This window comes from Anaerovirgula multivorans (genome assembly GCF_900188145.1).
GTDB lineage: Bacteria > Bacillota > Clostridia > Peptostreptococcales > Natronincolaceae > Anaerovirgula > Anaerovirgula multivorans.
The window spans coordinates 1-107,599 of the sequence record NZ_FZOJ01000015.1 but is presented as its reverse complement, the minus strand read 5'-3'; the positions used below and the strand labels follow the sequence as shown (position 1 = coordinate 107,599).

Here is a 107,599-nt window from a genome sequence, read left to right as displayed (position 1 = left end):
CTGCTATACAACACAAAGTAAGCTGTTCGAGTACATATACTCGAACAAAAAATACCGTAGTTTCGGGGCTTATAGCCCCGTGACCACGAGTTTTAGTGAGGAGGAAATATAAATGAATAGGATTACTTCTTATGCTACATCTAGTTTTCCAATAACTAATTTTAATAATAAGATAAAACCGGTTAAGGAAAACAATTCAAACAACGGCTGTAACAATGAAAACGAAGTAGAAGTTCAAATAAGCGATGAAGCAAAAAAAATGTTTCAATCTCTAAAAGAACATGATTTTAGCAGTCCACTCAAGCTTAATGAAGAATTTTTTCGCAAGGACTACTATGAACAAAGGAAGTTAGATTTCGCTAAAAGTATCGCGGAACGACAAGACATTAACCCTTTGGAAAATGAGTTTCAAATTCTTGGTGTAAAATACATATTTAATGAAGGAACTCTTGAACAATTTCTTTCCGATAAACTGGAAGGCAAAGTGCAAAATGCTTCATTACTTGCAAGTGAAATTGCCGGACAAATTAGGGGCACTATTAATAATCCAAACGCTACTGTTGAAGAACGTGCCATTAATAGAGAAACTGCTATAAAACTTTCAGAGTATATTGCTCAAAACTATTTTGATAATGCTGATGAAGCCAATGCCTTTTTAACAGAAATTAATAAATATGCAGAAAATGATGTTTTACGTGAAAAAGGATATGTAGCTTTTGATAATTCAGACATGGAACCTTTTAAGTCTTATACCTTGCCAACTGCACCTGATGATTATTTTAGTGCAAGCGCATATGCTAAAAAATATGGGGATACTGATCTCAAGGATATATTTAATGACAGTTCTAAATTAAATGATTTCATTAAAACTATACAGAAAAACGGTGAAAAATGGAGAGCAGAGATAGTCAAAGAATTTGAAGAAAACGCACAAAATGTGCAAAATATTATAAATAAATTCAAAGATTCTTTGAGTCATGTTAGTTTGAATAGTAATTTCATTAATGATATGAATGATTCTCTAAATGGGTTAAATCAGCACAATGCTGCAAAATGGAGCAATAATATTTTAAACGTATTTTTTTAATCAGAATATGCACACTTGGGATGTGTCGATGCCACGCCGACCATTCCATTTGTAAAGAAAACGTTTAGCCGAAAGCAAAGGGACGGTAGAATGCGTGAAAATGGAAAATTGTTTTGATGCTAATTCACATTAAGCTTTAATAAATCTCATTATATGCAAAAATTTTGTTTGCAGAGATTAGAAGGATGTAAGAAACCCTCTAATCTCTTTATAATTTCCTTAAATCCTGAGAGTAACAGCCAGGACCGTCCCCATTGAATCGACCCTAACTCTTATAGAAGGATATGGACATGATTACCCATTAGACAATATCCATATACCTTATATCTACTTTTATTTTTATATTCTTTCAATGTCTGTATAAATTTTACATTATCTTCCTCATCTTCAAATATAATTTGCTTATTAATTCCCCGTAAAACTATATGATATATACCATTTTCACTTTTTTCTCTTGCTTTTCTTGGCATAAAAAATCACCTCCAAATATATGCTATCATAAATTTAGAGGTGATTTAACCAATAGAACCGTCCCCTTGATCTGACCCTTGGTCTGAGTCAATTTTATTTTGAAAAAAACATTCCCCTCAAAGATGCAAAGGTCCCGCCCACAGTTCCTGCTTGTATCTTTTTAAACCCATGAGATCTCAAGGCTTCTGATATGTTTTTTTCTGTGAGCAGTAAATCAAGGCCATCCAAATGGCTGGACAACCAGCCTAAAATTCTCTCTGGAGGAGATAAGTAATCTTCGCGGATCTGATGTGTTACTAAATATAAAAGTCCATCAGGGTTTAGGGCATTATATAATTTATTCATCAGGTATTCAAAGTGGTCTTTGGCAAAATCAAGAATCCCTGCTGCTATGATAAGATCATAGGAATCGCCAAAATCATCCCTATTAAAATCTCCTTCCAATACAGTGATATGTTCTGAGACTCCTTCCTTTATCACAAGTTCACGAGGAAGTCCAGCTACACTAGGATGCTCAAAGATGGTTCCTTGACAGCCCGGAAAAGCTCTGATGAGCTCAATGGCAAGAACTCCTGAGCCGCCGCCAAGGTCCAGTATGTTTTTAGGCGGCTTGTCGTTATATATACTCGTCGCAGCAGCGATGAAGGCTTGCACGCGTCCTGTGTACATTTCGGGTATGCTGATCCGCGCTGCTTCATAAAAGTCATACACTTCGACGCCGCTATTATTACGAATCACCTCCGCAATCGGTCCCATTTGAAGACGTTCATCAATGTCCTTCAGTGACATCATTTTTTCTCGAAAAATAAGACTTTCACCCAAATATACAAAGCTGTTGCGATTTAAAAACTCATTGCTTTGCGGAGTATTTCTGTAGGTATTTTGTTTCTTTTCAATAAATCCCAATGAGACCAACGCATTGAGTACCTGCGCCAGGCTCCGTGTATGAAGGCCGCTTTTTTCAGCAACTGCCTCTGGTGTTTCCCAGTTTTCAAGATAAGAAAACAGGTCAAAACGTAAGGCAGACAGAAGAATTTCTGCCACTCTTTTTTGGTGCAGAATATTATAATACAGACTTGAATTTCCTTTTGGACAATACACATTGTCACACCCTTTCTATTCAGTTAATGTATCTTAAATAAAATCATATTCCTGTAATTTTCATCAAATTTTATCCAGCAGTACAAATAAATCAATTTCCCTGCCATCAATAAAAACACGTTCCATGGAAGATTCCATCTTAAAATATTCTCTCACGTTTTCTTTTGAAAGAACATCACGAGGCCGTCCAACAAGGTATCGTTCACCTTTCAAAAGCAAAATATGGTCGGCAAATCGAATCGCATGATCAGGGTAATGCGTATTCATTACACAGGCAATGCCTTTCTCTTTTGCCAACCGCTTTATAATCTGCAGTATGGTGAATTGATTAGAAAAATCCAGATGGGATTCGGGTTCATCCAGTATTAAAAGGCACGGCTGACCAGCCAAAGCGCGGGCAATCAATACAAGTTGAAGCTGCCCTCCGCTTAACCGGCTCACAGATTTGTCCCGCAGATGCACAATCCCCACTTCCTCCAAAGCAGCATCCGCAATTTTATAGTCTTCCTTGCCGGGCGACACCAATAAAGACATATATTTCGCCCGACCAAACACCACCATGTCTCGCACAGAGTAGGAAAAGGAAAAACGATGTGCCTGGGGTACATAACCGATCTTTTTTCTCTCCATGCCGCTGTCTTGACCATCGATCAGGCTATGTCCCGACTGCCATTTGAGAATACCCATCAGACATTTAAGCAGTGTTGTTTTCCCAATCCCGTTAGGTCCCATGACGGCAAGGATTTCTCCTTCCTGCAAAGAGAAGTTTATGCCTTGCAGCACAGGATTTTCCTTTGTATAAGAATAACTACCGTTTTCAACTTGCAGCAGCATTATGCTTCTCCTTTCATTTGGCTGTAGATCAGTGCAAAGAAAGGCGCTCCGATCAAAGCCGTAAGAATACCAATCGGAATTTCAGCCGCAGTTAAATTCCGTGCAACACAATCCACTATCACCATAAAATTTGCACCCAGCAGGCAGGAGGCGGGAAGAAGGCCGCTGTGGTTTACTCCCACGATACGGCGGCAAATATGTGGAATAACCAGCCCCACCCAACCAATAATTCCTGAAACCGTCACACAGGCAGCAGTAATAACCGTGCTGAAAAGGATAACAGAAATACGTATCACCTGTGGGTTGATTCCCAAAGAGAACGCTTCCTCATCACCAAGAGAAAGAATATTAAGTCTCCATCTTAACAGTAGAAGTCCCACAATCCCTGCGAGAATGGGAAAAAGAATCAACGTTAAATCCTCAAATTTCGTGTTTGCAAAGCTCCCCATTAACCAAAAGGTAATGGCAGGAAGCTGGTCGTTTACATCTGCAACATATTTAATCAGCGAGGTTAAAGCTGAAAAAACTGACGTTACAATGATACCTGAGAGAATATAGGACATGGTTTGCGCCTGCCCTTTGACTCTCACCATTGAAAGCGTTAAAATTACACTAACCAATCCAAAAGAAAAAGACAACCCGGTGGTCAGATACCCAATTCCCGATGTGAGAAGGATGCCCAGTGCCGCGCCAAAACCAGCCCCAGAGCAGACCCCCAGTATATCAGGGCTAACAAGGGGATTCTGAAAAAGTCCCTGTAAGGATGCCCCCACTACGGAAAGTCCCGCACCTATAAGTGCAGCTATGAGAATTCTGGGAAGCCGGACCTGAAAGATGACGTGCTCCGCGATTTCAAGACCGGAATGAGGTATGCCAGAAAGTTTCGATTGAAATACCTGTAAAACTTCACCGGAATTCATACTATAGCGCCCCCACAAGAGAGACCCCAGCATCGAAAGGACCAGCAATCCTCCAAGCACAACCAGCTTTGACACAATAGATTTGGTTTTGGTTTTTTGAATTCTTTCGTTAATCATTGACCGTATTATTGCGGCTTGCGCGGGCTTAAAACAGTTGTAATCAGTTCATCGCCAAGCTCAATGCCATACATCCTTTCATAATATTTAGAAAACAGAGTTGAAAATTCCTTCACGCTTAAAAGCTCGGGATAGCTTCTGGAAATCAGCCATAAGGGCATAAGCGGCGAATCGGAGCAGGGTGATCCCCAGGAATAGATGGCCTGTGGTATGTCGATGATGGTCTTGTTTTTATATGCAGTGAGCATCGACCAATCCTGTCCCTTTACTTTGTTGGAGAGCATCATGGATGCAGGGCTTCCGATAAAGACATAAATATGATCCGGATCCCACTCATAAAGCTGTTCCATACTTACTTCAGCCTGTCCTTTCACATCTGCTGCCGCATTGATAAGGCCGCTCTTTTCAAACCATGTATCTGCATAGGTGTGGCTTCCATAAACGGCAATCGCACCTCCGGTATTACTGAAGAGGAACAGTGCACTTTTCTTTTCCCCTTTATATGTACTCAAAACTTCCTGTGCCTTTTGGTTCGAGTCTTTCCATTCCTGTTCTAGAGTAGTCGAGCCTTCCATGTCAAAGATACGGCGCATCAGATTGTCCCATGCAATCGTCACGGTTTGGGGATTGTTTTCACCTTCTATCATAAAATCAACCGTAGGAATCCCAAGGTTCTCAATCCCAGATTTTTGGAAGTCCCCGTAGTAAAACACGATGTCCGGGTTAAGTTTCAAAAGCTCCTCGGTATTTGATACAAAGCCTTCACTCACAAAAGCGGTCTCGGCACGGCTCCAGTTTGGAAACAGCTTGCCTACAATTTCATTGTTGGCACTAGTAAAAGCCCGCTCATTTGCCCCTACGATCATGTCTGTATCAGGAATAACTCCCAGCAGTATTGAAGCTGTAGGCGGAGCAATAACCACTACACGGCGTATTTCTTCTGCAGGCGGGAGTTTTACGGTATTTCCTCCTAAATCGGTAACGGTTCTTACCAGAGACCTACTTGTATCCTCAATATCTGACGCAGAAGAAGCGGGAACATTTCCACAACCGGCGAAGAACAATGCAAGTACGCTAGCTAGAATGATTATCCATAGGTTTTTCACGTTTATTCATTTCCTCCAATCGCTAAAAGTGATTTTCAATCAGACTGTTCGCGTGTTTCAGAAATTCCTGAATGATATGCAAATCAGCCTCATCCAAGCTTTCAAGATAAGCAAACAGCGGACGGTCAAATTCCTGATGGTATATGTGGTGCAGTTCATATACCTTTTTCCCTTTTTCTGTCAGGAAAAGACACAGGCGCTTCTTATCCTCACGATCCTCCTCCTTCAACAAAAATCCGCGTTTTTCCAGTTTTCGTACAGTCTTTGCCACAACTGCACGGGTAATATTGAAATTTCGCGCCATTTCAGAGATGAAGATCCCCGGATAGTCGCCCACCATTTTGAGCATGTGAATTTCACCCCGGTAAAAAGTCATATCTTCCGAACCGAAGTCCAACACATTGGTTTTTCCGTTTGCAATTCGCTCGGTCATCTTGATAAAGTCGTTAATAACCAAGTTTTTTAGGTCACTCATGTCACTCTCTCCTTCGTCTTATCCGTTGTATAGATTTTCTTTTTGCTCAACCATTTTTTCATCTTCTCTCAAAGTTAGCATCTTATAACTTATTGTATGTCAAGCATACAATAAAAATATTTGTATGTCAAGTATACAAATGAAAAAACAGCTCTCAAAAGCGATGAGCTGCTCAACTTATTTCCTCTACATTACTCCACTCCCAACAAATCCTTCCTTAGCTGCGTTAATATTTCACCTAGCCAGTTCTTCCCCTTCCACGTCTTCCGATCCAAGATTCTTGAATCCTCTTCTGCCAAGCCAACACCCCAGATACGGTCAGTAGGACTTGCTTCCACTAGTGTCGTTCCTTTCGTCTTCATAAGCAACTGTTTTAAATCTGTATTTTGTGTAAACTTAGCATAATTCCCATCATATACAACCTTCTTACAATTACTTTCCCATATTTTCTGATCAAAATGTCTTACTTTCCGTCCAAGTACCTTCTGTTGAATGGGCGATTTTACTTTTAGTATCTTCTGCGCTATTTCTTCATCTGCAAAAAGCTTTGCTTTCATGTACATCACAAATCACAGGGACAGTTCTTTTGATTAGGTTTTTAGAACAACTCCTCTGCTGACTCCTGTTAATCTTGATATTTGCTTTGTGGATAGTCCCTCTTCTTTTAATCGTTTCATATATTTGTTTCTCGTTTCTTGACTCATATTTTGAATCTCTAAACAGTTTTTCAAGCTACAAATCCTTTTAATTACTTCTATTGCTTTCTCATCTGTCAATCTCTTTTTTCCTTCAATGTCCAAGCATTTTATAGCACTTATTTCTTCATGGTGTATTTTAAATTTTTCTATCCCTTTTTCTCTATCTTCATTAAATATTTTCAATGCAAAATCTGCATCTACAATTTTTTCTTTATCCATAAATTCATTATAACTACTCCATTTATAATCTTTAACGTTCTTCGTCATCCCTGCTTTTAATGGGTTTTGGTGTATATATCTCAATACCGTTAAAAAGTAGCTTTCATTTTCAACTGGCTCACTTTTATATCTATCTTGAAACAAATGCCCGCATCTCTTATATTTCCAATTGTATCAATATACATAGCTTGATCCTATACGTCTCATAATTGTTTCTATTCCCTCTTCTAACTCTTGTAGAAGGATATGGACATGATTACCCATTAGACAATATTCATATATCTTGTATCCACTTTTATTTTTATATTCTTTCAATGTCTGTATAAATTTTACATTATCTTCCTCATCTTCAAATATAATTTGCTTATTAATTCCCCGTAAAACTATATGATAAATACCACTTTCACTTTTTTTCTTGCTTTTCTTGGCATAAAAAATCACCTCCAAATATATGCTATCATAAATTTAGAGGTGATTCAACCAATAGAACCGTCCCCTTGGTCTCACCGTATTATAAGCTCAGTATTTTTCTTGCTTCATCTGGAGTAGCTATCCCACGACCTACGGCTTTTGCAATTCCTACAACTCTTTCCATCAACATCTCATTGCTGGCTGGAACCCCTTTAGATATCTCTAGTACATCCTCTAGCCCTGTTCTTACATTCCCTCCCATAGCTATAGCCATTGTCAACAATGGAACATGCGCCTTGCCGATGGCAGTTACGGACCATGTAGAATCTTGAGGTAAGCTCTCCACCATATGAATTAGGTTTCTTGGAGTACCTGAAATAGAGCCAGGCACATTCATAACTAGATTAAAATGCAGGGACCCAGTTAAAATTCCCTTCTTCAATAAATATCTTGCGTTATCAATCATACCCATGTCAAAGGCTTCAATTTCTGGTTTTACACCATTTTGTTTCATGGTGTTAATTAAGTATTGAATAAGCTCTGGCGAATTGGCGTTAACCGAACCTGGGAAGTTAGAAGAACCAGTTGCTAAACTCGCCATTTCGATATTTAAGTCCAACATTTGACTTCTCCACTCTGACGTATTGCCGCCTCCCCTAGCTCCTGTAGACAGCTGTGTAATAATATCTAGCTTTTTGGCATGGATTTTATCTACAACCTCTTTAAAAAGTCCTCGTTCACTAGTAGGTTCACCATTTTCATCTCTAACATGTAGATGGGCAATAGCTGCTCCCAACTCTCTACATTTCGCAACCGTATCTACGATTTCATCAGACGTAACCGGCGTATTTGGATTTAATTCCTTTGTTGGAACATTTCCAGTAGGTGCTATCGTTATAATTAGTTTTTCCACGTATATTCCCCCCCTTGTTAAATGTAGTCCAAGCTATAGAACATCTTTTTATATCATTATCCAACCTTAGGCTTCTACATTTGCTCCCAAAACATCTTCACAGGTCTTTGCTATAGCTCTTTCTAACCCTGCCAATAGTTCATCCACTTCTTCTCTAGTAATGTTGATTGGTGGTGCCAATAGGGTATCATCTCCACGAACTCCATCTGCTGAACCGCCACCTGGATAAGGTACAATTCCTTCTGCTAAACAGTTAACCGTGAACTTACCCTTTACGTTTTCACTCACCTCAAAAGGTTCCTTGGTGCTTTGATCCTTAACAAACTCCAAGCCTGTCATTAATCCTTTTCCCCGAACATCTCCAATGATAGGATATTTATATAGCTCTCGAAGCTTCTCTATAAAATATCCTCCCTGTATCTTAGCATTTTCTAAATAATTTTCTCTTTCGATGATTTCCAATACTTTTAATGAAATCCCACATGATAATGGATTACTGGCATAGGTATGCCCATGAACAAAGTTGCCAGAGCCCTTAACCATAATGGTATCAAAGATCTCATCATTGCATATCGTTGCCCCCATTGGTGTATAGCCAGCACTCATTCCCTTGGCACAAGCAATAATATCAGGCACAGTAGTAAAGTGATCTACTGCAAATTTTTCTCCAGTTCTTCCAAACCCTGCCATTACCTCGTCTACGATTAACAATACATCATACTTATTACAGATTTCTCTAACCATCTCGAAATAAATCTTTTCAGGATGTACACCTGGTATAGCAGAACCTACAACTGGTTCTGTAATGAAGGCAGCAATGTTATCAGCGCCTTGTCTTAATATTTCAGTCTCTAAGGCTTCAGCTGCTTTTATGCTGGTTTCTTCTGCTGTTTCGCAGCCCCATGGATTTCTATAATGGTAGAACTGTGGGATTTTGGGGAAATTAGCCAGCATAGGATCGTAATACTTTCTACGCCCTGGATGACCCGTCATGGAAAGTGCCCCTAAGGTGTTGCCATGATAGGAATCCCATTTAGAGATTACCTTCCATTTAGAACTCTTTTTACCGTCTCTTTCTATAAAGTACTGTCTCGCCATCTTCATAGCTGTTTCTGTAGCTTCAGAACCTCCAGATACAAAATACACATGATTTAAATCTCCAGGTGCCCATTCACATACCTTAGCAGCACATTCTTCGATTACATCCACTGTCCATCTTGATAAATGTGTAAAGGCAACACGTTCAATCTGCTGCTTTGCAAATTCCGCAATCTCCTTGTTGCCATGTCCAATGTTGGCAACAGCTGAACCAGAGCAAGCGTCTAGATATCTTTTGCCGTCTTCTCCATAGAGGTACACCCCTTCTCCCTTTTGGATTTTAGGATAATGCCAATTTTGATTTCTGTAAAACACATGATTCTTAGGAGCCTTATTTGCACTCATGAAAAAACCTCCCCTTTGATTTTATTTTAATTAATAAAAAAACCCAATATAATAATGCCCACTTATCCCGCCAAATTTTATTGATTGGATGATAAATAGGTATAATTATACTGGGTTTTACTCACTTAACCATTATGGGTTACATAATCGTTGTAAGAAAAGCAGTATGCTTTATTTCTTTATTTGTTCTTGTTTCCATGTATTGTATCGTTCAATGCTACCTTTGATGGCTACACATACAGCTTTTTGCGCGTAACCATGATATCTGAGTTTAATGGTATTTGTTATATCGTCAATATCTTCCTCGTGCAGGTTTCGCCCAATTAGTATAGACCTCATAAAGTCCTTCGCCTCTTGGGTAAGTAATGTACAAGAGACATCAACGATTCTACCAGTTTTGGTATTAATAATTAAACCTATTCCTACTACCTTATGAAGGGCAGCTGCTGGAATCTCAGTTGGTAACTTGGCATAAGAGATAAAATAAACTGTATCTTCATCATAATGTTTCATAGAATCACCATGTAGATTATTTGTCTTCAATATCATTATATACTTTATAGCTGGCAATTACAACCAACATCTTTTTAATTAATTAGCATTCTCTTTAGGAGTTGGCTTTTCTCTCCTGTGGTTTTTTTACTAAACCAATTCTCAATGCTCCCCAGAATACTACAAAAGACACAGCTACTAAAATCAAGTAGGCCCCTATTCTATTGCTGCCAGAGATGGCAATAGCACTGGCTCCAAACAGCATACTAATGAAATATAGCACCAACACTGTTTGTTTTTGACTTAATCCTTGATCCAATAATCTATGATGCAAGTGCCCCTTGTCTGCTTCCATAATAGGCCTCCCATTTACAAGCCTTCTGATGATGGCAAAGGTGGTATCAAAAATAGGTACTCCAAGAGCTAATACTGGTATCGCTAATACTGGTATCGCTACAGCAATAGTAGCGGCACTTTTTATGAGCCCTTCTATCGATATAGTAGCCAATATAAAACCTACTAATAAAGACCCAGTATCCCCCATAAATATTCTTGCTGGATTAAAGTTGTATGGTAAGAAGCCTATTAAAGAACCTGCTAAAATAATGAGTATCATAGCTATCGCTGGACCATTTTCTTGCCCACTTAAATAAGCTACATAAGCTAAGGACAAGGCTGCTATAGAGGACACTCCTGCTGCCAAACCATCTAATCCATCTATGAGGTTTACTGCATTGGTAATCCCTACAATCCAAAAGATGGTTAAAGGTACACCTAACTTTCCTAATGGAAATGTTCCAGTAGTCTTATTAAGTATATTGGTAATAAACTCAACCTCAACACCGCTATAAACAACTATTGTAGCTGCTATAATCTGTCCTAACAATTTATACTTTGCAGATATTTGTTTAGAATCATCTATTACACCTATAAGTACAATGATGGTTGCACCTGCAAAAATACCAATCAATCCTTTGCTAATATCTAAAACATCACGGCTGACTACTGCCATAATCAAGGTAGCAACTATAAAAGCAATATATATAGCCAGTCCGCCTAACCTAGGTATTGGTACTTTATGTACTCTTCTGTTATCCTTAGGTACATCAATAGCCCCTATTTTATGCGCTATCCGTTTTGCATAGGGTGTCAGTATATAGGAAAGAGACATTGCTATAATAAATGCGAAAATATAATAATCCATCATTTCACTCCGTTCTTAAGCTACTTTTCATCCTCAGTATACTTTTCAACAATCATACCAGCTTCCTGCAGCATCTGCTCCGATAAGCGATCTGGATAATCGCCTTTATATATCAGCTTCTTTATACCAGCATTAATCATCATTTTGGTACAAATAATACAAGGCATATGCGTTACATAGATGATGCTGTCCTTGATCCCTACCCCATGAAGTGCTGCCTGAATAATAGCATTTTGTTCAGCATGCAGTCCTCTACACAGCTCATGTCTTTCTCCAGAGGGAACCTTTAATTCCTCCCTCAGACAACCAGCCTCTTCACAGTGGGTTATACCACTAGGTGCTCCATTATATCCACTAGCCAAAATCCGTTGGTTTTTCACAATAACAGCTCCTACCTGTCTACGCTTACAGGTAGATCGTTTTTTGGCCACTTCTGCCATTTCCATATAGTATTGATCCCAAGATGGGCGCATATTTGACAACCCCTTGTCCCTATCCTTTATCATTATCTCTATCATAACACAATTTTATTACCTCTGTTAGAATTGTAACAAAAATTTAATATTTATCATATACAATTCCATATTATAATACTTTTTTAGCCATAACACAAGTTAAATAGTGATTTGGCATTATATACATAATAGACGAAGGATACTTACAATTTGTTTCATTATTTTTCTAAAAATAAAGATTAAATAGTTTCAACAGGAATTGTAATATGTGGAAACTTAGCAGCTATGTAAGCCAAAAACTGTAAAGAAACCTTGTCCACTGTTCCAACCACCTTTATCGTAGGTATAGCCCCCTGAAGTTCAGCCTCCCGTAATAGAAATGTTGCTGCTTTAAAAATTCTTAGCTTCTCAATGTCTTGAGAATGATAGGTCAAGGGGAGCCTATTTATGCTTCTTTCTATTCCTGGAACCAGTTTGGCTAGTTCCCATAAAATGTCCTCTGGAAGCTGCTTTACCAATTGAGGATAGGTGTCCAATACCCCCTCTACAATTTCTCCCAACACAAAATAATTTATGTTTTTATGAAATCCTTCATCTTGTTTTAACGGAGTCCCTCTCTCTTGCCCATTTTTAATCCTATAATAAAACTCAGTCATTTTTTCCATAGGACTGATATTGAGTTCTGTCCTTAGGATCTCTGCACAACGTTCATATTGTTGTATTGCTTGAATTCTATCTCCATTTAACAAATAAAGCTCCATAAGCTGATGATGTAACTCCTCCTGCAATGGGTTAATATAAAGTAATTTCTGTAGACAGTTGACTCCTTTACTATATTGTCCCATGTTGGAAAACTGCCTAGATAAAAGAATGAGCCCATCAAAATACAGCTTTTGTACTCTTTCTCTTTCATAAATAATCCAATCATCTAATTCAGGATTTCCCCGCAAGGAAATATGCTGTAAAAATTCTCCTCCATAAAGCTCGAGAATCTCCTGATACTGCTGAAGGGTGGCCCCTTTCTCGTTAATCTTATTCACCGCCTCTTCTAGTAGACGGACATCACTTTGCCAAAACCCCCCCTCCACAAAATAACAGGTTTCTTTATCTGGAGAAAGAATAATTTCTTCCTCTACTCCCTCTTCTTTTAGCTCTTTTTTAATAGACCACAAGGTATATCGGAGATTATATTTGGAAGATTTTCGGGAGCTTTCATTCCAAAACATAGAAGCAATTCGATCCCGCGATACTTTTTCTCCACAATGGGCTGATAAATAAGCTAGAATTCCCACTGCTTTACTACTAATCCTGTTACTTATGTCCTTATCCTTCACCAGGATTCTAGGTTCCCCTAAAAAAAAGAACTTTAGCACTCGGCCTCACCTCCAGCCTGTATGCTCTCTGCTAAGTACAATACTTTACCAGATTTTATTGTCCCCAACACTTGAATATCCTTAATCTTACTAGCCTCTATCTCTAAAGGATTATCCTCTAATAAACATACGTCTGCCAAATATCCCTTTGCTATCTTCCCTTTTATTGTTTCCTTGCCAATTGCTATTGCTCCATTAATAGTAAAAAGTTTTAATGCATCATAAGCAGTAATTCTTTCTCTAGTAGTAGGATGGTTTACAGCACTATGGATTCCTAATAACGGTTTAATAGGTGTAACATCGCTATCAGATCCTCCTGCTATGATTCCTCCCTGGGCAAGAATTGTTGAGAAGGGATTGGTGCGTTTTCTCCTTGCTTCTCCTAATCGCACCTCATACATTTTTCCTTCTCCTCCCCACAAATATTCATAGGTAGGCTGCATCGATAAAATAACCCCTAGCTTTACTGCCATTTTGATTTGTTCTTGACTTGGTAACTCGAAATGCTCTATCCTCAATATACTTCTGCTGTTAGGATACTTTCTCTTAGCAGCTTCGTAAGCCTCTAGCACAAGGCCTATGGCTCGAGAACCTATGGCATGTAACGTCACATCTAAATCATTGGCAATGGCTTCTTGCGCAAGGCTTGTAATTTCCTCTCTGGTAAAAAATAATGTCCCTCTGTTGCTTTCATCGTCTGTATAAGGATGCTCTAAAGCTGCAGTGTGAGCACCAAAGGAACCATCCACAAAAATACATCCCCCAATTTTTTTAAGATTCATTGCCTTTACCTTAGAGACATCTATGGTCTGAAAAAACAACTCCACATCTATTGGAAATTTTTTTAGATTTTTATGAACATACATTGCATCTCTATCATGAAATAGAAAGCCTCCCTCCATGGCATTAATGGTGGTAACCCCTGCCTCTATTACCCGTTTGAAAATTTCTCTTACTCCCTTACCTCGAGTATCGTCGGAGGTAAGTCCTAGCAGCTTCTTTCTTGCTAAGAAGTTGGCCCTTCCTCGTAAAACCCCTGTCGGTACTCCATTTTCGTCTCTTTCTATTCCCGGAAGATTAAAGGGCAAATTCAATAGCCTAAAGCCAAGGGTATTGACAACACTAACATGGTATTCTATTGTTGAAATCCATACTAGCTTATCCTTCACCACTTGATCCAATTCCCAACGGGTAAGCATTCGCTTTTCTTTTAATTTGATTTCCTCCAGTCCTATGCAATGGATCATATTGCCCCATTCGGTTTTTTCCACCTTTGCCCTTTTAAGAGCCTCTAAAACGTCCTCAATGGAGCTGCAATTCCCTAGATCGTTACCCAAAGCATTAAATGCGGACTCCATCAAATGTACATGACTATCGATAAACCCAGGAATCAAGGTATATCCCTTTAAATCGATACTAGGGGTCTCTTGTAAATACTGTTTGTATCCTTCCCCTATGCCGATGTCTTCGATAAACCCTTTTTTTATATAAAGCCACTCTCCAAAGGGCATATCCTCTGAGAGGGTGATTAATTTTCCATTGTATAGTAACAGATTATTGTCATCCATAATTTTAGCCTCCTATAATTGAGAAAAACCCTTACTTAAGCAAGGGTTTATATTTCAACTTTTTCTCCAGCAACATAGGTTCCCAATATAGCAATATCCTTGATGGTAGTTGCCTCGGCAGTAAGAGGATTTTCCTCTAACACAACAAAGTCTGCAATCTTCCCTGGCTTAATGGAACCTCTTCTATCCTCTTGAAAGACAGCATAGGCCCCATGAAGTGTAAACATCTTTAAAGCTTCATAGGGTGAAACTCTGTTCTCTTCATTTTCATGGTTAACAGCCGACTGAATCCCCAACAAAGGATCGATCGCCGTAACGTCGCTATCGGAGCCTCCTATTGCAATGCCTCCATGTTTTACCACCATTCCTAAGGGAGTAGTTTTTCTGCCTCTTTCTTCTCCCAATCGATCTCTATACATACCACCTTCTCCACCCCAAAAGTATTCAAAGGCTGGCTGCATAGACACCACCAGCCCCATGGCTGATGCTTCTTTTATTTGTTTCTCTGTCGCTAACTCAAAATGTTCAATTCTATGCCGATGATCTTTCCTTGGAAAAACCTGTAGGCAGTACTTATAAACATCAATGATCTGCTGTATAGCCCGATCTCCTAAAGCATGAACCGTCACTTGTAGTCCTTTTCGATGAGCCTCCAGTACAAATTCCCTTAAAGCTTCCTCATCAAAATATAATACCCCATTAGTAGAAGGATCATCCCTATAGACTTCGGAAATAGCCGCAGTTCTAGATCCTATAGATCCATCAAGTATCACACATCCACCTATTCTTTTCAATCCCTTTTTTAGAACCTTTTCTACATCCGTCGTTTGATAGAAAACCTCCGCTTGAATTTTCAATTGATCCTTATACTCCAATAAGAAATCTGCATCCATATCGTGGAAGAGTTCTCCCCCCTCCAAAGCATTCACTAGAGTAACACCCTTTACTAAAGCCAATTTCTCCGCTTCCTTAGCAGCTTTTACCCTTTCCTCCATGGAGGTATTCTCCAAAGCATGTTTCCTTGATAGAGAGTTTGCTTTTTCTCTTAAAACCCCCGTTGGTTTCCCCTCCTGGTTCTTGACAATACCAGAGGTATCCTCCGGTAGGTTTAAATCTTTGAAAGCGGCAGAATTGACAACACTGGAATGAGAATCAATCCTACAGATCCATAAAGGTTGCTTCTCCACAATAGCATCCAATTCCTCCATGGTAGGATAACGTTTTTCTATTAAATTGCTTTCATCAAAACCAACTGCTCTGATGATCCCCTTTTCAGGTTTATCCGCCATTTTTATGGTGTTTAGCACCTCTTCAATCGTTTTACAATGATGCAGCTGTATCGCCAGAGCATTTAATCCCGTCTGTACAAAATGCACATGGCTATCAACAAAGGCTGGCACAATCGTTTTCCCTTTTAGGTCGTGTATAGCTCTATCTCCTTCTGTAGTCATCATCACTTCTTCTTTAGAGCCTACAGCTAGGAACTTTCCTTCCTTTACAGCAAAAGCCTCTGCATATTTACCCTCTTCTTCGCAGGTAATCACATTCCCATTTATATAGATGTCCACTCTCTCCATGTAGCACCATCCCTTTATTAAGGTTAAGATTAAAGCTTAGCACCTAATTTTACTTAGCCTCAACCTGTTATAGATATATCCCCCTAAATTTTAATATACTAAGGGCTACATTTGCAGTCCTTGGCTATGCTTTTCACTCGAGGGCCAAACCGTAAACCGTGTATATTAAAATTTAATTATATAGGCGTATAGTTTACACTAGTATCTCTACTAAATAATGATATATGATTTCAGCTGTTTTTACAACTGAATCTATCTCCACATACTCATCTGCACTATGATAATTTTCACCGATTGGACCAAAAACATAGGTAGGCAGCTTTGCTCGGTCTCCGAGAGAGTTAAAATCTCCTATACTTGGAAAATAAGCAATCGCTGGATCCTTTCCAGTTACATCCTCTATACTTCTTTTCATTGCCTTTGTATAGGGGTTCGTCTCAGAAACAATGTAGGGATTGAAGCCTCCTGATTGTGGATGAGGTGCTTCTCTAAATTGCATCGTAGCAGTAGACTTTATATCAGCTCTTCGGATGGCTTCCTCTACCTCTCTTCGCAGATAACTGAGATCCTCACCTCTAACGGTGTGTCTAAATATAGTAAAGGATGCAGTATCCGCTACGCTACAGGCGGCACCGCCTCCCTTAAAATCGATAACCGCAATAGACCCTGTTCCCAGCTTTGAATCTTGATATAAAGGAGCTTTTTTTAGCTCCAGCAGTACCTTTGCAGCATCTTCTATGGCATCAATCCCCTTTTCAGGACTAGCAGCATGGGCACTTCTTCCTTTAAAGGAAACAGTATAATTCCATCCTCCTCTAGCCCCTAAACATAAGCAAGGAAAGTCCTCCTCTGAAAACCCACTGCTGGGTTCTGTAACTATAGCTACATCTACATAATCAGTATAACCATCTAATATTAGAGCATCCGTTCCTAGTCCGTAGGGTCCCTCTTCATCAGAAACAAAGGTGTATAACACTTCTCCATTGAAATCCTTTACAGTATTATGAAAGGCTTCCACCGCCAGCATCATAGCAGCGCATCCTGCCTTCATATCCAATGCACCTACGCCATACAGCTTATCTCCCTCTATTTTCGCTCCTAATGGATCCTTTGTCCAACCTTCACAAATCTGCACTGTATCTAAATGACCGTTCAATAATACGATGGGTCCCTCATCCTTACCCGTCAATCGACCGATTACATTGGTTCCTCTGAAATTGGTTACCTTCTTTTCATGATAACGATGATAGTTCGCATCCATTCCCCTTTCTTTAAACCAATTATGGGTATACTGCATAATTTCATCCTCTTGAAAATAAGGACTGTAGATCTTTACTAAGTCTGACAATAAGCTTACCACCTTATCCCTGTTGATGTGTTGATTTAAGTCCTTGATAGCCTCCACAAAATCCCTCCTTAGCACAAATATGATCTCTTAGACATATCAATAGAATGCCTTCCCATATAAAAAATAGGAAGGCATATATAATTTCTATTCTAGCTCTTATTACAGCTAAGCTTTCACTTCTTCTTTTGGGTCATTATAGGTTTTCACACTCTTAATTTCTCCTTCTTTAAATATAGCAATGCCAAGGAAGGCATAAGCAACAGCAACAATTGGTGTTACGAAGGATAGAAAAACATAAGGGAAATACTGCATTGTAGGAACGCCTAGTGCCCCTGTAAAGAATACCCCGCAAAGCCCCCATGGTACCAATGGTGATGTTACTGTACCAGCATCTTCAGCAGTTCTAGAATTTACCTGTGGTAAAATTCTTAGTTTTTTATAGGCTGGAACAAACATACGACTAGGAATCAAAATTGCCATATATTGGCTGGCAGAGAAAAGGTTAACCGCTATAGCAGATACAACGTGAGTTGTGATTAGCCCTTTGGCTGTACTTACGATGCCTGAGATTTTTTCTAACAATACTTCTAACATTCTTGTTTTCTCTAAAATCCCACCCATACTCAAGGCAATAAAACCTAAAGAAATGGTCCACATCATACTTTGCAAGCCACCTCGGCTTAATAACGCATCTACCTCTGCAACACCAGTAGTAGAGACGAAACCATCATTCATAAAGCTAGCCATTTCACCAACACTGAAGCCTTGGAAAGCAATAGCAAATAATGCCCCTAAAAGAGAAGCAATAATCATAACCGCTAAACCGGATACCCGCTTTACTGCTAATATAACTACGACGATTGGTGGTATTAGCGTAATAGGGCTAATAAAATAGTTTTCTCTTAACCCATTTAAAATGGTATCAATTTGTACTGTATCCAGTTGCCCACCAGCAAAACGCATTCCAAGAATAGCATAAATTACTAAAGAAACCAACATGGCAGGACCAGTTGTATAGAACATGCTTTTAATATGATCGAACAAGTCCGCTTCCGCAACACCGGCAGCTAGGTTTGTTGAATCAGATAGTGGTGACATTTTATCACCAAAAATAGAACCCGAAATAACCGCACCAGCTGTCATAGCGGCTGGAATCCCTAATCCACTACCAATTCCCATAAAGGCTACCCCAAAGGTTGCCCCTGTAGTCCACGAGCTTCCAGTAGCTACAGAAGCTACAGAACACACAATAGCAACGGTAAGTAGAAACACTGATGGTGAAATAAAGCTAAGCCCATAATAAATTAATGTAGGTATCGTTCCAGCTGGAATCCAAGAAGCAACCAAGACCCCTACCAGCATTAATATCAACATAGGCAGCATAGCTATCTCACAGCCATATAACACTCCCTTTTGCACCTCGTCATAGGTAAAGCCTGATATCATAGCCACGACGGCCGCAACGGCCGCAACAAGGATTAAAGTGATGTGAGTAACCCAATCCTGTCCAATAATAAAAATCTGTGCAAACATTGCAAAACATAGGAATAAAATAACAAAAATAGCTGCACCGAAACTCGGTCGTTTTTCCGTACTCATACAATCCTTCCCCCTTTTAACATAATATTTAGTCGCTTACTTACCTCAGAATCAATAGCAGAAATTATAACTTATATATAAGCTAAAAGTAGTTTATAATTCTCTATTGATTTTTTAAAAATTATAATACTATAATACAATGTATAATTATGTCAAATCTTCTAACACCTCCCCTAGTTTCTTCTCTTAACATATACAATACTATTATTTGAGCATCAGCTCAGCACGTCATGTAGGAAAATTTATATGTTGTTTATATTACCATATCACCCTTCTGTTTATTCAATTGTTTTATTTAACGTTTTAATATGTGTTATTATTAGAAAATTCTAATAATACGTTAATAATTATTTGCAACATTGTATAAACATGAAGCGAGACTTTGTCCTATCTAAATTATTTGAATAATTATCATTTAATTCTATATACTAAGAAAAGCTTTTAATTCCAATGGATGATCCATCTATTAAACAAAACAGCAATAGAGCAATTTCGCCAGTTGTTATATTGACATTTGCATTTCAGTATAATACAATTTCTGTAATCAACAGGAAATTATGAACATTTAATGACCATAGACAGCTTCATAATTTCTGCTATTCATTTCAGGAAAGTCATCCTTTAAATTCTGCAAAGGAAAACTTTTTTCTAAATATGAATGCAAACTATAATTTTCCAACAATTAAAGCTGATTTATGGAGGTTAACAGTGGATAAATATATTATAAAAAAAATATTAAGTAATAATGTAATACTCGTAGAAAAGAACCAAAAAAATTATGTTTTTGTTGGGAAAGGTATAGGCTTTGGGAAGAAAAAAGGAGATCTTTTAGAGGAACTAAAGGAGATAGAACAAAAGTTTATTTCATTGGAAGGATTAAATCATCATGAATATGAAAGTTTCTTTGAAACAGTAGATCCCAAAATTATTGAATTATGTAAAAAGATTAATGAAATGGTTACTCGTGAATTAGATGAAGATATGAGTTCAAAAATGAATATCGGATTAATTGATCACGTAAATTTTGCCATAAAAAGATTAAAAGAAGGCATCGAAATCGTTAATCCCTTCCTATATGAGACAAAGCTACTGTATCCTGTTGAATTTAAACTGGCCGAAAAAGCTGTAGCCATACTAATGGAAAACTTGAAGATGGAGATTCCTGATACTGAAATTGGTTTCTTGGCCCTGCACTTTTATGGTGGCAGAGGAAATAACGACAAAATAAAGGCACTAAAACATTCAATGACGATAAGCAAAGTTCATAGCTATATTGAAAAGAAATTAGCTGTTAACTTTGATAGAGATTCCTTTGATTATAAAAGACTAATCATGCATTTAAGAGGAGTCATTAGTCGCGTTGAAAAAAATCAGTATATCAAAAGTACTTTTGTATCTAAATTGAAGAATGAACTTGCAGTGGAATTTAAAGTGGCATACGATATATCAAAAATAATGGAAAGAACATTAGAGCTTTCTATACCAGAAAATGAAGTAAGCTACATTGCTCTACATGTACACAAATTAATAAATAAAAAGAATAGAACTGATTGTTTAGAGAATTAATTTTGTCGGTTTTAAAATAAAAATGTTGAAAAGGAAAACGTTCTATGTTAATATATTTTTAAATAATTAAATAATACAACATGATTTTACGTGTTACTGATACGATCAGGCATGAGTAAAAGATTTGTTGAGATAGCTACATGACTATTTCAGCGCTCTTTTATTCATGCTTTTTTTACGTAAAATCCTCAAAAGACTAAGAAAGGAGAACGACAACTATGTTTAAAAAAATATTTGGTGTTTTACAACAAGTAGGAAAAGCACTAATGTTGCCAGTGGCAATACTACCTGCTGCTGGACTGTTGCTGGCCTTCGGCAACGCATTTCAAAACCCACAATTATTAGAAAGAATGCCCTATTTAGATACCGCTTGGTTTCAGATGATGGCCAGGGTGATGGAACAATCTGGAGGAATTATTTTTACCAATCTTCCGTTATTGTTTGCTGTTGGAGTAGCAATAGGATTAGCCGGTGGTGAGGGTGTAGCAGGTCTGGCCGCCATTGTTGGATACTTGGTAATGAATGTTACCATGGGGAGCATTGCAAATGTTACTCCTGAATTAATAAGTGAAAATCCTGCCTATACCAGTGCCTTAGGCATTCCTACCCTTCAAACCGGGGTTTTTGGTGGTATAATTATAGGAATCTTGGCTTCTTACCTATATAAGAAGTACTATGATATTGAACTTCCTCAGTATTTAGGATTCTTCGCTGGTAAGCGATTCGTCCCCATTATCACAGCAGTTTCTGCTCTTATACTAGGAATTGCCATGACCTTTGTGTGGCCAACAATCCAAAGTGGATTAAATGCATTCTCTCATAGTATGATCGACTCAAACAGAACCTTAGCTGCCTTTATATTTGGTATAATTGAAAGAGCCTTAATTCCCTTTGGTTTGCATCATATTTTCTACAATCCCTTCTGGTTTGAATTTGGCGAGTATGTAAACAAAGCAGGAGAGTTGGTTCGTGGTGACCAAAGAATTTTCTTTGAACAGTTAAAGGACAATGTCCCCTTTACAGCTGGTACATTTATGACTGGTAAGTTCCCATTTATGATGTTCGGCTTACCTGCTGCCGCCTTGGCAATGTATCACGAAGCTCGAAAAGATAAGAAAAAGTATATTGCAGGGATCATGATGTCTGCGGCATTGACATCCTTTTTAACAGGGATTACAGAACCCATTGAATTTACCTTCTTATTCATCGCACCGTTACTATTTGCCTTACATGCCTTATTTGCAGGACTGTCATTTATGACCATGCACATTTTAAATATCAAGATTGGTATGACCTTCTCTGGTGGAGTGATTGACTATTTATTGTTTGGAGTATTACCAAACCGTACAGCTTGGTGGCTAGTAATACCTATAGGATTAATGTTTTCAGTGATCTATTACTTTGGCTTCCGTTATGCAATCAGAAAATGGAATATTAAAACACCTGGTCGTGAAGACAATGAAGAGGAAGTTGATACCACGGGAACTGCAGGAGACTTGGCAATTAACGTGTTACAAGCATTAGGCGGAAAAGAAAATATAAGAAATTTAGATGCATGTATTACCCGTCTTCGTGTCAGTGTAAAAAGCAATAAAAAAGTTGATAAAGCAAAGCTTAAGAGTTTGGGTGCATCTGGAGTGCTGGAGGTTGGAGACAATGTTCAAGCTATTTTTGGTCCAAAGTCTGATCAACTAAAGACACAAATTCAGAAGGTAATGAAAGGTGAGGTAGCATCTGCAGTAATTATTGATGCACCAAATAAAAATAAAGCAGGAAAAGATCATTTTGTTATGCCCTTGAATGGAAGACTCTTGGAGCTGAAGGATGTAGCAGACGAGGTTTTTGCGGCAAAAATGATGGGGGAAGGATTTGCTATCGAACCAATTAACGGAGAGGTTGTTTCTCCTGTAGACGGAAAGGTGGCAACCTTATTTCCGACGAAGCATGCTATAGGTATTGTGTCAGATAATGGACTTGAAGTTTTAATTCATTTTGGCATTGATACCGTCAATCTAAAGGGTGCAGGCTTTGAAACCTTTGTAGAACAAGGAGATACAGTAAAAGCAGGGCAGCTATTACTTCGTGTCAACTTAGATGAAGTAAAGAGTCAAGCCAAATCCCTTATAACACCAATTATCTTTACCAACCTTGCAGAGGATCAAGTTTTATCTTTTAAGACAGGAATTCAGGTGAAATCTGGAGAAGAAAGTGTATTAATAATTAATAAATAGCAAATTAAATCTAAGGAGGAAATTAAAATGGAAAGAAAAGTAATGATACAAAATGAGACAGGATTACACGCTAGGCCAGCATCTTCATTTGTAAAAGTTGCATCACAATTTACTTCAGATATTAACATAGAATTTAATGGTAAACTAATCAATGGAAAATCTATTCTAAATATCTTAAGTGCTGGTTTGCAAAAAGGTGCTGAAATTAAAATTATTGCTACAGGAGCCGATGAGAAAGAAGCAGTTGAAGCTTTAGAAAATCTTATTAATTCAAAATTCAACGAATAGTAGGAGGGGATATATATGATCGTTGGAACTGGTGCTTCTCCAGGGATTGCTTTGGGAAAAGTATTAATTGTTCGAAATGAACCATTAATCATTGAAAAAGAAGAAATTACAAGCGCAGAGGAAGAAAAAGGTAAGCTGTTAGAGGCAATGGAAATTTCCAAGTCTCAAATAGCAAAGGTTAGAGAAAAAACATTAAAGGAGCTTGGAGAAGAGAAAGCTGCTATTTTTGACGCACATATCATGATTTTAGAAGACCCAGAACTAACTGACAATACTATAAATAGGATAGAAAAAGAAAAATTGAATGCAGCCTATGCTTTAAAACAAACCGTCCTAGAGTTTATTACAATTTTTGAGGCTATGGATAACGAATATATGAGAGAAAGGGCAGCGGATATTCGAGACGTATCAGACCGAATTCTACGAAATATTACAGGGGAGCAAACCACTGATTTATCAATGCTTGAAGAAGACGTTATTCTAATTGCTCATGATTTGACCCCTTCTGATACAGCTACAATGAACAAAGAAAAGGTTTTAGGTTTTTTAACAAATATTGGCGGCAGAACCTCCCATACGGCTATTATGGCTAGATCACTGGAAATACCAGCAGTTGTAGGCTTGAAGGATATTACTGAAAAATTAGAGTCTCTTGATTTTGTCATTCTCGATGGAGAAACAGGGAGGATAGAGATCAATCCACCTGATGAAGTAACCGAGCAATACAAGGCATTAAAAGAAGCCTATGAAGAAGAAAGAAAAGCTTTGGAGGAAGTAAAAGGCAAAGAAAGTATAACTGCTGACGGACGAAAGCTTGAACTTGCAGGAAACATTGGTACACCGCAGGATATTGAAGGATTACAAAAAAATGATGCTGAAGGGGTAGGCCTATTTAGAACAGAATTTATTTATATGAATAGAGATTCACTGCCAAACGAAGAAGAGCAATTCCAAGCATATAAAGAGGTGTTGGAGGCATTGAATCCAAAACCGGTAGTGATTAGAACCTTAGATATTGGAGGAGATAAGAAGCTTTCATATCTTAAGATCGATGAAGAGATGAATCCATTTTTAGGATATAGAGCAATTCGCCTTTGTTTAAAGGAGAAAGAAATCTTTAAAACACAATTGAGAGCATTACTAAGAGCAAGTATATATGGTAATTTAAAAATTATGTTTCCAATGATATCTAGCTTAGAAGAGCTGCTAGAAGCAAAAGCAGTATTAAATGAGGTTAAGACAGATCTTGATAAAGAAGGAATATCCTATGCCTCTAACATAGAAGTTGGAATGATGATAGAGGTTCCATCTGCTGCAATCATAAGTGATATCTTAGCAAAGCATGTAGATTTCTTTAGCATAGGTACAAATGACTTGATTCAGTACACCTGTGCAGTTGATAGAATGAATGAAAAAATAGACCATCTATATCAGCCCTTTAATCCTGGAGTTTTAAGGTTGATTAAAATGGTAATTGATCATGGTCATCAGGAAGGAATCTGGGTGGGAATGTGTGGAGAAATGGCAGGAGATAAAAGAATGATTCCAATTCTTTTAGGAATGGGACTTGATGAATTTAGCATGAGCCCCTCTTCTATCTTACCTGCAAGAAAGCTAATTCAAACATTGACCTTTAATAAAACGCAGGAACTTGTTGAAAAAGTATTATCTATGGGAACAGCAGATGAAATAGAAGAGTATTTAAAAAATACTATTAAATAATTGTAAATAGACACTACCTCCCCTTTTGTGGGGAAGGCAGTGTCTATTTTTTAGCACAGTTTTGCAAAATCGTTAAAGAACTTCTTAATACACACCTCTATACGTAATATGCTATATAGGTGTGCCTGTCAGATCCGTTTCGTTTATCTTATGTGAAATATTAATTTTTTAACTCTTCTACCATAACCTCATAGGGCTTTCCATTGACCTTTAAATGAAATTTCCTGGTTTTGATAACTTCCTTCTCTTTTGTGCTGCACTGCTGCTTCAATGTAGCAATCTTACTTTCCAGCTCCTTTAGCAAATGATGAGCTTCCTCTAGAGTTGCTTCTTTAAAGACAACTTTATCCCCTGGCTTTGCCTGTGCTACCTTTGGTAAATCAACCGTAACGACATTACCTATTTTTGTATAGCCTCCGGTTGTTTGTCGATCTGCCATCATAATGATAGGGCTACCATGGCTGGGAACCTGTATCGCCCCCATGGAAATACCATCGGAAATAATATCTCCTCCGTCCTTATGTTCGATTCTTTCGCCCTCAAGTCTATAGCCCATTCTGTCACATTCATTGGTTACTGAATATTGATTGGCAAAAAAAGTTTGCAATCCTTTTTCTGTGAAGGCTTTTTCCTGCGGGCCTAGAACTACCCTTAATTCTATAGTATGTTTGTATTCATACAAATTTTCATGGATTTCCTTACCCACTAATGAACTCAATGACTCCTTTGGAGTTCCAATTGTTAAAGTGTCTCCAGCCTTAAGAGCTCTTCCTTCATAGCCGCCAATATTTCCTCTAGTAAAGGTAGCCTTACTTCCCATAAGGACAGGTACCTCTATCCCACCTGAAAAAGCAATATAACTTCTACATCCACTTTTAACACCTTTGAAGGCTAACTTGTCTCCCTTTTTCACCAACAGGCTCTTTCCCATAGCTACCACATTATTATTTAACGTAGGGAGCAGCTCCCCTCCCGTAATAGCAATCACGCTGTCTTCTAAAAACTCTATTTCCGGACCTAGCATAGTGATTTCTAAAAGTCCTTCTCCTTCATCATTTCCTACTAAAATGTTTGCCAATCTAGCAGAAACATTATCCATGACTCCCGAAACAGTAACGCCATATTGTTGATACCCATATCTTCCTAAATCTTGAACCGTCGTCAATAGTCCAGGTTTAATAATTTTAACTTGTCCCATGCTGATCACTCCCCTCTTTTTTAGGGTAGCTTTTATAATGATAGGTCCCTTTTTTCACCGCTTCTTCTATTTCTTTATATTCATTTGCTCCTATGCTTTTAAAGACAATATAGTTCCCTGCCTTTAATAAAATCGGTGTCTCGCGCCGTGGATCATACAGTGGAATTGGAGTTCTGCCAATTAATTGCCATCCTCCAGGGCTATCTATAGGATAAATTCCTGTTTGACCTCCAGCAATCCCTACAGAGCCAGCATTTATTTTGGTTCTAGGGGATTCAAGCCTCGGGGTGGCGATCTTAGAATCCATGCCTCCTAGATAAGGGAACCCTGGGGTGAAACCCAGCATATAAATCAAATATTCACTAGAGGTATGGATCTTTATTACTTCTTCTACTGTCAGCTGATTATGTTTTGCAACATTTTCAATATCTGGGCCATACTCTCCTCCATATAAAGTAGGAATTTCAATGATCTGTGGTGCTGGTAATTCAATGGTTTCCAGTTGGTTTTCCAATTCATTCAAGGTATCCATTAGTTTATTATAACTGATTTCTAAAGGATGATAATGTATCATTAAAGAACGGTAAGTAGGCACAAGCTCTACAATCCCCTTTATATTTTTGGTTTCAATAGCTGCCGCCATAGATCTAATTTTATTATTAACTTCTTCAGAAATGCTATTACCAAACTCCATTACCAGAGCCTTATCTCCTGCTATCAGATACTTAGTTTCATCATACATTAAGGATTCCTCCAGTAGGGGCGGACCTATGGGTCCGCCTTGATATTTGCGTATTTTTCTATATATCAATCAAGACTTCACCTAAAATAAATTCTTAATATTTTGTAATGATACCCATCCACCATAAGCAGTAAGAATAACAACAATGATTCCAAATACCAATAACCAAGTAGGATGTTTGTATTCTCCTACAATATCCTTTCTTTTAGAAGCCATTAAAATAGTTCCTAAAGTTACAGGTAGAATTAGTCCATTTAAGGATCCCGCTAAAACCAATAATTTTGCAGGTTGTCCTAAAAAAGTCATGATTATGGTTGAAACAGCAATGAAGCCTATGATAAAGTAGTTTTCATATTTAGCGATGGTTGTATTTAAGGTTTTCAAGAAGGATACAGAGGTATAACCAGCTCCAACTACAGAAGTTAAACCAGCTGCGCATAAAACAATACCAAAAAATTTATAGCCCACAGTGCCAGCACCATGTAAAAATGCAGATGCTGCTGGATTAGAAGGATCTAATGCCAATCCCTTTGTTACAACGCCAAGAATAGCTAGGAAAAGTAAAATTCTCATAATAGAGGCTATGCCAATACCCATCAGAGAGCTTCTATTAATTTCTCCTAAATTTTCTTCCCCAGTGATACCCGCGTCAATCAAGCGGTGTCCTCCAGCAAAGGTAATATACCCTCCTACAGTTCCTCCTAATAGCGTTATAATAGGGAATATCAACATATTTATGTTATCAGGAGCTACAGTTTTCGTTACCGCCTCTCCTACAGGTGGATTTGTAGAAAAAGTTACATAGGCCACTAGTAAAATCATCAGGCCTCCTAAAATCTTAGTAAATCTGTCCACAAGGGAACGAGCATCCTTTGCTAAGAAAATGATGATACCCACAATACCGGCCATAATCGTTCCTAGCTTAATATCTAAACCAAGAAGTACATTGAGACCTAAGGCAGCGCCACCAACATTGCCTATATTAAAGGCAAGTCCTCCCAACGCCACTAAAGCAGCAATAAAGTAGCCCAATCCAGGGACAACCTTATTGGCAATATCCTGTCCCCTCATACCTGAAACCCCAATAATCCTCCATATGTTGAGCTGTACTCCGAAGGTCAAGATAATAGCAACTAAAATAACAAAACCAAAGTTAGCTGCATACGTTTCTGTAAAAGTGGCACTTTGCGTTAAAAACCCTGGCCCAATAGCGGATGTTGCCATAAGAAAGGCCGCCCCTAATAGTACACCAAAGTTTGTATTTTTTCCCTTGTTGTTTATCATTTTCTCTCTCCTTTTCACTTCGACTTAATAAACTTCTCCATAGAAACCACTTGAACATTTTCACTTTCCAAAGTCCTTCTTATTGCCTCTACAAAAGCCACCGCACTTGGATTATCCCCATGTACACAGATGGTATCTGCTTGAATAGCTACATCCTCTCCATTAACGGCTTCCACTTTACCTTCCTTCACCATTCTAATCACCCTTGCTATTGCCCTATCGGTATCATGAATGACAGCACCTTCTACTTTTCTGGATACCAACGTTCCATCTGGATTATAGGCTCTATCAGCAAACACCTCATTAGCAACCCTTAGTCCCATGCTTTTTCCAGCCTTGGTTAATTCGCTGTTGGCAAGTCCCACTAAAATCATATCTGCATCCACTTCATAAATTGCTTCAGCTATAGCTTTTGCCAACACTTCATTTTTCGCTGCCATATTATAGAGTGCACCGTGAGGTTTCACATGTTGTATTTTTACACCTTTACTTTTTGCAAATCCCCACAAAGCCCCTATTTGATATTTCATGTAGGCTTTTGCTTCTTCTCCTGTTAATGTCATTTCTCTTCTCCCAAAGCCCATGAGGTCTAGAAATCCTGGGTGCGCTCCTACAGCTACACCTTTTTTCGCTGCCATTTCTACAGTTTTTTCCATGACTACAGGGTCACCAGCATGCCATCCACAGGCAATGTTAGCGGAAGAAATATGTTGAATCACCTCTTCATCTAAGCCCAGTTTATAATCTCCAAAGCTCTCACCAATGTCACTATTTAAATCCACTTGATACATGTTTTACACCCCCTTAGTTTTTTGTTACTTCAATAAACAAGCAAGATTAATGCCAATCGTACCATTGTTGAATATTCTCTATTTTCTAGTAATTGATATTTGAGAGGCATCATATTGCGTGCGGAATTTCACATAATTGGACCCTCTAAATCTATGATTTTGTGACAATAGCTTATACAGAATAAAGAACGAGCGATTTCGCACCGATGTTGCGTAATCGCTCAATTTCCATTATGAGAAATACTTCTCCATTTTTCTTTTTAAGGCAAATCTGCTTATTCCTAACATTTCCGAGGCTTTAGAATAATTGTTCCTGCAATGCTCTAACGCCAATTTGATATATTGTATCTCCATCTCCTGTACTTCTCTTTCTAAAGAAAAATCCTGATGAAAAACTTTACTTACAGCTTTATCATCCTTAACCGTTGTGATCTTATAGGGATTTTTACTAGCATTTTTATAGATTTCAAAGGGTAAATCTTTTAAATCTATGTACTCTCCCTCCTTCAAAATTACAATCCTTTCTATAACATTTTTCAATTCCCGTACATTACCTCTCCATGGATAGCTCAAAAGTACATTCTCAACCTCCTTAGTAACGCCTTTTATTTTTTTATGGAACTTTTTATTGTATTGTTCTAAATAGTACTGTGCTAATATCAGAACATCGCTTCCTCTTTCTCTTAGAGGAGGTAGTTGAATAGGCACTACATTCAATCGATAGTACAAATCTTCTCTAAATTCCCTTCTTCTTATGGCCTCCTCTAAATTTTTATTTGTAGCAGCAATAATCCTAATATTTACTTCAATGTCTTCTAATCCACCGACCCTTTTAAATTTTCTTTCCTCAAGAAATCTTAATAATTTTGTCTGAACATTTAAGGAAATTTCCCCTATTTCATCCAAAAATACTGTTCCACCATCTGCGATTTCCATTAGTCCTTTTTTTCTAGTATTGGCTCCTGTAAAGGCATTTTTTTCAAAGCCAAACAGTTCACTTTCTATTAGTTGTTGCGGTATAGCCCCACAATTGATTTTTAACATAGGCGCATCTTTTCTATTACTATGATCATGGATGGCGGAGGCCACCAGTTCTTTACCAGTTCCAGTTTCTCCTCTAATCAGCACAGTCACTGCATCGTTGCTAGATAATATATCAATCCTGCTAAGCACTTCCCTCATGCTAGAGTGCTCTCCCAGCATATATTCATTCCGAGATTTTTTTTCTTTTTCTAATAAATAAACCTTTTTTTGCAGCTCTACATTTTTTATAACCCGTCCTATGATAATATCTATCTCTTGTAAGTCAAAAGGTTTATTGATATAGTCAAAAGCTCCCTCCTTTATAGCTTTAACTGCCGTTTGTATGTCCCCATAAGCAGTCATAATTACTACCTCAGCTTCCCTATCTATTTCTTTGATCTGGGGAATAAGCTCCAATCCATTTTCGTGAGATAATCGCATATCCAAAAAAATTACCTGTGGCTTGAAACTCTTTACTTCTTTAAGGGCTACTGTCCCATTTCCAGCAGTACTCACTTGATAGCCTAAGTCCATCAAGCCCTCCTTCAATGACAAGCGTATTGTCTCTTCATCATCTACAATCAATATCCTTTTATTCATTGTTGTCACCTCCATACATAGGAAACTTTACCTTAAATTTAGTTCCTACATTCACAATGCTGTGAACTGCAATTTCTCCATGGTTTCCTTTTACTAATTCATACACCACTGATAAACCCAATCCTGTCCCTTCAGGGCTAGTAGTAAAGAAGGGATTGAATATTTTCTCAAGATTTTGTGTTTCGATGCCACAACCACTATCATGAAACTCAATAACAACAAAAGAACCTTTTTTCTCTCGCTGAGTGTTAATAATAATGTTGAGCTCCCCTTCTTGATTGATGGCTTTAAGAGCGTTTTTAATAATATTCAAAAACACCTGCTCTATTTGTGCCTTATCTACGAAAACCAATGGGCTACTGCAATGATTAACAAGATGGATTTCTATATTATTTTCGTTAGCTGTTTTCTTAATTAAACCCAGTGCTCGATTTAGTATCTTTAGCAAATCCGTTTTCTCATATTTTGGCGCCCGTGGCTTGGCAAAATCCAATATATCAGTAATTAAATGATTAATCCTATCAATCTCATATAATACCCCATTAAACAATTTTTCATTAGATCCGGCTTCTTCTTTACATAATCTATTTTTTAAAACTTGAATGCTTGTTTTCATACCCGCCAATGGATTACGGATTTCGTGGGCAATACCAGCCGCCAATTGTCCAATAGAGGTTAATCGATCTAAAGTCTCCATATTGCTCTCAATCTTCTTTCTTTCACTGATGTCATTGAAGTTGCAAATAGCCCCGCTAACAGACCCCTCATCGGTTTTTAATAAAGAAGTGGTGGCGTCTAGGTAGATTTTATTTCCCTCTTCAACATTATCAAAGACATGTACATGGTTAATATACTTACTAGTATCCAGGGTTTCCCTTAGCTGATCCAATAAATGTTGTTTGATATTGTTACTTATGCTTTTTTCTCCACTTTCTGCCAAAAACTCCTTTGCCGCTTGATTAATGGACAAGATTTGCCCCTGTTGGTCTGTGGTAATAATGCCAGTTGAAATATTTCTAAGAATATCTTCATTCAACTGTGTTATTTTCATCAGCTTTCTTGTATTTTCTTGAAGTCGGTATAACATATTATTAAAGGCATTAGCCAGCATACCTATCTCATCTTTTCTCTTTATTTCAATCTTTTCCCGAAAGCTTCCCTGAGCGATTTTATCACATACATCCGCCAACATTTTTATGGGCTTTGAAATATTATAGGAGATAAAAATAGCCGCCTGCATAGAAAAGACTAAGGAAATAATTGCCAGCAAAAGCATATACTTTTGACTCTCTAGCACTTCGTAGGAAAAGATTCCCTTGTTTAGCCGATAGCCCAATGTCCAATTCCATGGATCATATTTTCTATAGATAAAGATATAATTTTCTATATATAAGGGCTTTTGATTATTATCCAAAGTTTCCTCCATTAGCCCCTTAACCCAGTCTTCATCTCCATTAAATCCATTTAATAGAATATTGTGCCTATCAAAAATAATCAAATTTTCCTTTTCCAGTCTCTTATAATAATCAAGGAGAACTACCTTCCCCTGTTCCTCTGTTAATTCTCCAATCTCAACTTTTCCATGAATATCTTCTATGAAAAAAGCCTTTTCTTCTAAATCTTGTGATAGGTTTTTTACTTCATTTTCTAATAGCAATTGGTATCCATTCCAATAGGATACAATTCCCAGTGTAAAAATTGATAGTATTAATAAAATCATAAAAGGGATGAGTATTTTGTTTTCAATATCAATTCGCACCGTTATCCCCTTCCCTTAGCATGAAAGTGTTTACTGACAAAATAAAATGTCAGGGCGGAGGCGATCACTCCAGGTAATGCAGGATGAACCATAGCGTTTTTCTCTCCAACAACCAAATAGTTTCTTATCATAAAAGAGCTAATGGTTAAAAGCCCTATAATAAAAGATGCAGTTGCCCCCTCTTTTGTTGCTTTTTTCCAAAACAACCCACCATATAAGGGTAATAAAAAGGTTGCAGAGAAAAATCCCCAAATATACCCTCCATAAATTAACAAGCTAGCAGGTGGATTAATGGCTAAAAGCAAAGAAACTGTCCCTGCTGCAAAGATAAATATTCTGTTGAGATTCAAAAACTTATCCTCATGTATATTAGGATTAAACAGATTTTTATATAGGTCATAGGTGAAGCCACTAGCAGCTATGAGCAACTGTGAATTTGCTGTGGAAATAGCAGCGGCTGTGATACTGATAAGTATTAGTCCACTAAATGGAGAATAAATTATATTATTAATCATGTAAGGAAATACCTCATCAACGGAATGAATAGATTCAATGGTGGGTTGCAGCACTCTACCCCCTATCCCAATTACCATCATCCCCAAGTAGATAAACGCCAAGAAAAACACCGAATAGCAAATCATTTTTATTGCTGTCTTCGTATTTTTGGCAGAGACGATACGAATGGCATATTGAGGATTTGCCGCTAACCCCAATCCCCATCCGAAAAAAGAAGTAAAAGTTAAAAGAGGTGGCAATTCTCCCTTTGCAAAAGGATCTAGTAATGATCCTTTTTCTGTTACATGTGGGAAGTTAGGAAAAGGCCTTGTTTCAACTAAAGCAGCTCTTTCGTGCATTAGTGTGATTCCACCGATATCCCTTAATACAATCACTGCTGCCAAGAGGGTCCCCATAAGAATTAATATAAAATTTAACCCATCTGTTTTTGTTACGGAAAGCAACCCACCAAAAGTGGTATAAATAACAAATAAATACACCAATACAATAGCAAATATATAATTAATATCCAACAACTCTGAAATGACAATACCAAAGCCTCTCACTTGAATAATCATATAAAGAATATAAGTAATGACAATCATGACGCCTGCCATTGCTTGCAGCCACTTGCTATTATATCTTATATAAAAATACTCTGGCACTGTTAAAATATCATACACCTTTAGTCTGGATGCCAGTACAACTAAAAAAGCTGCCCCTAAAAACCATGGAACCACTGCATACAGTACCGTATTATACCCGTAGGCGTATAGAGAACCCGAAACCCCTTGCATAGAAGCAGCACTAAACCAAGTAGCACTGAAAGTAAGGACACTTGCTGTTAGCCCTAAGCTATTTCCTGCTACAAAAAAATCTCTAGCATTTTTTGTTTGCTTAAACCCACTCTTGCCAAAAAACAATAATAGGATTGTATAGAAGGTAAAGTATAGAAGGTATACAACAGTTTTATTCATTCCCCCACTCCTTCTTATGCTTTAGAACAAGCGCTGTAATAGAAGGAGCTAAGGTTGAAATAACAAATAATCCCCCTACAATCACTAAAGTCTTCAAAGGTAATCCAAAAATATAGGTCATTTTATGTCTTCTCCCTCCACAAAACATTTATTCACTAAACATTCTATAAAGTTTTGTGATTTTCCTTCATTTGATTATCCTATTAATAGACTTTCATATGTGAAGAAAAAATCCCAAGAAGAGGATTGCTTTGTGATATTTTCGGGATATCCCAGCAAAAATAAAAGGCTCTGTACAGAAAAAATGTTGTTTAAGTAGGGACGACCCGTGGTCGCCTAAATAGCTTCGGACGACCACAGGTCGCCCCTACAATAGAGGATACGATTTTGTTGCAAATTTTCCACCAATAACATAATAGATGGAAAATTTATACTGGAATTTACTATTCTATCCTACAATATTCCATAAATTATTTAATATGAGAAGGAAATGTTGTCGAAAAGAAGAATAATATAATTATGAGTATTTTACCAAAATTAGGAAGTGAGTGTATAACTTATATACATAATTTTTTTAGAAAAAGTTTTTAATATAGGGGTTAGGAGAATGGGATAATTATAAACAAGAAAAATGATAAAGAATTATCGGTTTCGTTTAAATATAATTCTAGATAGGTGGAAAATATTAAAAAATTTATGGGCGTAGGTGGGATCCAGAAAATAGATATTGGATTATTCCAAACACGAAAAATAGTAAGGCTCAATTAATTAGCACATTTGGAATACAGATGAAGCTTTAGATCATTATGAAAGCAAAGATAAAAATATATATAATTTAGATGACGTGATATTTAGCTTAAAAAAACAGTTAATATTAAAAGGATATACAGGTCATGTAAGCAGGTTCTTACAATACTCGAATAAAAATCTAGAATATGTAACAGGAAATGATGTTGAAAGTTACATGTTCATGTTATTAAATGGTCAACAAAACAGCCATTCATATGTAAATCAATCTTTAAGTGCAATAAAGTTTTTATTCAAGTATATCCTCAATAAAGATGACTTGCTATATGAACTTTCTAGACCTAAGAAGGAAAACAAGCTTCCTGAAGTACTTAACAATGAGGAAATATTAGCTGTGTTTAGTAAAGTAAGAAATTACAAACATAAAGCCATTTTATATTTAGTCTATTCTTCTGGTCTTAGGGTTGGAGAAGTAGTAAGACTTAAAGTTGAAGATATCGATAGGTGAGTAGAATAAAAATAATATTTAAAAGATTCAATGAGAAATAAATATTACCGAACCAAAGTTCGTGAATACCACTAAATATTATATATAAAGCGAACTTGGTGTCGGAAACACAACGTTAGATGAACATTGCCCAATCATGTCAGGTTATTCCTATAGGGTTAAAAAAATAATTACAACAGGAGTGCATTACATTATGATATTAAAACACAAAAAGAAAGTAATTTTTATTGTAGTATTTATTATAATAATATTTTTTCCTACTTTTACTCCAAAAATAAGAGATGATAATAATAAAGTAGTTGAGAATAGTATTGCTGAATTATCTACAATTAAACTTGGTGATATTGACCAATCTATTATGATTAGGGGAAATGATATAGATAATCCAATAATATTATTTCTTCATGGTGGACCAGGTTATTCATTCATAAGTTATGCTAGAAAATTTCAGAGTCATTTAGAAGAGAATTTTGTTGTAGTAAATTGGGATCAAAGAGGTTCAGGAAAATCATATTCATTTTTTATTGATAGTGATACAATGACTCAAGAACAATTGGAAAACGATACAATAGAATTAATAGACTATTTATGTGATAGATTTAATAGAGAAAAAGTATATATAGTAGGACATTCTTGGGGAACAGTACTTGGAATAGAAACGATTCAAAATGTACCAGAAAAGGTCATAGCTTATGTAGGTATAGGACAAGTGGTAGATGATGTTGATGGAGAAAAATTATCTTATAAGTATGTATTAGAAAAAGCAACTGAGGAACAAAATGAAAAAGCGTTGACTGAATTAGAAGGAATAGGAGAACCACCATATAAAGATAGTAGAAAGGATACATTTGCTCAAAGAAAGTGGTTGAAAAAATATGGCGGTTTTGAATTAGAGGTTATTACATTAAACGAAATTATAAAGGGGAGTTTATTTACACCAGAGTATTCATGGAGAGATGGTGTTAAGTTTCTAATAGGTAATCTGTATTCAATAGATACTTTATTTATGAATAGAGAAAAAGCAGACTTTAGAGAAAAATATACTAGTTTTGAAGTGCCAGTTTATTTTTGTGCGGGAAGACAAGATTATAATACTCCTTCAATACTTGTAGAAGAATATTATAATATTTTAGAAGCACCTAAGAAGAATTTTTACTGGTTTGAAGAATCAGCCCATGAACCACATTTAGTAGAAGAAGAAAAATTTTCAAATATTATGTTAGAAATCTATGAAGAAACAAGAGATAATTACTGATTGGGCAACATCATATAACAGCGTATTATCAACATTATCAGCATGAAATATATATAAAAGGTAATTGGCTAAGCTGATAGCGTCGGGAGTTCGCGAAACGTTAGTTGACACCACAATATCTGGGCAGGACGTTGGGGTCAATGGTTTTATCTGATGTTACTGAATATTAGATGGATGATGTGCAACATGGAAGCAGATGCTGCCGCTCCCTCCGTCAGCTTCGCTGCCACCTCCCTCGGAGAAGGAGGTTTTATAATCTCCCTCTTAGAGGGGGATGTCGCAAAGCGACAGGAGGAGTTGGGTTTACGCATTATCTTTTTATTGCGACAAAGATGCTAGGTACTATCTTAAAAGGATGAAATTATAGAAAATACAAATAATATATAAGCAATTGTATAGAGAAAATATCATCAAAACATGTGGGAAAATATAGAAAAGTAGGACTGAATATACCTGGTATATGTCAGGAAGAACACCCTCGGGGTACCCCCTTACCCCTTGGAAAAATACAATTAATTTATAGCTCAATAAAAAAGAGAATGTATAAATAAGACATCCTCATATTAATCTTGGATAAATTTTATAAATGTTAGTTAAGAAGCTTTAATATGTATTTTTAGGGCACCTAAATCAATAACTGCTTTAGATTGTATAAGTAGGTCTAAGCCAATCAAACCATTAATTCCATTCTCTATATCTAAGAAGCCAAAATCTAAAGGATAGTTTTCAAAAACTAAAGGTCCTAATTTTACTTGACTTACTGATTTCCTAAAAGCAAAATCTTCTCCACCAATACCAAACATTGTAATGAGCCTATCACCATTTTCATATACAATGCCAATTTCCTCAGCTATATCAGAAGATATATGAGAATGTGCAGCACCAGTATCAATTATTACGTTATTGATAACTTTTTCTTTCCCCTCGAAATTGATAGAAATAGAGGTAAAAAGCAAGCCATCCCTAAAATCAATTTTCATACCTACTAACTCCCCTAACTCCAGGACTTCTTACAATTTCTATAACAATAGTATCTTCAGCAGTATGATATACAAATTTTTTGCCCTTGGAACGAACTAACTCCCTTGTAGCTTCTTTCGAATCATCTATAGGTTTTATAATGGCAACATCTTCAACATATTTTTTATTACCCTCAATGTGAGATTCCAATTCTTCTAATACAACATATTGATTAGGATAAAGTCTTCTTACCTCCTGCCATTTCATAAGAAACACCTCCTTGTTTTTAAGTATATATTCATTATAGCATGTTTATAGCGTGGATTTAAACAAAAAGGATAGGGACATGTAGAAATTAATGCAGGGATAGGGAGTTGAAAGTAGAAATAAATAATAAGAGTAAGATGAATACCCTATTTGATAAAAAAGATACAACAAATAATTATGTAAATAAAAGGATGCGCTTAACTTTCTTACTGAAATATTGTGGAATAAATATTCTCGAATATCATCCTCAGTAAGTAACTCAGGAGGTTTATTAAAATAATTGGAGAAGTGAATGACATTTTTTAAATAAGTCTTTTGAGTGTTTAAGCTATAACCCTTTAAAGCTAAATTCATTTTCATTTTTTCTAATAACTGAGACATAAAAAAAACTCCTTTACTATAATATTTTTTGTTACAATACCATCGTAAAGTAAAAAACAGATAAATGTCTAATAGATATACAAAAGGGGAAATTTGGTTTTAAAAAGCCACCGCGATGAGCGGTTTTGTTCAACAGCGTGTTCCCCAAATCTGAGTAAAGATGGCTGTAGTAACCAGACTTCGGGAACACGCAGGACGTTAAACGAAATTCTTATGCAAATATTAATTCATATAAAGAAAGAGGGAGATTTTCTAAAATGTTTAAAGTTATAAAAGAGTTTTATAAGTGTAATAAAAGAAGCAAGTTTAGACACTTCTTATTACGGATATCTTTTGCTATTTTTTTTGTTGCGGTTATGGGGAGGGTGGTAGAGTATATAGTCAATGATATTTTTTTAAACACTCCCACTACCAGATATTTACCACTACCTGAAGGTTATTCTAATTTACTTGAATATATATTCTTCTCTATAGGGGGAATAATAGTGTCCATTTCTGTGATATTATGCCTCGTATTGATAGAATTATTTCTTTATAAGAGAAATTCAAATCAATCCAATTTTTAGCTTTCAAAAAAACTTTTGTATTTTTAGAAGGGTGCTAAGGATATTTACTATTTAAATGGAAGAAACAAAAAACATGTGTAAATCCTGAGGAAACCAACACAACAAACCGATTTTAGTCGTCACAGATGAAACATGCGAAATAGAAATCATTGTTCGATGTTGTAGGGGCGACCTGTGGTCGCCAGGTCTTATTCATATTTAGGCGACCATAGATCGCCCCTACATTAATACATTGCTGTTTCAACGTTGTTGCACATAATCTTTCTAAGGCGACATAAAATATCTATATTGTTTTGATAAAGCTAAAAACATTAAAGAGAGAAGGTGTATATTATACATAAGTAATATATCCCTTCTCTCTTTTTAATTACATTTTTCTAGGCTTACTCTTAACAACGTAAGACCTCTATACTATTCTTTACTATTTACTTTGTTCCAAACAGACGATCTCCTGCATCTCCAAGTCCTGGCACAATATAGGCATGATCATTTAATTTTTCATCAATAGCCGCTACATAGATGTCTACATCTTCATGGGTATTTTGTATTGCCTTAATACCTTCAGGAGAAGCGATTAAGCATACAAGTTTAATGTTGCTTCCTCCTTTATTTTTTAAGAATTGAATAGCTGCATTGGCAGAGCCTCCAGTAGCCAGCATAGGATCTAGTACAATCAAATCCCTCTCCTCTACATCAGAAGGCAGCTTGCAGTAATATTCAACAGGTTCTAATGTCTCAGGATCTCTATATAAACCGATATGTCCTACCTTCGCTGCTGGAATCAATTGTAATATACCATCTACCATACCTAATCCCGCTCTTAATATAGGAATAATACCTAGCTTCTTTCCTGATATCACCTTTGCCTTTGTACGAGAAACCGGTGTTTCAATTTCTATTTCCTGCAAAGGAAGATCTCTCGTTACTTCATACCCCATTAGTAAAGAAACTTCCTTTACTAAATCTCTAAAATCTTTAGACCCTGTATTCTTATCTCTTATCAGTGTTAATTTGTGTTGAATCAAAGGATGATCAAACGTTACTACCTTACCCATAAAGACTCCTCCTTTATTTTATTAAATCAATTATTTACAGTATTTTTTTTCAATACTGGTGATTTTATCTATCCTGTTTTGATGTCGCGCACCTTCAAATTCAGTACCTAACCATATATCTACAATTTCTAATGCTAGTCCCGGACCAACGACTCTCCCCCCAAGGGCTAAAACATTTGTATCATTATGCTGTCTCGTGGCTTTTGCTGAGAAGCAGTCTCCTACTAAGGCACATCGTATTCCTGGAATCTTATTAGCAGCTATAGATATGCCAATCCCTGTTCCACATATCACGATACCCCTATCATATTCTCCCGCTGCCACTGCCTCTCCTACGCCTTCAGCAAACTCAGGATAATCACAGGAGGCTTCTGAATCAGTACCAAAATCTTTTATATCAAATCCTTCATTTTGTAGGTATTCTTTAATGGTTTCCTTTAACGGATATCCACCATGATCACTACCAATCGCTATTTTCATTCCTTCACCTCCAACTACAGCATCCATCTTCTCTGTTCTATACATTTAAACGGTTTACACTTATCACTTATAATAGTTTAACCAGTATTATATTCTATATGTTTTGCAAATTACCTTCTATCTTTTTAATAATTTTTTTAGTAATTTTTTCAAGCTCTCTTCAATTTCTCTGGCACTTTGACGATAAGCCTCCATAGGTTGACCAAAGGGATCCATAATATCCAGATCTGGCATTTTAGTTTTTAAACGAATTAACTCATCCTCATGTTCAACAATCTCTTCCTTAAAATCCTTCTCTATTCTTACAACTTCATTCTCAATACTTTTCAACTCTCGCAAAAGCATATCACGCTTTTCCTTTAGCTCCTTTAGTCGCTTCTGATTTTCCTGCATAAACCGTTGCTTTTTTACATTAATATTTTTATAGACTTCATTTATTTCGTCTAATACATTATCTAGTTTATGCCCACTATTCACATATTCCTTCAGGGTAAACACCTTATCCTTAGCTTCTGGACAGAGATTAAGAACATGATGCTTATGATTGCCGGTCATAGTTAAAACTAAGTCCGCTTCTTCAATTAGTTCTCTAGTCAAGGGTTTAGCCCTATGGTTTTCTAGGGATATTCCCTTCTCCCTAATAATTTCCTTCGATGCACAAGAAGCTAAATCCCCCACTACAGCACTAGTACCAGCAGAGATTACTCTTACATCCCCGAGATTATGTTGTTCCTTTTCTAACAAATCTTTAAATAATGCCTCAGCCATACTACTGCGGCAAGTGTTGCCAGTGCAAACGAATAAAATTGTTTTCATACATCAATACATTCCTTTCCATACATGTATTACCCTATATCCAGCAGCTTTTGTCAATCTATTCATAATGGCTTGCCCTAACTCTACTTCCTCCAAAGCCTCTGCCAGTATAACATCCACATCTGTTTCATCAAAATCCCTTAATATTTTGAACAGATTGGCAGCTACCCTTTTAAGGTCTTTGCGACTTCCCATTGATTTAACCACATCCCTTTGGTATTCGTTATAGGATTCATCAAAACAAATAATGCCAACCTTCTTTCCTTCTATTCTGTAGGCTTCCGCCAACTCTTTTATTTTCTCAGAGCTTATAGTTTCCTCTCCTTTGACAATATACACTTCTGCCTTGGGAGCATAGTGAGTATATTTCATGCCAGGAGATTTCGGCACCGCATTCGTCCCTTCCTTTAATCCATTGTCTATCTCTACCCTTTCTAATACCTTTAATAGCATTTCTCTCGTAATACCACCAGGTCTTAAGATTGTGGGAATCTCTCCCGTCATATCCAGCACAGTTGATTCTACTCCCACATCACAGCTGCCGCCTACAATAATAGCGTCTACCCTACCCTGTAAATCCTTTATTACATGTTCTCCTGTAGTTGGGCTTGGTTTTCCTGAAATATTAGCACTAGGGGCCGCCACCGGAACCCCCGCCATCTCTATCAACCTTCTGGCAATGGGATGTGAAGGCATCCTGATGGCTACTGTGGATAGACCTCCCGTAATGGCTTCTGGTACAATATCGTTTTTTTCTAATACAATTGTTAGTGGTCCAGGCCAAAAATTTTTCATGACCCGCTCTGTATCCAGTGGTATTTCCTTTACCAAGGGTTCTACATCTTCTATTTTTGCTACATGAAGAATCAATGGATTATCAGAAGGCCTTCCCTTTGCTTCAAAAATTTTTCTTATGGCCCCCAGTTCTAGGCCGTTAGCTCCTAATCCATACACCGTCTCCGTAGGAAAAGCCACTGTCCCTCCCTCTTTTAATATCTTAGCGGCATCTATTAATTTCTTTTCTTCTATATCGTTACAATCTATTTCAATAATTACTGTGTTTTTCAATTGCTTACACCCCTTCTTAAAGCCTCCTGCAATATTTCCCTCGCTATTGGCGCAGCAGCAGCACCTCCCGTTTGTCCTTCTCTTTCTAATATAACTGCAACTGCCACCTGACTTTCCCCTCGACTGGCGAATCCTATAAACCACGCATGACTGTTTCCCGTTTCATTTTCTGCCGTTCCAGTTTTCCCTCCTACCGTTGCTCCTGATATGGCAGCACTTTTTCCTGTACCCCTCTGAACAACAGCAACCATCATATCTCTTACTTCATTAGCTATTTCATGTGAAACAATTCTATTTTCCTGTTGACTGCCTCTTTCCAACACTCTCCCTTGAGGATTTTGCACTTCTTTGACGATATAAGGATTCATCATAATACCATCGTTAGCAAAAGTGGAGGCTACTAAGGCCATATGCAAGGGTGTCACCAATAACCTACCCTGACCAATTCCAACAGCAGCTAAATCCGTAGGCTGCATATTGTCTTCATAGGGAAATCTACTTTGTTTAATAGGTATGTCTGCTTCTATGGAACGCTCTAAGAAAAACCTTCTAGAAAGCTCTCTAACCTTCTCGCCTCCCATTTCTACTGCCATCCTGGCAAAATTGGTGTTAGCAGACACCACCAGGGATTCTTTCAAATCTAAATTCCCATAGGCTGTATTCCCAAAGTTAGAAATCGTATATCCATCTATAGTAATACTTCCAGTACAATAATACTCATCTTCAATAATATATCTATTTTCTAAAATCCCCGCTGCAATAATGGTCTTATAGGTGGATCCTGGGGCATACAATCCCCCAGTACTCCTATTTAAAAGAGGACTTCTTTCATCATTTACCAGTTGTCCCCAATCCGTTACCAACGTATTAGGATTAAAATCTGGTTTGCTTACTATGGCTAATATTTCCCCAGTAGCTGGATCGATAGCTACAGCAGAACCAGTTTTATCCCTTAGTAATCTTTCTGCAACTTTTTGAACCTCATGGTCAATGGTTAAGATAAGATTGTTCCCTTGAATCATGTCCCCGGCCAGTTGCTCTCTGATTCTAGCTACAGGACTTTCAGGGTTTAATGCCATCAGCTGCTGATTGTAATGGGATTCCAGAGCTGATCTGCCGTATTGTTTGAAGCTATAACCAATAACATGACTATAAAGCCGATCGTGGGGGTATCTTCTAACTGGCATTCCCTCTACCACATCACTATCAGCTAACACAACACCGTTACGATCAGAGATAGTGCCTCTAAGGGTACTATCCTCCCTTGCCCATTGTCTTTTGTTATAAGGGTTATCAATAACCTCTGCTGCTCTAAAGATTTGAAAATGGGTTAAATAACCAATAATGCTTAAAAACAGCAGACTTGAAAGCACAATTAAATGTACGATTCTTTTATTGCTCTCCAAAATCCAACAACTCCTCTACCTCAAGAGATCTCTTTGATAAGGCCTGCAATATGCCGAAAGCGATAAAAGCAGAAACTAAAGCATTTCCCCCGTAACTAATAAAGGGCAAAGTAATACCTGTTAAGGGGATCAACTTAATTACTCCACCGATGATTACAAAGGTTTGATAGGTATAGGTTAAAGTGATACCTAATGCCAAAATCTTTCTGAAGGTATTTTGTATGGTTAGAGTAATTTTAAAACCTCTATAAATCAAAATAAAGTATAAAAGAACTACGGCAATTCCACCAAAGACCCCCATTTCTTCACAGATAGCAGAAAAAATAAAGTCCGTATGTACTTCCGGAATATAATCCGGCCTTCCCATCCCTAGTCCCGTTCCAAAAAAACCACCTGTACCAATGGAAAATAGAGATTGAGTGATCTGATAGCCTCTACCGGCAATATCTCTCCACGGGTCGAGCCAAGCTTCAAATCGTACCCGCACATGACCCATTGTATAATATCCAAAAACCACGATAAGGACAGAACTACCTAAATTATATAAAATTAGCTTATTATCCTTATAAAACACATAAAAGATGCTGATGAATATACCGTAGAACAGCATCGCCATTCCCAAGTCCCGCTGCAGCACCAAAAATATAATATGTAGATAGGCTATCCCCAGAAAATAATAAACATTTTTCAGCTTTTCTGGATAAGTAAAATAGGCGGCTATAAAAAAAACATAGCTCAATTTGATGATCTCCGCTGGCTGAAGAGTGAATCCCGCTATTCTAATCCAGTTAATAGCTCCTTTTACAGTAGTGCCGAAAATAAAAGTCAGTAGAAATAGAGAAATTCCAAAACCAATATATAGGTAAATATACTTGTCCCAGTTTTTTATCCACCGAAATATAGTATAGCTGAGGAAATACAAGATTACTCCCGCACCATACCAAGTAATCTGTCTAAAGGCAAAGGCAGGATCCAATCGATAGATCATTACTACTCCTAAGCTAGATAGCATAGAAATAATCAAAAATAAATATTGATCTCCCATGCCTCTTCGAACAATAATAATATACGCAATAATAATTAGAAGGGTAAGAATACCTCCTGCTGCAAGAATAGAGGTGTTTCGCGGTTCCACTATAAAGTACAAAAGTCCAAATAGCATTGCATTGATTATCACTAAGATACTAATAGGTCGCATTTAATCCACCTCTTTTACAAACAGAAACTCAACCTGTCCTAATCCAATCCTATCGCCGCTCTTTAATTTCACCACATCCTGAATTTGTGTTCCATTTAAATACGTACCATTGATACTGCCTAAATCCTCTAAAAAATATTCATCTTCATCCATCGTAATCTTAGCATGCTGAGAGGACATAAACTTGTCCATAATTTGAATATCATTTTCCTTTTTTCTTCCCATAGTTATAACATCCTTTAGATCATAAAACTCTTGGATATCAAAATCTAGGCTTTCTTTGCGATTTACTAGCTTTAAATAAGGACTATTAAACTGTTTTGATTGACGTTCATTGATACGTTTAATATCCAAATAGATCAGCCTAATGATATGATAAATAAAATAATAAATGAGCCCAATAAATATATATCGAATTGTCCAAGACAGGATCTGAAACATCCATCATCACCTTCAAGTAAAAATATTTTCTTCTTATTGTATACCAAAATATCATCAATTAACAGCAAAATTAAAATCTTTTAGAAATTAACATACCTATAATAAAACCTAGAATAGCAAATACGGTTGATATTCTTCCTCCATGGAGATCCTTCGCTCTAGGAATCAACTCACCAAAGGTTATATATAGCATTGTTCCCCCCGCAAAGGCAAGACATACGCCAATAAAACCATAGGCATATTCACCAATTAAAGCTCCCACAAAAGCTCCTAAGCCCATAGGTGCTCCCGCCAATAAAGTCAATAAAAATGCCTTTGTGCTAGAATAACCTCCTACCCGCATAGGCGTCACCATAGCTAAACCCTCTGGCATGTTATGTAGAGCAATTACCACCGCTAAACCTAATCCTAATCTTGTTTCAGCAACAAATCCTGATCCAATGGCCAAGCCCTCTGGAAAATTGTGAAGAGCAATGGCGACACCTATTAGTATAGCAGTTTTAATGTACCCCTGTCTTCCATTAAAGCTTTTTTTATGGATATGAGAAATCAAGATATCCAAATAAGATGCCAAAAATGCTCCTATAGCAATTCCAGCAGATATTGTAAATGTATTTCCCAACATAAATGCCTCTGGGATCAATTCAAAGGTTACAATTGCCACCATTAATCCACTAGAAAGGCCTATAATGGCACTTAAAAAACGTTTGGAAGGATTTCGCAACAAAAAAGCCATAGAGCCTCCAACACCGGTTCCTAATACGCCAACTAAAAATCCAACCAAGGTCGTTCTCAATAAGCTACTCATCTATTTTCCCCCTCAAATTACTACATGATTGACTGACTTTAAATATATATTCCTATTAGGGAGAAAATATAGCTTATCCAACAAAAAACTGATGACAGGTTTGTTGTCATCAGTTTCTTAATTTGTTATCCGTTTGCAATCTTTTTAAGAGCCTCAATAAATCTATGATCTTCTTCGCAATTTTTTAAGGTTTTGTCTACATTGAAAATATAACTTCGAATTGTCTCTTGGCTTTGTTGTAGCTTAGAAACGTCATTTTTCACTCCCAGTAAGTCAGTTTTTACTTCTGTCAAGTCAGTTTTTACTTCTGTCAAGTCAATTTTTACTTCTGCCAAGTCAATTTTTACTTCTGCCAAGTCAGTTTTTACTTCTGCCAAGTCATTCTTTGTTTCTGTCAAGTCACTCTTCATTTCCTGCTGTTCTTTTTGAATAACATCTAAGCGTGTAATGATGTCATTAAACATTTCTCTAATCATCACTTTTTCTTCCAATATCCCCACACCCCTACTTTTCTTTCATCTATTACAATAAAAATAACATAACAGTTCATATTTTTCAAGGATAATTGGAAACTTTAAGCCTCTACAGCTTTTAATTTTTCAGCTTGATCGGATGTGATTAAAGCATTAATCATTTCTTCAATCTCTCCCTGTAAAAAGCTATCCAGCTTATACAGAGTTACATTAATTCTATGATCCGTGACACGGCCCTGTGGAAAGTTATAGGTTCTAATACGTTCACTTCTATCTCCAGAGCCAACTTGACTTTTTCTATTTTGGGCAATTTCGTCCTGTTGCTCCTGACTTGCCTTATCTTGAAGTCTAGCTTTCAAGATTTTCAATGCCTTTTCTTTATTCTTTAACTGGGACTTTTCATCTTGGCAAGAAACTACCAAGCCAGTTGGCAAGTGTGTAATTCTTACAGCAGAATCAGTGGTGTTAACACTTTGTCCACCACAGCCTGAAGATCTAAATACATCTACTCTTAAATCATTAGCATTGATTTGAAATTCTACATCATCTACTTCTGGAAGCACCGCTACAGTAGCAGCAGAGGTATGAATTCTTCCTCCAGATTCAGTGGCAGGGATTCTTTGAACTCTATGGGCACCGCTTTCATATTTAAGCTGGGAATAGGCACCTTTTCCTTTAATCATAAAAATAACTTCTTTATAGCCACCTACACCGGTTTCATTTAAACTCATCATTTCTGTTTTCCATCCCTGATGCTCAGCATATTTTGTATACATTCTAAACAAGTCAGCAGCAAATAGCCCAGCTTCATCTCCACCAGTTCCAGCGCGGACTTCCACAATAACGTTTTTATCGTCGTTAGGATCTTTTGGCAATAGAAGGATTCTTAATTCTTCCTTTAGTTCATCGATTTTCTCCGCTAGCTCATCCATCTCCATTTTAGCCATTTCCCTTAATTCTTCTTCTGCGGATTTATCATAAAGGATTTCTTTCGCTTCTTTTAGTGCTTCTTCCGAAGCTCTATATTCCTTGTATTTAGCTACAATTGGCTCCAACTCTGAATGCTCTTTAATCAGCTTTTGCCATAGGCTTTGGTTGTTAATTACATCAGGATCACTTATCTTTACACCTATGTCTTCGTATTTTTGTTGCAAAAAATCTAGTTTTTCTAACATTTTCTCACCTCATATAATAATTAACTTGCTTCTATTTATACATCTATCATGATATTATTTCAAAGTATCTATTTGCTTCCAACATAATATTATATCAAATTTATTAAAAATTCGCTATATGTTTTTATCGTACATCATATAATCCTTCCCAAAACTACTCTGTCTAATCCTGCCAAATCCTTTGTTACCTCTATATGAGTAAAACCTTCCTTCCTCATCATCTCCTGCAATGCTTCTCCTTGGTCGTAACCAATCTCAAAAACCAACCATCCTCCTTTTTTTAGAAAGACAGAAGCTCTTTTAACAATTTCTCTGTAGAAATATAGTCCATCTTCTCCACCATCTAACGCTAATGAAGGTTCATAATCCTTTACTTCCTTCGATAAAGTTTCAATCGTTTTTCCAGGGATATAAGGGGGATTAGAGAGAATGAATTCCAATCCATTTTCTAGTTTCTTACCCTCTAATGGTTCAAATAAACTGCCTTGAAGAAAGGTAATCTGGTTCTCCACATGATGTTTTATAGTATTTTTACCAGCCACCTCTAATGCTTTTTGAGAAACATCGATCCCATAAACATGAGATTTGTCTATATACTTAGCTATGCTTACAGTGATAGCACCGCTACCTACGCCTATATCCAACACATTGATGCTTTTAGAGGAATAATACTGCCGATAGATTTCTAAAACTTTTTCTACTAAGATTTCCGTATCTCCCCTTGGAATTAACACCCCTTCTTCTACCCAAAGCTCCAGTCCCATAAATTCCTGTCGATTCACAATATATTGCACAGGCATATTTTTAAGCCTTTTTTCAACAGCACACCAAAACTTTTGACAAATTTCCCGGGAAATTTCCATATCTGGATAGATATGCAACTTTATTCTCTCTACCTGAAGCAAATCTGATAAAATCACTTCAGCATCTAGTTGAGGTGTTCCAATATCAGCCGTTTTCAATTTTTCCACTGCTTCCCTCAAAATTTTTCCTGCTGTCACCAACAAAACCCTCCCTACTTCTTCCTTCAAATAACTATTATTTTCACCAGAAAGTATTTTTTCTATGAATATATACTTTTCATATTATAAATACACATGCATACATCTTAATTTTAATACACTAAGGGCTACCTTTGCAGTTCTTGACTACGCTTTTTAGCCAAGGGCGAAACCGTAGACTGTGGGTATTAAAATTAAAGTATAGCAGTGAACCTATAACTATGATAACAGAAAAAGAAAGCTCTTTTTTGTAAGAACTTTCTCTTGAATATCTTATCTTCTACCACTTACTTTCCTCTTCATTATCTACTAATACATTTTTTAACGCCTCTATAGCAACCTCTATTTGACTATCATCAGGCTCTAGTGTCGTGAATTTTTGCATCATCATACCAGGATAATTAATTGCTTTCATGATTGGGGAATTACTTCTTCCCGCCAGCTTAATAATCTCATAGGAAATCCCTGCTACTAGCGGCATAAGAGCTAACCTGGTGACTACCCTTACTAAGGGATTAGGCCATCCCACCATAGAAAACATGATGATACTAACCATCATAACAATGAATAAAAAGCTAGTCCCGCATCTTGGATGCAATGTTGTGTATTTACGAGTATTTTCCACTGTTAACTCTTCTCCATGCTCATAACAGTAAATTGCCTTATGCTCTGCTCCATGATATTGAAATACTCGCTTTATATCCTTCATTCTAGAAATTAATACAATATAAATAAAGAACATGCCTAATCGCAAGAAACCTTCCATCAAATTCATAAAAATATTTTTTCCTATATATCTTCCTAGAAAACTTGTAAGAAATGTAGGCCCAATAATAAAGATAGCTACAGATAACATCATAGCTATTGCAACAGAAGTATATAACAATACATCATTCGCCTTATTCCCAAAAAGCTTTTCCATAAACCTCTGAAATTTATCTGGTTCCTCCTCTTCTAAACCCTCTTCAGCCACCTCAGCCGAATAGGTTAAAGACTGCATCCCAAGCACCATTGAATCAATCAAAGCTACTGCTCCTCTTAAAAAAGGTATCTTGTTCAATTTATATTTTTGAACGATCCCTCCAACAGTTTCTTTTTTTACTGTTATTTGCTGATCAGGACGTCTTACAACAATTGCTATTTCTTTAGGACCTCGCATCATAACCCCTTCTATTAGGGCTTGCCCCCCTATACTAGTACGTCGAACTTCTCCCATAGATTTATATTCCTTTCTAAAAAAATTTACTCTTTTATTATATACCATCTATCTATAATTTACTATTAACAAAACCTTAAATAAAAATAAAAAAAGAGTGGTTATTAAAAACCACCCATCATACCTCTCATCCCATTGCCTATTCCTCTTCCAAGACTTAGGCCTCTTCCGCTGTCATTATTACCATGGCAAGCTCCAAATCCTCTACCCATTTGGAAACCATTTTCTGTATGATACTCTTCCATCTGATCAAAATGTTCATTCCATGTAGCTGCTTCCTCTTCTGTAATTTCTCCAGCTTCTAATGACTCTTGCACTTGACCTTTTCTCCATGTCATCATATCGTTAAACCACTGAGGCACCTCATTGTTGCTTTCCGCATAAGCTACCATGCCTAGCCCAAGCACCAATACCATCACAACTCCTAATGCAATCATTTTTTTCATTTTATTTTCCTCCTTAGAATGCGGATAACCAACTACAGAACTTAAGCAGATGACTGAAATCTATGATTTCATGTCAGTCGCTTATACAAGGTGAAATTTTGATATACCAAGGGCTACATTTGCTGCCCATGGTTTTGGGCGAAACCGTAGACCGTGTATATCAAAAGTAGATGACCCAAATCTTTGATTTGCTGTCAGTCACTTTCACAGAGTGCAATTAAAGTTTAAAATTGGCTATCCATAAATAGTTTATTTGATATCTTTATTTTAATAAAAGATTGTGAAGAAAGTATGAAGATAAAAAATAATTTTTCCCAATTTTTTTCTTAGGTTATTTTCTTTTTGCAGGGGTAAAATAAATAAAGAAAGGAAGGAAGGGAGAAAAAGATGGTAAATACTTTTTTTGATACAAAAATAGAGAAATTAATAGACAATGTAGAAGAATCAAAAAAAATACTTATAGAAAAGGAATTAGAAGCTATTGGCTACCCTGAAACTGTTGGTGCTCTTATACGGCTACTGGATCGAGGACTATTTGAGAGAGATACCATTGTTAATCATTGTTTTCTTCTTATTAAACATTTGGAGCAAGAGGAGTTCTTTCCCTATATATTAGATATCTTAAAAGTAACTGACGAAAGCATTTATATTCAATACGGAATCCGAGCTTTGTCCACGATCCCCAAGGACACTGATTTAGTAAGAAAGCTTATTCCAGATATTATGCAGATTATTGAATCTGCAACAGATCACAAGATTATCTACCAAGGAGTAGTCTTGCTTTATAGAATTTCTAAAGTCCACCCTCAGCTGGATTCTTTGCTAAATAGAAAGTCTATAAAAGTAAATACATCTTTATTTCAAGATACTCTACAAATGGTTAATAATTTAGATAGATGGGAAGCAGATTTCCATAAGCATAGTAATGTTCGCTCTGAATTGAATCATCCCGATGCTTTTTTCAATTTTGCTAATCAATTCATGATTTTTTAAGAAAATTAAAAAATTTCAAAAAACAATGTTTAAACATCCTCTCTTTGGAGTATACATATAATATAATAGAATCCGGTAGCTCCCTATCAGTCTTGTACTAATTGAAATTTCAATCATTCATAAGCACTACACAAAGCAAGTATAGATTTTACACATAGGTTAATTGAGAACCATTTGAAAAAACAGAGTAGAGAGGCGTTGATAATTTAAAAATGACAAATGTAAGTCCACCAAAGCGACTAGAAGATTGGTATAGCTACTTCCGATTCTATTATCAATAAAACCGGCGCATTCCAGAATATAAGGAAAGCACCGGTTTTAAATTATTCTTTTCTTTTTTAAAAATCTTACCTATTTTATTAATTCAACCCATATTTTTTTAGTTTTCTGTAAAGGGTTGCGCGTCCAATACCCATAGCTTTTGCTACTTCTGCCTTAAAATTATACTGGGCTAGCATTTTTTCGATAAGCTCTTTCTCAATGTCATCCATAGTCTTTGACTCTATTTCATTAGCTTTTACAAAATCAAAACCATCTACATCTTCTAGTGTTACAATATGTTTTTCAGCATTGCCAATAATCAACTCCACAGTTTTTTCAATCTCCTGCACGTTATTGGGCCAACGATACCCATACATCTTATCTAAAACATCCTGGTGAAATTTCAGCCGAAACCTTGCATGCTTACTCTTTAACCTCTCTATCGCATGATCTACAATGATTTTAATATCACCTTTCCGTGTTGCTAGAGACGGAATAGTAACAGTATTTTTTGAAATTCGAAAATATAGTTCCTCATCAAATCTTTTTTTCTCTACAAGAGATAACAAATCTTGGCTGGTATCAAAGATCATCCTAATATCTATATGAAAACCTTTATAAGTACCCTGTTTCAGCTCTTTGGTCTTAATAACTTCCACTAATCGTCTTTGTAAATAAAGAGGCATCTCCCATATATTTTTAAAGAATATGGTTCCCTTATGAGCCATTCTCAATTTTCCAATGCTGGGGTTTATACTATTAGCATCACTTTCTGTTCCAAAGATTTCTTTTTCTAATAAATCATAGGGGGTATTATGACAATCGACAAAAACAAAGTACTGTTTTGCTCTATCTGAGAAATTATGTATCGCCCTAGCTAGAATAGATTTCCCAAGTCCCTGTTCTCCACAAATCAGAATATTTTCATCAGTTACAGCAAGTTGCTTTGCTTTATTGATTTGATTCATGAGGTTATCATCCTTACCCATAACATTGCTAAAGGTTATATTAGCTTTATTATCAGATACTTCATTTAAGACGTTATACACCTTTCCGAGACTTTTAAATGTCAAAAGGGTTCCATAATTAACACCATTGATGGTAATATTACGGCAAGATAAAAACCCATAGAAGCTGTGTTGTTTCTGTTCATAATAAAATAACTTGAGGGAATAGTTCCTTCTAAATAAAATAATCTCGTGAATTAGAGGATGATCAATGATTTTCTCTATATGCTGACCAATGACTTTTTCCTCAATTTTAAAGTAATTTTCAAATCGATGGTTGCAATGGATGATTTCACCCATCTCATTGATAAAGGCTAACCCATCTTCAATCATATCTAAGATAATTTCCCGTTCTTTTTTAATGAGATTCAGCTTGTTATAACCGTCAATACTTTTTAGCTTTGAGCTTAATAGCTCAGCCATCCCCTCTAGAAAATCTATAGAGACTTCCAGATTTTCAAAAACAGGACTGGTTTTATTTACTGGCACTAAAAGTGCAATTGCCCCCACTACCTGTTGTTCAAAAAATATAGGTACACTAACAAGCCCTGAAATAGCACATTTCTCTAAATCGGCGCAGTTTTTACAATGTTCATAAGAAGTCTTGTCTTTCACCGCTACAACCTTACCTGTATGGATCGCCTCCCCAATGATTGAGTACCTAGCAATAGGAGTAGCCTTATCAACATATCGAAATGTGTTGGCTATTTTATGATGATTGTTATCAATTATCATAACATCAATATCTAGGATTTTTGAAATGGTTTCAGCAAACTTTGAGGCGGTACCTCTAATTTCTGCAAGATACATAAAACATCACCTTAATCATAATAGGGTGTTAGACACCCTATTACTTTTCTTATTTGTATATCATTATATTATGATTTGCATAGGTATTCAACTAGTGTTTCTATTTGATAACACATTGTGACAGCACCAGGATCAATATGCCCTACTCCTTTATTGGCTTGATAACAAGCTCTTCCTCGAATAGCCTCCATATCTTTAGTGCTGTTCATACCATCAATTGCTCCCTGCTTTAGCTCTTGTAAAGCTTCATGGCCATCTAATCCCTTTTCAATGGCTTCCTTTAAACGGATCACTGCTGGATACAATGCATCAATCATGGTTTTATACCCTGGCTTTGCATTGCCACGTTCCATAATGGCGTTAAGCTCTGCTTCTAATACATCCCGCAGTAAATGAATATCCATCTCTGTCTTATCACCGATAGTTTTTGCCGCTTTCAAATAAGCGCTTCCATACAAAACTCCTGAGGAACCTCCTACAGTAGACATAATCAGCATACCAATCTTTTGAAACATTTGCCCCAGCCTCATGGCAACAAGCTCCTGTTTACTTTCTAGAAGCTTCTGGAATCCCATATTCATATTGGCCCAATGGTCGCCATCACCAGTTATCGAGTCAAGCTCAGATACATAGTCCTTGCTTGCCTCGATTTTTTTGGCCACCAGTTCAATATACTCCATATAATTCTGTGAATTGATTCTGATTTCCATAAGGTCACCTAAACTTTCATTGCTGGTGTATCACATGGAGCATCCAGCAGTTCTTTCAATTCATCATCTAGCTTTAGTAACGTAACAGAACAACCTGCCATCTCAAGAGATGTCATGTAATTACCTACAAAGGTTCTATAAACCCTAATATTTTTCTCCATTAAGATTTTTTCAATTTCATTATTTAGAATGTATAGTTCCATTAACGGTGTAGCACCAAGACCATTTACCATTAATCCAACTTCACTACCTGTAAAATCATAATCTGCCAAGATCTTTTCACATAGAATCTCCGCCAGCTCAACCGCGGTTTTCACAGTGGTTCTTTGTACCCCTGGCTCCCCATGAATACCCATGCCAATTTCTATTTGATTCTCTCCAAGCTCAAAACCTGCTTTTCCAACCCCTGGTAAAATACAGGGAGCCATAGCCATGCCCATACTACGGGTATTGGTAATAGCTTTTTCAGCAACTCGCTTCACTTCGTCAAGGCTTGCCCCAGTTGTAGCTTTGGCACCAGCCAACTTGTGTACAAACACAGTACCAGCAATACCTCTTCTACCAGTAGAATGAGTACTGTCTTCTACAGCAACATCATCTTTTACTACAACAGACTCAACCCTAATGTCTTCCATTTCTGCTAGTTCTTTTGCCATATCAAAGTTCATGATATCCCCTGAGTAGTTTTTAATAATGAGAAGAACGCCTTCTCCAGAATTGGCTTCTTGGATACCCTTCAACACCCTATCGGGAGAGGGGGAAGCAAATACGTTCCCAGCCACAGCTGCATCTAACATACCTTTGCCTACATATCCTGCATGGGCAGGCTCATGACCGCTGCCCCCGCCGGATACTAAACCTACCTTTTTTTCCTTTACTCTCTTTGCAATAACTTCAACCCCTGAAAAATATTCCAACTGAGGATTAGCTTTTACAATACCCTGAAGCATTTCAGTTACAACATTATTGGGATTGTTTATTATCTTTTTCATGAATCATCACCCCAAACTATTTTTTAGTAATCACCATTTCACAGCATTCTTCGTCACGAGATAGTAATTGCTTAAATTCAAGCTCTAATTCTGGGAATACACTCACCATACCAAAGTCCCCAAAACAAGCTAAGTCACACAAATGAGCCACTTCTTCACTGGAGCATCCTAGCTTTTTCCATTCTTCAACAAGGGCACAATGGTGGAATTTAATTACACTTTCTTCTTCCTCAACTTTAATTGGTTCCATAGCAAAGGCCTCACGAGCATGACCTGTTAAGATCCCATTGGCAAAATCCTTTGCAGTTTTACAGTCCCCTAATGACTTGCCCTTATCAATACCAAACTCTGTAATAGCCCTTTCAGCTATTTTATCAAAACCTTCATCAGTATATTTTTCTAATAAATAAAACCACTTTGCTCTATCTGCAATCGCACTTCTAAACGCCTTTGTTAATTCCTCTTGTGTATATTTTTTTTCGCTCATTCTGTCATTCCTCCATTTATTTAAATTTTTTCTTCGGTGTATTGCTAGGGCTCTTACTTTGACAAGTGAGAGATCAAGCACTACATGAAGTAACTTATACTACAATTCAGTGTGAGTAAAAGCTTCCTCTAAATTAAGTCTCATTTTATATGTTGCCAAGATAAGCTTTTCTCACCATATCATTGTCACTTAGTATCTTTGCATCATCTGTCATGGTAACCTTACCGGTCTCTAAAACATACCCTCGATGGGCAATAGATAGTGCCATACTGGCATTTTGTTCAACCAGAAGTACCGTAGTACCTTGTTGATTAATGGATACAATCAAATCAAAAATCATTACAACTAAATTAGGTGCAAGTCCTAGAGAGGGTTCATCCAGCAGCAATAATTGAGGCATCGACATCAAACCTCTGCCTATTGCCAGCATTTGTTGTTCTCCTCCTGACAAGGTTCCGGCTGTTTGCTTTTTTCTTTCAAACAATCTAGGGAACAGCTCATAAACCCTATCATAAGACGTTCTAATATTTTCCTTGTCCTTTCGGACGTAAGCCCCCAACTGAAGATTTTCCTCCACCGTTAAAGCTGGAAATACTTCTCGTCCTTCAGGTGAAAGGCTTATGCCCTTTTTAACAATTTGAGAGGGTGGTATACTGGTTATATTTTCTCCCTTAAACCATACTTCTCCTGAAGTAGCCCTTAAAAGACCAGTAATGGTACCTAAGGTGGTACTCTTCCCTGCGCCATTGCTACCTATCAAAGTGACAATTTCTCCTTGCTTAACCTCTAAATCAATACCCTTTAAGGCATGAATATTTCCATAATGAGTATTCAAATTTTTCACTGCGAGCACGATTGTTCACTCCTTCCAAGATAAGCCTCAATAACACGTTTATTACTGGCGATATCAACGGGCAAACCTTCGGCAATTTTCTTTCCGTGGTCGATAACATAAATCCTGTCAGAAATATTCATAACAACATTCATATCGTGCTCAATTAAGATAATGGTGTATCCTTTATCTCGTAAACTTTTAATAAAGCATAATAAGTCCTCCGACTCCTGAGGGTTCATACCTGCAGCAGGTTCATCTAATAATAATATCTTTGCATTAGTAGAAATTGCACGTGCTATCTCAAGTCTCCTTTGATCTCCATATGGCAAGTTGGTGGCATAGTTATGCATCTTTTCTTTCAGTCCTATAGAATCTAGGATCGCTATTGCCACTTGGTGCTTCTCAATCTCTTGGTTACGAAAACGTTTTGTCCTAAATAACAAATCAAAGAAATTATATTCAGTATTGGTATGCATTCCTACCAAAACATTTTCAATTACCCTCATATCAGCAAAAAGTCTAATGTTTTGAAAGGTCCTGGCTAAACCAGCCTTAACGATTTCCTGAGGTACCAGGTTGTGTATCGGCTTACCCTCAAAGATGATTTCCCCCTCCGTAAGGGCATACACTCCCGTTAACATGTTGAAAAGTGTAGTTTTGCCAGCACCATTGGGGCCAATGATACTAACAATTTCACCTTCATTGATCTCCAAGGAAACTTTATCAACAGCAACAAGCCCACCGAAATGTTTTGATACATCCTTCACTTCAAGGAATGTCATATTATATCACTTCCTCTACTGTATTCATTGCTTCTCTTACTTCAATTGAAGAATTATTACTGTTGATATCAACAATAACTCCTTTCGGAAGCTTATAGGCTGTTTTTTTCTGCCCTCCTAAAATACCTTGAGGACGAAATCTCATCATGAGAACCAAAACCATACCATAAACAACAAACCTGTATTCCTGCAGAAATCTTAGAACCTCAGGAAAAGAAACCAAGATGGCGGCACCCAAGAACATCCCTTTGATTGTACCCATACCCCCTAAAATAACGATACTTAAAATCATAATAGACGTATCAAATGTGAAGGTATTAGGATCAATAAATCTTATCATATGAGCGTAAAAGGCACCTGCCAACCCTGAGAAAAAAGCCGATACTACAAAGGCAATCACTTTATAGGTAGTGGTCTTAATCCCCATCATAGTTGCCGCCAACTCATCTTCACGGATAGCCATCATTGCCCGGCCTATTTTAGATCGAACAATGGCGAGCATGACTACTGTAGTGAAGACTAAGAAAAATACCATGAGATAGTACATACCGTTATTAGCAAGGGTTAGATCAAAACCCAGCAAAGATGGTCTAGGAATCCTGTTAATACCTAATGGACCATTTGTAACCTTTTCCCAGTTTAACAACACCATTCTTACTACTTCGCAAAAACCCAAGGTAGTTATTGCTAGATAGGTTCCCGAAAGCCGCAGAGTTGGAAGTCCCAGCAACAGTCCACATATGGCTGCAGCGATTGCCGCAATAGGTGCTGTAATGAAGAAACTAATACCAAAGTTGACACTAAGGACAGCTGAAAAATAAGCACCTATTGCATAGAAGGCAGCATGTCCAAGAGATACCTGTCCTGCATAACCGGTAACAAGCCCTAGTGATAAAGCCAAAATACTATATACACCTATCATAATGACAATTCTTAATAGATATTGAGAATTAATGATATAGGGTAAAGCTAATATTAATGTAGCCAAGAGAAGAAAATCTCTTTTTTTGTTGGGCTTAATAAAATTCATCTTTTCTTTTATCCTATCAAACTGTAAACTTATTTTTTCCATAACCTATACCTTCACAACACCTTTCTTTCCAAATAAGCCGGTGGGCTTTACAAGCAACACAATGATTAGAATAACGAAGGCTACAGCATCCCTATAACCCCCACCAAGAAATGCAGCTGCATAGCTTTCTGAAACCCCTACGATCAATCCACCGACAATGGAACCGTGTAATATACCTATTCCTCCTAACACTGCAGCAGAAAACGCCTTAAGTCCTGCAAGAAATCCCATGGTTGGGTACACCACTTGGTAATAACCACTAATCAAGGTTCCAGCAATAGCCGCTGAAGCCCCCCCTAAGAAAAAGGTAAAGGTTATTACAAAATCTACATCGATTCCCATTAAATTAGCAGCCTTTGGATTTTGTTCTACCGCCCTCATAGCAAGACCTATTTTAGTTTTTCTTATAATAAAGGTTAGCAATAACAGCAATGCAAGAGACACACCAAAGATGAATAATTGAGTTGTACTTATGCTCACGCCCCCTATGTGCACATTTCCGTAATCAAAGAGCTTAGGAAAAAATTTTGTCTGACTGCCAAATACAATCATAAGAAGGTTCTGAATTATATAAGAGACCCCGATGGTAGTAATCAGAGCTGCTATTGCCTTTGATTTTTTAGCTCTGAGAGGAGCTAAAGCAATCTTGTCAATTGCTATCCCCAACACACCAGTGAATATGATGCTAAGAATTAAAGCTGGTATGATCCCAAATTGCATGCCTACAAAAACCATTGCTATGTGTGCACCAAATGCATAAACAGAACCATGAGAAAAATTCACCAACCTTAAAATTCCAAAAACCAGTGAGTATCCTACTGCAATCAGTGCATAAACCATACCTAAAGCCAAACCATTAATTAATTGCTGTAATATCAAGCTTACACCCCCTTATAAGTACATATGATTTGCACTCACTTCATCAACTATTGAACCTCTACAAACCTTCCGTTCTCAATCTTAACAGCAGTAAAAATTTTCACCGCATCACCAGCTTGATCAAACTTCGTCTCACCCGTCACCCCAGGATAAGTCATCTTATAAAGTTCTTCCTTCATTACCTTTCTATCTGCTTTACCTGCTACTTCAATAGCCTTAAGAACAATACCTGCACTGTCATAGGCCTGGGCAGTAAGACTACTTGGACTTGAACCGTATTTGCTTTCATAAGCACTTACAAAAGATGCAACCGTTTCATCTGTACTACCGTGAAAGAAGATTGTTGGAAAATGAATGTTTTCAGCATTTTCCTTTGCAAGTTCAATAAGTTGTTGACTATATGCGTTGGAGAATCCTACAAGCTCAATATCAGGGTTTACTGTTTTGTACTGAGTTGCAAATGGAGCTAAGGTGTTATACATAGCTACAACGATGATTACATCTGCACCCGCCTCATTCAATCTAGTGATATTCGGACCGAAGTCGATGGTTCCGTCAACAACCTCTTGATGATCAACAACCATCCCCTCCGCTTGTGCTACAAGTCCCTTAGTAATTTCTGCAGTACCTGTACCCCAATCAGTTTTTACAGAAAGTATCCCTACCTTCTTTTTATCTAGTGTATTTACAGCAAGGTCAACTGCAAACTCTGCCTCAACATTAATAACTGTATTATTTCTGAAGACAAAATCTCCTTCTTTAGTAAAATCAGGATGCGATGCAGAAGGTGAGATGTTTACGATACCAGCCTCTTGATAGGTTGGTGAAGCAGCCATACATACACCACTGGCAAAATGGCCAATTACAGCCTTAATATCCTTGTCAGCAACAATCTTTTCTGCGATCGTAGCCGCTTCTTCACCATTGTTTTTATCATCAAAGACAACAAGTTCAATTTCTCGACCAAGTACACCACCATTTCTATTCCATTCTTCAACCTGTAGTTCAACAGCATTTTTAAAACCTGTGCCATACTCAGCAAAGTCGCCTGTCAACGGACCTACAACAGCAATTTTAATCTTGTCAGATGCTTGGCTTTGACATCCTGCAAGCATAGATGTGACTAGCATAACCACCAGCAAAAGTGCTACTGTCTTTTTCATGATAATTTCCTCCCCTTTGTTATTCTTTTTTTATATTGCCAAAATGATGCTCATCTTTTAAATCAATGAATCGAAAGAGTACTTGAGCTTAATTTCAATCAATCCCTATAGTAAAGCAACTGATTTTACCCCCCTTTCTTTATTTCTATCCATTTAAATACATAAAGGAACCTAAAGTAACAAGCATCATTGGTCAAGCATTATCTTTAGTACCTCAATATCCGTTTCCTTCATTCCTTCTCGTCCTAATCTTCCTACAGCAGAGATTGTATTTTCCACCGTTTCCTTAACGATACCCGAATCCACCTCAAAAACAGAATCCCTCATGGCAAGAAAATGAGCCATCATAGCAGCATCAAGACTAGAAGCTATCTTAGCAGCACAGGAGGCCTTTGCTCCATCGCACACTATACCTGATACATTTGCTAAAGTGTTAATAATGGTTTTTTCAATCTTTTCTAAGGTGCCTCCCTCCAGATATGTGATTCCTGTTCCACTACCACAGGCGGCACTTACTGCTCCACAATAGGCAGACAACCTTCCTATTCCGGTTTTCTGATGGATGGTGATAAGATTGGCCAGTACTAAGGCACGGTACATTTTTTCCTTATCAAATTTCTTTTCTTTAGCATAAATAATCACTGGCAAAGAAGTTGTCATTCCTTGATTACCACTTCCAGAGTTGGTGACAACCGGCAGACTGCAACCGCTCATTCTGGCATCAGAACCAGCTGCAGCATAGGCTCGAATTTTTGTTAATATATTGTCTCCATAGCATTCTAAAAGCATCTTTCCTATATTAACTCCGTATTTTCTTTCAAGCCCCTCCTGGGCTATTTTGAGATTATATTCAATCTGTTTATTTAGAAGCTCCTCAACATCCTCCATCTTTACAGTGGTAGCAAATTCCAAGATGTCCTTTACCTTGAGGAGACTTCTATCAGAAAGGGGGGAATTAAAATCTTCTTTTTCATACTTTTTTTCAAACAAAACATGTCCATCTTTAACAACCTTACAAATATTGGTGTGGGTATGGATTATTTCTACCAAGGCCTTTTCTTTTTGGTACATGACCTCCACAATAATATGTAGATTAGCAACATTCTCAATCATTTGTATTTCACAGATGTCAGTTTTCATAAGCTCTTTGACCCTTTTAATGTCCTCCCGCATTACACTCTCCAACACCTGCATCTCCCTAGAAGCATCACCGGCAACAATTCCTGTCAAAGCACTGGCCCTGATACCTTTCAGATTTCCAGTATTAGGCACAATAACAGATTTAGCATTTTTTATAATATTTCCGCTACACTTTATAATTATCTTGTCTGGAAATTTTCCCAGCACTTCATGAGCTTTGGCAGCAGCATACGCAATAGCAATTGGTTCTGTACACCCAAGGGCGGGCAAAAGTTCCTCCTTCAGGATAGCTAGATATGTATTATATTTCTCTCTGTCTATCATCACGTAAAATCCCTCCGTTGTGTCTCATTTAGATACATATAGTATCATATTGAATCCTTGTTTTAAATATATATTGTTTCGCGACAATTGTCAACAATATTCTTAATATTTATATGTTTTTAATTATTTTATATATTTTGATTTGTGTATCATTTTGATACTTCCCTCTAGTTTTTTCTTTGCTAAATAACACTAGGGATGGCAGACTATGTGAGGATTGTCGCCTTGAGCGTAGCAAATGGGCCTTAAATCCTTTAAATGCAAGATGCTTCAAGTTTCTTCCCTTCGTTCAGGACTAAAAATGACAAAAACATAAAGAAACACCGGAGAGGGTTTGAAGTGCTTTAATACAAGCAGAGAAACCGTCCCCAGTGCTCAAAAAATGTTTAGAAATACAAAAGAGGTACACTTCAGCATATCACTGAAGTGTACCTCTCCACAATTATTCCAATCCTAATACAACACCTAAAATAAAAACTAAAAATGATAATACCGTAACCAACATCCATCCTTTGGAACGTTTTGACTTTTTACCCAACACTCTAAAAATCGGGGAAATCACCCCTGATACTAAGCCAATCAATCCTATAATCATCAAGGTATTAGACATAAAAGCCCCCCCTATCCTATTTCCTCCTTCGGTGTATTTCTAAGACTCCCGTTTTGTCAAGCGCCAGTCTAAGCACTGCATCCTCGAAATAAATTCGACTAGAATTCAGAGGGAAAAAACCTCTCTCTAGATAAACAAACTAAGTGATCAACACGAAAGTTACAAATCAAACTTTCGGTTGCCTACTTATAGATAAACAAACTAAGTGATCAACACGAAAGTTGCAAATCAAACTTTCGGTTGCCTACTTATGAATTAAGTCTCATTTTATTACTTCATGGCACTTTCTGCATCTAGCTTCATAGCTTTCTTTAGCCCCTACCATAATTACTGGGTCGCTATATTTTGCTGGTCTTCCATTTACCAGTCTCTGAGTTCTGGTGGCAGGCATTTTACAAACCTTGCAAATGGCAGTAAGCTTTGTTACATATTCTGCAATCGCCATTAGATTAGGTACAATGCTAAAGGGTTCAGCTCGAAAATCCATATCTAATCCCGATACAATGACTCGTTTTCCCTTTTCTGCCGCCTGCTGACAAATCGCCATAATCTTTTCTCCTAGAAATTGCACTTCATCCACTGCCAATACATCAAATTCTTCTTTTTCTATGTACTCCAATATTTTCTCAGCATCATCCACTGCTATGCATTCCATCTGTTTCCCATTGTGAGAGGTTATATTATCGACACAATATCGATTATCTATAGCTGGTTTAAAAGCTAGCACCTTTAAGTCAGCAATTTTCGCCCTATTGACTCTTCGAATAAGTTCTTCACTTTTGCCGGCGTACATAGGCCCCACAATCACTTCAATACTTCCCCTCTGAGCACATTCCACAATTTCAACCATTACCTCATCTCCTAACCTATTATCAAATGAATTGCAAAAAATTAAGGTTAGAAAGGGTTCCTTCTAACCTTGATTGATTGCTTTTATTAGGAAACTACATGCCGAATTTCTTTTTGAATTTTTCAACACGTCCACCTTTTTCTATACTCTTTTGTTTTCCAGAGTAAAAAGGATGGCAGTCTGAACAAATTTCAACTCTGATTTCCTTTTTTGTTGATTTTGTCTTAAATGTATTTCCACAAGCGCAGAAAACATCAACTTCATTATATTCTGGATGGATACCGTTCTTCATTGTATTCACCTCTTTCCGTAAAAAACTTATGATAAAATGATAGTTATCCAGTTATTATTAAGTAGTTAACAATAAGTTGACAGGTTCTAGCAATTTAACTACTACATTATAGCATATAACCTTTGCAGTGACAAGAAAAAAATCACTAGATACTTTTCTTAATCATTTCAACAAAGTCACTATTTTTCTTGGTTTCCATTAGGCTGCTAACAATTCTTTCCGTAACCTCTTGAATAGGGTTATTGCTCATGGCTCTTCTGATACTCCAAATAGCCTCTAGCTCTGTCTGACTTAACAATAATTCTTCCCTTCTCGTACCGGATTTATTAATATCCACAGCCGGGAATATCCTTTTTTCAGATAGCTTCCTATCCAAGTGCAGTTCCATATTTCCAGTTCCTTTAAATTCTTCAAAGATCACATCATCCATTCTACTGCCAGTTTCTATCAAAGCAGTAGCAATGATGGTAAGACTTCCACCTTCTTCTAGATTTCTAGCCGCACCAAAAAATCTTTTAGGCTTGTGTAAAGCACCAGGATCTAAACCTCCAGAAAGGGTTCTTCCAGTTGGCGGTATTGTTAAGTTATATGCCCTAGCCAATCTAGTAATACTATCTAGTAATATAATTACATCTTTACCATGCTCCACCAATCGTTGTGCACGATTTAATACCATCTCCGCCACTTTAATATGATGACTTGGCAATTCATCAAAGGTTGAATAAACTACTTCACCCTTAATAGAGCGCTGCATATCTGTTACTTCCTCTGGTCGTTCATCAATTAATAAGACGATAATCTCAATATCAGGATAATTTTCTGCTACACTGTTAGCAATTTTTTGTAAAAGAATCGTCTTCCCTGCCTTTGGAGGCGCAACAATAACACCTCTTTGTCCTTTGCCTATAGGCGCAATTAAATCAATCAATCGGGTAGATAATTCTTTTGTTTCAATTTCTAAATTAATTCTCTGTTTGGGGTAAATAGGGGTAAGGTCTTCAAAGTTTGGTCTTCGAATAGCAGATTCTGGATTTAATCCGTTAATATTCTTTACATATAGAAGAGCTTTAAACTTCTCGCCACTCTTAGGGGGTCTTGTAATACCGGAGATTTTGTCTCCCGTCCTCATGTTAAACCTTCTAATCTGGGATGGCGATATGTATATATCACTATCACTTGAGAGATAGTTTTCCCTTCGTAAAAATCCGTATCCATCTTGATGGATTTCTAATACACCTTCTGCAATATTCATTTCTTCGCCTTCAGGTATTTCATCTGAAAGGTGTTGAGGTAATTCATTACTTCTTGTATTGGTGTTCCCACTTTTTATTTCAGAAGACTTTGTAGTTCCATCTGTAACAACATCTTTATTACTTTCTTTTTCTTTCACCTCTAAAATCAAATCTATTAACTCAGCTTTTTTCAGCTTAACCCAGTTTTTTATTCCTAGTTTTTTTGCTTCTTCCCTAAGCTCCGTTAACTTCATTTCTTGTAATTCCGAGCTTTGCAATTCTACACCTCCAAATAACGTCTACAGGGACAAATCTGTCTTTATGAATTTGTCCCTAAACTATACCATTTTAAAATTATGCTATCATGTTTTGCAATAACTGTCAATTACTTCATTTCTAATTCCTTTAGAATCTCATGTTTCTTTTTAGTAGGCATAGGTGGGCTTCAAATTTAACTTATGGATAGCCTCTATAAATCTTATGGTTCCACTTTTTGAACGCATCACAACCGAATGGGTTTTTACCATATTATTTCCCTGATAGGTAACACCCTTCAGCAGTTCTCCATCAGATATACCAGTGGCAGTAAAATAAACCTCTTCTCCTTTTACTAGATCCTCCATATATAGTATCTTATTGACATCCACACCCATTTTTATACATCTTTGTCTTTCCTCTTCCTCAAAGGGAATCAATCTCCCCTGGAACTGTCCTCCCAAACATTTGAGACCAGCTGCAGCGATCACTCCTTCAGGGGCACCGCCTATTCCTAACAAAATATCTACACCGGTATAATCAAAACAGGTAGCTAACGCTGCCGCAACATCTCCATCCTTAAATAGCTTAATCCTTGCACCAGCTTCCCTACATTTTTTTATAATTTCCTGATGTCGGGGTCTATCTAGCATTGTTACTGTTAGATCTGTAATGCTTTTATTCAAAGCCTCTGCCGTCGCTTTAAGATTTTCATAGAGAGGAGCATCGATATGCACCTTGCCAGCCGCCTTAGGTCCTACAGCGATTTTGTCCATGTACATATCAGGCGCATTTAGCAGACAACCTCTAGGGGCCATCGCTACAACCGCAATGGCATTGGGAAGACCCTTTGCTACAGAGTTAGTACCTTCCACTGGATCAACAGCTATATCCACCTTTATAGCTCTAGGTCCCTTCCTACCTACCACTTCGCCTATATATAACATAGGAGCTTCATCCATTTCTCCTTCACCGATTACCACAATGCCATCAATCTCTAGATTGTCAAACACTTTTCGCATGCCGTCTACTCCTGCTTGGTCGGCAGCGATTTTATCGCCTCGTCCCATATGCTTTGCAGCACCTAATGCAGCCGCCTCCGTAACCCTTACTAAGTCCAAAGCTAAGTTTCGATCCACGAATATCCCCTACCTTTTTTAATATTTACTACTTATCATTAAACATAAAGCTTTGATGTTTTTTTAGTACATCTACGATGGTTTCACTTTTATCTAAACGATGAATTGCCTCCACAAATCGAATGGTGCCAGTTTCTCCCCTCATAACAACCGAGTGGGTTTGAGCCCTATTGTTTCCCAAATAAACTACTCCTTTTAATAAATCACCATGGGTAATGCCAGTAGCAGCAAAGAAACAATCATCACTGCTCACTAATTCATCTAAGGAAAGCACCTTCTTTACATCCGCTTCTGAAAGCCCCATCTCTCTACATCTTGCAACCTCTTCTCCACTCATAGGATGAAGAATGCCCTGCATATCTCCACCTAAACATTTTAAAGCAACCGCTGTAATCACACCCTCTGGTGCTCCACCAATTCCCATCATGATGTCTACACCTGTTTCTTCAAAACCAGTAGCTAAAGCCGCTGCAACATCTCCATCACTAAAGAGTTTAATTCTAGCTCCTGCTTCTCGAATCTCCTTAATCATTTCTTCGTGTCGAGGTCGATCCTGTATGATTACTGTTACATCTTCTATGTTTTTATCTAGTGCCTTTGCTACCGCCTCTAGATTTTGTTTTACAGGAGCCTTGATATCTACAGCTCCCTTGGCTTTAGGCCCTACAGCTATTTTTTGCATATAAGTATCAGGAGCATGTAACAAACAACCCTTAGGTGCTATGGCAACTACTGCAATAGCATTGGGAAGGCCCTTCGCTATCAAGTTGGTTCCTTCTAAAGGATCTACTGCAATGTCTACCTCTACCTCTTCACCTTCACCACAGCCAACTTCCTCACCAATATATAGCATTGGCGCTTCATCCAACTCGCCTTCACCAATTACCACTGTTCCCTTAATAGAAAGACTAGCAAAAGTGCTTCTCATTCCGTCTACCGCCGCTTGATCTGCCCCCTCCTTGTCCCCTCTTCCCATGTAAGCTGCAGAGGCCAATGCTGCCGTTTCCGTTACCCGTACTAATTCAAGAGACAAACTTCTATCCATTAATTTTCTTCCTCCTTGTTGTTAAAACATAGCTAAAAATTAGCAATATTCATTTTACTTATTGAATTGTGTTATACTATTTAGACTTCTTCTATAAATATAATATACTAATCATTGAAAATTCTCAACCCTATTATTTCACATGCTTTTATATATTATTTGCACAGCAAAGAGGACTGTCACAAAGGGTCTTTTCACATACCTTCGTTACAGTCCTATCATTTATATAGGCTTTTCATTAAAGCACCCCTATCCTCTTCAGATATTAGTAACATTATATCATGTATCAACGCTACTGCAAAAGCTTATAGGGGTGCTTTATTCTTCTATTACTTCACTGCGTTTTCCCAATCCTTTAGGAATCGCTCAATACCGCTATCGGTTAAGGGGTGTTTTAGCATTTGCTTAAATACTCCATAGGGTATCGTTGCAATATGAGACCCTACCTTTGCAGCTTCCACCACATGCATGCTGTGGCGAATACTGGCTGCAATAACCTCTGTTTCAATTGAATAAAAATCGAAGATTTCTACAATTTCCTTTACTAAGTCAATTCCCCTGTGCCCAATATCATCTAGTCTTCCTAGGAAGGGACTGACAAAGGTGGCACCTGCCTTTGCTGCCATCAGTGCTTGGTTAGAAGAAAAAACTAACGTAACATTGGTTTTAATCCCCTTAGAGGAAAATATCTTTACTGCTTTTAGACCTTCATCCGTCATAGGCACCTTGATGACGATATTTTCATGGATTTTCACTAATTCTTCTGCTTCTTGGACCATTTCCTCTGCCTTCAAGCTAACAACCTCAGCACTAATAGGTCCATCCACGATTTCTGTGATTTCCTTAATTACTTCTTTAAACACTCTACCTTCCTTGGCGATCAAGGATGGATTCGTTGTAACGCCCTCTAATATTCCCCAGCTGGCAATCTCTTTTATTTCGTCAATATTCGCAGTATCAATGAATAGTTTCATATTATCCCCTCACTATATCTAATATTTTTCTTGTTTCATCAGGAGTTGCTATTTCCCGATCCAATTCCTTGGCAATTCTCACAATTCTTTCAACTAGTTCTGCATTGGATTTTGCTAACTGTCCTTTGCTATAATAGACATTGTCTTCAAAACCTACTCTTACATGACCGCCTAGCAGGATAGCCATGGTAGCTAAAGGTAATTCATGTCTGCCAATGCCAGCTACCGTCCACGTGGAGGCCTCCGGTACAGCATTTACCATATGTAATAGATCCTCAGGTGTAGCAGGACAAGCTCCGGGAACCCCTAAAACAAAGTCAAAATGTAAAGGTGCCTCCGCTAATCCTTTTTTCACCAATTTTTTGGCATTTTCAATCATGCCTCTTTCGAAAATCTCCATTTCTGGCTTAACCCCTAATTCCTTCATCCTAGAAGCAAACTTTTCCATATATTCCTCGCTGTTCATGAAAACATCCGAACCAAAGTTGCAGGTACCACAGCTAAGGGTAGCCATTTCCGGCTTTAATTCTACTGGTTGTAGTCTTTCTTCGGGACCGTGCCAAACAGCTCCTCCTGTCGAGGGCTGGAAAATAATATTACATTTTGCTTCTATCTTTTCCTTGATTTCCTTATATACTTCATAGGATTGGGTAGGATTTCCCTCCTGGTCCCTCGCATGGATATGTACAATAGAAGCTCCAGCTAAATAGCATTGATAAGCGGCTTCTGCAATCTCATCCGGAGTGATAGGCAAATTGGGCTGAGTTTCTCTTGTGACCTCGGCTCCCGTTAGTGCGGCAGTAATAATTAACTTCTCCATAATAAACCTCCTACTTATTTCTTTGCTTCCCCTTTGGTACTACACAAGTACCTACTGCTCTACATACTACAACTGGCTCCTCTAAAACATCACAGGCAGAATCATTGATATCAGGACGGGGAACAATCACTTTTCTGGCTTCAAACTCCATTCTCCTGGAGCTGTTACCAACCTTAACGATTTCTCCCACCGCTTCAATATAATCTCCAGCAAAAACTGGGGCAGTAAATTCTACCTTTTCATAACCTGCAAACAAGCCTTCGTCACCGTCATGGCGGATTAATAACTCTGTAGCTACATCGCCAAACAGTTGAAGCATTTTTGCTCCATCCACTAGATTCCCTCCGTAATGGGCATCATGCATACTCATTCTTATGCGAATCATAACCTTCATTATTCATTCCTCCTTCAATATTTAGGTTAAGATTGAGGATACTCTTTAACCAATTATCTTTATAATATCATATATGCTTTTAATTCTCCATATTCTCTTGCCAAAATGAAACGGGGCTTAATGGATAGAGAATTATTGATACTTACATAATTATTGATGCTTACATTTTTTTGAAATAACTCTACAAAATATAAATGTGAATTTTTTAATTATTTTGACTTTTGCTCTAGATTGTGATATATTTTTTATAGCTATATTATAGTAAGATGCATTTATTTATCTTTTACTTTCTTGATTAACAACTCCTCTTATACAATTTACCTCTAGACAGTTACAAATAGTATGAAAACGTTATGCAAATATTGTAAAAGTTATGCAAATATTGTAAACACTGCATTATTGACATGGTTTTGTGAATGTGGTAACATCATTAAGTAAGTTTCTAAATTGTCAGAAACTTACTGCAATAATACCTATATGTATTCTAAAAAATTAATATTTAAAGGAGGGAGTTATTTAATGGAAAAAACCACAGTAAAAAGAGAGAATTGGGGGTCCAGAATTGGTTTTATCATGGCAGCAGCTGGTTCAGCCGTTGGTCTTGGTAACATCTGGAGATTCCCATACCTACTTGGTGAAAATGGTGGGGCCGCATTTCTTCTTATTTATTTAGCTTTTGTTGTATTTATTGGAGTTAGTGTTATGACTGCCGAATTTGCTGTAGGTAGAAAATCAAGTCGTGCAGCTGTTGGCGCTTTCAAAAACCATGATAAAAGGTGGACTTTTGCAGGGGTAATAGGAGTCTTAAGTGCATTCTTCATCATGGGCTTCTATCCAGTAGTTGGTGGTTGGTCTGCTGCCTATGTAGTAAAATCCGTTACTGGGTTGTTAGCGGATCCTGAAGCAATAGGCGGTGCCTTTGGTGCCTTTATTAGCGGCTCTACTCAACCACTAGTATGGATGCTTGTTTTCATGATTTTAAATGTTGTTATAGTTGCTAAGGGTATTGCAGGGGGTATCGAAAAAGCAGGTAAAGTATTAATGCCTGTATTATTTGGTCTTTTAATATTGATTGCCGTTAGAAGTCTTACCCTTCCAGGGGCAGCAGCAGGACTTGTTTACATGTTTAAGCCTGACTTCTCAGTGGTAACAGGTCAAACCTTCTTAGCCGCATTAGGTCAAGCTTTCTTCTCACTTAGTCTTGGTATGGGCTGTATGATTACCTACGGAAGCTACCTAAACAAGCAAGAGAATCTTGCAAATAATGCTGCACTTGTAACTGGCATGGACCTTGGTGTTGCTTTGTTAGCAGGTGTCGCTATGTTCCCAGCAATATTTGCCTTTGGCATGGAACCAGCAGTTGGTCCTGGTCTTGTTTTCGTTGTTATTCCATCTGTCTTTGCTGCAATGGGTGGTATTGGCACGTTATTATCTGTTATCTTCTTTGTAGCCTTAACGGTTGCAGCCCTTACCTCTTCTGTATCCTTGATGGAGGTTGCAGTTTCCTACTTTATTGATGAAAGAGGAATGGAAAGAAAGAAAGCGGTTTATTCTACAGCTGGTGCTATGTCTGTATTGTGTGTTCTATCCTCCCTTTCTATGGGTGTAATGTCAGGTGTTACAGTATTGGGAGTTGGATTCTTTGACTTCTTTGACATCCTGACTGACAAGATCTTCTTAGCCATCGGTGGATTATTACTTGCAGTCTTTGTTGGATGGTTCCTTGATAAGGAAGAGCTTAGACAAGAGCTTACAAATGGTGGAACTATAAAATTTGGATTGTTTGAAGGATGGTATTTCTTAATAAAATATGTTATCCCTGTGGCAGTTGCCATCGTTGCTATTGCAGGAATTAGATCCATCGAACAAACAGGCTTAATGATCTTTGGACTTCTGATGATTGCTGTACTGGCAGTATTCTCTAAGAAACTTTAGGGTAGAATCCAATTTGATTACAATTCTTTCGAGGGACATATTTCGTCCCTCGATTTTGTTGAAATAGCCAACAAAATCCAGACTGTTCAAAAGCCTTCAGATTCGAGGCGCAAGAAAATCCAGCGACCGCAGCGTATACGGAAATACGTAAGGGTGCTGGATTTTCAAAGCACCGAAGAAGATGGAGGTTTTTCAACAGTCTGAGGGGACATAATATGTCCCCTTTTCCATGAAATATATTTCAATATTCTTGCAATTTATGATATAATAAACGTACAGGCTCTGTGTATTTTAATAAGTATAACTCATTTTTAACTCCCCAAGTTTAGTGAGTGTTTCAGAGCCCTTTAAAAGACGACCACTGCAGGTCGTCTTTTCTATTTACCCTTTAATTCTACTAGATGCTTCCAATAGCGTTTCGGCATAAAAGCCTTTTGTAGCCGGGGATTTTTACGGCTTTTGATGGCTATCGTCTTAAAATATTTTCTCCACAAATCTTGGTATTGGATTTCTTCTTCATCTAAGGCAATCTCCTCCTGCAGCTGTCCTTCCGTCATAATCCATCTTTCCTTATTATAAAGAGCTGCTATATCTCTTTTCACATCATGGATAATCCAGTTTTGATCCGCCATTCGTCTAGCAAAGTGGGGTGCCAGCAGTGCCGTTATATTATGATCTGGTTCTATTTCAGCATAATAGATATCCCCCTCAATTTTTTGGAACCGTAAAAGACCCAGCATGCCGTGGGTCTCTCTGCTGACTTTTTGACTTAATTGGTGAAGAGCCAATACCCTATCCTCTGCATGATAATCATCTATCCTTTTTCCCACCCTCCATCCTAACCTAAGATACTGATATACCTTTGTAGCAGCATTTTCCTCCTCAGAAAGGAATGCATAAAACACGTTTCTTAGGGCCATAGATGATATCTTTTCTTTAATAGCATGATAAACCTTCCCAGCCTTTTCTTCATCCGTATGAATCAATATACTCGAGACAAAAATATTTTCCTGTATACTATTCTGTCGTAGAATCTTTTCTGGCCTTTCAGGGCGGTAATAGGCTTCGTATACAGCCGTCAGCATCCCCTCAAAGCTTCCATCATAAATATAATAGTACATATTAAAACTCCCCCGTTACTGTAGTCAATATCTCCTGAGGCTTAACTACCTCCGGCAGTAGAGAAAACATCGATAGCTGCTGTCCCTCATCTCTTTTCTGATTGGAAATTTTCGGCAACTCCCCTATAAGTGACTGCCTCAAAAGATTTTCCTTAAAGCCAATTTCTCCGTAGTATCTTCCATTGCAGGTTATAAAGAACTTTGCCCTTTTTAGAACCACACCTATCTTTTTTAAGCTATCATAGCTTAGAGAATGAAACCTTCTGGCGGCAGCAATGCGATTGGCTGATTTCACTCCTATTCCCGGTATTCTTAACAGCATTTCATAAGGAGCACGATTGATTTCCAAGGGAAACAGATGAAGATTCCTCAAAGCCCAATTGCACTTAGGATCTAAAAATACATCAAAATTTGGCTGGTCCTCCTGCAATAGCTCCTTTGAAGAAAAGCCATAGAACCGCAGTAGCCAATCCGCTTGATAAAGACGATGCTCCCTCAGCAGAGGAGGGTTGGCGATGACTGGCAGTTTAGGGTCACTAGATACTGGAACATAAGCAGAATAATAAACTCTTTTTAGTCCAAAACGATTATAAAGTCCCTCTGATAACCGTAGAATATTTAAATCTGCATCAGAAGTAGCTCCTACGATTAATTGGGTACTTTGCCCTGCTGGCACAAAATTGCCTGCCTTCCTATACAACTTTCTCTCCTCTACCTTTTCAGTGATTTGAGAGGAGATAAATCCCATAGGTTTAATAATCGCTTCCTTCTTTTTTTGGGGAGCCAAAAGCTTTAACCCTTCATTGGAAGGCAACTCTATATTGACACTCATTCTGTCTACCAGCTGTCCCGCTTCATGTATTAGAGATATATCTGCCCCTGGAATTGCCTTCATATGGATATAGCCATTGAAACGATATTCTTGACGAAGCAACTTAGCTGTCTTTACCATAAGCTCCATTGTATAGTCAGGACTTTTAAAAACAGCTGCAGATAAAAATAATCCTTCTATGTAATTCCTTCGGTAAAAATTGATGGTAAGCTCCGCTACCTCTTCAGGGGTGAAGGAAGCCCGTGGAATGTCATTGCTGCTTCTATTTACACAGTAAACACAGTTATAGATGCATTCATTGGTTAACAGGATCTTTAAAAGAGATATGCATCGGCCATCATCTGACCAGCTGTGGCATATCCCCGCCATATGCCCATTGCCCAATCCTTTTCCGACATTTTTTCTATTACTTCCACTGGAAGAACAAGAAACATCATATTTTGCTGCATCAGCTAAAATCTCCAGCTTACTTAACAACTCCATCTTTTCCACCCCTCAACCATCAGAAAATTTATGAGTTTTCGTATGAGTTTATTCTACCTTAAAAGGCAAGAATTGTCAAACGTATGTTCGGCATCAAAATATGACAAGGGTCCGGATATGGCAAGGGGACGTTTCGTTTATATAAAAACTAAAATGAAAATTTAAATTCCGGTTTTTAGAGTTTGCAAGAGTAAATTCTATAAACCTAGAATTTACCTCTGCACCCTTTTTATAGTAAAATAACAGGTACAGTTGATTGCCTGCCTGTGCTATTGAAAGAGGGAAGAAAATGAACCAATCAAAATTCGGAGGATCATGATTCTTAGTCAGAAGACTTATCTGGCTTTCCGGTGGGTACGTCCCCTCATTCTGGGGCATACTTACAGCCTGTCCACAATAGATATTGAAGCCGCTGTGCTGCCAATTCATCATATTCTCCATTATAAAACTATTGATCTTTCCCTCTTTTTTGAGCATGTTAAAGACTTCCATGACAAAGGGGACTACCAGGTCTTCAGAATTTGAAGAAAGTCCAGTCATAAATTTCGTGTCACCATAAAAGCAGCCGTCTGTCGCTATTACATGTAAATGAGGATTAAAATTTAAAAACTCTCCAAAGGTTTGTATCCCTCTAGAGAGGGGCAGAATATGCAGGAGGTATTATTTCAGCTGTTGTAGATGGAATTAAGGTAGCAGAAGCTGTAATTGAAAAATACTTTTATTGAAAAACAAAATCAACTAAAAATTCCAAAAATTTTTAGTTGATTTTTTCTTGTTTAAGAAAGTATAAACTTTTAATGGTATGAGAGGGAAAAAACATTATTGATTTTTTTCTATTCAATTAAATGACATGCCACATAATGTTGAGAGGATATTTCTATTAATCCTGGTCGTTGGTGTCTGCAAACCTCTTTTGCTGCAGAACAACGGTCTACAAACTTACAGCCATCTGGAGGATATATAGGACTAGGGACATCTCCCTGCAGAGCGATCCTATTTCTGTCTCTTTGAACATCTGGATCGGGAATAGGAATTGCTGAAAGTAATGCCTTTGTATAGGGATGTACAGGATTTGTATACACCTCATTACTATCAGCTAATTCCACTATAGTTCCAAGATACATGACCGCTACTCGATCTGATATATAGCGAACCATTGAAAGATCATGAGCAATAAACAAATAAGTCAATTGATATTTCTGTTGAAGCTCCTGCAAAAGGTTTACCACTTGTGCTTGTACGGATACATCAAGAGCAGAAATAGGCTCATCGCAGACAACAAAATCAGGCTGCACTGCCAAAGCTCTAGCAATACCAATCCGCTGTCGCTGTCCACCACTAAACTCATGAGGAAAACGGTTTGCATGTTCTCTATTGAGTCCAACCAATTCCAAGAGCTCATGGATTCGATCTAATCTTTCGGCTCCCTTAAATAGTTGATGAATATCTATTCCCTCTGCAATAATATTGGATACAAGCATTCTAGGGTTTAGAGAGGCGTAGGGGTCTTGAAAAATCATTTGAGCACGTTTTTTGAATTCCTTTTCTTTATCTCTTTTAAAGCTATGAACATTTTCTCCATCAAATTCAACAATACCATCGGTAGCGGCATACATACTTAGGAGGGTTCGACCTATGGTAGACTTGCCACAGCCCGATTCTCCTACCAATCCTAATGTTTCTCCCTTATAAATATCAAAAGTAACATCATCTACTGCCTTCAAGAATACATGTTTATCTACTTCAAAATATTTTTTAAGATTTTTTATACAAATGAGCACTTCTTTATTTGTATTCATTGTCTAAGCTCCCCCCTTGCTCAATTGCTTATTTTTTTTAGTAAAGATAGGAGGTTCTACGGATGGAGACTGAGGATGATTAAGCCAGCAGGAGGCTTCATGACTTATATTTATTTCAAAGGAAGGAGGCATCTGCTGTTGACAAATCTTCATGGCATATTCACATCGATCCGCAAATGGACAGCCTTGCGGCGGTGCGAACAAATCAGGGGGTGTTCCTTCTATAGAAGATAGTTTGCCATCCTTTTTCTTGATATCAAGTCTTGGCACAGAACTCAAAAGCCCCCAGCTATAGGGATGTCTTGAGTGATAAAAAATGTCAGATGTTGATCCTGTTTCAACAATTTTTCCCCCATACATTACGATAACCCTTTGAGCCATATGAGCCACTACTCCCAAATCATGAGTAATCATAATAATGGAGGTATTGATCTTGCTGCGCAAATCATTCATTAACTCAAGAATTTGTGCTTGAATAGTCACATCAAGGGCGGTTGTGGGCTCGTCAGCAATCAAAATTTGGGGATTGCATACTAGAGCGATGGCTATCATTGCTCGTTGTCGCATACCTCCAGAAAATTGATGGGGATATTCTTTAAATCTTTTTTCAGGGTTAGGAATTTGTACCAAACGTAGCATTTCTATAGCTACTTTTTTTGCTTCAGCATGGTTTACTTTTCGGTGGCGTCTTAACCCCTCCATGATTTGTTTGCCAATAGCCATAGTAGGATTAAGGGAGGTCATAGGGTCTTGAAAAATCATACTGATTTGACTGCCTCGAAGCTTTTGCATTTCCTTTTCTTTTAGTTTAGTGATGTCTTTTTCATCAAAAATGATTTCCCCAGCTTTAAATCTAGCTGGAGGTTCGGGGTTTAATCTCATAATAGATTTTGCTGTTACTGATTTACCACAGCCAGATTCGCCAACAATGGCAAGGGTTTCTCCTTTACTAAGATAGAAGGAGATATTTCTAACTGCTTGAATTTCTCCAGCATAGGTGTCAAAGGAGACTTCTAAAAGGGGCCCAAAACAGTAACGACAGGCATGATTGCATTTCGAATGATATGCTTAAACACAATCTGTATTTTAGAAAGTCCCTTTGATTTTGCTGTACTAATATAATCTTGACTCAAAACTTCAAGTGTAGTTGCCCTCATCAATCTTGAGATGAAGGCCAAGGAACCTAACCCCAAGGCAAGAGAGGGCAGTAGGTAAGAGATTTGTGTTTTATCAACAGTTACAGGAAGCCAGCCTAACCGTACCCCGAAGGTATAAGCTAGGAAGGGCCCCATAACAATACTAGGGACAGACACCCCTATCATAGCAATAAAAATAGAGAAGTAATCTAAAAACTTTTCATGATTTAAAGCCGCAATGATACCAAAAAATAAACCAAAGGTAACAGCGATAAACATCGCTCTCCATCCTAAAGCAAAGGATTTTGGAAAGCTATCTCGGATGATTGCTGTTACAGAGCGACCTGGATGTTTTAAAGAAGTACCTAAATCACCCCTTAATAGATTTTTCATGTACAAGGCATATTGCTGAGGAATAGATTTGTCCAACCCATACTGTCTCATCAAAGACACTCGAACATCGGGTTTGAGTTTGGGATCATTAAAAGGATCACCAGGAAGAACTTTCATCAACACAAAGGTTATGGTGGCAATAACCCATAATGTTAATAATGCATATATTAAACGTTTGATAATATACCGTAACATTTATGATACCTCCCATATATTTTCGAATAAGGAAGGGTGGCAGCACCCTTCCTATAACATATTTTTATATAGCTATTGTGCCAGTTTTACTTCCATGTCAATGTCAGCCCAATAAAAATCGGTATTGACGCCAATCCCTCTATTCACAACACCAGTTAAGTAATTTTTATAGGTCCAGTGGGCGATTCGATAGTATTGAGATACTAATGCCATATCTTCAAACAGTAGCTTTTCAACTTCATATAAATATTTCATACGAACTTCAGGGTCAGCTTCGGTTTTAGCAGCTCTAATCAATCTATCCACTTCAGGATGACTGTATCTACCATGATTGTTAGGATTTGTAGATTCAAATACTTCAAGGAAGGTCATAGGGTCTGGGTAGTCGGGGCCCCAACCAGCAGTACAGAGGTCAAAATCACCTTTTTGAAGTCTTGATAATTTTTCTCCCCATGGAAGCGGAACTAGATTCACTTTGATGCCTATTTGTGCCCAATCCTCTTGAAATTTTTCAGCAATCTTTCTAGCAATATCGCTATCCTCCATGAGATACTCTATTTCTGGGAGTTCAGAAAGTCCCAGTTCTTCTAATCCTTTAACTAAATAGTCTCTTGCCTTTACTTTTTGGTTACCTTCAAATAGTTCAATACCCACTTCTTCCCGGAAGGATTTCTTTAATCCAGGAAAACCCATAGGGACAAAACCTAAGGCAGGTCGATCTCCAATATTGATTTTTTGAACAAAGCTTTGGCGATCAAGGGCATAGGACATAGCCTTACGAATATTGACATTTTGTGTAATTGGATTATTAGTATGATTAAAATCTATATAGAAGGATGTAAAATCAGGTTTATCAACCATTGGCTGTAATCCATATTGCTCTAATACGGCTATATCTTGAAATTCTGGAATATCCTTAGCTTGGATAGCAGATCCATCCAGTTGACCTGTTTTCAAGAGATTTGTCCGTGTTTCAACATCATTTACAATTCTAATGTTCATAGCATCTATGTTAATATTATCCCTATTCCAATAGTGGGGATTTTTTTCGTATTTGAAGGATTCATTATGCTTCCACTCCTTCATAATCCAAGGTCCATTGGAATTAAGTCCAGATGCTTTTAAAGTATAGTCACCTTTTGCTTTTCGTTCTTGATAAAAGGCTTCATTTACAGGTGCATATATTGGCATCGTGGTTAAATAAGGGAAATAGGGGGTTGGGTTTACTAATTCAATTGTAATACTGGAGCCGTCAGTGGATACCTTGACGTTATTCCAGAGTTCATCCTTTTTAGCTCGATAGGCATTGAGCTCTTCCTTTGTCATAGCTTCTATATGGTCGGTCTGTTTATCACTGCTGTTTCTTCTTGTTTAGTTCCACATCCACTTAAAGCCATGCTGAAGATTAAAAGAATCGCCAGCGTTAAAATGAAGTACTTTTTGATTTTCATAAAATCTCCCCTTTCAGTAATTTATTTTTACAGCTATAGGTTTTACTAACTATAACTGTTATAAATATATGACAACCCATTTGTAAACAATGTGTAATTATATGGAAAATATTATAATTTATACCATTAATTTTAACATATAAAAAATAAAAGAGAATGCACTCATGGAAATTTTGGAAATAGTTTTAACTTTGCATAATTAAAAATATAATTGGCTATATCTTTAATGCCTTCAAAAATGAATAAGGACATTTCATCTGTCATTCCTCCTTTTTATCTAAAGAAGAATAGACTAAACGAAATGTCCCTTGATTCATTTGACTTATGGCATAATTACAATGTTATTGACCACAGGTCTTTCTTTTCCATCTGATGGCTTATTCAAGATCTTGCCATTGAAATACATGGCACTAGATCCTCCTCCATCTAAGTTATATGCCTCCTTTACTCCCAGCTCCAGTAGCTTATCCTGTAACAATTCCAAAGTAACACCAGTACTCCAATCATTTTGCCTTCCATCAATGACAATCATGATCAAATCATCGTTGGCATACTTGCCGATAATTGTCCTAGGTTCATTGGTTTTTTTCCACTTACTTGGTATTTCCACCTTCTTACCATTCTTTAACAATACAGGAATAAAGCTCACTCCCTGATAGGGTTCCAGTTCCATAAGAGATTTTTCAGAATGGGGGACGGTTCCAATCACTTGTCCATTCCTGTTGATGCCTGCAAAAAACAAATCCCCTGGATAGCCGTTAAATGCCTCCACTAACCTGCCATCAATAACAGTATTTCCTATCAGCTGTGCATAAGACGCACCATTGCGTTGCTCTGTATAAAATCCACCGCCATTAATAGCTAAAATACCGGATTTTCTTTTGGCAGCATTGGAGGTTGTTTCTAATTTCCCTAGGGTATCCTGAGCTAACACGACTTTAAAAGCTTTAGGATTAAAAAGTTTTACTTTTGCAATATAACCTCGATACCCTAATTCATTTAATTTAAAAACCTTGATTTCAGTTGCATCAGAAATATGAGTAGCAACTGTAGGTCCTAACATATCCAGTATCTTTTGTTCGTAAATGTCATCAGATAATTTTCTCCCTGTGGCACTCATTTGGGATAAATCAGACAAGCTTTCCTCTTGAAGACGAAAGGTTTCCTCCTGCATCTCAACGTTTATCCCCATTTCTAGGGTTTTTTCATGTAATAACTGCATCTCCTTTTGTAGTTCACTCATCTGTTCCTCCAGCATAGTTGTAGGAAATTCCAACATTCTCCCTTGATTCATAAAACCTTGACTGACTAGAAAAAGTGCTAGAAAAGGAGCTCCTAAGAACAGCATGAATATATTAATTTTTGACATTAGGGGCCTCCTTAAGAATTCCCAAGCTTTTCTCAAGTTGTTTTAACTGATCGTCCAGTTCTCCTAATCTTTCATCAATACGCTCTTGAACAGATGTACTATTTGATAAGGTTGAATCTGTGTTTTCAATACTTAGTCTTAGGTTAATGATCTCTTGATTTAATGATTGTATTTCACTCGTTAACTGTTGAATATTTATGGCATTTTCCTGTTGTACATTCCTTATGGATGTGTCGATATAATCCTTTGCATAGGTGTAGCCATAATATACTGCTGCTCCCCAAAATCCTATACTAAGTAAAAATATTAATATGTTTACCCATATCTTCTTTCGTTTTTCTTTTTTTCTTCTAGCCGATTCCCTGACTTCTCTAGTATTATCTAAACCGGCGACTTGATTCGACATCTTTTCCCCCACCTTCCATTCTTAATAACTATGCTATCGCAAATGGATGGACTTATCAAGGAAAAATCCAGAAGATTATTTTTCCATTTACTAGCATTATTATGACATTTTTCGAAATATCCAAATAGTAAAATGGTGAAATTTGATTTTTAAAAACATGACAAAGGATGCTTTTCTGTCACATGTCATCATCCTTTGTGACAGAAAAACATCCCTTCTCAAAATCCTTTATTTATGTAAATTCTATATAATCTTCACAGAATTTGTTAAGAGGAATAGCTACAATGGATTTATCTTTTTGTCGAACGTATACATTGATATTGGTTTGGTCGAAGATTGAGTTCCCTGTTCCATGATCAAATGTGATTATTTCTCCCTCCATAGAGGCAGAACCATTGCTCTGGAAGGTTTGACCAGAAAAATAGTCAAAGATTCTTTTTGAAAGCGTAAAGAATAAGTCAATATCAACTTCATTCAAATGTTGCTCCTTAATGACGTTTACTGCATATAAAGCATTGTATCTCTTGCTGATGGTATAGAATGTATACAGATCTGCAAGATATATCACTCGAGATAATAACGGAATACTCTTCCCCCTTAAGTTCCTAGGATACCCAGAGCCATCATATTTTTCATGATGATGCAATATACTGTTTAACATGTCTTTAGTAATAAATGAACATTTTGTCAATAGACGCTGACTATAAATCGCATGCTGATAATATTCATTTATATTTTCTTCCTGCCACTGATCCTTATACCTTTTATCTTCTGGTAAATGCAGAATTCCTATATCCGCCAACATTGCTGTTATGAATAATTCTTCTCTTTTTTTCTGATCCCAATGCATCCATTTCCCAATCATATAGGAAGTTAAAGCAATACTGTAGTTGTAAAAGTAGAGAGAATCATCCATCCTTTTTATCTTTTCCAGCATTTGAGGGACATTTACAGAAGTGTTTATAATCTCCATACTGTTTTTTATATCCTGTTCAATAGACTGTACCTCAGAAGCGTCAGCTCCATTAAATAACAAAAGCATCTTATCAGTAATATTCTTTCTACAATGAGGTATCAATTTATCGATTAACTTTGCTTCTTTTTTATTAGTAATTTCCAAAACCTTTGAATAGCTGTCCTTCTGTTGAGAAATATTATTACTTTTTTCTACATCACCTTTTATAATTTCTTGAACAAGTTTAGCGGCTTCGATATTTCTCTCGCCTGTTTCTTCAACCTTTACTTGAATGGTTTCTATGTTGTACCGTTCCAAAATTTGCTGAACCTTTTTCACAGCATATTCATTTTTTATGACATATCCTTCTTTTACTAGGATATTATTATTGCTTGCAATAATATCTTTAGCAATTGTCATTCCTTTTCTTAACTCTTCTCTAGGTAATTCCCTTTCCTTTACTACAATGGTCTTATAGGTATTCTTTTTCATCATTACCCCTCCCCCCATTACTATATCTCCGATAATAGAATACTTTACGTCAATTCTTTTAATACAAATGGACGAAAAAGTTTTATAAAAAACTTATCTTACTATTATTATCGGCTAAATAGAATACTTCGTAAAGCCAAGAAGCAAAAATGAGTCAACAAACCTATATATCCCCTTTAGATACCCACAATAGAAGATAGCATCGATGTCACAGTTTCTTGATTTATTACAGGTAGATAACATTGAAATTGACATGTATGATTTTTCCCTATTTAAATCTTTTGTTTAACTCTATAAAAATTTCTTCAGGAGCAATATCCTTCTCCCTTAATAATACTAACAAGTGATAAAATAAATCACTGGTTTCATAAACCAGTTCTTCTTTACCAGGATTCTTTGCTGCAATAATGACCTCCGCCGTCTCCTCTCCAACCTTCTTTAACATCTTATCAATACCTTTATCAAACAGATAATTGGTATAGGAGCCCTCTTTAGGATTTTCTTTACGATTAGCAATGATACCATAAAGCTTCTCTAAAATCTCCGACCCCACCTTTCCCTCTTCTTTTTCTCCATAGAGAGGGTTGAAAAAACAGCTTTTTTCTCCTGTGTGGCAGGCTGCCCCCTTCTGTAGCACCTGTATCAAAAGAGTATCTCCATCGCAGTCATAGCTTATATGCTTTACCCTTTGAATATGCCCAGAGGTTTCTCCTTTATGCCATAGTTCTTTTCTACTGCGGCTCCAAAACCAGGTTTCTCCTGTCTCTAGGGTTTTCTTTAAAGATGCTTCATTCATATAGGCCAGCATCAAAACCTCTTTTGTAGTATCATCCTGCACAATGGCAGGAATCAATCCCTTTTCATCAAACTTCAAATCCTTCATTTTATCTCCCTACCTTCTCATATGGATTCCCTTATTGTTTAAATAATCCTTCAGCTCTCCGATCGCTATTTCTTTAAAGTGAAAGAGAGAGGCGGCCAAGGCTGCATCTGCCTTTCCATCTGTAAACACCTCATAAAAATCCTCCATTTTTCCCGCTCCTCCTGAAGCAATCACTGGTATATTTACCATCTCACTGATTTTTTGGGTAATAGCAACATCATAACCGCTCTTAGTACCGTCCTTATCCATACAGGTAAGGAGAATCTCTCCTGCCCCTAGTCTTTCTACCTCCTTCGCCCAAGCTACTGCCTCCAAGCCTGTATCTTCTCTGCCACCCTTTACATAGACATGATAGCTCCCATCCTGACGCTTTTTCACATCGATCGCCACCACCACCGCTTGAGATCCAAAGAGCTTGGCACATTCTGTAACAATGGAAGGGGTCTTAACAGCAGCAGAATTAATGGAAACCTTATCAGCTCCACTCTTCAAAACCTGACGAAAATCCTCTACACTTCTGATGCCACCCCCTACCGTTAAGGGAATAAATACCTCTTCAGCTGTCCTCTTTACTACCTCTAACAATATATTTCTTTCTTCATTGGATGCAGTGATATCTAAAAATACTAACTCATCTGCCCCCTGTAGGTTATAGGCCTTGGCAACCTCTACTGGATCTCCCGCATCTATTAAATTTACAAAGTTTACACCTTTTACTACCCTACCCTTATCTACATCTAAGCAAGGTACGATTCTTTTGGTAATCATTTCTTATCCCACCTTCACATCTGCTAAATCTACTTTTCCTTCATAGAGGGCCTTTCCAACAATAACTCCGGCTACACCAATTTCAGATAGCGTTTCTAAATCCTCTAGAGAGGATACGCCTCCAGAAGCAATAATGTCCACTGCCACATAATTTTTCAGTTCCTTAATGGCGTGAAAATTTGGTCCCTTCATCATACCATCCCTTGCAATATCTGTATAAACAATGGTCTTTACTCCTAACAGCTCTATCTCTTTAGCAAAGTCTATCGCCTTCACTGTGCTGGTTTTTGTCCAACCATCCACCGCCACAAATCCAGCCTTGGCGTCGATAGATACTACAATCCTATCACCATAAAGCTCAACAGCCTTCTTGAGCATTTCCTTATCCTGTACCGCCTTGGTACCAAGTATGACACGTTTTACTCCAATACTGATCAATGCCTCAATCGCCTCTAGACTTCGAATGCCGCCCCCCAACTGAAGAGGAATATCTACTGTCTCAACAATTCTTTCTATTACCGAAAGGTTCTTGCTCCTTCCTTCTAATGCGCCATCCAAATCTACAATATGCAGCACCTGGGCTCCTTTTTGCTCCCATAGCTTCGCCACCTCTTGAGGATCTTGAAAATACACCTTTTCTTCATCGAACTTCCCCTGAGTTAGCCTAACACATCTTCCATCTTTAATATCTATCGCTGGATAAATAATCATCCTATCAACTCCCCAAAATTCTTTAGCATTTGCAATCCTACTTCTCCGCTTTTTTCAGGATGAAACTGTAGTCCGAATATATTTCCCTTCTCCACTACAGCTGGAACATCCATGCCATAATCAGTGGTTGCCTTCACCGCCCAATTCTCCTGTGTCTTTGCATAATAGGAATGAACAAAATAAACATAACTACCCTCTGTGACTCCCTTTAATAGCTCACTCTCTCTAGTGATCTTTAACTGATTCCAGCCCATATGAGGAATTTTGTTACCCTCAGGAAGCTTGACAATATCTCCTTCTATGACTCCTAACCCTTTGGTTTTTTCTACTTCATGCCCATAGCAGAATAGGATTTGCATTCCTAAGCATATACCTAAAATAGGCTTTCCCTTTTCGACTTCCTTTTGAATCCAATCCTCCAAGCCCTTATCTCTTAAATTTTTCATTGCATCGTAAAAGGCCCCTACACCAGGGATGATAAGGGCCTTAGCTTCCTTCAGCTCTTCAACCTTCTCCGAAACAAAGGCTTGATATCCCACTACCTCGAAGGCCTTTTCTACACTTCTTAAATTACCCATACCATAATCAATAATACCAATCATAGTGTTCCTCCCCCTATATCATTCCTTTGGTAGACATAACCCCTTGGATCCTTGGGTCTATGCTAGTAGCTGTATCTAATGCCTTGGCAAAGGCTTTAAAAATGCTTTCTATGATATGATGATTGTTCTTTCCGTAGAGATTTCGGATATGAAGTGTCATACCACTGTTAAAGGCCAATGCTCTAAAAAATTCCTCCACCAGCTGCACCTCAAAATTCCCTGTCATCTCTCCTGTAAAACTCACCTCATAATGCAGGTAAGGTCGCCCGCTGATATCCATTGCCACCATGGATAAGGCTTCATCCATTGGGGTAAAAAGAGAAGCATATCTAGTGATCCCCTTCTTATCCCCCAATGCCTTAGCAATTGCCTGCCCTAGAAGAATCCCTACATCTTCCACTGTATGGTGAAAGTCTACCTCTAAGTCACCTTTAGCTGTGATGTCTAAATCCATCAAACCATGACGCGAAATTTGCTGTAGCATATGATCAAAGAATCCAATCCCTGTTTGGATGTTGTTTTCTCCTTTTCCATCCAAATCGATCTTAATCTCTATTGTTGTCTCGTTAGTAATCCGTTCTAATCTACATCTTCTATTGCTCATCTTCTTCCCCCCTCTCTCTAGTCAATAAGAACCGTCCCCGTTGTCCATGACTTATACTGCTATTTCAGCAGTGGTTCCCAATGCCTTCATCAGAAGTTTTACCACCAATTGATTTTCTTCCTTTGTTCCAATAGTGATACGAATACACCCAGCTAAGGGACCTTCTTCCCCAAAATATCTAACCAATACTTTATTATCTATTAAAAAATCATTAACTTCCTTAGCCTTTTCCAACCTACACAAAATGAAGTTGCCATAGCTCTTAAATATCTTTGTGTTTGGAATATCTCTTAGCTGAGATGTCATAGCTTCCCTTTCCTTAATAATTTCCTCTATTGCTTGAGCCATCATTTCCTTGTTTTCTAAGCATATTTTTGCAGCTGCTTGGCTTAAGCTAGTAACATTGTAGGGGGGCTTCACCTTATATAAAATCCCCATCAATTGTTTGGAGGCGGCTCCATAGCCTACCCTAGCTCCCGCTAAGCCATAACCCTTGGACAAAGTTCTTAAGACAATTAGATTTGGATAATAGTTTACTAAATCTATCACAGATTCCCCATAAAACTCATAATAGGCCTCATCCACCACCACAATGCCCTTAGCAAACTCTATCATCTTAATGATTTGCTCCCGCGGTATAATTCCACCGGTGGGGTTGTTAGGATTGGTAAGAAAGATTACCTTAGGCTCTTCTTCTCTAATGGCCTTCATAAAGCTATAAAGGTCAAAGGTAAAGTCTTCTCCTAGGGGCACTTCAACAGTAGTTCCCCCTGCAACCTGAGTTGTAATCTTATACATCCCGAAGGTTGGCGTATGGGTTAGAATTTTATCTCCTGTTCCAATAAAGGCATTGATAATGATAGAGATTAATTGATCAGAGCCACAACCCATCATAAGCTGCTGAGGCGCCAAATAAAGCTCTTTTCCCAACATATTTCTTAATTCACAGCAATCAGTATCGGGATATTGATTTACCTTTAATCCCATAATAGCCTTTGCCAGTTTTTGATTTAATAAATAAGCTAGATTATTATTTTCATTGGCATCTAACTTCGCTACATTTTCATATTCTTTTATTTCATAGGGTACTAGGCTTTTTATATTTTCCCTCACTAGCGTATTCATCATATTATTCAAACCTCACTTTAATAGAATTTTTGTGGGCGGTCAAACCCTCTGTCTCTGCTAAAGTCATCACTTCATTCTTTACCTTTTCTAATGCCTTTTGATTATAATAAATGACACTAGATTTCTTTATGAAATCCTCCACAGATAGTGGAGAATAAAATTTCGCTGTACCGCTGGTGGGCAATACATGATTAGGTCCTGCTAGATAGTCCCCTAATGGTTCTGGAGCATAGTGACCTAAAAAGATAGCACCAGCATTTTTCACCTGATCCAATAGCTCAAAGGGCTTCTCTACACATAGCTCTAAATGCTCTGGTGCAATCTCATTGGATAGATCTATCGCCTCTTCTAAGTCCTTTACTAAAATAATCTTTCCATAGTTGATTAAAGATTTTTCAACAATGCTCTTTCTCTCTAGTTTAGCTGTTTGCTTTGCGACCTCTACTGCCACAGCCTTTCCTAAGTCTTCACTGGTGGTGATAAAAATAGCAGAGGATAATTCATCATGTTCCGCCTGTGACAATAAATCTGCCGCCACATATTTAGGATTAGCAGAAGCATCGGCAATCACCAAAATCTCGCTGGGACCTGCAATCATGTCGATATCTACATAGCCATAGACCTCCCGTTTAGCAGTAGCTACATAAATATTCCCTGGCCCTACAATCTTATTGACCTTAGCTATGGTGTTTGTTCCATAGGCTAGTGCCCCTATGGCTTGAGCTCCTCCTACCTTATAGATCTCTTCAATTCCCAGCTCCTTTGCCGCCACCAAAACCCCAGCAGCTAGCTTTCCTTCTTTATTTGGAGGGGTCACCATAACAATCCTCTCCACCCCCGCTACCTTAGCAGGAATAGCATTCATTAAAACTGAGGATGGATAAGCAGCTGTACCACCTGGTACATAAATCCCTACACTGGCGATGGGGGTAATCTTCTGCCCCAGCATGGTTCCCTCTGATGAGGTAAACCATGAATTCTGTCTCTGTTTTTCGTGATAGTCGGTTATATTATCAATAGCCAAGCGAATCGCCCTTAAAAACTCTTCTGATACCAGCGAATAGGCTTCATCTACTTCCTCCTCTGTTACCTTCAATCCCTTTGCACTCAAATCTATTCCATCGAACTGCTTTGTATATTCCAGCAGCGCTTGATCCCCTGTCACGCTTACTTTATCTAAAATCGTCTGGACAGCATCCTGATAATCCTTAAAATCTACCGTACCCCTCTCCTTTAATTCCTTTAGAAGGCGATCCTTTTCTGGTCCCTTCAAATCCATCGTCTTCATCATCTTTAGCTCCCCCTAGTTCACTTTCTTTTCAATTAAGTCAATGATGGTGGTAATTTCTTTTTTCTTGGTTTTATAACTCACTTTATTTAAAATCAATCGAGCACTGATATCTGCTATATCCTCCAGTACCACCAGTCCGTTTTCCTTTAAGGTTTTTCCTGTCTCAACAATATCTACAATGATATCTGATAATCCCATTAAAGGAGCTAGTTCTACAGAACCCTCTTGTCGGATAATTTCCACCGACTGTCCTTTTTGTGCAAAATGTTTTCTTGTGACGTTGGGATACTTGGTGGCCACACGAAGATGCTTCTTTCCATTGCCAATCACAGGTTTCCCCGCTACAGAAAACTTACACCTCCCGAATTTTAAGTCCACTACCTCATATAGCTGCCATTCCTGCTCCATGAGTACATCCTTGCCTACGATTCCCATATCCACCACCCCATGCTCCACATAGGTAGGGACATCCATTCCCTTCAGTAAAATCACCTCTATATTATGTTGCGGTAGGAAAAATACAAGCTTCCTGCTATCTTCCTTTAGTTCCTTACAATCGATTCCTATTTCCTCTAAAAGTTCAATGCTATATTTAGCCAGTCTCCCCTTAGTCATAGCAATTTTTATTGTTTCCAACCTATAAACCCCCTAAATCCTCAATGATTTCTACATTTCCTTTTTCATCTATTTTCATCACTTGATCTATATTTCTTCGTTGAACATACTCTATCAAATCCTTTGTATTTTTCAGAAGGCTAACTTCAACGATGTAACCTTGTTTTCTCAAGGCTTCTATCACAGCTGCCGTTGTTCTACCCTTACCCTCCTCCAATAGAAGGATATGTTTTTTCTTTTGTACACTTAAGTTTTCTTGTATTTTTAAAGCTTTTGTTATCTTATTTACCACAAAGGCAAAGCCAGTGGCTGGGCATTCTATGTCAAAATCCTCCAAAAGCCTATCGTAACGACCTCCACTTAATAGAACAACCCCTAAATCCCTTGTAAATCCCTTGAAAATTACACCGCTGTAATATTTCAAGGTAGTCACCATTCCTAAATCCAATGATATGTACTTACCTAAGCCATATCCTTCAATCATCTTCCATACCTTTTCTAACTCCTCTATCGCTTCTATCATGGTGATTGTTAGGGGAAGATTTTTCACCTGTTCCAGTACCTCTCTAGGCTCTCCAAAAAGCCTTGGTAGTTCCTTTAATATGGTTTGAATGGATTCCTCTATAGGCAGTTCTTCTATCAGTCTATCTAAGGCAATAAAGTTTTTATTTTCCATATGATAAACAATGGAGTTCTTTTCTTCCTCTGCGATCTTCATAGGCTCCAGTATTCCCTTTAATAATTTAATTTGGCCTATATCAATCTGAAAGTTCTCTAATCCTAGATGCTTTAAGCTTTCTATGGCAGTAATAATTACCTCTGCATCAGCTCGATAGGAGGCTACACCAAAAAGCTCTACTCCTGCCTGCCGAAACTCCCTCTTCTTTCCCGCCTGTTCCTCATCTATACGAAATACATTTTCCACATAACAAAGCTTTAAGGGATAAATAAAATCCTTCATCTTCGTGGAAATCATTCTGACGATTGGAACAGTACAGTCAGGCCGTAGTACCAAAATACTTCCATTGGTATCAATCAGCTTAAACATTTTATCCCCATTGCTGGCGAGATAATCCTTAGAAAAGAGATCATAATACTCTAAGGTGGGGCTGCTAACCTCCATATATCCTGATTTGATGAAGTTTTCCATCAATGTATCTTCAATATGCCTACGGTAAATACAGTCATCAATCAATAAATCCTGTACCCCCTCCGGCAACATTACCCTTCTTGATTGCATTTTTTCGTCCCCCAGTTTAATAATTTATTGCTTTAATTGGATAAAGCGTTAAATTGATATCTGACATTTATTTTACCCCCCCTCCCCCTTCTTGTCAAGTGAAAAAAAGAGATTTTTTTGTATTTTATAAGTACAAAATCTCACTAATAATAAAGACCCTTTGTTCTGAGGTTGTATATTTATCTAAAAAAACAAAGGCATCTTCTTTTATAGAAAAATGCCTTTGTTAAAAATATATATTTTACACATTAGTTTAGTAACCTTTTTGGCTATTTCTTATTTTTTGAAGATATATCAACCCAAACTGCTATTAGAAGTATCATTCCTTTTACAATAAACTGCCAAAATGGCGGAGTGTTTAATATACTCATACCATTATCTATACTTGCCATCACTAGAGCACCTACCAAAGCTCCACCTACTGAGCCCGCTCCCCCCATCATACTGGTTCCACCAATAACACATGCGGCTATAGCGTCTAACTCGGCATTTGTTCCGGCAGAAACAGATGCTGCATTTAACCTGGATGTAAGTAAAATACCAGCTACCGCAACTAACATACCATTTACCACATAAATAATAAGCTTTGTTTTACTTACATTAATTCCTGAAAGTTTTGCCGCTTCTATATTCCCACCAATGGCATAGATTCGTCTACCAAATACTGTACTTAAAGAAATACATCCAAAAACTCCCCCCAAAACCAACATGATAAAAACCGGCAAGGGAATTCCTCTGTAACTATTTAGAACTACAGTAAATACAATGACCAACGCCGCTATCCCCACCATTTTTGCAACTTCTTTTTTCATTGAAGGGACTTCCAGACCATGCTCTATCTGAGACTTCCTTACTCTTAACATCATAAAAATGCTCCCACAGATAACAGCAGCAGCAATTAAATATCCCATTGCTATAGGAAGATATAATTGACCTACAGCTCTTAAACCACTACTTAAGGGAGCTATTGTTAACCCTTTGCTAATACCTATAAGCAACCCTCTAAATACAAGCATGCCCGCTAAGGTGACAATAAATGAGGGAACTTTTTTATAGGCTACCCAGTATCCATTCCATAGACCAAATATTGCTCCTATCAACAAGGTTATTATGATGACGATAAAGGCATTTAATTCAAACCATACATTTAATATTGCAGCAATCCCACCTAAAAGTCCCAATAAAGAGCCAACAGATAGATCTATTTCTCCTGAGATGATAACAAAAACCATTCCAATTGCCAACACCCCAGTTGTAGACATCTGCCTTATTAAGTTAGAAATATTTCTAGCTGTTAGAAAGTTTCCCTTTGTAGCTATTGCGAATATTACCCATATTGATATTAATGCAATGATCATCGTATACATTTTTGCATCAAATTTTGTTTTATTCAGTGAAGACTTTTTCTCTGTAATTTTGGTATGATCCATTTTCTACCCTCCCAATAGCAGTTCCCATGATCATTTCTTGTGTTAAATTTTCATTAGTAAATTCTCCCTTTATTTCACCTTCATGCATAATCAGTACTCTGTCACTTATACCTAATATTTCCGGTAACTCTGATGAAACCATGATAATAGAAATCCCTTCTTTTACTAATTCAAAAATTAATTTGTATATTTCATATTTAGCACCCACATCTATTCCTCTAGTAGGTTCATCCAAAATGAGTATCTTAGGTTCAACTAAAAGATTTTTTGCAATGACCACCTTTTGTTGATTTCCTCCGCTTAAATGTTTGACCGGCAGATCCATCTTAGGCGTTTTAATTTTCAAATTTTCTATATACTGTCTTACGTCTCTGATTTCCTTTGCCTTATTAACAAAATTAAAGGAGCTTTTGTATTTTGATATATTAGAGAGAGAAATATTTTTTTGTACTGACATCATGCTAATGATTCCGTGATTTTTTCTATCCTCTGGTACCATCGCTATACCATTTAATAGTGCATCAATAGAATTCTTAATTACTATTTCCTTACCCTCCATTTTTATCGTTCCTTCTTTTTGCCCTTCATATGTTCCAAATATACTGGAAACTAATTCTGTTCGTCCGGAACCTACTAGACCAGCTATTCCTAATATTTCTCCCTTTCTTAGTTTAAAGGAAGCACTTCGCACAATTTTTTTTGCAGAATTGCTGGCATCATACACATTAAAATCGTTAACCTCAAAGAACACTTCACCAATATTATGGGGAATCCTAGGAAATAAGTCCTTTAACTCTCTTCCTACCATCATGTTTATAATTTTATTTTGGTCAAGATTATGAATTTCTTCAGTTTTAATACATTTGCCATCTCTTAAGACAGTTACATTATCTGCTAATTCTAATACTTCATTTAGCTTGTGAGAAATATATATACAGGTTACCCCTTTTCTTTTAAGTTCTTTCATGATATTCATTAGTATTTTTACTTCTATTTCCGTAAGAGAAGCAGTCGGTTCATCTAAAATAAGTAATTTTGCGTTTTTTGATAAGGCCTTTGCTATTTCTATTAATTGTTGTTTTGCAATACCTAAATCTCCTACCTTAGTATGAGGATTAATATCAAGATTCAATTCGTCTAATAACTCATAGGTTTTTTTATAAATTTCATGAAAATTGACAAATCCATACTTATTAGGCTCACAACCCATAAATATGTTTTCACTAACTGAAAGATTTTTCACTAGAGAAAGTTCTTGATGAATGATGGCAATCCCCAGCTTTTCTGAATCTCCAATGTCATAGAATTCCACCTCTTTGCCTTCAAAAACAATAGCCCCTTCATAAGTACCCACTGCATATACACCACTAAGAATTTTCATCAGCGTCGACTTTCCAGCACCATTTTCCCCACATAAAGCATGGATTTCTCCGTTTTTCACTTTAAAATTCACATCATCTAATGCTCTTACACCAGAAAAACTTTTAATAATTCCCTGCATCTCTAAAATATATTCACTCACTTATTTCACCAGCCTAACTTTAAGTAATCCAAGAGATTTATATAAAGTGTGAAGGGAAGTTCCCTTCACACTCTTACTACTTAATTATTGTGGCCATTGATCTTGTGGTAGGTTTTTGTAAACATCCTCTACCTTGTGGAATCCATCCTTTATTATTGTATCTGCCATATTATCTTTGTTTACAGATACTGGTGTCAACAGAATAGAATCTACATCTTTTTGTCCATTATTTACTTTAGAATCTGGAGTAATACTATCGCCCTTTATCATTTTTATAGAAAGCCTAGCAGACTCTGTTGCTAAATTCTTAATAGGCTTATAAACCGTCATGGTTTGTGTGCCTTCAACAATTCTTTGGCACGCTGCTAAGTCAGCATCTTGACCTGATATTGCAACTTTTCCATCTAGTCCTTGTGCAGTAAGAGCCTGAACAGCTCCACCTGCAGTACTATCATTAGAGGCAACTACAGCATCAACCTTGTTATTGTTGGCTGTTAATCCATTTTCCATGATGACAAGTGCTTCTTCTGGCAGCCAATCCTTGGCCCACTGATCCCCCACAACAGTAATATCTCCTCCATCCACGTAAGGTTGTATCACATTCATTTGTCCTTCTCTAAACAATTTCGCATTATTGTCAGTTGGTGAACCACCCATTAAAAAGTAGTTTCCTGCTGGAACTTCTCCTACAATAGCTTGTGCTTGCAATTCTCCAACCTTTACATTGTCAAAGGATATGTACATATCTAAATCAGAATTCATAATCAATCTGTCATATGCTAAGACTTTGATACCGTTAGCATGGGCTTCTTCAACAATAGGTCCCATCACTTCCCCATTATTTGCTATGACTACCAACAAGTCAATGCCTTGAGAAATTAGATTTTCACACTGTGAGTATTGCAATTGTGCATCTCCATTAGCTGATTGAACCAATACAGTGGCACCTAATTTTTCAGCTTCTTGCACAAAATAATCTCTATCATGCTGCCATCTTTCTAATCTAAGGTCATCGATACTGAATCCAATTACAAATTCTTTGTCTTCGGTGGTTTTCCCAGATCCTGCTGCTTCCTCTGGCTGTCCTTGTTGCCCACATCCTATTAAAGCAAGACTTAGAAGTGTAAAAACTAACATAAAACACAAGATTTTTTTCACAAATAATCCCCCTCTAAATTTATTTTTATGTTATTTAATTTAATTTAAGCCTTTTTTAATAAAGCTTTTCTTGAACTCTGCTTATTTCTCGATAGCCTTCTTTAAACACTTGATACAAACCCTAGAAAACTCGAACCATATGAAATCGTTTGCCTCCATAGAGGACTATTAACTCCCCCAATTAATCGTACCTTTTTATCTAATCACCTCCATTTTCTTATTTCCATATTTGAATAAAGCAAATTCTTTAACGGTATTAGTGAAGCCCCCAGTAAAGAAGCATTTTTATTTAAATCAGAAAATAGGAGTTTTGTTTCAATTTCGTTGTAAAAGGTATTGGAGGTAAAAACTTTTTTTCTCATAAGGGGGAGAAGTACATGTTTATATTCACTAATTTTACCTCCAATTACAATATATTTAGGATCTAATCCTAAGATAATGTTTTGAATACCCCTAGCTAAATACTCCAAATAGCTATCTAATGTATTACAGGCAGCAGCTTCTTTTTCTTCATATTTTTGAAAAAATTCATGGATATCCTGTACGTTATGTTTAGATACTTCATTATAAGCGGTAAGAAGTGCTTTTTCAGACCCATAAAGCTCCCAGCATCCTACTCTTCCACATTGACATTCTTTCTCTGCACTTCCTATTCTCATATGTCCAAATTCACCAGCCCGATGATTGGAACCCTTGTAAAGCTCACCATTCATAATAATTCCTACACCTAAACCCTCTGTTATAGAAATATATATACTATTAGACTTTTCCTTTGGCAGACTTCCTAAAATAGATTCTCCATAAGCAGCTGCATTCGCTTCATTTTCAATATAAATGGGATAATCAAACACATCTGAAAAATCATGGAAATCAATATTTTTCACACCTAAGTTTGGTGCCATTTCTAAAATCATTTTTTCCTTATTTACTGTGCCAGGGATAGAAAAGCCTACGCCTGTCAATTGCCAGTCTTTTATATTATTTTTTTCTAACATATCCAAAATATATGTTTTTATTTTGTTCATAATCTTTGTCATATCCTTCAGACCATCTAATTCAAATTCTGCTTCTGCTCTTATTTCTGTAAACAAATTTGTTAGTATGATTCTTACTTTTAATGGAGAAATATCTACCCCAAGAGAAAATCTTGAATCTGGTACTAGTTTTACCAAAACCGGTTTTCTACCGCCTGTTGATTCTGCTACTCCTGATTCAGTAACCAATCCGTCCTCTATGAGCTTGCTTAAATTGTTTGTAACAGTAGGTATACTCAAATGACTGATTGCTGCTATATCATGTTTTGTGAGTTCTCTGTGCTTGTATAAGATTTGTATTATTTTATTTATATTTGAATCTGCAATTCTAGATCTGTCCATAGAATGTAATTTTAGCATTTTATCACCTAATTTATAGTAAATTTGTATTTTTTATCTTAGTCCATTTCCAGGATATAGGAGTTTAATATAGCTTCTAGCATTTCCTGTCTTCCGGATTGTAACTTGATTTCATTAAGCTTTAGTGCATAATCATATAATTCTTCCAATCCTACTTTCCCTTGTACAATTTTTTCGCCTATCCCAGTTTTATAGCTACTATATCTTTTTTCAATAAATTCTTCTAAAACTCTGTCCTCAAATAATCTAAATGCTACCTTCAATCCTTTAGCAAAGGTATCCATACCTGCTATATATGCATAAAGTAAATCTTCAACTTCGAAAGAAGTTCTTCTTACTTTAGCATCAAAATTTAGGCCTCCTAGAGTCAATCCTCCATTTTTTAATACTTCATACATAGCTAATGTAGCATCATAAATGTTTGTTGGAAATTGATCTGTATCCCATCCAAGTAACAAATCTCCTTGATTGGCATCAATGCTTCCTAGCATATTATTTATACGAGCTGTATGTAATTCATGTTGAAAGGTATGTCCTGCTAGTGTAGCATGATTTGCTTCTATATTAATTTTAAAATCTTCTTCAAGTCCATGTTTTCTTAAAAATGCGATAACCGTGGCTACGTCAAAATCATATTGATGCTTCGTAGGCTCCTTTGGTTTTGGTTCAATCAATAGCTGCCCTTCAAATCCTATTTTCTTTTTATAATCCACTACCATTTTTAGAAACTTTGCTAAATTATCTAATTCTAAATCCATATTGGTATTTAATAGGGTTTCATAGCCTTCTCTTCCGCCCCATAATACATAATTTTCACCTTTGAGTCGATGAGTTATATCCATTGCTTTTTTTACCTGAGCCCCTGCAAATGCAAAAACATCAGCACTACAAGAGGTTGCTGCCCCATGCATGAATCTAGGATGACTAAAAGCGTTAGAAGTACCCCATAGAAGCTTAATCTTAGTTTTTTTCATTAATTCTTCTATATATTCAGTTATTATATCTAGTCTCTCATTGGTTTCTTCAAGGGTTGCAGCCTCCGATACTACATCCCTATCATGAAAGCAAAAATATGATATGCCTAGTTTCTCCATAAGCTCAAAACCTACTTCAACTCGAGCCTTTGCAATTTCTATATCATTTTCTAATTCATTCCAGGGACGCTGTAAAGTCCCTTGTCCGAAAGGATCTGTTCCATCTCCCGTTAATGTATGCCAGTAACTCATAGCAAATCTTAAATGTTCTCTCATAGGTTTATCCCCGACGATTTCCTCGGGGTTGTAATATTTAAAAGCCATAGGGTTTCTAGATTTTTTACCCTCAAATGCAATTTTATCAATTCTCTTAAATATTTCCCTCACCTTATTTCCCCCTTATATGATCCAGAATTTTCTGTATTTAATAAAATATTAGCACTATTTGAATGCTTTTGCAATAACTTTTTAAAAGTATTTTAAAAAGTGTTCAAAAAAAATTAATCCTCTACATTATTTATAATTCATAGAAGGATTTGATTTGCAATTGTCGAAAAGTATTTAATAATAAATAATCATTTCTCTATGTTAAGTAATAAATCCTTCATGAATGTATACAGTTTTAGAAAATATGAAGGCTGATTTAAATGCTAAGGAGGTATATTTGATGATTACAAAAAGCTTTGATGCTGAAAAAAGGGCTGCTAAGACAGTAGCTGAATTGATGGTGGCAGCGGCTAGAACTGCTCCAAAGGGAAAAGGAACCGATAATTTGGAGATCATTATCGTAGAGGGAGATTCTAAGGACAAGCTATCAGCTGAAATGCGTACCATTGCAGAAAGAGAAGGGATCCCCTTCTTTAATAGAGATGCTGGCAATGTAGATCATTCCCATGTGTTAGTTGTCATTGGTACAAAGATCGGTCCTTTAGGGGTACCCTACTGTGGCTACTGTGGCTTTAAAAACTGTAACGACAACAGGGCTAATCATGGTATCTGTGCCTTCAATACAGGGGATTTAGGAATCGCTATTGGTTCAGCTGCATCGGTAGCAGCAAATCATCGCTGTGACAATCGTGTTATGTTCTCTGCTGGAAAAGCCGCTTTAGATCTAGGCTATTTCAGTGAAGATATAAAGATCGCCTATGGCATCCCATTGTCCGTATCAGGTAAGAGCCCTTTCTTTGATAGGGGCTAGACTGAAATCGAGGTTAAGGTCAAGTAAAAACCCTAAGGGCATAAATCCTTAGGGTCTTCTTTAAGTCGTGGGGATGAAGAATCTTTAAAGTCTTCTAAATACTTAGATTCTTCGTCAAGGCTCAGAATGACAATCTTGCTTTCTTACTGCATTATTTGACTTTTTCAACAGTCTTATATATTTATAAATAGTATGGAAAAGTACAATCTATTCTATATATCTATGAAATAAACCTCCTGAAGACTTCAGGAGGTGATTCTATCTTTTATAGTCTATTGAGATGTTTATATTTTAATTTTCTCCAAGCTCTGATTCCTTTAATGTTTTATTAGGAAATAGCAAGCTTAATACTACTGTGCTAACACAGGCCACCATCACAGAAATATAGGTTTCTGTCAGATTAGGATGAATAGGAAATTGACCATAGATACTCTTATAGCTTACCCAGATAAAGCCCACCGCAGTGGTAATCAGCATAGCAGCAATGGCACCTCTCGTGGAAGTTTTTTTCCAGTAAATTGCAAATAGCAGCACTACAAATAGGGATCCCCGTATCGTATAGGCAAAATACATCATATCCAATATCGTTGTACTACCGTACATCAACAATGCTATGAACACACATACAATTCCCGAAATACCAGTAACGATTCTAGAAACCTTTAAAATTTCTTGATCAGTAGCTTCTGGCTTTAGCTTTCTCTGATAAATATCCTTGGTAATCATCGTGCCACAGGCCAGTATAACAGGTGATACCGTGGACAATATAGCCGCTAAGATAGCAGATAGAACAATGCCTCCAACGATGGGCTGTTGACTCATCATCAAAGTTGGTAGTGCCAGTTTGGCATTAGCCAAATCAGGGAACTTTACCTTAGCCGTCATCCCCAACAGAGCAGTAAGAATACCAAAGGGACCTACCACCAAGGAGGTAATAATAGCAGCCCGTTTTGCCACATTTACATCCTTAGCCACCAAGATTGGCTGTATAGCTGCTTGAGCAGTACAGGCCCCAAGGATAGAAGCAATGATCCATGAGGATACCCTGGACATCCCTATATTGGTCCAACTGAAATAGCTTTCTGGCAGAGTCTCCCTTAATACTGACATTCCACCTATATCTCCTACAGCAAAGGACAGTGACAATATTATACCTCCATACATTGCGATGAGGTGGATTATACTGGTATAACTTATGGCCATCATTCCTCCTGCCAAGGTGTAGATAATAAATCCTGTTCCAAGAATAATAACCGAAACGTTAAAGTCCAACCCCAATACCGATACCCCTAGCATAGCAGCAGCTATGACTTGGGCTGTTCCCACAGCAATCATAACAAAGGTCAATAAAATGCTGGAAACAATTCTTGCATCTACACCGATAAACTTTTCTATAATTCCCGGTACCGTAACCGTCTCTAGGCTCCTATAAAGCTTTGCAAAAAACAGGGCCAACACACTGATTCCTATACCATTAGCAATGGTAAACCAAGCTCCTGACAAACCATAGCTGTAACCATACTCCGCCACACCAGTGGTAGATGTCCCGCCTAACCACTCTCCCGCTCCTATTGTTACACACATGAGAACACCTAATCCAACTCCGTGGAAGCAATCGGAAGACACAGATTTCCTTTTCGCAACCATTCCAATTGATATAGTAATTAAGAAATAAATAGTAATGATCAGTAACTGAATTGCCATCAGTATCTTCTCCCATTCTTAAAGATATTTATTCGTTCAGCAAAGCAAACTATATTTTCTTGTCTCCTTACTATATATTATCTTTCCAACAAAAAAATCCTTCTTAGGGCCATAGATTTCCGGTAATTTTATATAGAAGTCATAATTGGCGTTATGAAAGAATAAATTTTTTTTAAAGAAAAATTCTCCCTTACAACGGCCTTTACATTATAATAGTATTATCAGGAAAAACAACAGGAGGTTAGCCCTATGAAAAAGTTTCTTTTGATTTCTGCTATAACTATTATTTATTTTTCCTTTCGGATTGTTAGTGTTATTGCTGGTAAGTAACCCTTAAATTAACGTTAAAAGATAGGGAAAAAATCTTTTCTTCTATCTTCTAAAAGCTCCTCAATACCTCCATCAGCTCCTCAGAGCTGATCTTGGATAGCATCGTCTCTCCTGGTTGTATGACGGCTTGGATCATTTCTTTTTTCTTTTCCTGCAGCTTAAATATTTTTTCCTCGATAGTTCCTTTGGTAATAAACTTCATCACCTGCACCTTGTTTTTTTGCCCAATACGATAGGCTCGATCTGTGGCTTGCTCCTCCACTGCAGGATTCCACCATGGATCAAAGTGAATCACTGTATCGGCTCCAGTTAAGTTTAATCCTGTTCCCCCCGCCTTTAGGGAGATAAGAAACACCCTGCCTTTTCCTTCGTTGAAGGTCTGCACCATTTCTCCTCTTTCCTTCATAGGGGTACTTCCATCTAAATAGTAATAATCAATATCAGCTAGCTTTAATCTCTCTTCAATAATCTTTAGCATGCTGGTAAACTGAGAAAACAACAGGATTCGATGCCCGCTTTCTAAGGAAGTGGCCATTACTTCCTCCAGAAGCTCCATCTTTCCGCTATTGCCTTCATAATTCTCTATAAATAAAGAAGGATGACAACAAATTTGTCTTAATCGCATTAATCCTGCTAAAATTTTGATTTGACTTTTTTCAAAGCCCTTCTCACGAATTTCTTCTTCAATTTCTCCCTTAATTTCCTTTAAATAAGCCAATTACACCTTCTTCTGCTCCGCTGTTAGTTCCGCCACCATCTTGCTTTCAGTTTTCTCCGGCAGTTCCTGCAACACATCCTTTTTTAGCCTTCTTAGTACAAAAGGTTTTAGCAATTTTCCTAAATCCCTTAAAGCTTTCTCATCCTTATCCTTAATTATAGGAACTTCAAAATGTTTTTTAAACTTATGCTGTGAGGATAAATATCCCGGCATCACAAAATCAAAGATAGACCACAACTCAATTAGCGCATTCTCAATGGGGGTTCCCGTTAATGCGAATCGATGGGTTGCTTTAATATCCTTTACAGACTTTGCATTTTGGGAAGAAGGATTTTTAATGTGTTGGGCTTCATCTATAATACAATACCGAAAACTGTAGTCTTCATACAGTTCTATATCTCTTCGAAGCAAGGGATAGGAGGTCACTACAATGTCATAATCATGAAGATTTTTTAATATCTCTTCCCTTTCTCTTTTGTTCCCTGCTACTGCAATGGCTGAAAGCTCTGGTGTAAATTTCTCTATCTCCCCCAACCAGTTATAGACCAAAGAGGTGGGCGCCACGATTAACGCAGTCTCTTTACCCTTCTCTTCCTTTTGAGATGAAAGATAGCTTAGTATTTGCAAAGTCTTTCCTAATCCCATATCATCCGCTAAAATTCCTCCGAGACCATAATGGCTCAATATCTTTAGCCAGCGGAATCCCTGATGCTGATAATTTCTTAATATTCCCTGCAGCTGTTGAGGCACCTCATACTCTACTTCTTCAAATTCCTTAACATCCTCAACAAATTTTTTAAAGCTTCTATTTCTCTTTATAAAATCTAAGCCATTATCCTTTAGAAGCTCTTCCACATAAAGACCTCTAAACTTAGGAATTTTTATGATCTTTTCCTGGATATCCTTTTCCGTTATATCCAACTGCTGCATCAGCACCTCTATCCCTGATAAAGCCTCCTCTTCTAGGGGAAGAAAGGATCCCTCCTTTAACCTATAATACTTTTTCTTTTCCTTCAAAGATTTTAGTATATCTCTAAGTTCCTTATCCTCTATACCTTCTATGCCAAAATGAAACTCTAGTAAATCCTCCTCAGTGTTTAGACGAATACCACCCTTGATGCTGGAGGTTTTTTTGATTTCCATCGCCTTAAAATCTTCGGAATAGTAGACGTCAGAAACCTGCTGCAGCTCTTGAAAGCCCTTTTGCAGCATTTCAAAGATTTTTCCCTCTTCCTCTAAATAGATCTCTTCATTCCTTACCTTAAATTCATTCTCCTCAAAAAAATCAATGACTTGCTTTTCCTTTTTAAAATTCCTCATTAAAATTCGTCGTTTCTCATCTTCTTTTGGATTAGCTGAGAAGGGGTTTACTATCATATCTCCATAAATCCATTGGAGTCTTGCCTTTATTTCGTTATCCTTTTTATCAAAATAGACTTCTCCTTGAAAAGGTGGCTTGTAGAGGGATTTTTCTAGTCTTTCCCCTATTTTTACTGGAGCAATTTCCTCCATGATAGGATAAACCTCCGAAAGAAAACTCTCCTCCTCCTCTTTTGATACCCTTAATGATATATTTTGACCTTTACCCAATAAGGAAAAGAATGGCATTAACTTCTTTTTTTGGTCCTCAAAAACCCGACAAACCCCCTGCTTAGTTAAAAAGTAATCCCATTCTGGAACTAATGGTAACAATACTCCCTTCTCTTTAACATTTAACACCATGGTCTCCCCTGATTGATCCAGTTCAAAGGAAATGGGAAGATTTCCTTCATAAATCCATAAGGTAGGGTGTTTACGTCCTAAAATATCAGCTTTGATACCACCCCGCAGAAAGAAATTTCCTTCCTTGGCTATATGAAAAAACCTCTTTAATGTTTTGGAGCTCAATGCCACCTGTTTCCCATGAAACAACCTACTGGAGGAGCTTCCATAATAATTGCTATGGGTGAATGTATCATGCTGATAGATTTCTTGGATTAAATCTATGATTTTTTCATCCTCCTCATGAAATTTATGGAGCATGGGATCAAAGGTGAACTTCTTACCAAAATATATTTCCTCATTTTCATGGAACTTTGCCATAAACTCCTTTAAATTTTTCACAACATAAAGCCGATCACTTCCTATTCTCAGGCTTAGATAAGAAGCTAGGCACCCTTTATTATCATAATCCCTCTGTACCTCATAGGTAACCTCTAGCTGAACAGGGGTTTTATCCTCCTGCTGAAGATTTCTAAAATATTCTAAAATCTCTTGTGCCTGTGACTGAGGAATTCTTCTTTGAAATCTTCCCTTTTCGTTCTTCTCTTTAATCGTTAAAAGAACTGCCACAATATGTTTGCAATAGCCCCAAAAACTGTCATAAGCAGGACAGGTACAGCTGGCTTCTAGAAATTTCCCATGGGAATCAAAGCTTGCCTCTACCTGATAAAGGTAGCTCCCCTTCACTTTTCCTTGAAAATGATGATCTTTCGGATGAAACAGCAGCTCCACCACTCTATTCTTCTTATAATAATCCTTTCCCTTGTAATAGGTTTTAGAATCACTGACAATGTCTTCAATTAACGCTTCATCTATCTGGAACATAGCTCTACCTCATTTCCTCTAACAAACTTCTCTTAGTTTTTACTGTAGCATAAATTTCATACAAATGCCAGATTACAGTCGTGTAGATAGCTATCTAACAATTCCTATCTATATAGATGTTTGTTCCTATAACTAAATATCCCCTTGTCACTTTTCCTGCAATAAAAAAACCTCCTAGAATTACTTCTTAGAAGATTTTTTATGTCAAACAAAACGTTCTTTTATCTTTTTTTAGTTATTCATCAGTTGTTCATCTAGTAATACTGTAACATTTAAATTACCGTTTCTAGAACGGATTTCATCCATGAGGTTCTTTTCCTCGTTAATTCCTTTACTACGAATGGAATACACCAGCTCAAACATGGTCCCTAAACTGGTGGTTCTAATGCTCATTAAGGAATACTCCTCTAGGTGCTCCTCTAATATGTCATCAAATAATCCTTCAAAGTTTAGATTTTCTGGTACCATAATCTTAAGAATCTTTTGTTTTCCATCCCTCGCTCCAAAGTCCATGTAATGTAAAAGAAAAATCAATCCACATAAAAGGATTACAAAGACAAATGCCGGTAAAAACAATCCTGCTCCAGAGGCTAACCCTGCTCCTAACACAAAGAAGATAAAGGCGATATCCCTTGGATCCCCAATGGTACTTCTAAAACGGATGATAGACAAAGCTCCTGCTAAACTGAAGGCCCTAGCAATGTTGCTGCCGATGGCTACAATGACGATGGCAATGACCACTCCTACGATAATCAAAGTATGGGCAAAGGTTTGGGAGTAAAATTTCCCCTTGTAGGTTTTTATATAGGTATAGGAAATCATCACACTTAGAATGAAGCTAATAAAGATAGTGATAATTACTTCCCTCATGGTTGTTATGGTTCCTATTTCGTTAAACATAAATATGTCATTAATACTCTGTATCACTACTGCAACCCCCTATATGATATTCTTCTCTCTAAGTACCACTTCAGTACCCTCATAGCTATTGGAATATTTGGAGAAGCTTTGCATAGCACATCGGAACTCGCTGAGTGTCCTAGCCAGCCATAAAGGCATTCTACCCTGCAGCTTTACCTCTAAAACAAAGATGTTAGGATCCACATATAGCTCCCCATCGCTGCCATTCTCCAAACGGAAGTTGTATTCCCGCTTTCTCAGGTTTTTATCAAAGGTGATCCGAATACTGCTATCTTCAATGGCTTGAAAGGCCTGACGTTCATAGCACAACACTACTTTTGGTATCACTCTATAAAAATTCTTTATAAAATCTATTTCCTTCAATATTTGATGGTTGGAAACCTCAAAGGGAAAAGAGCTTCCCACAGGCACCTTTTGGGCTAAGAACCCATAGGCATCCTTCAATTTCATCAAGGTTCTGCGCTTATTTACAACCTTATTGTGTTTTTGTTTGATTTCTAAAAATGCCCAATCATTCAAGGAAGTCCTGTTGTAAGTCCTCATTCTAAGCTTTTGTCTAAAGGACTGTCCTAACATTTTCTCCTGATGAAAAAGATGATCCTCTGTATCATAATAGATATTGGATACTGTATAATAGCCCTCTTGGTCTCCATTAGCATCTATAGAAAGGTGAGGCCTTAAGGTCTTTAGTAGCTCTGTATAGGTATCATAGGTAATCAAATATTTTAGCTCATATCGGTTAAATACTTCTTTTTCCAAAATAGGCCCTCCCTTCTAAAAGTCTCTAGTCTTCTTCAAAAATCTCTATGCATTCCTCTATGGTTTTTGCTTTTCCCGACTCTACATACTTAACAAAATGTTGTATAGCACTAGAATACCAGTATTTTTGCGGCACAATACAGTTTGTCTCCAGTTGTTCAAGGTTTGTATTTACCTTATCTTTCCATTGTGCTATTTGTGGCATCTTTTTATACAATTGAAACATAAAATAAATACCGTTGATACAAATCTGCCATCCCAGCCAAGCCAATAATATCCATCCTCCATAGGGCATCCCCTGCTTAAAAAGGATATATAGCATTACTGTAGCTGCTAGGTTGTATTTAAAGGGTACTGGATAAGGAACCTTATAGGCCTTTCTCAGCTCCCACTGCAGTCTTTCCGTTTCTTCTATTTGCTGAAGAGATACCTCCAAGCTCTTTATCATAGATTTTACACCATCTCTAGTGCCTTCTTCCTTCGTCATAACATCTACTCCTTATATATATCCAGAGTCTTAGAACTGCTCCTCATAGAATATAGTTAACACAATATTAACATATATAGTATAACACCGCTATCTCTTAGAGTAAAGTCTGCATTCCACCTACACCATTATATACCTTTTAACTCCTTTAAATAAAATGAGACTTAATTCAAAATAGCTGTGCCTCCTATTGGATTGTAGCCCAAGTTACTTCGAGGATATAGTGCTTGATCTCCGACTAAATAAGCAAAAGTGCAAGACCAAACAGGACATTTAATAAAAGGTGCAGAGGTAAATTCTAGTATCATGGAATTTACTCTTGCAAATAGAATTTAAAATTTCACTTTAGTATTAAATTTTCCATTTAAGGCATTAGAAAATTTTTACATTTTATGTAGAACATACGTTCTATTTGTGCTATAATAAAAGGAGCCCTTGATTCGGAAGGAGTTTTTATTCCACTAAATTGTAGCCAAATTTATTCCAAACACTACACCGAAGGGGAAAATTTTTCACTGCTACAGAAGAAAAAAACAGGAGTTGATATATTTGAAATCCATCGAAAAAATATTAGATGATAAACAACAGCTAGCTGCTTTAATTCCATTTTATGAAAAGGACTTAGGTAATGCCACAAAGTTACTGTTGACAAGTGGTCAAGAGATCCTTTACCCACACTCCATAGATGCTGCCCTAAAAGCTCTGTGCAGTTACTATGCCCTACACTTAAGGCTGCTTCGTCGAAAGCAACAGAGCCTTCTAAACTGTAAATACTATACCCCTTTACCCATACATAAAGAATTACTATTGTTTCCCATAAAAACTAGAGTCCCTAAGATCAAAAACGATTCCTCCATCGGCTACATCAATTACCTTCAAGTGAAGAAGGTGGATTATTCTCAATCTGCAATCCAACTAAACAACGGCCAGACCATCTACAGTCTAAATACACCCGGCACCTTGAAAAAACGCTACAACCAAGTACTCCTCTCTGCTAAATACTATGAGGAAAATCATCCATCAGAAGCCTATGTGTCAGAAAGCAGGGTAGAGTACCTCTACCCTCTTACTAAGCGGGATATGGAGCCATTGGTGAGAGAATTAACCAGCATAAGAAACATGCTAGCAGCTCTCCTTACACTTCCTGCAAAAAAATAGAGTCTACTCCTCATGAGTAGACTCTATCTATATGATTTTTTTCTCTACACCTTCACCTGCAGTAGTATTGTTTAAAATAAGTTAAGTGACTGGTGTTATTCTATTCTAATTTATGAACGCTGATATATTTTAACCCCGTCTCTCCTAATGTTATCCAATAGTTCTTTAGTTGTACTTTCCTTTATCATTACAATATCGAATTTATAAATACAGTTAATCTCATTAATATCTACAGCAATAGTGCTGCTTCTATTTCCGTCTTCCACAAACAGTGCTATATCTATATCTGAATAATCCTTAAAATCTCCTCTGGCTCTAGACCCAAAAATATATGCGTTTACAATATTCTCATCCGTAGAAAGGATATAAACAATTTCATCAAGAATCTTTTTGTTTATGCCAAACATCATACTTATATCTCCTTTGATATTGTTTTAAAAAGCTCTTCTAAGAACCCATAATGTTTTTCTTTTATTCTTGTATAGATCTCTAGGGCATCTTCTTCATTATAGGTATGACTTGTAATGTTTCTATCTGTCAACATTTGAATCCAACCTTCACCATTATCTATAATTCCCGCTTGGAAAGCTTCTTTAAAGGTATCTCTAGGTGTTCTTACCTCCGTCAGCCCTTTGTACCCTAAAAAAGTCTTCATTAATTTCCAAGCTAATTCATAAGTAAACTCAAATCTTTGAATAGCTGCATCATATATATAAGAATGATCTGGTGAAACCCGTAATATTTCCTTTAGCCTATCAAGTGCCTTTTTATAATTTGATAATTTTTCTTCTACCTTTTTTCGGCTATACATATATACCTGCTCCTTCTCTTATTTCTTCTATGTTTATATTATATCATTTAGCAAAACCTATATACAATAAGAAAAGGCCTTGGCGACACGGCAAAAGCATGAATACATTTTATTCCAAAATCCTCAAAAGAGAATTTTTTAAAAATGCCATTGCAGCATTTGTATTGTGGTAGGCCTTGGTTTGTCATGAAATGTATCCCGGTAGTAGTAAGAATTAGTAATAAATATTCCGAGAATTTCCCTAAGTGTGCTTTTGTACTCGTGTTAACCAGGTAGTCCGGCTAAGGATATACCCAGTATCTTATTAAAATCTATTGTAGCTTCCCGAAGTTAATTGAAAATATATACTCAAGGTAGTCCTCATGCAGAGAAGCTATAAACCTTCTTCTCTTTAGACTTTTTTTAGGATGCCTTTTTGCATCTTTTTTTACCATATTCAGGGTCAGTCTTTTTAATAATGCAAGATTTTGTGGAGCATTCCCTGTCCTTGTTTTATTGGCATCTTCTCTAAATGTTACATCTAGGCTCCAATGGGTACTTTCAATCCCCCAATGTAATCTTACTCCCCTAGCATAATCCTCAGCTGTATCTACACTAGCAAGGTGATATGCTCGTTCTTC

The 107,599-nt window shown here is 37.2% G+C and carries 105 protein-coding genes and 1 pseudogene; 11 read left to right on the top strand and 95 right to left on the bottom strand.

What is annotated here, in order from left to right:
- The first annotated feature begins 112 nt into the window (after positions 1 to 112).
- Positions 113 to 1,087, top strand: a complete 975-nt coding sequence (locus tag CHB72_RS15250; RefSeq protein ID WP_176431402.1) for a hypothetical protein — start codon at positions 113 to 115, stop codon at positions 1,085 to 1,087.
- Positions 1,088 to 1,359: 272 nt separating this feature from the next.
- On the opposite strand, the gene CHB72_RS15245 is transcribed toward CHB72_RS15250, so the two are convergent.
- From CHB72_RS15245 to nhaC, 19 genes are all read right to left on the bottom strand, one after another.
- The gene (locus CHB72_RS15245) at positions 1,360 to 1,557 is read right to left on the bottom strand and encodes a transposase (protein WP_089283748.1); all 198 of its coding nucleotides are present in this window, start codon (positions 1,555 to 1,557) and stop codon (positions 1,360 to 1,362) included.
- A 94-nt stretch (positions 1,558 to 1,651) separates the two neighbouring features.
- Positions 1,652 to 2,659, bottom strand: a complete 1,008-nt coding sequence (locus CHB72_RS15240; RefSeq protein ID WP_089283747.1) for a methyltransferase — start codon at positions 2,657 to 2,659, stop codon at positions 1,652 to 1,654.
- 63 nt (positions 2,660 to 2,722) lie between these two features.
- Positions 2,723 to 3,493: an ABC transporter ATP-binding protein gene (locus CHB72_RS15235; RefSeq protein WP_089283746.1), complete on the bottom strand. Its 771-nt coding sequence runs from the start codon at positions 3,491 to 3,493 to the stop codon at positions 2,723 to 2,725.
- Positions 3,493 to 4,530 carry a FecCD family ABC transporter permease gene (locus CHB72_RS15230; protein ID WP_089283745.1) on the bottom strand — a complete coding sequence of 346 codons (1,038 nt, stop codon included), beginning with the start codon at positions 4,528 to 4,530 and terminating at the stop codon, positions 3,493 to 3,495. Before CHB72_RS15230 ends, CHB72_RS15235 begins: the two co-directional genes overlap by 1 nt.
- 8 nt (positions 4,531 to 4,538) lie before the next feature.
- Positions 4,539 to 5,636, bottom strand: a complete 1,098-nt coding sequence (locus CHB72_RS15225; protein WP_089283744.1) for an ABC transporter substrate-binding protein — start codon at positions 5,634 to 5,636, stop codon at positions 4,539 to 4,541.
- A 22-nt stretch (positions 5,637 to 5,658) separates the two neighbouring features.
- On the bottom strand, positions 5,659 to 6,111 hold the full coding sequence (locus CHB72_RS15220; RefSeq protein ID WP_089283743.1) for a MarR family winged helix-turn-helix transcriptional regulator: 453 nt from the start codon (positions 6,109 to 6,111) through the stop codon (positions 5,659 to 5,661).
- Positions 6,112 to 6,302: 191 nt separating this feature from the next.
- Positions 6,303 to 6,668 carry an NADAR family protein gene (locus CHB72_RS15215; RefSeq protein ID WP_242975149.1) on the bottom strand — a complete coding sequence of 122 codons (366 nt, stop codon included), beginning with the start codon at positions 6,666 to 6,668 and terminating at the stop codon, positions 6,303 to 6,305.
- A 33-nt stretch (positions 6,669 to 6,701) separates the two neighbouring features.
- A complete protein-coding gene (locus tag CHB72_RS27975; protein WP_330397050.1) occupies positions 6,702 to 7,172 on the bottom strand; it encodes a hypothetical protein in 471 nt (156 codons plus the stop codon).
- A gap of 30 nt (positions 7,173 to 7,202) precedes the next feature.
- Complete coding sequence (locus CHB72_RS27970) at positions 7,203 to 7,469, bottom strand: transposase (protein ID WP_330397051.1); 267 nt, start codon at positions 7,467 to 7,469, stop codon at positions 7,203 to 7,205.
- Positions 7,470 to 7,539: 70 nt separating this feature from the next.
- Positions 7,540 to 8,352: a BKACE family enzyme gene (locus tag CHB72_RS15205; protein ID WP_089283741.1), complete on the bottom strand. Its 813-nt coding sequence runs from the start codon at positions 8,350 to 8,352 to the stop codon at positions 7,540 to 7,542.
- A 66-nt stretch (positions 8,353 to 8,418) separates the two neighbouring features.
- The gene (locus CHB72_RS15200) at positions 8,419 to 9,795 is read right to left on the bottom strand and encodes an aspartate aminotransferase family protein (protein WP_089283740.1); all 1,377 of its coding nucleotides are present in this window, start codon (positions 9,793 to 9,795) and stop codon (positions 8,419 to 8,421) included.
- A 171-nt stretch (positions 9,796 to 9,966) separates the two neighbouring features.
- The gene (locus tag CHB72_RS15195) at positions 9,967 to 10,308 is read right to left on the bottom strand and encodes a DUF3870 domain-containing protein (RefSeq protein WP_207652577.1); all 342 of its coding nucleotides are present in this window, start codon (positions 10,306 to 10,308) and stop codon (positions 9,967 to 9,969) included.
- Positions 10,309 to 10,402: 94 nt separating this feature from the next.
- Entirely contained in the window at positions 10,403 to 11,491 is a 1,089-nt protein-coding gene (locus CHB72_RS15190) for a glycosyltransferase family 4 protein (protein WP_089283738.1), read from the bottom strand.
- Positions 11,492 to 11,511: 20 nt separating this feature from the next.
- Positions 11,512 to 11,964 (bottom strand): deoxycytidylate deaminase, encoded by a 453-nt coding sequence (locus CHB72_RS15185; RefSeq protein WP_089283737.1) that lies wholly within the window; start codon positions 11,962 to 11,964, stop codon positions 11,512 to 11,514.
- Between the two features lie 221 nt (positions 11,965 to 12,185).
- Positions 12,186 to 13,319 (bottom strand): AfsR/SARP family transcriptional regulator, encoded by a 1,134-nt coding sequence (locus tag CHB72_RS15180; protein ID WP_089283736.1) that lies wholly within the window; start codon positions 13,317 to 13,319, stop codon positions 12,186 to 12,188.
- Positions 13,313 to 14,887, bottom strand: a complete 1,575-nt coding sequence (locus CHB72_RS15175; RefSeq protein ID WP_089283735.1) for an amidohydrolase — start codon at positions 14,885 to 14,887, stop codon at positions 13,313 to 13,315. Before CHB72_RS15175 ends, CHB72_RS15180 begins: the two co-directional genes overlap by 7 nt.
- 47 nt (positions 14,888 to 14,934) lie before the next feature.
- On the bottom strand, positions 14,935 to 16,464 hold the full coding sequence (locus CHB72_RS15170; protein ID WP_089283734.1) for an amidohydrolase: 1,530 nt from the start codon (positions 16,462 to 16,464) through the stop codon (positions 14,935 to 14,937).
- 193 nt (positions 16,465 to 16,657) lie between these two features.
- Positions 16,658 to 17,869 (bottom strand): M20 family metallopeptidase, encoded by a 1,212-nt coding sequence (locus CHB72_RS15165; RefSeq protein WP_207652576.1) that lies wholly within the window; start codon positions 17,867 to 17,869, stop codon positions 16,658 to 16,660.
- A gap of 108 nt (positions 17,870 to 17,977) precedes the next feature.
- Entirely contained in the window at positions 17,978 to 19,411 is a 1,434-nt protein-coding gene (gene nhaC / locus CHB72_RS15160) for a Na+/H+ antiporter NhaC (RefSeq protein ID WP_089283733.1), read from the bottom strand.
- Positions 19,412 to 20,119: 708 nt separating this feature from the next.
- Here nhaC and CHB72_RS15155 point away from each other — a divergent pair.
- The 4 genes from CHB72_RS15155 (at position 20,120) to ptsP (ending at position 25,218) form a co-directional block, all read left to right on the top strand.
- Positions 20,120 to 20,977: a BglG family transcription antiterminator gene (locus CHB72_RS15155; protein WP_242975148.1), complete on the top strand. Its 858-nt coding sequence runs from the start codon at positions 20,120 to 20,122 to the stop codon at positions 20,975 to 20,977.
- A gap of 218 nt (positions 20,978 to 21,195) precedes the next feature.
- The gene (gene ptsG, locus CHB72_RS15150; RefSeq protein ID WP_089283731.1) at positions 21,196 to 23,208 is read left to right on the top strand and encodes a glucose-specific PTS transporter subunit IIBC; all 2,013 of its coding nucleotides are present in this window, start codon (positions 21,196 to 21,198) and stop codon (positions 23,206 to 23,208) included.
- Between the two features lie 27 nt (positions 23,209 to 23,235).
- The gene (locus CHB72_RS15145) at positions 23,236 to 23,496 is read left to right on the top strand and encodes an HPr family phosphocarrier protein (protein WP_089283730.1); all 261 of its coding nucleotides are present in this window, start codon (positions 23,236 to 23,238) and stop codon (positions 23,494 to 23,496) included.
- Between the two features lie 15 nt (positions 23,497 to 23,511).
- Entirely contained in the window at positions 23,512 to 25,218 is a 1,707-nt protein-coding gene (gene ptsP, locus CHB72_RS15140) for a phosphoenolpyruvate--protein phosphotransferase (RefSeq protein ID WP_089283729.1), read from the top strand.
- Positions 25,219 to 25,378: 160 nt separating this feature from the next.
- Here the strand turns inward: ptsP and CHB72_RS15135 are convergent, their stop codons facing one another.
- From CHB72_RS15135 to CHB72_RS27790, 8 genes are all read right to left on the bottom strand, one after another.
- Positions 25,379 to 26,416, bottom strand: coding sequence for a 5-oxoprolinase subunit C family protein (locus CHB72_RS15135; RefSeq protein WP_089283728.1), 1,038 nt, complete (start codon positions 26,414 to 26,416; stop codon positions 25,379 to 25,381).
- Positions 26,403 to 27,158, bottom strand: a complete 756-nt coding sequence (pxpB, locus tag CHB72_RS15130; protein WP_089283727.1) for a 5-oxoprolinase subunit PxpB — start codon at positions 27,156 to 27,158, stop codon at positions 26,403 to 26,405. Before pxpB ends, CHB72_RS15135 begins: the two co-directional genes overlap by 14 nt.
- Positions 27,159 to 27,239: 81 nt before the next feature.
- Positions 27,240 to 28,442 carry an NRAMP family divalent metal transporter gene (locus tag CHB72_RS15125; protein WP_089283726.1) on the bottom strand — a complete coding sequence of 401 codons (1,203 nt, stop codon included), beginning with the start codon at positions 28,440 to 28,442 and terminating at the stop codon, positions 27,240 to 27,242.
- A 14-nt stretch (positions 28,443 to 28,456) separates the two neighbouring features.
- On the bottom strand, positions 28,457 to 29,233 hold the full coding sequence (locus CHB72_RS15120; RefSeq protein WP_089283725.1) for a LamB/YcsF family protein: 777 nt from the start codon (positions 29,231 to 29,233) through the stop codon (positions 28,457 to 28,459).
- Positions 29,234 to 29,464: 231 nt separating this feature from the next.
- Positions 29,465 to 30,856: a sigma-54-dependent transcriptional regulator gene (locus CHB72_RS15115; RefSeq protein ID WP_176431401.1), complete on the bottom strand. Its 1,392-nt coding sequence runs from the start codon at positions 30,854 to 30,856 to the stop codon at positions 29,465 to 29,467.
- Positions 30,849 to 32,615 carry a sensor histidine kinase gene (locus tag CHB72_RS15110; protein ID WP_089283723.1) on the bottom strand — a complete coding sequence of 589 codons (1,767 nt, stop codon included), beginning with the start codon at positions 32,613 to 32,615 and terminating at the stop codon, positions 30,849 to 30,851. Before CHB72_RS15110 ends, CHB72_RS15115 begins: the two co-directional genes overlap by 8 nt.
- A 2-nt stretch (positions 32,616 to 32,617) precedes the next feature.
- Positions 32,618 to 34,087 carry a sodium:solute symporter family protein gene (locus CHB72_RS15105; RefSeq protein WP_089283722.1) on the bottom strand — a complete coding sequence of 490 codons (1,470 nt, stop codon included), beginning with the start codon at positions 34,085 to 34,087 and terminating at the stop codon, positions 32,618 to 32,620.
- Positions 34,080 to 34,208, bottom strand: coding sequence for a hypothetical protein (locus tag CHB72_RS27790; RefSeq protein WP_278277847.1), 129 nt, complete (start codon positions 34,206 to 34,208; stop codon positions 34,080 to 34,082). The genes CHB72_RS15105 and CHB72_RS27790 overlap by 8 nt, the downstream gene beginning before the upstream one ends.
- 723 nt (positions 34,209 to 34,931) lie before the next feature.
- On the opposite strand from CHB72_RS27790, the gene CHB72_RS15100 reads away from it, so the two are divergent.
- Entirely contained in the window at positions 34,932 to 35,342 is a 411-nt protein-coding gene (locus CHB72_RS15100) for a tyrosine-type recombinase/integrase (protein WP_141131439.1), read from the top strand.
- Positions 35,343 to 35,535: 193 nt separating this feature from the next.
- Entirely contained in the window at positions 35,536 to 36,597 is a 1,062-nt protein-coding gene (locus tag CHB72_RS15095; RefSeq protein WP_176431400.1) for an alpha/beta hydrolase, read from the top strand.
- A gap of 593 nt (positions 36,598 to 37,190) precedes the next feature.
- Here the strand turns inward: CHB72_RS15095 and CHB72_RS15090 are convergent.
- The 16 genes from CHB72_RS15090 to CHB72_RS15010 all read right to left on the bottom strand — a co-directional run bounded on the left by CHB72_RS15090 (position 37,191) and on the right by CHB72_RS15010 (position 50,354).
- Positions 37,191 to 37,577, bottom strand: coding sequence for a retropepsin-like aspartic protease (locus CHB72_RS15090; protein ID WP_089283719.1), 387 nt, complete (start codon positions 37,575 to 37,577; stop codon positions 37,191 to 37,193).
- Entirely contained in the window at positions 37,567 to 37,824 is a 258-nt protein-coding gene (locus CHB72_RS15085) for a hypothetical protein (protein ID WP_089283718.1), read from the bottom strand. Before CHB72_RS15085 ends, CHB72_RS15090 begins: the two co-directional genes overlap by 11 nt.
- Before the next feature lie 45 nt (positions 37,825 to 37,869).
- Complete coding sequence (locus CHB72_RS28300) at positions 37,870 to 38,184, bottom strand: phage integrase N-terminal SAM-like domain-containing protein (RefSeq protein WP_176431399.1); 315 nt, start codon at positions 38,182 to 38,184, stop codon at positions 37,870 to 37,872.
- Positions 38,185 to 39,196: 1,012 nt separating this feature from the next.
- On the bottom strand, positions 39,197 to 39,826 hold the full coding sequence (gene upp, locus CHB72_RS15070; protein ID WP_089283715.1) for a uracil phosphoribosyltransferase: 630 nt from the start codon (positions 39,824 to 39,826) through the stop codon (positions 39,197 to 39,199).
- Between the two features lie 30 nt (positions 39,827 to 39,856).
- Entirely contained in the window at positions 39,857 to 40,306 is a 450-nt protein-coding gene (gene rpiB, locus CHB72_RS15065) for a ribose 5-phosphate isomerase B (RefSeq protein WP_089283753.1), read from the bottom strand.
- A 117-nt stretch (positions 40,307 to 40,423) separates the two neighbouring features.
- Complete coding sequence (locus CHB72_RS27785) at positions 40,424 to 41,122, bottom strand: low molecular weight protein arginine phosphatase (RefSeq protein WP_089283714.1); 699 nt, start codon at positions 41,120 to 41,122, stop codon at positions 40,424 to 40,426.
- 3 nt (positions 41,123 to 41,125) lie between these two features.
- Positions 41,126 to 42,190: an L-threonylcarbamoyladenylate synthase gene (locus CHB72_RS15055; protein WP_089283713.1), complete on the bottom strand. Its 1,065-nt coding sequence runs from the start codon at positions 42,188 to 42,190 to the stop codon at positions 41,126 to 41,128.
- On the bottom strand, positions 42,187 to 43,596 hold the full coding sequence (locus CHB72_RS15050) for a peptidoglycan D,D-transpeptidase FtsI family protein (protein WP_089283712.1): 1,410 nt from the start codon (positions 43,594 to 43,596) through the stop codon (positions 42,187 to 42,189). The genes CHB72_RS15055 and CHB72_RS15050 overlap by 4 nt, the downstream gene beginning before the upstream one ends.
- Positions 43,583 to 44,794: an FtsW/RodA/SpoVE family cell cycle protein gene (locus tag CHB72_RS15045; protein ID WP_089283711.1), complete on the bottom strand. Its 1,212-nt coding sequence runs from the start codon at positions 44,792 to 44,794 to the stop codon at positions 43,583 to 43,585. Before CHB72_RS15045 ends, CHB72_RS15050 begins: the two co-directional genes overlap by 14 nt.
- The gene (locus tag CHB72_RS15040) at positions 44,795 to 45,235 is read right to left on the bottom strand and encodes an FHA domain-containing protein (RefSeq protein ID WP_089283710.1); all 441 of its coding nucleotides are present in this window, start codon (positions 45,233 to 45,235) and stop codon (positions 44,795 to 44,797) included. It abuts the gene before it with no gap.
- Positions 45,236 to 45,305: 70 nt separating this feature from the next.
- Entirely contained in the window at positions 45,306 to 46,043 is a 738-nt protein-coding gene (locus CHB72_RS15035) for a ZIP family metal transporter (RefSeq protein WP_242975147.1), read from the bottom strand.
- A 125-nt stretch (positions 46,044 to 46,168) separates the two neighbouring features.
- Positions 46,169 to 46,534 carry a coiled-coil domain-containing protein gene (locus CHB72_RS15030; RefSeq protein WP_089283709.1) on the bottom strand — a complete coding sequence of 122 codons (366 nt, stop codon included), beginning with the start codon at positions 46,532 to 46,534 and terminating at the stop codon, positions 46,169 to 46,171.
- Positions 46,535 to 46,617: 83 nt separating this feature from the next.
- On the bottom strand, positions 46,618 to 47,691 hold the full coding sequence (gene prfA, locus CHB72_RS15025; RefSeq protein WP_089283708.1) for a peptide chain release factor 1: 1,074 nt from the start codon (positions 47,689 to 47,691) through the stop codon (positions 46,618 to 46,620).
- A 134-nt stretch (positions 47,692 to 47,825) separates the two neighbouring features.
- Positions 47,826 to 48,692, bottom strand: a complete 867-nt coding sequence (gene prmC, locus CHB72_RS15020; RefSeq protein WP_242975146.1) for a peptide chain release factor N(5)-glutamine methyltransferase — start codon at positions 48,690 to 48,692, stop codon at positions 47,826 to 47,828.
- A gap of 280 nt (positions 48,693 to 48,972) precedes the next feature.
- Positions 48,973 to 49,908 (bottom strand): DUF1385 domain-containing protein, encoded by a 936-nt coding sequence (locus tag CHB72_RS15015; RefSeq protein WP_089283706.1) that lies wholly within the window; start codon positions 49,906 to 49,908, stop codon positions 48,973 to 48,975.
- Positions 49,909 to 50,012: 104 nt separating this feature from the next.
- A complete protein-coding gene (locus CHB72_RS15010) occupies positions 50,013 to 50,354 on the bottom strand; it encodes a DUF2680 domain-containing protein (RefSeq protein ID WP_089283705.1) in 342 nt (113 codons plus the stop codon).
- Positions 50,355 to 50,741: 387 nt separating this feature from the next.
- Here CHB72_RS15010 and CHB72_RS15005 point away from each other — a divergent pair, with 387 nt between their 5' ends.
- The gene (locus CHB72_RS15005; protein WP_089283704.1) at positions 50,742 to 51,347 is read left to right on the top strand and encodes a hypothetical protein; all 606 of its coding nucleotides are present in this window, start codon (positions 50,742 to 50,744) and stop codon (positions 51,345 to 51,347) included.
- A gap of 359 nt (positions 51,348 to 51,706) precedes the next feature.
- Here the strand turns inward: CHB72_RS15005 and CHB72_RS15000 are convergent, their stop codons facing one another.
- The 19 genes from CHB72_RS15000 to kal form a co-directional block, all read right to left on the bottom strand.
- Positions 51,707 to 53,425, bottom strand: coding sequence for a sigma 54-interacting transcriptional regulator (locus tag CHB72_RS15000; protein WP_089283703.1), 1,719 nt, complete (start codon positions 53,423 to 53,425; stop codon positions 51,707 to 51,709).
- Positions 53,426 to 53,493: 68 nt separating this feature from the next.
- Entirely contained in the window at positions 53,494 to 54,135 is a 642-nt protein-coding gene (gene dhaL / locus CHB72_RS14995) for a dihydroxyacetone kinase subunit DhaL (RefSeq protein WP_089283702.1), read from the bottom strand.
- An 8-nt stretch (positions 54,136 to 54,143) separates the two neighbouring features.
- Positions 54,144 to 55,127 (bottom strand): dihydroxyacetone kinase subunit DhaK, encoded by a 984-nt coding sequence (gene dhaK, locus CHB72_RS14990; RefSeq protein WP_089283701.1) that lies wholly within the window; start codon positions 55,125 to 55,127, stop codon positions 54,144 to 54,146.
- Positions 55,128 to 55,143: 16 nt separating this feature from the next.
- Entirely contained in the window at positions 55,144 to 55,614 is a 471-nt protein-coding gene (locus CHB72_RS14985; protein WP_089283700.1) for an L-2-amino-thiazoline-4-carboxylic acid hydrolase, read from the bottom strand.
- A 145-nt stretch (positions 55,615 to 55,759) separates the two neighbouring features.
- Positions 55,760 to 56,467 carry an ABC transporter ATP-binding protein gene (locus CHB72_RS14980; protein WP_089283699.1) on the bottom strand — a complete coding sequence of 236 codons (708 nt, stop codon included), beginning with the start codon at positions 56,465 to 56,467 and terminating at the stop codon, positions 55,760 to 55,762.
- Entirely contained in the window at positions 56,455 to 57,231 is a 777-nt protein-coding gene (locus CHB72_RS14975) for an ABC transporter ATP-binding protein (RefSeq protein WP_089283698.1), read from the bottom strand. The genes CHB72_RS14980 and CHB72_RS14975 overlap by 13 nt, the downstream gene beginning before the upstream one ends.
- A gap of 1 nt (position 57,232) precedes the next feature.
- Positions 57,233 to 58,303 (bottom strand): branched-chain amino acid ABC transporter permease, encoded by a 1,071-nt coding sequence (locus tag CHB72_RS14970; RefSeq protein WP_089283697.1) that lies wholly within the window; start codon positions 58,301 to 58,303, stop codon positions 57,233 to 57,235.
- Positions 58,304 to 58,306: 3 nt separating this feature from the next.
- Positions 58,307 to 59,182 (bottom strand): branched-chain amino acid ABC transporter permease, encoded by an 876-nt coding sequence (locus tag CHB72_RS14965; protein WP_089283696.1) that lies wholly within the window; start codon positions 59,180 to 59,182, stop codon positions 58,307 to 58,309.
- A 47-nt stretch (positions 59,183 to 59,229) separates the two neighbouring features.
- The gene (locus CHB72_RS14960) at positions 59,230 to 60,345 is read right to left on the bottom strand and encodes an ABC transporter substrate-binding protein (protein ID WP_089283695.1); all 1,116 of its coding nucleotides are present in this window, start codon (positions 60,343 to 60,345) and stop codon (positions 59,230 to 59,232) included.
- A gap of 186 nt (positions 60,346 to 60,531) precedes the next feature.
- Complete coding sequence (locus tag CHB72_RS14955; RefSeq protein ID WP_176431403.1) at positions 60,532 to 61,809, bottom strand: L-cysteine desulfidase family protein; 1,278 nt, start codon at positions 61,807 to 61,809, stop codon at positions 60,532 to 60,534.
- A gap of 442 nt (positions 61,810 to 62,251) precedes the next feature.
- On the bottom strand, positions 62,252 to 62,419 hold the full coding sequence (locus CHB72_RS26650) for a hypothetical protein (protein WP_176431398.1): 168 nt from the start codon (positions 62,417 to 62,419) through the stop codon (positions 62,252 to 62,254).
- Between the two features lie 262 nt (positions 62,420 to 62,681).
- On the bottom strand, positions 62,682 to 63,269 hold the full coding sequence (locus CHB72_RS14950) for a thymidine kinase (protein ID WP_089283693.1): 588 nt from the start codon (positions 63,267 to 63,269) through the stop codon (positions 62,682 to 62,684).
- A gap of 94 nt (positions 63,270 to 63,363) precedes the next feature.
- A complete protein-coding gene (gene rpmE / locus CHB72_RS14945; RefSeq protein WP_089283692.1) occupies positions 63,364 to 63,561 on the bottom strand; it encodes a 50S ribosomal protein L31 in 198 nt (65 codons plus the stop codon).
- Between the two features lie 145 nt (positions 63,562 to 63,706).
- The gene (gene rho / locus CHB72_RS14940; RefSeq protein ID WP_242975152.1) at positions 63,707 to 65,047 is read right to left on the bottom strand and encodes a transcription termination factor Rho; all 1,341 of its coding nucleotides are present in this window, start codon (positions 65,045 to 65,047) and stop codon (positions 63,707 to 63,709) included.
- A 171-nt stretch (positions 65,048 to 65,218) separates the two neighbouring features.
- Entirely contained in the window at positions 65,219 to 66,187 is a 969-nt protein-coding gene (gene glpX / locus CHB72_RS14935; RefSeq protein ID WP_089283690.1) for a class II fructose-bisphosphatase, read from the bottom strand.
- 28 nt (positions 66,188 to 66,215) lie between these two features.
- The gene (gene glpX / locus CHB72_RS14930) at positions 66,216 to 67,232 is read right to left on the bottom strand and encodes a class II fructose-bisphosphatase (RefSeq protein ID WP_089283689.1); all 1,017 of its coding nucleotides are present in this window, start codon (positions 67,230 to 67,232) and stop codon (positions 66,216 to 66,218) included.
- Between the two features lie 329 nt (positions 67,233 to 67,561).
- Positions 67,562 to 68,206 (bottom strand): fructose-6-phosphate aldolase, encoded by a 645-nt coding sequence (gene fsa / locus CHB72_RS14925; RefSeq protein ID WP_089283688.1) that lies wholly within the window; start codon positions 68,204 to 68,206, stop codon positions 67,562 to 67,564.
- A 1-nt stretch (position 68,207) separates the two neighbouring features.
- Positions 68,208 to 69,026, bottom strand: a complete 819-nt coding sequence (kce, locus tag CHB72_RS14920; protein WP_089283687.1) for a 3-keto-5-aminohexanoate cleavage enzyme — start codon at positions 69,024 to 69,026, stop codon at positions 68,208 to 68,210.
- A gap of 10 nt (positions 69,027 to 69,036) precedes the next feature.
- Positions 69,037 to 69,420 (bottom strand): 3-aminobutyryl-CoA ammonia lyase, encoded by a 384-nt coding sequence (gene kal / locus CHB72_RS14915; RefSeq protein WP_089283686.1) that lies wholly within the window; start codon positions 69,418 to 69,420, stop codon positions 69,037 to 69,039.
- Positions 69,421 to 69,939: 519 nt separating this feature from the next.
- On the opposite strand from kal, the gene CHB72_RS14910 reads away from it, so the two are divergent.
- Positions 69,940 to 71,355, top strand: coding sequence for a sodium-dependent transporter (locus CHB72_RS14910; protein WP_089283685.1), 1,416 nt, complete (start codon positions 69,940 to 69,942; stop codon positions 71,353 to 71,355).
- A gap of 377 nt (positions 71,356 to 71,732) precedes the next feature.
- Here the strand turns inward: CHB72_RS14910 and CHB72_RS14905 are convergent, their stop codons facing one another.
- The 24 genes from CHB72_RS14905 to xylA form a co-directional block, all read right to left on the bottom strand.
- A complete protein-coding gene (locus CHB72_RS14905) occupies positions 71,733 to 72,476 on the bottom strand; it encodes a TIGR03915 family putative DNA repair protein (RefSeq protein ID WP_089283684.1) in 744 nt (247 codons plus the stop codon).
- Between the two features lies 1 nt (position 72,477).
- The gene (locus CHB72_RS14900) at positions 72,478 to 73,791 is read right to left on the bottom strand and encodes a putative DNA modification/repair radical SAM protein (protein WP_089283683.1); all 1,314 of its coding nucleotides are present in this window, start codon (positions 73,789 to 73,791) and stop codon (positions 72,478 to 72,480) included.
- Positions 73,792 to 73,884: 93 nt separating this feature from the next.
- Positions 73,885 to 74,370, bottom strand: a complete 486-nt coding sequence (locus CHB72_RS14895; RefSeq protein WP_242975151.1) for a hypothetical protein — start codon at positions 74,368 to 74,370, stop codon at positions 73,885 to 73,887.
- 254 nt (positions 74,371 to 74,624) lie between these two features.
- Positions 74,625 to 75,590, bottom strand: a complete 966-nt coding sequence (locus CHB72_RS14890) for an ABC transporter ATP-binding protein (protein WP_089283681.1) — start codon at positions 75,588 to 75,590, stop codon at positions 74,625 to 74,627.
- Between the two features lie 3 nt (positions 75,591 to 75,593).
- Positions 75,594 to 76,574, bottom strand: coding sequence for an ABC transporter ATP-binding protein (locus CHB72_RS14885; protein ID WP_089283680.1), 981 nt, complete (start codon positions 76,572 to 76,574; stop codon positions 75,594 to 75,596).
- Positions 76,575 to 76,603: 29 nt separating this feature from the next.
- Entirely contained in the window at positions 76,604 to 77,314 is a 711-nt protein-coding gene (locus tag CHB72_RS14880; protein ID WP_089283679.1) for an ABC transporter permease, read from the bottom strand.
- A 72-nt stretch (positions 77,315 to 77,386) separates the two neighbouring features.
- Positions 77,387 to 78,640, bottom strand: coding sequence for a peptide ABC transporter substrate-binding protein (locus CHB72_RS14875; protein ID WP_089283678.1), 1,254 nt, complete (start codon positions 78,638 to 78,640; stop codon positions 77,387 to 77,389).
- Positions 78,641 to 79,087: 447 nt separating this feature from the next.
- Positions 79,088 to 80,134, bottom strand: coding sequence for a phosphodiester glycosidase family protein (locus CHB72_RS14870; protein ID WP_089283677.1), 1,047 nt, complete (start codon positions 80,132 to 80,134; stop codon positions 79,088 to 79,090).
- Positions 80,121 to 80,540, bottom strand: coding sequence for a coiled-coil domain-containing protein (locus CHB72_RS14865; protein WP_089283676.1), 420 nt, complete (start codon positions 80,538 to 80,540; stop codon positions 80,121 to 80,123). Before CHB72_RS14865 ends, CHB72_RS14870 begins: the two co-directional genes overlap by 14 nt.
- Positions 80,541 to 80,772: 232 nt before the next feature.
- On the bottom strand, positions 80,773 to 81,990 hold the full coding sequence (locus CHB72_RS14860) for an HD-GYP domain-containing protein (protein ID WP_176431397.1): 1,218 nt from the start codon (positions 81,988 to 81,990) through the stop codon (positions 80,773 to 80,775).
- Between the two features lie 265 nt (positions 81,991 to 82,255).
- A complete protein-coding gene (gene hisIE, locus CHB72_RS14855; RefSeq protein ID WP_089283674.1) occupies positions 82,256 to 82,870 on the bottom strand; it encodes a bifunctional phosphoribosyl-AMP cyclohydrolase/phosphoribosyl-ATP diphosphatase HisIE in 615 nt (204 codons plus the stop codon).
- A gap of 9 nt (positions 82,871 to 82,879) precedes the next feature.
- Positions 82,880 to 83,638, bottom strand: a complete 759-nt coding sequence (gene hisF / locus CHB72_RS14850) for an imidazole glycerol phosphate synthase subunit HisF (RefSeq protein ID WP_089283673.1) — start codon at positions 83,636 to 83,638, stop codon at positions 82,880 to 82,882.
- Between the two features lie 3 nt (positions 83,639 to 83,641).
- Positions 83,642 to 84,349, bottom strand: coding sequence for a 1-(5-phosphoribosyl)-5-[(5-phosphoribosylamino)methylideneamino]imidazole-4-carboxamide isomerase (gene hisA / locus CHB72_RS14845; protein WP_089283672.1), 708 nt, complete (start codon positions 84,347 to 84,349; stop codon positions 83,642 to 83,644).
- Positions 84,346 to 84,951, bottom strand: coding sequence for an imidazole glycerol phosphate synthase subunit HisH (gene hisH / locus CHB72_RS14840; RefSeq protein ID WP_089283671.1), 606 nt, complete (start codon positions 84,949 to 84,951; stop codon positions 84,346 to 84,348). Before hisH ends, hisA begins: the two co-directional genes overlap by 4 nt.
- A gap of 13 nt (positions 84,952 to 84,964) precedes the next feature.
- Positions 84,965 to 85,555, bottom strand: coding sequence for an imidazoleglycerol-phosphate dehydratase HisB (gene hisB / locus CHB72_RS14835; RefSeq protein WP_089283670.1), 591 nt, complete (start codon positions 85,553 to 85,555; stop codon positions 84,965 to 84,967).
- A gap of 51 nt (positions 85,556 to 85,606) precedes the next feature.
- Positions 85,607 to 86,683, bottom strand: a complete 1,077-nt coding sequence (gene hisC, locus CHB72_RS14830) for a histidinol-phosphate transaminase (protein ID WP_089283669.1) — start codon at positions 86,681 to 86,683, stop codon at positions 85,607 to 85,609.
- A gap of 1 nt (position 86,684) precedes the next feature.
- The gene (hisD, locus tag CHB72_RS14825; protein WP_089283668.1) at positions 86,685 to 87,974 is read right to left on the bottom strand and encodes a histidinol dehydrogenase; all 1,290 of its coding nucleotides are present in this window, start codon (positions 87,972 to 87,974) and stop codon (positions 86,685 to 86,687) included.
- Between the two features lie 12 nt (positions 87,975 to 87,986).
- Positions 87,987 to 88,610, bottom strand: a complete 624-nt coding sequence (gene hisG, locus CHB72_RS14820) for an ATP phosphoribosyltransferase (RefSeq protein WP_141131437.1) — start codon at positions 88,608 to 88,610, stop codon at positions 87,987 to 87,989.
- Position 88,611: 1 nt separating this feature from the next.
- Positions 88,612 to 89,829, bottom strand: a complete 1,218-nt coding sequence (gene hisZ, locus CHB72_RS14815) for an ATP phosphoribosyltransferase regulatory subunit (RefSeq protein WP_089283667.1) — start codon at positions 89,827 to 89,829, stop codon at positions 88,612 to 88,614.
- A gap of 269 nt (positions 89,830 to 90,098) precedes the next feature.
- Positions 90,099 to 91,259 (bottom strand): sugar ABC transporter permease, encoded by a 1,161-nt coding sequence (locus CHB72_RS14810; RefSeq protein WP_089283666.1) that lies wholly within the window; start codon positions 91,257 to 91,259, stop codon positions 90,099 to 90,101.
- Positions 91,216 to 92,781, bottom strand: coding sequence for a xylose ABC transporter ATP-binding protein (locus CHB72_RS14805; RefSeq protein ID WP_089283665.1), 1,566 nt, complete (start codon positions 92,779 to 92,781; stop codon positions 91,216 to 91,218). The genes CHB72_RS14810 and CHB72_RS14805 overlap by 44 nt, the downstream gene beginning before the upstream one ends.
- Before the next feature lie 84 nt (positions 92,782 to 92,865).
- Complete coding sequence (xylF, locus tag CHB72_RS14800; protein WP_242975145.1) at positions 92,866 to 93,939, bottom strand: D-xylose ABC transporter substrate-binding protein; 1,074 nt, start codon at positions 93,937 to 93,939, stop codon at positions 92,866 to 92,868.
- 203 nt (positions 93,940 to 94,142) lie between these two features.
- Positions 94,143 to 95,333 (bottom strand): ROK family transcriptional regulator, encoded by a 1,191-nt coding sequence (locus CHB72_RS14795; protein WP_089283664.1) that lies wholly within the window; start codon positions 95,331 to 95,333, stop codon positions 94,143 to 94,145.
- A gap of 38 nt (positions 95,334 to 95,371) precedes the next feature.
- Positions 95,372 to 96,694: a xylose isomerase gene (gene xylA, locus CHB72_RS14790; RefSeq protein WP_089283663.1), complete on the bottom strand. Its 1,323-nt coding sequence runs from the start codon at positions 96,692 to 96,694 to the stop codon at positions 95,372 to 95,374.
- A gap of 280 nt (positions 96,695 to 96,974) precedes the next feature.
- Between xylA and CHB72_RS14785 the strand changes: the two genes are divergently transcribed.
- Positions 96,975 to 97,505 carry a ferredoxin domain-containing protein gene (locus CHB72_RS14785; RefSeq protein ID WP_089283662.1) on the top strand — a complete coding sequence of 177 codons (531 nt, stop codon included), beginning with the start codon at positions 96,975 to 96,977 and terminating at the stop codon, positions 97,503 to 97,505.
- Positions 97,506 to 97,796: 291 nt separating this feature from the next.
- On the opposite strand, the gene CHB72_RS14780 is transcribed toward CHB72_RS14785, so the two are convergent.
- The 6 genes from CHB72_RS14780 to CHB72_RS14760 all read right to left on the bottom strand — a co-directional run bounded on the left by CHB72_RS14780 (position 97,797) and on the right by CHB72_RS14760 (position 105,010).
- Positions 97,797 to 99,209 carry a sodium:solute symporter family protein gene (locus tag CHB72_RS14780; protein ID WP_089283661.1) on the bottom strand — a complete coding sequence of 471 codons (1,413 nt, stop codon included), beginning with the start codon at positions 99,207 to 99,209 and terminating at the stop codon, positions 97,797 to 97,799.
- 379 nt (positions 99,210 to 99,588) lie between these two features.
- Positions 99,589 to 100,257, bottom strand: coding sequence for a DEAD/DEAH box helicase (locus CHB72_RS27385; protein ID WP_242975144.1), 669 nt, complete (start codon positions 100,255 to 100,257; stop codon positions 99,589 to 99,591).
- Entirely contained in the window at positions 100,258 to 102,843 is a 2,586-nt protein-coding gene (locus CHB72_RS14775) for an SNF2 helicase associated domain-containing protein (protein WP_242975143.1), read from the bottom strand. It abuts the gene before it with no gap.
- 231 nt (positions 102,844 to 103,074) lie between these two features.
- Positions 103,075 to 103,770, bottom strand: a complete 696-nt coding sequence (locus tag CHB72_RS14770) for a DUF4956 domain-containing protein (protein WP_242975142.1) — start codon at positions 103,768 to 103,770, stop codon at positions 103,075 to 103,077.
- 12 nt (positions 103,771 to 103,782) lie between these two features.
- The gene (locus CHB72_RS14765; protein ID WP_176431395.1) at positions 103,783 to 104,523 is read right to left on the bottom strand and encodes a polyphosphate polymerase domain-containing protein; all 741 of its coding nucleotides are present in this window, start codon (positions 104,521 to 104,523) and stop codon (positions 103,783 to 103,785) included.
- Between the two features lie 25 nt (positions 104,524 to 104,548).
- Positions 104,549 to 105,010, bottom strand: a complete 462-nt coding sequence (locus CHB72_RS14760) for a hypothetical protein (RefSeq protein ID WP_089283659.1) — start codon at positions 105,008 to 105,010, stop codon at positions 104,549 to 104,551.
- Between the two features lie 549 nt (positions 105,011 to 105,559).
- Between CHB72_RS14760 and CHB72_RS14755 the strand changes: the two genes are divergently transcribed.
- A complete protein-coding gene (locus CHB72_RS14755) occupies positions 105,560 to 106,168 on the top strand; it encodes a hypothetical protein (RefSeq protein WP_089283658.1) in 609 nt (202 codons plus the stop codon).
- A 110-nt stretch (positions 106,169 to 106,278) separates the two neighbouring features.
- Here CHB72_RS14755 and CHB72_RS14750 read toward each other — a convergent pair whose 3' ends face one another.
- The 3 genes and pseudogenes from CHB72_RS14750 to CHB72_RS26645 form a co-directional block, all read right to left on the bottom strand.
- Positions 106,279 to 106,578: a nucleotidyltransferase domain-containing protein gene (locus tag CHB72_RS14750; RefSeq protein WP_089283657.1), complete on the bottom strand. Its 300-nt coding sequence runs from the start codon at positions 106,576 to 106,578 to the stop codon at positions 106,279 to 106,281.
- Positions 106,579 to 106,580: 2 nt separating this feature from the next.
- The gene (locus CHB72_RS14745) at positions 106,581 to 106,979 is read right to left on the bottom strand and encodes a nucleotidyltransferase substrate binding protein (RefSeq protein WP_089283656.1); all 399 of its coding nucleotides are present in this window, start codon (positions 106,977 to 106,979) and stop codon (positions 106,581 to 106,583) included.
- Positions 106,980 to 107,290: 311 nt separating this feature from the next.
- Positions 107,291 to 107,599 (bottom strand): annotated as a pseudogene (locus CHB72_RS26645) (ISAs1 family transposase); the annotation flags it as partial.

What these genes read in the sequence shown, in the direction of transcription:
- CHB72_RS28300 (WP_176431399.1), bottom strand. Translation starts at nt 38,184, where the DNA reads ATGAAAATGAATTTAGCTTTAAAGGGTTATAGCTTAAACACTCAAAAG.
- CHB72_RS15170 (WP_089283734.1), bottom strand. Translation starts at nt 16,464, where the DNA reads ATGGAGAGAGTGGACATCTATATAAATGGGAATGTGATTACCTGCGAA.
- CHB72_RS15095 (WP_176431400.1), top strand. Translation starts at nt 35,536, where the DNA reads ATGATATTAAAACACAAAAAGAAAGTAATTTTTATTGTAGTATTTATT.
- CHB72_RS14905 (WP_089283684.1), bottom strand. Translation starts at nt 72,476, where the DNA reads ATGTACTATTATATTTATGATGGAAGCTTTGAGGGGATGCTGACGGCT.
- dhaK (WP_089283701.1), bottom strand. Translation starts at nt 55,127, where the DNA reads ATGAAAAAGATAATAAACAATCCCAATAATGTTGTAACTGAAATGCTT.
- CHB72_RS15220 (WP_089283743.1), bottom strand. Translation starts at nt 6,111, where the DNA reads ATGAGTGACCTAAAAAACTTGGTTATTAACGACTTTATCAAGATGACC.
- hisZ (WP_089283667.1), bottom strand. Translation starts at nt 89,829, where the DNA reads ATGCAATCAAGAAGGGTAATGTTGCCGGAGGGGGTACAGGATTTATTG.
- prfA (WP_089283708.1), bottom strand. Translation starts at nt 47,691, where the DNA reads ATGTTAGAAAAACTAGATTTTTTGCAACAAAAATACGAAGACATAGGT.
- CHB72_RS14985 (WP_089283700.1), bottom strand. Translation starts at nt 55,614, where the DNA reads ATGAGCGAAAAAAAATATACACAAGAGGAATTAACAAAGGCGTTTAGA.
- CHB72_RS15145 (WP_089283730.1), top strand. Translation starts at nt 23,236, where the DNA reads ATGGAAAGAAAAGTAATGATACAAAATGAGACAGGATTACACGCTAGG.
- rpmE (WP_089283692.1), bottom strand. Translation starts at nt 63,561, where the DNA reads ATGAAGAACGGTATCCATCCAGAATATAATGAAGTTGATGTTTTCTGC.
- hisH (WP_089283671.1), bottom strand. Translation starts at nt 84,951, where the DNA reads ATGATTGGTATTATTGATTATGGTATGGGTAATTTAAGAAGTGTAGAA.
- CHB72_RS14745 (WP_089283656.1), bottom strand. Translation starts at nt 106,979, where the DNA reads ATGTATAGCCGAAAAAAGGTAGAAGAAAAATTATCAAATTATAAAAAG.
- CHB72_RS15120 (WP_089283725.1), bottom strand. Translation starts at nt 29,233, where the DNA reads ATGTATCAAGTGGATTTAAATAGTGACATTGGTGAGAGCTTTGGAGAT.
- CHB72_RS14810 (WP_089283666.1), bottom strand. Translation starts at nt 91,259, where the DNA reads ATGGATCATACCAAAATTACAGAGAAAAAGTCTTCACTGAATAAAACA.
- nhaC (WP_089283733.1), bottom strand. Translation starts at nt 19,411, where the DNA reads ATGAGTACGGAAAAACGACCGAGTTTCGGTGCAGCTATTTTTGTTATT.
- CHB72_RS15175 (WP_089283735.1), bottom strand. Translation starts at nt 14,887, where the DNA reads ATGGATGACAATAATCTGTTACTATACAATGGAAAATTAATCACCCTC.
- CHB72_RS14975 (WP_089283698.1), bottom strand. Translation starts at nt 57,231, where the DNA reads ATGACATTCCTTGAAGTGAAGGATGTATCAAAACATTTCGGTGGGCTT.
- rho (WP_242975152.1), bottom strand. Translation starts at nt 65,047, where the DNA reads ATGAAGTTAACGGAGCTTAGGGAAGAAGCAAAAAAACTAGGAATAAAA.
- hisF (WP_089283673.1), bottom strand. Translation starts at nt 83,638, where the DNA reads ATGATTACCAAAAGAATCGTACCTTGCTTAGATGTAGATAAGGGTAGG.
- CHB72_RS15040 (WP_089283710.1), bottom strand. Translation starts at nt 45,235, where the DNA reads ATGTTTCAGATCCTGTCTTGGACAATTCGATATATATTTATTGGGCTC.
- CHB72_RS14880 (WP_089283679.1), bottom strand. Translation starts at nt 77,314, where the DNA reads ATGTTACGGTATATTATCAAACGTTTAATATATGCATTATTAACATTA.
- CHB72_RS14750 (WP_089283657.1), bottom strand. Translation starts at nt 106,578, where the DNA reads ATGATGTTTGGCATAAACAAAAAGATTCTTGATGAAATTGTTTATATC.
- CHB72_RS14875 (WP_089283678.1), bottom strand. Translation starts at nt 78,640, where the DNA reads ATGACAAAGGAAGAGCTCAATGCCTATCGAGCTAAAAAGGATGAACTC.
- CHB72_RS15215 (WP_242975149.1), bottom strand. Translation starts at nt 6,668, where the DNA reads ATGAAAGCAAAGCTTTTTGCAGATGAAGAAATAGCGCAGAAGATACTA.
- CHB72_RS14795 (WP_089283664.1), bottom strand. Translation starts at nt 95,333, where the DNA reads ATGCTAAAATTACATTCTATGGACAGATCTAGAATTGCAGATTCAAAT.
- CHB72_RS15190 (WP_089283738.1), bottom strand. Translation starts at nt 11,491, where the DNA reads ATGGATTATTATATTTTCGCATTTATTATAGCAATGTCTCTTTCCTAT.
- CHB72_RS14955 (WP_176431403.1), bottom strand. Translation starts at nt 61,809, where the DNA reads ATGATAGACAGAGAGAAATATAATACATATCTAGCTATCCTGAAGGAG.
- pxpB (WP_089283727.1), bottom strand. Translation starts at nt 27,158, where the DNA reads ATGTATGATGAAACTAAGTATCTGATAGCAGGAGATAAGGCTCTGGTA.
- ptsP (WP_089283729.1), top strand. Translation starts at nt 23,512, where the DNA reads ATGATCGTTGGAACTGGTGCTTCTCCAGGGATTGCTTTGGGAAAAGTA.
- CHB72_RS27785 (WP_089283714.1), bottom strand. Translation starts at nt 41,122, where the DNA reads ATGAAAACAATTTTATTCGTTTGCACTGGCAACACTTGCCGCAGTAGT.
- CHB72_RS14950 (WP_089283693.1), bottom strand. Translation starts at nt 63,269, where the DNA reads ATGGTTGAAATTGTGGAATGTGCTCAGAGGGGAAGTATTGAAGTGATT.
- hisB (WP_089283670.1), bottom strand. Translation starts at nt 85,555, where the DNA reads ATGAGCAATAGAAGATGTAGATTAGAACGGATTACTAACGAGACAACA.
- CHB72_RS15045 (WP_089283711.1), bottom strand. Translation starts at nt 44,794, where the DNA reads ATGCGACCTATTAGTATCTTAGTGATAATCAATGCAATGCTATTTGGA.
- CHB72_RS15000 (WP_089283703.1), bottom strand. Translation starts at nt 53,425, where the DNA reads ATGTATCTTGCAGAAATTAGAGGTACCGCCTCAAAGTTTGCTGAAACC.
- glpX (WP_089283689.1), bottom strand. Translation starts at nt 67,232, where the DNA reads ATGGATAGAAGTTTGTCTCTTGAATTAGTACGGGTAACGGAAACGGCA.
- hisA (WP_089283672.1), bottom strand. Translation starts at nt 84,349, where the DNA reads ATGATTATTTATCCAGCGATAGATATTAAAGATGGAAGATGTGTTAGG.
- CHB72_RS15085 (WP_089283718.1), bottom strand. Translation starts at nt 37,824, where the DNA reads ATGAAATGGCAGGAGGTAAGAAGACTTTATCCTAATCAATATGTTGTA.
- CHB72_RS15015 (WP_089283706.1), bottom strand. Translation starts at nt 49,908, where the DNA reads ATGGGAGAAGTTCGACGTACTAGTATAGGGGGGCAAGCCCTAATAGAA.
- CHB72_RS15010 (WP_089283705.1), bottom strand. Translation starts at nt 50,354, where the DNA reads ATGAAAAAAATGATTGCATTAGGAGTTGTGATGGTATTGGTGCTTGGG.
- CHB72_RS14775 (WP_242975143.1), bottom strand. Translation starts at nt 102,843, where the DNA reads ATGTTCCAGATAGATGAAGCGTTAATTGAAGACATTGTCAGTGATTCT.
- CHB72_RS15090 (WP_089283719.1), bottom strand. Translation starts at nt 37,577, where the DNA reads ATGAAAATTGATTTTAGGGATGGCTTGCTTTTTACCTCTATTTCTATC.
- CHB72_RS14960 (WP_089283695.1), bottom strand. Translation starts at nt 60,345, where the DNA reads ATGAAAAAGACAGTAGCACTTTTGCTGGTGGTTATGCTAGTCACATCT.
- CHB72_RS14900 (WP_089283683.1), bottom strand. Translation starts at nt 73,791, where the DNA reads ATGGAGTTGTTAAGTAAGCTGGAGATTTTAGCTGATGCAGCAAAATAT.
- CHB72_RS15230 (WP_089283745.1), bottom strand. Translation starts at nt 4,530, where the DNA reads ATGATTAACGAAAGAATTCAAAAAACCAAAACCAAATCTATTGTGTCA.
- rpiB (WP_089283753.1), bottom strand. Translation starts at nt 40,306, where the DNA reads ATGAAAATAGCGATTGGTAGTGATCATGGTGGATATCCGTTAAAGGAA.
- CHB72_RS14760 (WP_089283659.1), bottom strand. Translation starts at nt 105,010, where the DNA reads ATGACGAAGGAAGAAGGCACTAGAGATGGTGTAAAATCTATGATAAAG.
- CHB72_RS14865 (WP_089283676.1), bottom strand. Translation starts at nt 80,540, where the DNA reads ATGTCGAATCAAGTCGCCGGTTTAGATAATACTAGAGAAGTCAGGGAA.
- CHB72_RS27790 (WP_278277847.1), bottom strand. Translation starts at nt 34,208, where the DNA reads ATGACCTATATTTTTGGATTACCTTTGAAGACTTTAGTGATTGTAGGG.
- CHB72_RS15235 (WP_089283746.1), bottom strand. Translation starts at nt 3,493, where the DNA reads ATGCTGCTGCAAGTTGAAAACGGTAGTTATTCTTATACAAAGGAAAAT.
- CHB72_RS15035 (WP_242975147.1), bottom strand. Translation starts at nt 46,043, where the DNA reads ATGAGTAGCTTATTGAGAACGACCTTGGTTGGATTTTTAGTTGGCGTA.
- dhaL (WP_089283702.1), bottom strand. Translation starts at nt 54,135, where the DNA reads ATGGAAATCAGAATCAATTCACAGAATTATATGGAGTATATTGAACTG.
- upp (WP_089283715.1), bottom strand. Translation starts at nt 39,826, where the DNA reads ATGGGTAAGGTAGTAACGTTTGATCATCCTTTGATTCAACACAAATTA.
- CHB72_RS15245 (WP_089283748.1), bottom strand. Translation starts at nt 1,557, where the DNA reads ATGCCAAGAAAAGCAAGAGAAAAAAGTGAAAATGGTATATATCATATA.
- hisC (WP_089283669.1), bottom strand. Translation starts at nt 86,683, where the DNA reads ATGATGAATACGCTAGTGAGGGAAAATATAAAAAGCCTAGTACCCTAT.
- CHB72_RS15105 (WP_089283722.1), bottom strand. Translation starts at nt 34,087, where the DNA reads ATGAATAAAACTGTTGTATACCTTCTATACTTTACCTTCTATACAATC.
- CHB72_RS26650 (WP_176431398.1), bottom strand. Translation starts at nt 62,419, where the DNA reads ATGTCTAATACCTTGATGATTATAGGATTGATTGGCTTAGTATCAGGG.
- CHB72_RS15115 (WP_176431401.1), bottom strand. Translation starts at nt 30,856, where the DNA reads ATGAATAAAAGGATATTGATTGTAGATGATGAAGAGACAATACGCTTG.
- CHB72_RS15135 (WP_089283728.1), bottom strand. Translation starts at nt 26,416, where the DNA reads ATGGGACAAGTTAAAATTATTAAACCTGGACTATTGACGACGGTTCAA.
- kce (WP_089283687.1), bottom strand. Translation starts at nt 69,026, where the DNA reads ATGGAGAAGTTAATTATTACTGCCGCACTAACGGGAGCCGAGGTCACA.
- CHB72_RS14910 (WP_089283685.1), top strand. Translation starts at nt 69,940, where the DNA reads ATGGAAAAAACCACAGTAAAAAGAGAGAATTGGGGGTCCAGAATTGGT.
- CHB72_RS15005 (WP_089283704.1), top strand. Translation starts at nt 50,742, where the DNA reads ATGGTAAATACTTTTTTTGATACAAAAATAGAGAAATTAATAGACAAT.
- CHB72_RS15200 (WP_089283740.1), bottom strand. Translation starts at nt 9,795, where the DNA reads ATGAGTGCAAATAAGGCTCCTAAGAATCATGTGTTTTACAGAAATCAA.
- hisIE (WP_089283674.1), bottom strand. Translation starts at nt 82,870, where the DNA reads ATGAAGGATTTGAAGTTTGATGAAAAGGGATTGATTCCTGCCATTGTG.
- CHB72_RS14785 (WP_089283662.1), top strand. Translation starts at nt 96,975, where the DNA reads ATGATTACAAAAAGCTTTGATGCTGAAAAAAGGGCTGCTAAGACAGTA.
- ptsG (WP_089283731.1), top strand. Translation starts at nt 21,196, where the DNA reads ATGTTTAAAAAAATATTTGGTGTTTTACAACAAGTAGGAAAAGCACTA.
- CHB72_RS15195 (WP_207652577.1), bottom strand. Translation starts at nt 10,308, where the DNA reads ATGAAACATTATGATGAAGATACAGTTTATTTTATCTCTTATGCCAAG.
- kal (WP_089283686.1), bottom strand. Translation starts at nt 69,420, where the DNA reads ATGAAGGTTATGATTCGCATAAGAATGAGTATGCATGATGCCCATTAC.
- fsa (WP_089283688.1), bottom strand. Translation starts at nt 68,206, where the DNA reads ATGAAACTATTCATTGATACTGCGAATATTGACGAAATAAAAGAGATT.
- hisD (WP_089283668.1), bottom strand. Translation starts at nt 87,974, where the DNA reads ATGATGAAGACGATGGATTTGAAGGGACCAGAAAAGGATCGCCTTCTA.
- CHB72_RS14780 (WP_089283661.1), bottom strand. Translation starts at nt 99,209, where the DNA reads ATGGCAATTCAGTTACTGATCATTACTATTTATTTCTTAATTACTATA.
- CHB72_RS15185 (WP_089283737.1), bottom strand. Translation starts at nt 11,964, where the DNA reads ATGCGCCCATCTTGGGATCAATACTATATGGAAATGGCAGAAGTGGCC.
- CHB72_RS14970 (WP_089283697.1), bottom strand. Translation starts at nt 58,303, where the DNA reads ATGGAAAAAATAAGTTTACAGTTTGATAGGATAAAAGAAAAGATGAAT.
- CHB72_RS14890 (WP_089283681.1), bottom strand. Translation starts at nt 75,590, where the DNA reads ATGAATACAAATAAAGAAGTGCTCATTTGTATAAAAAATCTTAAAAAA.
- CHB72_RS15250 (WP_176431402.1), top strand. Translation starts at nt 113, where the DNA reads ATGAATAGGATTACTTCTTATGCTACATCTAGTTTTCCAATAACTAAT.
- CHB72_RS14860 (WP_176431397.1), bottom strand. Translation starts at nt 81,990, where the DNA reads ATGATGAAAAAGAATACCTATAAGACCATTGTAGTAAAGGAAAGGGAA.
- CHB72_RS14870 (WP_089283677.1), bottom strand. Translation starts at nt 80,134, where the DNA reads ATGTCAAAAATTAATATATTCATGCTGTTCTTAGGAGCTCCTTTTCTA.
- CHB72_RS15125 (WP_089283726.1), bottom strand. Translation starts at nt 28,442, where the DNA reads ATGATAAACAACAAGGGAAAAAATACAAACTTTGGTGTACTATTAGGG.